Origin of the sequence: Chryseobacterium sp. IT-36CA2 (assembly GCF_949767875.1) — a bacterium.
In the GTDB taxonomy this organism is placed as follows: domain Bacteria; phylum Bacteroidota; class Bacteroidia; order Flavobacteriales; family Weeksellaceae; genus Chryseobacterium.
The window spans coordinates 115,343-230,685 of record NZ_CATKPG010000023.1 but is presented as its reverse complement, the minus strand read 5'-3'; the positions used below and the strand labels follow the sequence as shown (position 1 = coordinate 230,685).

Here is a 115,343-nt window from a genome sequence, read left to right as displayed (position 1 = left end):
AATTGGTAGAATCTGTCAACTATGCCCACTTCATCTTTGAATTTAAAATTAAGTGATTTATTATTTTTCAATTTCTTGATACTCTTGTTCATCAAATTCTTTAATAGAAGTAATCTCATTCTTCAAACTGAGATGTATTTTTTTCATGGTTAAATAAGTTTATTATAAAGATATATTTTTTGAAACACTGAAGTATAATTCTATTAAATTTTTTTGACTTTTTACAATTAAAAGATGATGATGGAATTTATCACCATTTTCACTGAGTTAGAAATTCAAATATTGACAAAAACCATAAGTAATGAAATTATCAAAGGTCTACAAAATTATTTCAATTATCATAATTTTTGTATTACCATTCTTACTTTACAGTAGAAGCTAAGAACTTAAGAAAGCCAAAAAAGAAAACAAAGAGACAGAAGAGATCCTTCAGTAATGTTCTGATCGCTATTATAAAGAAATTAGAAAATAGGGAATCTTGACAATAGGCAAGCTTTTGAATATTTATATTATAACTTTTAGGAGTGTTCTTGCAAATATATTTTTATCTCCTCCTCTGAAATATTATCAAACTCTTTACTAAAATCAGTCATGGTGAAACCCATTCCTTCAATTATACTTATTAATGTGATAGCTTTAGGAGATGTATGTCCATTTAAAGTATCATTGACTGTAGCTTTACGTAATAAAGCATTTGAAGCAACTCCGTGATAACTATAAACAATTTTATTACCCTTAATTTCTTTTTGGAGTTTTTTACCATTCTCTAAAAGCTTTTTTAAGGATAAAATTATTTTAATCTTGTAAATAGTTTCTTCAGTATTCACAAGTGCAATTAACAATTTCAAAAAAAAAATATCGTTACGCTATGCCGTACCGATATTATTTGTATATTTGAAATTATTGTTGACAGATAAATTATTGTTTGTTAACTTTGCGATACTTCAAAGAATTTTAGAAGCTATTGCTTAGAATCTCGCTATTGAAAACTGGTACTTTAAAGCAACGAGAGGATAAGTAAGCGGCTCACGACCTAGGCGTGGGCTCTCTTATCTGTTGCACGGTATACCAGTACCTCAATAGTGGATAATGTAGAGTACCCACGCCGTCTTTTTTCAATGCTGTTCGCTTTATCTTTACATAAAAAACCTAAGCCCGCTTCCTAAACATAGTATCAGACTACACGATACAATAGGAATGTACAACCTATTGCGGCTTTAAAAAGCTTACACGGGAACACAGATTTCATTCATATTAAATTCTTTCCGGTGCCCTGCGGTCACTGCTTACAAAACCTCACCAGTCCATTTTCATACCAAAGGGCATCAGGAAAGTCTTTATCTAAAAAATGAATCAAGAAACTACTCAACTTAAAATCAGAAGAAAGAAAAAAGCCCCTTCCCATAGCGTTTGGAGACCTAGGGAAAGAGCGTAGTTCAGTAATTAATCTTTAAAAATTAAAAACCTTTACAAATCTATGAAAAATTCCTATTACCATATAGGAGGCATTTTCTTTGGGCTCATGTTTACCGCTGTAAGCGTTACTGTAAAAGCCCAGACACGCACCATTTCCGGTACAGTAACCTCATCAGGTAAACCACTCTCAGGAGTTATAATCTCCCAAGAAGGCAGTGATCAGGTAACCATGACCGGCAACAACGGAACCTATACATTACAGGTTTCAGCAGAAAATCCCATCCTATTGTTCAGACACCCTGATTATGCAGAAGAAAAATTCACCGTTACAAATCAGACCGTCGTTAATATCAGCTTAGAACAAAAAGTAAAGGGAATCGAAGAAGTTATTCTCAACGCTGGCTACTACAAGGTTAAAGATAAAGAAAGAACCGGTAGTATTGCCAAAGTTTCAGCAAAAGATATAGAAAACCAGCCTGTCACCAACGTACTGTCAGCAGCACAGGGAAGAATGGCAGGAGTCAGTATCACCCAGAATTCAGGAACTCCCGGCGGGGGATTTGATATTCAGATCAGAGGCAGAAATAGTCTTCGGACCCGAAGCAATTCTGTCATTGATGGCAATCAGCCGCTTTATATTATTGATGGTGTTCCGGTGGGTACGGGAATCAGTTCCTCTTATGCCGGAAGTATCCTTCCCAATGCAGATATCAATCCACTGAACAGCATCAATCCTAATGATATTGAAAGTTTCGAGATCCTTAAAGATGCAGATGCTACCGCCATCTATGGTTCAAGAGGTGCTAATGGAGTAGTGCTGGTGACCACCAAAAAAGGAAAAAAAGGAAATTTAAAACTGACCCTGAACTCTTCCTATGGTCTGAGCCATGCCATTTCAAACCTCAAAATGATGAATACTGCTCAGTATCTTGACATGAGAAAACAGGCATTTGCCAACAGCAATATCTCTGTCTATCCTGCTAACGCCTACGACATCAACGGAACATGGGACCCCAACCGTTATACCGATTGGAGAAAGGAACTGATTGGTCATTATGCGGCTTTGTCAAATACCCAGCTTTCACTCAGTGGGGGAAGTGAAAATACCAATTTCCTGCTCAGTCTCGGTCATAATGAACAAACCACGGTGTTTGGCAGGGATTTCAGGTACAGAACCAATACCGTTTCAGGAAACATCAGCCACAGGTCTGCTGATCGAAAATTCAGTTTTAACTCATCCAATATTTTTACCGCAACAGACAATAACCTGATTACCTCTGATGTGACAAGACAGTCGTATATTCTGGCTCCCAATGCGCCCGCTCTTTATGATGCGGAAGGTAACCTTAACTGGGAAAACAATACGTTTACGAATCCCGCAGCGGCTTTTGAGAATTCCTATTCCAATAACAATCTGCAATTCCTTAACAATATCAGTATGGAGTATGAAGCTTTTGACAACTTTAAGCTCAAACTCAATGGTGGTTTGACCTATCAGACTTTTGAAGAATGGTCACTTCGTCCGAGTACGGCGTATAGCCCTTCTGCTGGAGCAACACCTCTCAATTCCATGTCTTCAAAATCCAACCAGAACAGACTGTCTATGGTGATAGAACCCCAGATAAGCTGGATGTACAGAGCAGGTAAACATAAATTTGATATCCTGGTGGGAGGTACTTATCAAAGAGATGTTTCAGACCGAGGTGAAATTCAGGGGTCTGGTTTTGAGAGTAATGCCTTTATCTATAATATAAGTGCTGCAATCAATAAGGTCGTCCTTGACCAGATCAGTACTGAATACCGATACGGTGCTTTTTTCGGCAGAATCAACTATCAGTATGATAAAAAATACATTCTCAACATCACTGGCAGAAGAGACGGCAGCAGCCGATTTGGACCCAATAATAAATATGCAATATTCGGTGCTGTTGGGGCCGCATGGTTGTTTTCGGAAGAAGATTTTATGAAGAACATTTCATGGCTCAGTTTTGGAAAGCTGAGAGGAAGTTATGGTTCATCGGGAAGTGATAATATCGGGGATTACCAATACCTCGATACCTTTGCTACGGCTAACCTCATCTATAACGGTAGTACAGGACTGGCTCCAACAAAACTCTACAATCCTGATTTCAGCTGGGAAAGAACGATCAAAACAGAAGCTGCTCTTGAACTAGGTTTGTTCAACAACAGGCTTAACCTAAGTGCTGCGTATTACCGAAACCGTTCCGGAAATCAATTGGTAGGCTATCAGCTTTCCTCAGTAACGGGATTCAGCAGTGTGCTGGCCAATCTGGATGCTGTTATTCAGAATACAGGATTTGAATTTGAGGCCAGCGGAGAAATTATCAATAAGAAAAATTTTTCATGGAAAAGTTCTTTCAATATCACCATTCCCCGAAACAAGCTGATTTCCTTTCCGGGACTTGAAGGTTCATCCTATGCCAATACTTATGTGATCGGACAGCCTGTGAACATTGTTAAACTCTACCAGCTTCAGGGGGTAAACCCCAATACCTTGGTCTATGATTTTACCGATTTCAATAGCGATGGAAAGATCGCATCACCGGATGACAGGCAGGTAATCAGAAACCTTGGACAGCAGTTTTACGGAGGACTAAGCAATGAATTACGTTACCGAAACTGGAACTTTTCTTTTTTGTTGCAGTTTGTAAAGCAACAGAGCCGAAACTATAACTCAGCAATGTCTTCTCCGGGCATCATGGCGAATCTCCCGGTAGAGGCATTGAATGTATGGTCGCCTTCGAATCCCAACGGACTTTATATGCCATACCGCTCCACGTCTAATTCTTCCCATAGCCTTTTTCAAAATAGTGATGCCAGTGTTTCTGATGCTTCATTTATAAGGCTTAAAAATGTGCAGCTTACCTATAATCTCTCTTTGGACTCAGGTCTTTTCAGGGAAGTAAAGCTTTATTTTCAAGGGCAGAACCTCTTGACGTGGACGAAGTTCTTTGGAATTGATCCCGAGATGACCTCTTTTGGCTTTCTGCCTCCTTTGAAAACGTATTCATTGGGCATTCAGCTTACGCTGTAATGCTTAATTGCAACCAAAGACCGTCACATTATTTAACCCAATACAAAAACAATGAAATCAATATTCAATAGTATAATAATGGCAGTACTCATTTATCTGATGAGTAGTGCCATATCGTGTGAAAAAATGCTGGAAGTGGAATTGCCTGACAATCAAATGTTGTCAGAAACCGTCTTCAGTGATACTCAGACTGCCAACGCCGTATTATCTGGACTGTATGCAGGATTGTGGGAATCATCACCTGTTACGGGTGATCAAAGCGGAAGGCTTTTGGGTCTCTATACTGATGACCTGACCTATTATGCAGTCAGTGCAACCAATGGACTGCCTGAATTATCCAATAATACACAGATTGATTCCAATCAGTTTGTAAGTTCATTCTGGAATGCTGCGTATCAGAAAATATATGTCAGCAATTCTATACTTGAAGGGCTTAAAGAAGCGCATAATATTCCGGAAGCTGATAAAGCAAGGATAAAAGGGGAGACCCTGGTTATCCGCTCTTTGCTCTTTTTCTATGTTCAGCAGGTTTATGGAGATATTCCTTTTCCTGTGACCACCAACTATATGATCAATCAGAGCATTTCAAAAACACCTTCTTCAGAAGTACTGATGAGAATTGAATCTGATGTGAAGGAAGCTATTGAACTGCTTTCTGATACGTACCGAAATAATGAACGCATCTATATCAATAAAAAAGCAGCGCAGCTTCTTTTGGGTAAAGTTCAGATGCAGCAGCTGAAATGGGCAGAGGCCGAAGCCACCTTAAAAACAGTTGTTCAGAGTCCGCTGTACCAGTTTCAAAATGATATCACGAAAGTTTTTCTTAAAAATGGCAGCCATATTATCTGGCAGCTTAAACCTAAGAACAATGGGGATGCGGTAAGGGAAGCAACGATTTATTATTTTGTTAATGCTGCTCCAACCTCTATGGCACTTTCCGCATCATTAATCAGCGCATTTCAGAATGGAGATCTTAGAAAGCAAAATTGGATGGGAATGGTTACAGTAGGAGGGAACACCTGGTATAGAGCGGAAAAATACAAAGTAAGGTCTGCCAACTCGACAGAAAATTCCATCGTCTTCAGACTGGAAGAAGCCTATTTGCTTTTGGCAGAGGCTCTGACACAGCAAAATAAAATGTCAGAGGCCCTACCGTTTATTAACCCGATCAAACAAAGGGCAGGACAGCCATTGCTTGGTAGCTCTGTTACACAACAGCAGCTTCTCGAAGAAATCCTAAATGAAAACAGAAAAGAGTTTTTTACAGAAATGGGACATCGGTTTCTTGATTTGAAAAGAGCTGGGAAGCTTAATGAATTGCAGCAGACTAAACCCAACTGGCAAGATAAACATAAAGTATGGCCACTTCCACAACAGGAACTGCTGCTCAATGCCAATCTGAATCCTCAAAATTTAGGGTATTAATGAGAGTTTATTGTTTAATTATTCTACTGTTTTCTCTGCATTGCTTTAATGCACAGAGGTCGATTAAGGAATTGGACCAGTGGATATCGCGTTTCTCAACGATGATAGGTCAGATGAAGGTATCCGAAGATCAGCGATTCGTTTTGGTGACTAAAATGTACGCGAATAATTCTGATTCAGTTCTTGTGTTTGATCGCCAATCAGCAGTCATTCCATCCGATACCATTTTAAAAAAGAGCAACATCAGTTTTCTGAACAATTATACGGTCTTTGCTTCAGGAGTAGGCAGGGCTGAATTAATTGAGCTGAAATCCAGAAAAAGAGAAATTTATGATAGTGTACAGCGATGCCATGTCAATGAAACCCTGAAGCAATATGTCATATTGGGTACTGATAAAAACCTGAAAATCTATAATGTCAAAGGAAAAGTGCTTCACCATGAGCCAGGAACATTGAACTATACTATTTCGGAGCAGGGAAAGGTTTATATTCTTGCTGAAAGGGGAGGATTTCATAAAATATTGAAATGGAATGGAAGCACTATGAAACTGCTTTATTCCACTGCAAATAACATTGTTGCGATGGATCTTTTAGAATCAGAGAGATTTATTGTTGTAAAGGAAAAAGAAAAAACAGATTCCAATGGAAAGATTAGGATAAGATTGTTGAGAGTATCAGACGGGCGGCTGTTTCATAACAACCGGATCAGTCTAGGAGATGCCCAAAACATGAAATTAACTGAAGCAGGTCATTCTGAAACTTTTTTGATTGATATTTCCGTCAGGAACCTCCCCGAGAAAATTGGAAAACTTGAAATATGGTATGGAGGAGACAAATATCTGCGCAATAAGGGCCAAGGGCTGATTGAGCATCAGTATATGGTATGGAATGTTAAAAATAATCAAGCTCATTCAATCCCTCCCAAATCAATGCAGGTTTATGTAGCGACAGACAATCCACGTTATTTTTGGACCTATAATGTCAGGGAGGACAATGATTACCGTGGATTCAGAAGCCTGAATGTATATCGATATGACCTTTTAGAAAACAAATCTGAACTTGTTTTTGAGAATGCCTCAGAAATGGTCATAGGAAAGGACAGTCGTTACACCATTGGATTTCTGATGTATAAGAATCAATGGATGGTATACGATCATCTGTTAGAGCAGACAAAAATGATCGATTATAATGGAATACTAAACTATCCTATCTTTATGCCGGATGGCAGCTTGCTCTTTACAGCAGGAGACCGACTGATCAATTATCATCTGGAAACAGGTATGGTAAAAACAGCATTTAAACAAGAGAACAGCAAAATCAGCTTTTATGAATACAGTGGGAAAATGATTCATCAGATGGAGTCTTTTAAGATAACACGACGAACTATTGAAATGTCTCAGCCGTTGATGCTGCATATCAGGAGAGAAGATCATAATGATTCCGGATATTACTCTTTTTATAAAGGTAAACTCAAAGAAATGCTGCCCTACACCAGCAACAGGATCAAAATGTTCTCATATAAGGGCAAGCATGATTTAATGTATTCGATCGAAGAAAACTACAACATGTCTCCACGGTTGTACAGCAAAAGCAAGTCATCAGGTCAAAATAAGGTACTTTATACAACCAACCTTCATGATAAAGAAGCGATAGACCTGCAGCAGGATGTTATTTCATACACCAACACTAAAGGTAAGGACCTGAAAGGAGTTCTATATTATCCCATTAAATTCGACAAGACAAAAAAATATCCTTTGGTGGTACAGATATACAGTATTCAGCATGATGAATTCAACAAATACCTGTATCCCGCCTGGGGACCCAGTGGATTCAATATTCGACTGCTTCTTGAGAACGGTTATATGGTTTTCCAGCCAGATATTATTTCTGACAACAGGGGGCCGGGAATTTCGGCGCTTGATTGTGTTCATTCCGGACTGGATGCGATTCAAGGAAATGTAAATATTGATTTCAGACGCATGGGTTTGACAGGACACTCATTTGGTGGTTATGAGACCAACTTTATTGCTACTCATTCAGAAAGGTTCACAGCCTATGTCTCGGGGGCAGGTCTTAGTGATATTATGAATACTTACTTTTCATTTAATGAACTGTTTAAAATAGCAGACTATTCAAGATTTGAAACCGGGCAGTTTTCAATGGGAGTTTCTTTTTCAGAGGATAAGGACCTGTATTATAAAAATAATCCCATCAATTTTATTGAGAAAGTCAACGCACCTGTATTGCTTTGGGCAGGTAAGAAAGACACGAATATTCCGCCAACGCAAACCATGAGCTTTTATATGGGATTATTAAGAAACAGAAAAAAGGTGGTGGCACTGATGTATGCAGATCAGGAACACACCTTCAAGAAAAGTTCCGAAGACATCAGGGATCTTAATACTAAAATCTTAGAATGGTGGGACTATCACCTGAAAAGCCGGAAAGATATAGAATGGATCGATAAAGAAATGAAAAGGGACGCAGAATAGCGTCCCTCATTTAGTTCATACTTTATACAATGCACTAAGGAATTTTATAAAGTGGTGTTCCACACATCGTGCCTGAACCGATTCTATGCAGTTCAACGCTGGTATCCAGTGCCCATTCACAGACATCACCGGAAACGATATTGCTGCATTCCTGATCAGCATCCTCACATTGGAACTGACCACCACCTAAGCTAACAATTCTGTAAGCCGGTTCTAAAGCTCGTGTACTCTTCTTTGCCACCATGGTGGCAAAAGCTGACCCTGTTCCCAGTGCTACTAGGATGACAGGAAAAAGAATTTTTTTCATAATAAAAAAATATTTGATTTGCTGCCTACTCTGAAACACGGTTTTCGGCTTCCCCGTTTTTAAAATGTTTTTTCAGGGGCTGGGTAAGTTTATATTGTACCAGCTGATTTCCAATAATTGCGTACAAATGCTCATCAGTGACTCTAAAATCTGACATGCTGTTATTTTTAATATTGTCGATGTACATGCTGCCAATATATTCCTGAGATGCGGTACTATAGATATCGATAACTTTGCTTGCCTTCCACCTGTCTAAAGATTCATGTCTCCCTCTTAATTGAGCAGGGTTAAATAACAGGCCTCTGTATATGATCGCATGTCCATTGACTTTTAATGCAGGTTTAGACATTTTAGATTTTCCATTGGATAGCGATGTTACTTTAATCTGTGCGATTTTAGTCGTATCAATAGTTCTCCATCTGTGAATAAGCTGCATTGAATGGTTCATGACAAGAAACTGGTTTCTGTAACTGTAGATATAGCTGACAGTCGGTCTTATAGGATCAGATGAAAGATAGCCGTCGGAATCAAAAAAACCATCCAACTGCTTTTCAAGTAAATCAGGATGCAGTGTCACCTGATTTTTGCCATTTTGATTGATTAAAATAGTTCCTAGCGTTAAATTCCTGGTTTGAGATGAGAGGGTGCGAATGGCAATTTTATTACTGTCAATAATTTCAAGCTGGCTAAAGAATGCATCGTTAAAACTGATTACTTTGTTTTTTGCATCACCTAATTTGCCTTTTAATATGATGGGTACATTTCCATCATAGATATAATAATGGTGATCTTTAACTTTAATCTCTATTTTTTTAAATGGATATTTGCTGAGTTCCAGATCAATCTTTTTATTTACAGCTTTTTTTAAAAGTGAATCAACTGCTAATAAATTTTGAGGGAGGCTTCGGTTAGCTAAGTAAAGCTCTTCATTTTTAGCACCAGCAAAATAAAATGAATGGTTCTCCAGATCCATACTTTTTACTTTTAAAATAGGATGCATCAGAAACCTTCTTGTAAAATTGTTTTCCTGTTTTATAATGTATTCTGACTTAAAAAACAAAACAATGACAAGAATACAACTCAAAATATTGGAAATCCCTAAGATCAATGCTGTTTTACGGTAAGTCTTATGATTTGCTCTTCCCATGATGAGAACAGATAGACCTCCTATAGCTACACAAAGAATATTAAAAATCAGATGTTCAGTCCATCCCATTTTTTCCAAGATCCCTCCACAGGAACAAGGAACAAAGTCACTGTAATTTAGAATGAGAAATATATAGATCGTAAATGCTGACATTAAGGCAGTTGATAAATATAATCCGATTAATCTCCTGCTTGGAGAAGTTAATAATAGTACAATAATTAATTCTACAATAATAACAGCATAAGAAATAATACCTGCATAAGCACTTACTAAAGGTGACTGAGCAATCTGTACTTGAAAGTTTTCAAAATCAAGCAATTTGCTCACACTTGCATACACAAACAACAGAATAAAAAAGCAGGAAACAGTTTTGATAAAGATATTTTGTACGTTTTTCATGGTATGTCATTATTGGGTTTAACAGACCTGAACCAGTCTCCATTTGATTTTCCATCCGCAATATTCAGGCATCGGTTCACCCTTAAAGAGGGTCACAGTTGTTTTGAAATTCCCCATACTTTCCCAGATGCCACTCTTTGGACATGGTAAGCCTGTAACAACTGTTATGGAGGTATGAGGAATCATATTTTTTTGTTTTTAATCCTGAGTAAGCCGCCAATTATCACCGTCTCTGACAGGAGGATCTTTTGTTCCAGGATCTTCAATGACTTCTATGGATTTAGCAGAATCCTGTTTCATTACTAAGTCATTTAGTGTGGGCTCTGATTTTTCAATATATTCACTATTTGAAATCATATCTTCATCTCGATGGGTGCAGTTTTGTAGACAAACTGCTACGATGATTATGCTAAAAAATGGGATAAACTTTTTCATTTTGATAATTTTAATTGGGTTATCCCGGCCGGATTATATTAGAATTCTGATGTCAAAATTATCCGGCTTATGAGCTAAAAAAAACTGTTATATGGCTCTATTTTAAAATTGTTACGTCTCAATTTTAAAATTACTACATGAGAATATCAGAGTTTAAATGGCTGTATTTGCATGTTTTACAGGATTTTTGTTTTTCTGTTATTTAATTCATTGAAATTTGATTTATTTAAAACATAAATGTTTATTTTTGAGATGGTGAGGTTCTAAATATCAGTCTATGAAAAAGTTTTATTGCTTTCTCATCTTATTTCCTGTTTTTTCACAATTTTTATTTTCACAAAAGAAAGAGGAAAAAACTTTCAGTGAAATTAGAAAGCCTTATGAAAAAATGGCAATAGATGACATTCATGCAATGCCTTATGTAAAACTGTACATTAAAAAAGCAAAAAAAGAAAATAATTTTTCAAAGCTGATTCAAGGGTATAGAGATGCAAGACAGTTTGACTATCAAAACAAGATGAAGTATGCTGACAGTGCGCTTACTGTCAGTTTGCAGCATGGAAGCCAAGATGACATCAGTAAAGAATATTTAAGCAAGGGAATCATCTATTATTTTTATCAAAAAAAATTTAAGCTGGCTTTAAATGAATACATTAAAGCCTATACGTATTCAAAAGGCTCAAAAGATGAGTACCATAGGTATAAAGTCCTTTATCATTTAGGAATTGTAAAAAGTCATTTGGGCTATTATGATGACGCCATGAAGCATTTTCTTGAATGTACTTCATTTTACAGGTCAAAGCTGAATAAAAGCCATCATGAAAATGAACAGTTTAACTATGAGAAGGCGTATCTCAACTGCTTACATCAATTGACTGTCCTCAACAGATATCTGCATCATTTTGCCAAGAGTGATAGTTTAAGCAATTTAGGTTATCGGCTAACTGCCGATAATAGTGATTTTGTACTTGAAAAAAGCTATTTCCTAAAATGCATCGGAATTTCCAGATTTCATCATAAAGATTATGTTGGTGCTCAGGATCACTTGCAAAAATCTTTACCCAATATTCTAAAGAGAAATGATTTCGCCTGGGCTTCTGTAGTATATTATTATCTGGGTAAAACGTATGAAGTACAGGATAATATAAATAGGGCTGTAGGATGTTATAACAAAATAGACTCTATTTTCAATAAACATGATTTTATACTTCCAGAGGTCTATAAGAGTTATCACTATCTTATCAATCATTATAAAGATAAGGACGTCGAAAAGCAACTGTACTATACCAATCAGCTTTTAAAGGCTGACAGTTTAATCAGTAAAGATTTTCCCTATTTATCTTTGAAACTTCATAAAGATTTTGACCGACGTACACTGATGGATGCAAAAGAAGAAATGGAGAGATCCAGTACTAAAAAAATAGTATTGGCTCAGATACTTATTGCTTCAGGAAGTGTAGTTCTTGGTTTTTTTGTTGTCCGGTATCGAAGAGATCAAAAGATAAAAAAACAATATCAGCTTCTTCAAAAGAGAATTGCTGAAGGAAGATATAATATGAATGATATTGTAAGAGAAGAAATGATAGAACTGCCTGTAAGAAAGACCTCTCTTACCCCGGAAATGGCTTTAGAAATAAAAGAAAAGCTTGAGAAGTTTGAGCAGGAGCAACATTTCAAAAAGAAAGGGATTACGCAGAAAAGTATTGCTTTAAAGCTGGGAACCAATTCCCACTATCTTTCGGTTTATATCAATGAACAAAAAGGGATGAATTTTAATAAATACATGGCTGAACTGAGAATTAATTATATCACTAATCTACTTAATACCAACAATAAATATTTAAATTATACTATCGAGGCGCTGGCTGATGAATGTGGTATAGCGGCACGCCAGAACTTTTCAAACCTGTTCTTTGATATCAATGGGATAAGACCTACTGATTATATAAAGAATCGGAAAAAGGAACTGGGTATTAGTTGATTAAGTCGTGCTTTAGGTAATTTTTGTAAATTCCTTAAAAAAGGACATGGTAACAAAAACAATTTTTAAAAGAGCTTCGAATTTATTGGAGGATCTGGACCTAAAGATTAACGAAGTCAATGCTGACGGAAATGATCTGATCAAAATTTCAGAAAAGGCATTACTTATTATTGATGAGTCGATAAGGAAATTAAAACTTTTGGTTTCCAACCATCATTTTGATTATATTGCTGAAGAAATATTCTTTTTTAAAAAACTGAAACCGCAGTTTATTGCAAAATTTATTTATTATTCAGCAGTACTGGATATTGAATCTCATAAGCCGGCTGCCGGAAATAAGACTTTAAAAAAATATTATGAAGCAGAACAGGAAAAATTGAAAGACTTTTATTTGGAGCATTCTGAATTTTACAGTTACTATAAACGGGAAGCAACCTATCTTGATCATAAAATATTTGTTCGCAATTCCTACGACCTAAAAATGAAGCTATCATCCGGATTTTATAACTATGATCCAAGCTTTACGACCTCACATGACCATATGATCGCCAGATTTATTTCCAATCAGCAGTTCGATCAGTATTTAAAGAAGCAAATCGAAAATTCGAATGATACCTTTACGGCAAAAGTATTTTCTCCTTTGAGCTGGTCGGGATCAAAGGTCGGTCTTATAGAGCTTATCTATGCACTTTACCAGATGCGTTGTTTTAACGGTGGTAATATAGAGTTAAGCGAAGTCATAAAATTTACAGAAAAGTCATTGGATTGCGATTTAGGCAACTTTCATAAAACCATCTTTGAAATTCGTAACCGAAAACAGGGACCAACCAAATTCCTTCAATTGGTGAGTGACAATTTGAATCAATATTTTATGAACGGTGATGCTGAGTAACATAAATACAAACAGAAACCTCAAATCGTATGGTATTTGAGGTTTCATTCTTTAATCCGAGTTCAATAAATGTTGCAAATCAGGATCATTTTTTATTCGATCCATTTCATCTGTGATGATATTGAGAATATCTGACTTAATTTCTCTATAATTATCTTGAATCTGCCTGGTCATACAATCATTCTCGTCTTCATCAATAAAGGATCGGATCTGCGGTATCTGCTGAAAGCTTTTCATTTCTTCAGAAAGCTTAACATTGTCTACAACAATCTCGGAATGAAAAATCTTCTGCTGAATCCTTTCATCAAAGTTATCAGATACAGCACCGACAAAAAATCCCTGGGTTAAGGTAGAGATCTTCGAAGCAGGTATCAAACTGTCCAATTGGGTAGAAATGGAGGTGGAAGTATCGTTCCTATTGATGGATATACTTTGTCTTTTTTGCAGTATTTTTCCAAAACGTTCGGATAAGGTTTTAGCTGTTTCCCCCACTACCTGTCCGCTGAAAATATTTCCGACCGTATTCTGAATCACTTTACTTTCCTTGTCTCCATAATCTCTTGTCAGCTGGGAAAAATCCTGAAACCCAAGACATACAGAAACTTTATTACTTCTGGCAGTAGCAATTAAATTATCCAGGCCTCTGAAATAAATAGTAGGCAACTCGTCAATTATGATAGAACTTTTTAACTGTCCTTTTTTATTGATCAGTTTAACAATTCTCGAATTGTATAGCCCAAGAGCAGAAGAATAGATATTTTGACGATCAGGATTATTTCCAACACACAGAATTTTAGGCTCATTGGGGTTATTGATATCCAAAGAAAAATCGTCTCCGGTCATTACCCAATATAATTGTGGTGAGATCATTCTTGACAAAGGAATCTTAGCCGATGCGATTTGCCCCTGCAACTGATCCTGTGCACCCCCTTGCCATGCATCCATAAAAGGAGATAGGTAATTCTCTAATTCAGAGTAAGAGGTTAATATCGTAAAGACCTCTTCATATTTTTTGTTCAACAGCTCTATAGCGTGTGGAAAAGTGCAGTATTTACCGTTTTCATAAATTTTAAGAAACCATATGATGGCAGCTAGCAGTATGATAGGACTCTCAACAAAGAAATCGCCCTGTTTCTGAATCCAACTTCTATTAAGGTTCAGCATAATAGTGTAAGCCGCTTCATATGCATCTGAGATATCTGTCATAAAATTAGGATTTAAGGGGTTACACCGATGGCTTTTTTTGGGGTCGTCAAAATTGATGATATAGAATTTCGGCTTTACGCTATAAGCATCAGAATGATTGAGAAGATGGTTGTACGCAATAGTAGACAAATCATCAAATTTAAAATCATAGATATACATGGAAAATCCTTTTTCAATATGTTGTTTGATATAGTTGTTGACAACAGCATAGGATTTTCCTGAACCTGGAGTTCCTAAGACAATGGTGGCACGAAAAGGATTGACTACATTAATCCATCCCTGATGCCACTTCCCTTGATAATAGAATTGTGTAGGAAGGTTAACAGAGTATTCATTATAGAGTAATTGGGTTTCCTGCTGAAAGCTTTCATTCTCATTGTTAAAAACATCCGTCATTAAGTTATGCTTCAGAAGGCGGCTTATCCAAACCCCTGCCTGCATCAGAAGAATGTATCCGGATCCAGTAGATAGAATATAAAGCATAGGAGTAAAGCTGTTGGCAGATTGTAAGAGGATTGCGTTTAAAAAGAATAAGACAAAACCAATAGAAAAACCAATACTAATTTTTTTCCAAGTGATCTTTTCATTTTTGACTCCCTTCGTTCCGAGGCAACTCAAAGCCAGTAAAACTATTGCGAACAGCTTAGAATAAATAGGTTGAGAAAAAAGGCCTGCGGTCTTATTAAAATTATAAAGAATCTTATTGATGAGTTCCAGTGTCCATTGTTGATGTGCAAAAAATCCATAACAAAACCAGTACAGATGCATTAGTATTAGAATAATGCTTACCGCTCGCATAAACGCCATGATTTTGGCAAGTCCTCTTAAATCGTCTTCACCCTGCATATTACCTTTTAGAAGCATAAATACAGGATTACGTATTCTCAAATATAAATGAGGCGTTGCAAGCATGCGTTGTCTGCCTTTGGCTCTTTGAGCATCGTTATTAGACCGTTTTTACAAAAGAAGATTATTTTTTATCTTCTTTTTCTTTGTCTCTTTTTCATTTGTGATTCAAAAATTTGTTCCTCTTGATCCTCATGAGGACCTGAAGACAATAACCCGCTAAAAAATCCGTCAAATACTTCGTAGCTGTTATTGATGAAGAAATGTTCTGAAGATTTTTCAAGCGATATATCATTGTTAGAACTATTATATGAATTGGTTTTAGGCTTTGTTTCTACCTCATTCCACAGTGTATTGAATGAGTTGGCTGATAGTTCTTTACTCAGCTGTGAGCCATTCCAAACAGATTTTGAGTTATGGTCTATAAATGTGATTCCGTAGATCCTTCCCTCATCATTCTTTCGTATGACCGTAGCGATTCCCTGTTCCAAAAGTTGAGACTTAAAAGAAGCTTCCGATTTACTCGTGCTGAGAGCTGTTTCAATAGTTCTTTTAAGAATGAATTTTGAAGGATTATTTTTCATTTTTACTTTAGATTTTTCAATAAGTACCTGAATATTTTCTACTCCTGCATACTTACCAAAAAGGGATGATTTAAAAGGACTGCTTACTTTTTTCCCATTTTTATCCGTTGCAAAATAGACCATTCCTTTTCTCATTTTACCATGAAGCTCTCCGCTAATTTCTTCAACGGAGATATTGAATTGAGAGAGTAAAGCGTTATATGCACCTATACTTTGAATGCTGTAGGTTTGAGGTATATGTCGTAGTATCGAGGATAATTGTGTTTTGATATACCCTTTAGTATAATCTACAGGTTTAAAAATAGAGTTTTGATTTAAATTTCTATTCTCACCAGCAATTTTTAAGTTGTATTGTTTTTCCAATTTCCTGCAGACTTCCATTGATCGGGAGTGATCATAGCGATCTGATATTTTCTTTCCATCGATCTGGACACAGGTGGTCACAATATGAATGTGAGTTCTATCAATATCCGTATGTTTAAAGACAACATAGGGTTGGTTGCCATAACCCATTTCCTGCATATATTGCTGAGCCATTTCCCGATAATCTTTGTCATTAACCTTATCTTCAGGATCAGGATTAAGTGAGAAATGTCTTACCGGTTTTTCAGTTTTGTTATTGGCAATCAAATAGGGTTCAAAGTACTGATGAAAAAATTTAACTGAATAAGGTCGATCCCACAAATCAGGAATCTTATTAGTAAATAAAACCGTTCCTTTTTCGTTGTCTACCTTCTGTTGATTGTAGGTAAGAGCACCCCATAGGTTTTCACCTTTTCCAATTTTAGCGATCATTATTCGGAAGTTTTTTGAATATGATTTTGCTCAAATTCTTTTGTGAGTTCGATAATCTTTTTACAAATTAAAGCTAGTTCTCTGGTATGATTTTCCAGTTTAAAGAGATAGAAAGAAGCTTTTTTCTCCGTGAAATTTCGATATAAAATTTTTACTATCTGATTATAATTGTTTCCAATCGACTGGAATTGGTAGAAGAATTTAGTGAGTTGACTATGATAATCCATTGTTGAAACATCCACTTTTACAATTTTTAATTCTTTCTGAAACAAAATTGTTGTAATAAATTTCGCTTTGCTGTTTATTCCGGAAGCCTCATATAAATTTAAAAACTTTATATTTTCTTCATCCTTAAGTCTAAATACATATCTGTTTTTACTTGGATTCATCTTGGGCTTACGCCCGCCTTTGCTTTTTTTATTTACATCCATTGCATTTAATTTAATATTAGTAAAATCACGACTTTGGAGTGGTTTTTAAAGCCCCAGCCAGGGCAAGTTGTTTTGAGGCACGAAAAAAGTTATGAGGCACTCAAAACATAACTTGCTCCTTTCGGGTGAAAGGAAATTCCAGTAAAGACCTCCTTAGTCTTCTGAAACAAAGTAAACCACAATCATTTGTAGGGACAATATTAGAAAGAAAGTCAAAGACAGTCACTTAAAGCCAAAAACGACCATTAAGAATATTTCGAAGAAGAAATCGTATTCATTTGTATCAGATTGAGGGCGGGATTTCCTGACTGCAGATCTGATAGAAATCCTGAATAGTGGAAATCCAGTATGCCAGCCTTCCGGAATTCCAGCCGTCAAGATAGTCTATGTGAAAGATAGTCTTCCGGAAAGCAATTTTTCAGTATTGCAGGATGAACGGCATTCAACCAGAACTGATTGAAATCAATAAAGCTTTCAGGAAATCTGGCCGGTAGTACTGAAAGGAGTACGGGAACCTGATATATGTATTGCCCAGGGGCTATCAATCAGCCTTTCTTCACAATTATGTATAACCAAAATTAAGCAAAATGAAAACAAAAAAACAACCTACCATTATTGCATTTTCCACCCAAAAAGGAGGCGTGGGAAAAAGCACTTTTACATCACTTCTAGCAAGTATTCTTCATTACCGGATGGGGTATCAGGTCGCTGTATTTGACTGTGACTTTCCTCAGTACAGTTTACTCCAGATGAGAGAGCGGGATTTAAAAATGGTGATGCAGAATGAGATTTTAAAAAAGATCGCTCACAAACAATTTACGAGTATTAATAAAAAAGCGTATCCCATTTTCCAGAGTAAAGCCGATCAGGTTTTAGAGGATATAGATGCTTATGTTGAAGGATCTGAAACAATTCCTGATGTTATATTTTTAGATCTACCGGGAACTGTGAATACCGCCGGGATTTTAAAAACTTTGACGAAAGTCCATTATATTTTTTCACCCATTACTGCGGATCGTGTTGTGCTGGAAAGTACGTTAAGTTTCACCGATGTTCTAACTAATGTGTTGATGAAAGAAACTCAAACGGGAATCCGGGCAGTCCATCTTTTCTGGAATCAGGTGGATGGAAGAGAACGGACGTTGCTCTACAAAAACTACAGTAAAGTGATTTCAGATTTAGGGCTGCCACTTATGGAAACAAGCATTACAGACAGTAAAAGATTTAGAAAGGAAGGAGAGGCTATTACAAAGACTGTTTTCCGATCGACTTTACTGCCTGCAGATCCTAAATTGTTGGCTCAGTGCAGGCTGGATCAATTTGTAGAAGAATTTTTAGGAATTGTAAAACTATAAGAGTATGGAATATGAAAAAAATAACAATGATGATAGGGGGATCGATGAACAATATCTGATGTCCATTATGGCAGGAAGTCCTAAGAAGGAAGTTATTTCAAAAACTGATGATCCTCCAAAGGAGAAGGGTGAAGCAAAAAATAAGTTGAAGAATAAAAAAACATCAGATTTAAGTTATGTTGAGCAGTTTCTTACTCATCATACCATGACTAAGCGGGGTGATAAAAGTATCTATATCCGTCCTGAATATCACGAGCGCCTCTCACGCATTATTCAAATCATTGCCGATGACCAGATTTCTCTGTATGCTTATCTGGATAATATACTGGCGTATCATTTCGAAATGTTTGAAAAGGAAATTACTGATGATTTCAATAAAAAATACCGTCCCATTTTTTAATATCATTTTATGGAAAAAATAATCATTACAGGTTTATTAATCGCTATCATTCTAATTCTTCTCGACAGAAGATTCCCAGTCAATGTCCGTGCGAAAGATAGGGGTAATACTAAGAAAAGTTCTCCACCGATAATGGGAGATATTAAGCAAACAAAAAGAAAAGGTTGGCCAGTTGAAGCCACTGAAAGCCACCTTGAATTTACTTCATTAGCAGAAGATAATTTTGAATCAGAAACCAGAGACGGGAAAGCTGAGGATGTAACCGAGAATAAAAACCTTGATGATATTCTAATCAAGGATAATTGGGGGCAGGAGGAAGAGGATTGGAAGTATCAGGACTCTAATATCGAAAGCGGGTTTGCTACAGGGGTTACCTTTCAGGAATTGAGTACTGCGGGTCAGCTGTTACAGCGGAAAATGCTGGAACCTGATTTAGAACAGCAAGCAGTTGCTATAATTCAAAAAATTCATGGGACCGAGCTTTTTGATCTTTTGGAGAATTCGTTGGGGGAGGCTTCGAAGCGTATTTCAAATTTGTTAAGTCAGAGCATTTCGAATGATGTTCAAGGCATATCTTCCAGTTACAAAGATGGTGTTGAAGGTTTCGATATTGGGGAGTTTGTTTAGGCAAATTCCCCTTTTGTTATTAATAAATTTCAACTAAGATCTGTTATCAAACAATTCATGCAGTTTTTTCTGCAGAACCTTTTTGTCGGGAAGCTGCGTTTTGTATTCAGAAACCATTGTCGGAGAAAGACTTCTACTCAGCGCATATTCTACTACTTCGCTGTCTTTGTCTTTACAAAGCAGTACGCCGATGCTTGGATTTTCGTTCTGACGTTTAACATCCCTGTCCAGCGCTTCCAGATAAAAGTTAAGCTGACCCAGATGTTCGGGTTTGAATTTATCTGCTTTCAGTTCGAAAGCGACAAGGCATTGCAGCCCCCTGTGGAAGAATAAAAGATCGATATAAAAATCAGAATTGCCGACCTGTACTTTGTACTCTTCGCTGATAAAAAGAAAATCCCGTCCTAACTCCAGGATAAAATTTTTGATCTGCTCAATTAAACCTTTTTGGAGATCATTTTCATTGAATGTTTCAGGCAGATTTAAAAAGTCAAATACATAGCTGTCTTTAAATGTATTGACTATATCAGCGTTAGTTTCTCTCAACACTGTTGAGAGTTTTGAATTTCCAATCATCGTTCTTTCAAAAAGGCTGCTGGATATCTGTCTCTCTAACTCCCGGAAGCTATAATTTTCCTGTTTGGTCAACTTGATATAAAATTCCCTTTCCTCGATTGATTTACATCTGGAGAATATGGACAGATTATGAGACCAGCTGATTTCTCTCAACAGTGTTGAGATTTTTGGAAATTCCTTGTAAGTTTCATAAAACTGCTTCATTCTCCAAAGATTCTTATCCGAAAAACCTTTTAGTTCAGGTTCATGAGTCTGGATAAACTGAGAAAGTTCTTTAACCACAGATTGTCCCCATTCACTCAGCTCTACCTTTTTGCTGATATACTCACCAATATTCCAGTATAGATCGATGAGTTCCTCATTGACTTTTCTTATCGCATTGTTACGAGACTGTTTGATGAGCTCAATAATATCTGTGAACCTTTTATCCATGATTTCTCTTTTTTGAAATTCCTTACAAATTTACAATTATTTATACAGGAATTCTGACTGACGCACGGTTCTTTAACTGCCAAAAGATTCCATCCACTGCCATTCCTGTTATTGAGTACCTAGACTCGGACATCTTTGTCATCAAGCCCGTAAAGTGCGGGTTTCATAATCAAAAATCTATTCATTATGAAAAAACAAAGAAAAAAATTGCTGTACGCAATCTTAACATTCGTAACAATTAATTTGGTATTTGGTCAAGGTAATGGTTCAGCCGGAATCAATGAGGCTACACAGATGGTCACTTCTTATTTTGAGCCGGCTACCCAATTAATTTACGCCATAGGTGCAGTAGTAGGATTGATTGGAGGAGTCAAGGTTTACAACAAGTTCAGCAGCGGTGATCCTGACACCAGTAAAACCGCTGCCAGCTGGTTCGGAGCATGTATCTTCTTAATTGTTGCCGCAACCATTCTTCGTTCATTCTTCCTTTAAAATATTGACTATGAATACCTATCATATCAATAAAGGAATAGGAAGGACGGTAGAGTTCAAGGGACTTAAAGCACAATACCTCTTTATTTTCAGTGGAGGACTCTTAGGAATATTGATCTGTGTCATGATTATGTATATGGCAGGCGTCAATACCTATCTGTGTTTAATTCTTGGAGGAATCAGCAGTGGACTTCTTACCTGGCAGACTTTCGCACTGAATAGAAAATACGGTGAGCATGGTCTGATGAAAATGGGTGCTCAAAAAAAGCATCCAAAATATATCATCAGTCGAAAGAGTATCTATCGCTATGTGAAAACCAACCGTAAAAGAACAGGAGTATGAGAAATTCTTCCAAAGCAGCAACCTTGGAAAGCAAATTTCCATTGCTGGCTATTGAAAATGATTGTATCATTTCAAAAGACGCTGATGTGACCATCTGCTTTAAGGTCAGACTCCCCGAACTGTTTACCGTTGCTTCCGCTGAGTATGAAGCCATGCATTCCGTTTGGTTCAAAGCGATTAAAACACTCCCGGATTTCACCATTGTTCACAAACAGGACTGGTTTATCAAAGAAAACTACAATCCTGATTTGTCAAAAGACGACCAGAGTTTTCTTTCCAAATCATTTGAAAGACATTTCAATGAGAGACCCTTTTTAAATCATTACTGCTACCTCTTTATAACGAAAACCAGTAAGGAGAGAATGCGGATGCAGAGCAACTTTTCATCACTCTGTAAAGGAAAACTGATTCCAAAAGAGATCAAGGACAAAGAAGTCATTGGTCGTTTTCTTGAAGCGGTCGATCAGCTGGAGCGGATTATGAATGATAGTGGTTATATCCATCTGGAAAGGATGACAGAAGATGAGATAGCAGGAACTTCCGAGAGGTCAGGACTACTGGAACAGTATCTGACTCTGTCCCGTGAAACCCATCCGTCATTGCAGGACATCAAATTAGGCTCAGAAGAAATGCGGATTGGTAACAACCGGATTAGTATGCACACCTTATCGGATACGGAGGATTTACCAGGCACTGTCTCATCACATAGTCGGTATGAGAAGCTAAGCACCGACCGCAGTGATTGTCTTCTGTCATTTGCTTCTCCGGTAGGGCTTCTGCTTAATTGCAATCACATTTATAATCAATATCTGTTCATTGACAACAGTGACGAGAATCTGAGCAAGTTTGAAAAAACTTCAAGGAATATGCATTCTCTGGCAAGGTATAGCAGAGCGAACCAAATCAACAAGGAATGGATTGAGAAGTATTTGAATGAGGCTCATTCTTTTGGACTGCAATCCATCCGTGCTCATTTTAATGTGATGTCTTGGTCGGACAATCCTAATGAATTAAAGCAGTTAAAGAATGATACGGGAAGTGCTTTGGCTTTAATGGAATGTAAACCCCGTCATAATACGACAGATACAGCAACATTATATTGGGCAGGAATTCCGGGTAATGCAGGAGATTTTCCTAGTGAAGAGAGCTTTTACACATTTATTGAACCTGCTTTGTGTTTTTTCACAGAAGAGACCAACTATCAGGATTCACCATCACATTTTGGGATCAAGATGGCTGACCGCCTAACGGGAAAGCCTATTCATCTAGATATTTCGGATCTGCCGATGAAGCGGGGAATTATTACGAACAGAAATAAGTTTATTCTCGGACCTTCAGGAAGCGGTAAATCCTTCTTCACCAATCATATGGTACGACAGTATTATGAGCAGGGTGCTCATGTACTTCTTGTAGATACCGGAAATTCCTATCAGGGATTATGTGAACTCATTAAAGGAAAGACCAAAGGAGAGGACGGGGTTTATTTTACTTATACCGAGGACAATCCTATCGCTTTCAATCCATTCTATACTGATGACGGCGTTTTTGACATTGAAAAAAGGGAGAGTATAAAAACCTTGATTCTGACTCTTTGGAAAAGAGACGATGAACCACCAACCCGTTCAGAGGAAGTGGCACTCTCCAATGCAGTCAGCGGATATATCGAAAGAATTAAAACCGATGACCAGCATCCTTCTTTCAATGGGTTCTATGAGTATGTCAAAGATGACTATCAGAAAGTATTGGAGCAAAAGAAAGTCAGGGAAAAAGACTTTGATATTGCCAACTTTCTCAATGTGCTGGAACCTTACTATAGAGGAGGAGAGTATGACTATCTGCTCAATTCAGAGAAGCAACTGGACTTGTTATCCAAGCGTTTTATAGTCTTTGAAATCGATGCCATTAAGGATCATAAAATTCTGTTCCCTATTGTGACCATCATCATTATGGAAGTCTTTATCAATAAGATGCGAAGACTCAAAGGAATCAGAAAACTCATCCTCATCGAAGAAGCCTGGAAAGCCATTGCCAAGGAGGGGATGGCTGAGTATATCAAGTACCTGTTCAAGACCGTCAGGAAATTCTTCGGGGAAGCCATTGTAGTAACTCAGGAAGTAGATGATATCATTCAGTCTTCGATTGTGAAAGAAAGTATCATTAATAATTCGGATTGTAAGATTCTTCTTGACCAAAGAAAGTACATGAACAAGTTCGATGATATTCAGGCGATGCTGGGATTGACTGACAAAGAAAAGTCACAGGTACTTTCGATCAATATGAACAACGATCCGCGAAGATTGTATAAAGAAGTCTGGATTGGACTGGGCGGAACGCACTCAGCAGTCTATGCGACCGAAGTTTCTACCGAAGAATATCTGGCTTATACTACAGAAGAAACGGAAAAGATGGAAGTGATGAATCTTGCATCAGAGCTCGACGGCAATGTCGAACATGCCATCAAGCGGATTTCTCTCAAGAGAATCAAATCGAATACAAAAGACCATTAAATCATTTAAAATCTTAAAACAATGAAACAATTAATCATCAAAACAATGATGGCAGCGTTCTTCGCTACCGTAACCTATACAAAAGCACAATTTGTCGTAACAGACCCTGCAAACCTGGCTTCGGGAATTTTGAACTCAGCCAATGAAATTGTACAAACTTCTTCAACGGTATCTAACGTTGTTAAGAACTTCAATGAAGTTAAGAAAGTATATGAACAGGGTAAAGAGTATTATGACCAGCTGAAAGCCATCAATAATCTGGTCAAAGATGCCAGAAAGGTTCAGCAGACCGTCCTTTTAGTGGGTGATGTTTCTGAGATGTATGTCAACAATTTCGGTAAAATGCTGAATGACCCCAATTTTAATGCTCAGGAATTAGCTTCCATTGCCAATGGTTATTCTGCGCTTCTTACGGAGAGCACGGAGCTATTGAAAGAACTCAAAGAGATCATCACTTCTAACGGTCTTTCTCTGAATGATAAAGAAAGGATGGATGTTGTTGACCGGGTTTATAAAGAGGTCAAAGTGTATCATAATCTGGTACGATACTATACCAATAAAAATATTTCGGTCAGTTATCTCAGAGCAAAAAAACAGAACAATACCCAAAGGGTGCTGGATCTTTACGGAACCTCCAATCAAAAATACTGGTAAGATGGAACCGAATAACTTACACGAAGTACTTCGTTCCGTTTATGAGGAAATGATGCCGATGTGCGCCGATATGGCTGCTGTGGCAAAAGGAGTCGCAGGATTAGGTGCTTTATTCTATGTAGCACTAAAAGTCTGGCAGTCCTTGAGCCGTGCAGAATCGATTGATTTGTTTCCCATGCTGAGACCTTTTGCCATAGGCATCTGCATTATGTTTTTTACCACATTGGTTTTAGGAAGCCTTAATGGAGTGATGAGCCCGATTGTTCAGGGCAGCCACTCCATGTGGGAGAATCAGGTCTTGGATATGAACGAGCTGCAACAGAAAAAAGATCTTTTAGAACGGGAAGCGATGCTGAGGAATCCGGAGATGGCTTACCTTATTTCAAACGAAGAATTTGACAAGAAGCTGGAAGAGCTCGGATGGTCACCATCGGATCTGGTCACGATGTCCGGAATGTATATTGAAAGAGAAATGTTTGCCATCAAGAAAGATATCAGAGATGGTTTCCGTGAGTTTCTTGAAATATTGTTTCAATCGGCAGCCTTAGTTATTGATACCATCAGAACCTTCTTTCTGATTGTCCTTTCAATATTAGGACCTATCGCATTTGCCATTTCTGTATGGGATGGATTTCAGACCACTTTAAGTCAATGGCTGACAAGATATATAAGTGTTTACCTATGGCTTCCTGTTGCTGATATATTCAGTGCTATTCTTGCCAAAATACAGACTTTGATTTTAGAACGGGATATAGAGATGCTCGCAGATCCCACTTTCATTCCCGATACCTCCAATACAGTATACATCATCTATATGGTAATCGGCATCATCGGTTATTTTACTGTACCGACGGTAACAGGCTGGGTGATTCAGGCTGGAGGAGCTGGCAATTTCATGCGCAATGTAAACCAAACTGCCACGAAATCAGGTAACGTTGCAGGAGCGGCAGTAGGTTCAGCAACAGGAAATATTTCGGGAAGATTATTAAAATAAAAATACAGTTCTATGGAATTTAAAACGTTAAGAAATATTGAGAGCAGCTTCAAGCAGATCCGTTTATTTACATTCGTTTTTGCGGTGTTGTGTTTTGGAGTCGTAGGGGTAGTTGTCTTTAAATCCTATCAATTTGCCGAGAAGCAGCGTCAGAAGATCTACGTGCTGGACAATGGCAAATCATTAATGGTCGCGCTATCTCAGGATATGTCGATCAACAGACCTGTGGAAGCAAGAGAGCATGTGAGACGATTTCATGAATTGTTCTTCACCATAGCACCTGATAAGAATGCTATTGAAAGTAATGTAAAAAGGGCTTTCAATTTGGCTGATCAATCTGCATTCAATTACTATAAAGACCTTCAGGAAAAAGGCTACTATAACAGAATAATTTCCGGTAATATCCAGCAGAGAGTTGAGGTAGATAGTGTCGTTGCCAACTTTGACACTTACCCTTATGATGTTAAAACATATGCACGACAGTTTATAATCAGGTCCAGCAATCTTACCATCAGGAATTTAATTACCAACTGTTCATTGGTTAATTCTGTACGGTCTGAAAGCAATCCTCAGGGATTTATCATTGAAAAATTCAACGTCCTTGAAAATAGAGATGTCGAAACTGTTGAACGCTAATAAGACCGATATGAAAAAACTAAGAGATACACTCGAAAATTATGTTGTAAAGATTGATACACACTGGAAATCTCTTCCGGTAGAGCGACAAAAATTCCTGACCAAGGTTTTCTTTGGTGGTTATGTTTTGATAACCGTCATCGTCATTGTCAATATCTGTATTTCTACAGGTCAAAGAAGTAATACCATTTCTATCAATCATATTGACGGCATTTCTAAGAAACCTACCGAAAAAGGATTGGAGCATAATGAAATAGTAAACTCATCCACTAAAAAATAGAATATGAAAGATTCAGAGAAAATTAGAGTGACAGAAAATGATCTCTCCCAAAATTATAGCGGAGTGAATGATCATCCCAAGGCTCAATGGGAAAGATTAAAGAAACCTTTGATCTACTTTTTGATGGCTGCTGTATGTGCATCTTGCTTTTATCTCATCTTTAAGCCCAATACCGATCATGCCATTATTGAAGAGGCTGGCTTTAATGCAGTTATTCCACAGGCAAAAGACGGTCAATTACAGTCTGATAAGCAAAAGGCTTATGAGCAGCAGTTATTAGAGCAAAAGAATGAAGAAAAGAGAAATTCAATAACAACTTTATCAAATTACTGGAATGACCAGAACGGTGTAAACTATAATAGCAACCCACCTTCTTCAACATCCACTAAAAGTGTACTTCAGCAATCCGATCAGAATGCCCTGAACAGTTATCGAAATGCACAGCAGACCTTAAGCTCTTTCTATAATCGGGATGATAAGGAGGTCAATAACTTAAGGAAAGAAATTTCAAGGCTAAAGAATGAGTCAATGCAAAATCATGCTGTTCCTGCGGGTTTGGGAATCAACGACCAGTTAGAGCTCATGGAAAAATCGTATCAAATGGCTGCTAAGTATCTTCCAACGATGCCAAAGCAGGAAAAACCAGCAGGAAAAGAAGAAATCGAAAAGTCAACGGAAAAGAAGGTTAAACTGACTTCAGCAATACCGGTACGTTCCAATGTTGTTTCTTCATTATATAGACAGCAATCGGATAGTGCCTTTATTGCAGGTTTGAATCATAATAGATTTTGTGGCAGTCAAAATGATTCAGAAAACGCAGTTCAGACAAAAAACGCAATAAAAGGAGTGGTCTATGAAACTAAGACTTTGGTAAACGAAAGTATTTTATCTATAAGGCTTTTAGAAGAGATGCAAGTCGGACGAACTGTAATTCCGGCGGGGAGCCTAATGATTGCAGTAAGCAAATTTCAGGGGGGTAGGCTTCAGTTAAAAATATCTTCCATTCAATCTCAAGGTAATATCTATCCTGTAGAAATCAATGTTTATGACACTGACGGTCAGATGGGATTGTGTGTTCCTTATTCTGCGGAGCAGAATGCGGTAAGCGATATTGTAGCGAATATGAGCCAGACTTCAGGTACTAATATTATGATGACCCAATCTGCAGGACAACAGATTGCAGCTGATCTGAGCAGGGGAGTAGTACAGGGACTGTCTGGTTATTTTCAGAAGAGAGTCAGACAATTGAAAGTAACTGTAAAAGCTGGCCATCAAGTTTTACTCTTACCCAAAAATAACTAATCAAAAAAAATAAAAATGAATACACAAAAGAGTCATTATATACTCATTATGCTATTACTTCTATTAATAAGCAAGGCATTTGGACAGGATTCTGTGGCTACCTATTATTCCTTGGAAGAAGGAAAATTAGAGCCTTTCAGGATACAGGTTACCTACAATAAAACCAGTCATCTGATATTTCCTACATCAATACGATATGTTGACCTGGGAAGTGATCTCTTGGTTGCCAATAAGGCAGAGCCTATAGGAAACGTCCTTAGGATTAAGTCAGCCGTCAGAGATTTTGAAGAGGAAACTAATTTTTCGGTCATTACCGAAGATGGAAAATTTTACAGTTTTGATGCATCTTACAGTTCTTATCCCGATATATTAAGCTATGATTTAGTAAGACTTCAAAGGGGTATTGAAAGGCAATATGCTACTGATGTATTATTTGAAGATCTTAAAGGAAGCTCAACTTCTCTCACCTGGCTCATTATGGAAAATCTTTACAGGAAAGACAACAGAACTATTAAGCATATTGTTTCGAAAAGCTATGGAATTGAGTTTTCAGTCCGGGCACTGCACGTTAATGACAGCAAGTTTTATTTCACATTGCAGGTTAAGAATCAAAGTAATGTAGGGTATGTTATTGAATGGGTCAATTTTAAAATTGTCGATAAAAAGAACTTAAAGCGAACGGTCGTTCAGGATAAGATTTTAGAGAAGGTTCGCACCTATTTCCCGGAAACGACCGTAGCTAATCATTCAGACAGTAAAGGGATTTATATGCTTGATCAGTTTACGCTCTTAAAAGATCAGGTGTTGGAGATTGAAATTCTGGAAAAGAATGGGGGAAGGCATCTGAAAGTACAGCTTGAAAATGAAGATCTGGTTCATGCAAGAGTGATACATAGTTTAACCATTAAAACGGAGTAAGATGCACAAAATATTTTTAACAGTCATCTTCATGATGATAATGAGTAGCAAAATATTTGCTCAACAGATGATTCCTAAGCAAATTGGTATTGAATTTACCTATTCGGTATTTCCAAAATCTCCAGAAAAACAAAATTATATGTTAAGTACTGGGCTTGTTTCTTATTCGAAGAATGGTAATTACTTTTTTGGACTGGCAGAATATGGTAGAAAATATTATAAATACACAAGCGGCGATATCCCGATAGATAGTTTCCTGCTGAGTGGTGGGTACAGTTTTTATGTTTGGGGAGACTTCATGCGAAATGTCAATTTTAATCTGGGAATTGGAGGTATTGTTGGTTATGAGCAGATTAATAGAGGTGATGAATTGTTGTATGATGGATCAAAGCTTAACTCTACAGGTAATTTTATTTATGGGACGAACGGTAAGCTGTCTATTGAAAGCTATCTGACTGAGCATTTAGTTTTCCTGGTCAACGGGCAACTTCGTTTTTTGAAAAATAGTCAAATGGTTAATTTTTACTTTCTGCTGGGGGTTGGAATAAGATATAATTTCTAAAAATAATGAAAAATGAAAAATATAATTAATACAGTTAAAATACAATTCAAGTGTTTCTTGCTACTATTTGTGATTGGACTATTTTTACAATCATGTGAGAAAGATGATTTGGAAATTCAGCAGAATTATCCTTTTAAGGTGTCGGTTATGCCTGTTCCCAAGGATATCGCTAAAGATGAGTATGTGGAGATCCGTATCAAAATTATTCCTGAAGGTAATTTTGCTGACACCAAATATTATCTTCGATATTTTCAATTTGAGGGAGTAGGAAAGCTGCAGTACTATAACACTCAACCTTACTTTCCTAATGATATTTATCCTCTGTATGAGAAAGAGTTCAGATTGTATTATACTTCAACCTCTGAAGTTTCACAATCATTTACGGTATGGATCTCAGACAGTTTTGGAAATGAGGAGAAAATTGAATTTCAATTCAACAACAAAAAGCTAAACGGATAAATACTATTTCTTTAGCTTACAAATATATATTTCCACTTCAAATAAAACCATCTAATTTGAGAAGCATTGTTTAGTATTTGCGGAAAGATGGTTGTTCCCCTAAAGGACAATCATCTTTCCGCGACGCCACAAGAATCCAGACCGGTAATCGGCTCTGGATTCTTATTTTTCAGAAATTTAAGTTTCTTATAAAATACCTTCATCGGAGAAAGAGTAGGAGTCTATTGAAGTTATTATACAATGATCAAGCAGTTTAATATTTAATAATTGTCCAGCCTCCTTTATTTTTTGTGTGATGCCTATGTCTTCGCGAGAAGGTGTAAGGTTGCCGGAAGGATGGTTATGGGCTATAATAATTGATACGGCATTACATAATAAGGCCCCCTGCATGATAATTCTGATGTCAACAAGAGAAGAGGTAATTCCAGATTCTGATATTTTTTGTATTCCTAAGACCTTGTTAGCCTGATTCATATACATTGAGTAAAATGACTCCCTGTAGTCGATCTGATCCGCATCAAAATGTTCCCGGAAAATATCTGTAGCATCCTGAGAGTTCAGTACCTTTTTTTCAGTATTTCCTTTCCTTGTGTAGATCAATTTGATCTCATTTACGATATTATATTTCATTGTTATTGCTCTGAGTACGGCAGAGCCTTTTGTTTCCCGTACTTAAGTTAAAACAGCATTTATTTAAAACATCTTTGAACTGTTAGGTGTCTTTTTTAGATCAAAAGCCTTTTCAATCCCTTCTCCGTCCTATTTCTTAAAAGCCTTTTAGGCTTCGTTGAATATTTTTCAAAAGAAAACCGGAAAAAAGAAAGCAGATATGAAGTGTTGACAATGAAAAAAAACAAAAGGAAACGGAATAATTGGAGGGTACCTTTAGGGAGGAAACCGTTTATGCCGTAGTCTTTTGGTTGGATTAGCATGACGGCTGGCAACAATACCTTAGCTGCCTTTTTACCGGTTTATTATGGAAAATGTTTCGTGTAATAACAGTCAATAACCTGTTTTTGTATATGAAATGAATGTTTAAATTAACAATGTTGATTTTATTTGTATTTTAGTTGAATCTAAGAATGATGAATTTCTTTGCATCAATTTTCTCTTGTTGCACCTAAAAAATAAATTTAAACGTAATCACATCTTTTATAAATAAAAATTTTTTCCGCCCGATGGTTGATGTTAAGTGTTTCGTTTGATTTTACATGTTTCAAGCGTTAAACATTTATATTTAAAAGCCAAATACATCGCATAAGTGTCTGGGTTTAATTTCAAAACAGTTGTCCAATACTTTTATTAAAAATGTATTGGTATGGAGAAGAAAGTTGAAATTAGTAACATTACCATAGAGGAGATTATCAAGATTTTTAAAGAAGAGGAGGGAATTGAATTAAGCATTGAGGAGGCGAAAGATATTTTAAGCTTTCTGACGATGCTCTTAAAAATTACCATTAAGAGTTTTCTAGAACAATAATATTTTCTAAGATTTATATATGAAAAAAGCCGATTTATATATCCGTGTGTCAACTGATGAGCAGGCAGATAAGGGATACTCGCAAAGAGATCAGGAGGAACGATTAAAACGTTATTGTGAAAACAATAACATTAAAGTAGGTCAAATCATTTATGAAGATTACTCAGCCAAGACTTTTATCAGGCCAGAGTGGATTAAATTACTGGATACGCTAAAGAAAAAAAGCTCAAAAACGGATCTGCTGCTTTTTACAAAATGGGATCGCTTCAGCAGGAACGCTGGCGATGCGTATCAAATGATTAACATACTTAGGAAAATTAGCGTTGAACCACAGGCCATTGAGCAACCTTTAGATCTTTCAATTCCTGAAAATAAAATGATGCTGGCTATATATCTTGCTGCACCAGAAGTTGAAAACGACAGGCGCGCTCTGAATACTTATTATGGAATGCGCCGTGCTAAAAAAGAAGGCAGATTAATGGGAAGGGCACCTTATGGCTACGCTAACAGAATAACGGAGAACGGGAAAAAGTATGTAATTCCGAAGGAACCGGAAGCTTCCAATATGAAATGGGCATTTAATGAAATGTCCAAAGGCGTTTATTCAGCGAGCCAAATCATGGATATGATGAACAGAAAAGAAGGAAAGTCAGTTAGGATAAGTGCCTTTCTTGCAAGTTTACGCAATACCGCATATTGCGGGAAAATTTACGTGGAGCAATTCAATGAAGAGGAGGCTCATTTTGTTAAAAGTATTCATGAACCTTTGATCAGTGAAGAACTATTCGAAAAAGTTCAATGTATAATGGATGGAAATGTGAATCCAGCCAGACCTAATGTAAAAGTACTGTCTGACGATAATTTGCCATTAAGAGGTTTCCTTGTGTGTCCGGAATGTGGTCATTTGATTACAGGCAGTGCCTCTACGGGACGTTCTGGAAATAAATATTATTACTATCATTGCCAGTCACCGTGTTCATACCGTTACAAATCTGAGATTATTAATTCTAAATTTTTAGAAATATTGCAGTCATTGGAAATGCGCGCATCTATAAAAAATTATTTGAAAAAGGTGTTGAGGCAAAATTTTGAAAAATTAATCAATAATCCCCAAAGAGAAAGGAAAGCAATTCTATTAGAAATAGATCGTTTAAATAGCAGATTGAAACAGGCAAGAAATAAACTGATGGAGGAGGTAATTGATGATGAAGATTATCTTGAAATTAAAACCGACTGTAAAGGACAAATTGAAAAGCTCGAAGCTAAATTAACTAAAGGAAAAGATAATAAGAAAATAGATTTTCAAAAACTACTAGACCAAGCACTATCGAACCTGGTAGACCTTGCAAAACTCTATACTGACGGGGATATCGAGGTAAAACGTAAGATAATTGGTTCGATATTCCCTGAAAAATTGCAATTTTCAGAAAATCATTATCGAACCACCCGACCCAATGTTTTGCTCTCTTATATATACCAGATAAACAATGAGTTAGGCATGAAAAAAAACCGGAAAGAAAGTGAATTATTACCTCTTTCCGGTCTTGTACCCAGGACCGGGATCGAACCGGTACTCCTAAGAACTGGTGTTTGAGACCAGCGCGTCTACCAATTCCGCCACCTGGGCTTGATGTTGAGTCCAAACGTGATGTTTGTTTCAAATTGGTGTGCAAATATAGGAACTTTTTTCAATGTTCAAAAGCTTTTTGAAGAAAATATTTTAAAAATTAAGTTCCAAACCATCGTAGGCAAGGTGTATTCCGGCCGGAAGCTGCTTATCCTCAATATCATGCAAACCTAAATGATGACTGATATGTGTTAAAAATAATTGCTTCGGTTTTAGCTCTTCAAACAGCTTAATAACATCCGGAAGGATAAAATGAGCAGGATGGGGATCAAATTTCCTGATGCAGTTTAAGATCAGAACGTCCAAATCCTTCAGTTTTTCCTTTTCCGTTTCAGAAATAAATCCGGCATCTGTAATGTAAGCCAGCTTTTTAAATTTATATCCGAAGACTGTAATTTTATAGTGAATCACTTCTATCGGAGTGATTTCTGTATTCAGTACCTGAAAAGGCTTATTTTCAATTTCGTGAAGTTCAAAAGCAGGTGCACCGGGATATCTTATATCTGCAAAAGCGTAAGGAAATCTGTTTTTTATTTCATGAGCAACCCTCGAATAGCAGTACAGCGGAACATCTTTTCCGCTTTTAAAAATCAGTGGACGCATATCATCCAGCCCGATCACATGGTCATTGTGTTCATGGGTAATCAACGCAATGTCTACGTTATGTTCGTGGTTAGTAAGCATTTGCTGCCTGAAATCCGGACCACAGTCGATCAGTATTTTTTTATTTTCTTCCGTAGTTACCATCACGGAAGAGCGTAAGCGTTTGTCTTTGGGATTTTCGGAAGTACACACTTCACATGTACAGCCTATAACGGGTACACCTTGAGAAGTACCAGTTCCTAAAAATTTCAACTTCATTTTCTTTTGAGGTTGGTTTAATTTTGGTAAATTTACGAAAAATTTCATGTCCTAATGTATCAGAAACTAACTCCTAAACAAAAAGCATTAACAATTAATCTAGATCCTACTATTTATGGTACTTTCGCAGAAATTGGAGCAGGGCAGGAGACTGTTCGCCACTTTTTTAGAGCAGGGGGAGCTTCCGGTACGATTGCTAAGGCGATGTCTGCTTATGACAAAGATTTTAGTGATGCCATCTACGGAAAGGAAGTAAAAAACAGGTATGTTACCCAAAACAGGCTTCGCAAAATGCTTCGATATGAAGTAGCTTTGATTGAAGAGAGAATTTCAAGAGATAATAATCCGGATAGAAAATTCTTTTCTTATGCCAATACGGTAACTACCATCAATTTTGACAAGACTGTAAGAGGCCACGGTTGGGTAGGGATTCGTTTTCAGACTAAAGAAAATGAAGATTACAATGAAATCGTAATTCACGTAAAATTCAAAGAAAATGATGCCACTCTTCAGCAGGAAACCTTAGGGAATCTTGGAGTGAACCTTATTTTCGGAGCCTTCCATTATTTTGACAATCCAAGAACTTTAGTAGAATCTCTTTACGATGATATTGCAAAAGATAATCTGGAAATTGACATGATCGACTTTAGCGGACCTGCTTTTGCCTATGTTGATAACAGACTGATGTCTCTTCAATTGGTAAAGAATGGAATGACTGATGCGGTAATCTTCAATTCTGAAGGGAACAACATGCTTCCGGCAGATGTATTATACAAGAAGAATATTTTCGCGGTGAGAGGAAGTTTCAGGCCGGTAACGAAAGTAAACATTGATATGCTGAAAAACGGTATGGATATGTTCTTCAAAGATGCCACCTGTACCCACGAAGAAACAGAAGTTCTTATCGAAATCACCATTTCCAATCTGAGAGCAGACGGAGATATTGATGAAAGAGATTTCCTTGATAGGGTAGATATTCTCGGAAAACTGGGATACACCGTTATTATCTCAAATTTCTCAGAATATTACAGACTGATAGATTATTTTGCGTCTTACACAAGTGGAGATATCGGTGTAGCAATGGGAGTAAATAATATGTTGATGGTATTTGATGAGAAATATTATCAAAACCTTTCGGGAGGAATTCTGGAAGCATTCGGTAAGTTTTTCAGAAATGGAATGAGAGTATATCTGTATCCTTATAAAGATCCTGAAACACATCAATTACTGGATTCTTCAAACCTTAAAGTGGAAGAAAACCTGAAAGAATTATACAAATATTTCAAACACAACAACCGTATTGTAGATATTACCAATTATAATCCGGAGTTTCTGGAAATCTACTCAAGAGAAATTTTGAGAAAAATAGCATGTTGTGTAAAAGGCTGGGAAACTCAGGTACCGGAAGGCGTAGCAGAAATGATCAAAGAGCGTGGAATGTTCGGATATAAAGAAGAACTTTCCCTAAAACAATTCTCTTAAAAAATAAATACAATGTCAGAATTAAAGAAAAGACTTTCCTCAATTCTTGAAAGTCCTAAACATAATACAGAAGAAAAACTTGAAAAAGTTTGTCACTTATTGGATCAGGAAATTCCTTACTTCAACTGGACGGGTTTCTATTTCAAAAACGGAGACAAGGACGAGTTGATTTTAGGGCCTTATGTAGGAGCTCCAACAGATCATACCATTATTCCTTACGGTAAAGGAATCTGCGGACAGGTAGCGGTTTCTAATGAAACATTTGTAGTTCCTGATGTACACGAAGAAAGCAACTATTTAAGCTGTTCTATCGATACAAAAGCAGAAATTGTTGTTCCGATTTTTAAAGACGGAAAAAATATCGGTCAGATTGATATTGATTCTCATACCATCGATCCTTTCACGAAAGAAGACCGCGAATTGTTAGAATGGCTTTGTAATGAAGTTTCTAAGGTTTTGTAATTGAAACTTAATACAAGTAAAATATAGACTCCGGCTAATCTAGCCGGAGTTTTTTATGGATTATTAGTGGTAATAACAAACATAATTAAAGGCTCATCACCTGTATTTTCAACAGAATGATATCCTATAGAACTTATAGCAGTAATATCTCCTTTCTGAAGCATTTTCTTACGTATGAGTCCATCTGTTCCGGTTCTTTCACGATATTCTCCGGTTCCATGAAAGACTACATACAATTCTTGTTCATTTCTGACACTGTGGGTGTGAAATCCGGATTCATCACCTTTGTTCAATAAAACCATGTACGCAGCCAAACGATTATTCGTCAGTTCTTTCTGGTCAAACATCTGTATCATGTACACCGTTCCGTTTCCACCATACATATTTTCACGTTTTTCCAGTCGTGTAATCGTTCTTTCCTCTTTTTCAAAGGCCATTACATAAAGATTGATGTATTTTGAAACTTCCTGTATAACGCGATCGAATTCTTCTCCTTCAGATAATATAACTGTACCAGACATGTGAATTGAATATTTAAAGTTTAATGTTTAGGGTTTAAAGTCTTTGTTGAAAAATTAACTTTGCTGCATCGAATGAATTTCTGTAAGAAGTTCTTTAAAATAATGCTCACACTTCGCAATATGAGTTCCATACCACGAAAATGCTTCTCCATCCACAATCATAATCTTTTTATCAGGATAGAAAGCCTGCAATTCCTCAATATGTTTTTCTTTAAAAGGAAACGGTTCTGAAGAAAGCATAATGACATCAACATCGGCCAAATCTTCTGTGGTAATCTGAGGATAACGGGTTTTATTCTTAAAAATATTTTCAAAACCAATTTCAGTTAAAATCCTATGGATAAAAGTATCTGAACCAATGGTCATATAAGGATTATTCCAGATAAGATAAGCGGCTTTAACAGGAGCATCCAGCTTAGCCTGATTCAGAATATCATAAATTTTAAGATTGAATAGCTGAGCTCTGTCTTCCTTTCCAAAGAGTTTTCCGAGATTTTTAAGCAAATAATAATTATCCTCAATCGTGTCAATATTGGTGACCATTACTTTATAATCATCCATTAAAGCTTCTACCTGTTCTTTTACATTCTCTTCCTTATTGGCAAGAATAAGATCCGGTTGTAATGCTTTAATTTTTTCAATATTGATATTCTTAGTTCCTCCGATTACAGCCACATTTTTTATTTTATCCTGAGGATGAATACAGAATTTTGTTCTGCCTACAACTTCATTTTCGGTAAGTCCAAGGTCAAATAAAGCCTCAGTAATAGAAGGTACAAGTGAAACGATTTTCATATTGGCATGTTAGATGATGCCTAAAATTACAAAAGTTTTCCGGTTAAGAAAAGTCCGGCTACAGAAAAGTAAATGATAAGTCCCGTAACGTCCACAAGAGTGGCTACAAAAGGAGCAGATGAAGTAGCAGGATCTAGTTTTAATTTCTTTAAGATAAATGGAACCATTGATCCTGAAAGAGTTCCCCAGAGAACGATCAATACTAAAGAAACGGCTACACTTAGTCCTACATAAACCCAGTGGGTACCATAACTGAAAAAGCCTGCTTCATGCCAGACCATGATTCTTAAGAAGCCAATAATTCCCAAAATCCCTCCTAAAAACAACCCGGTGAATATTTCTTTTTTCATGACATACCACCAGTCTTTTAAACCGATTTCTTGAAGTGCCATTGCTCTAATAATAAGCGTTGCGGCCTGTGAACCTGAGTTTCCGCCACTGGAAATAATTAGTGGAACAAAAAGTGCCAATACCACTGCTTTTTGGATTTCGTCTTCGAAATATCCCATGGCTGAAGCGGTGAGCATTTCGGAAAAGAATAATATAATCAGCCACATTCCTCTCTTTTTTACCATTTCGATAAGAGAAGTCTGGGTATATGGTAAATCTAAGGCTTCAAGACCCCCAAATTTCTGAATGTCTTCGGTATTTTGCTGTTCAATCTGGTCAAGGATATCATCAATCGTTACAATCCCTACAAGAACTCCCGCTTCTGTAATAATAGGAAGCGCTGAACGGTCATATTTTTCAAAATAAGTAACGGCGTCTTCTTTGGTAGTCATCGTGGTGATCGCCACAAAATGATTATCCATAAGATCGGACACTAAAGTATCTTCTTCGGCTAACAGTAAACTTCCTACAGCTAAATCATCAATCAGACGGTTTCTTTCATCTACTACATACAGGTAGTTCATGGTTTCCACTCTTTTCCCTACCTTTTTGATCTGCTGAAGACATCTTTTTACCGTCCATTCCTTACGGATCTGAATATAATAAGGAGTCATCAGACGGGCAATAGAATCCGAGTTGTATCCAAGAAGCTTTAAAGCAATTCTTCTTTCCTGTGGATTAAGGTGGTTGATGGAATACTTGATAAGCTCATCCGGAAAATCCTCAAAAAGAGCAGTTCTGTCATCCGGAGTCATCGCATTCAGGATTTCGGAAACTTCATCGCTTCCGATACTTCTGATGGTATCCTCCTGAAAGTCAGGATCAAGGTGCGAAAAAACTTCTGCTTTGTACTCTTTCGGAACCTTCAGGAACGCGAGAAGCCTCTCATCAGCATGAAGTTCGCTGAGAGTTTCGGCAATATCGGCAGGGTTGAAGATAAGTTCGTCTCTAGAATTCAAAACGTGAAATTTTTTGGATATGCAAAAATAATTCAAATTTTTAAGACTGGCCAATAAAGTGGCAAAATTAAGGATTAATTAAAGTTTAGTGCTTCAGTATAAGTACAAAAAAACACCCGCCGAAGCGGATGTTCAAAAATTAAATTTTAAATTCCAATATTCTTTACATTGGTTCGCATTCTGAAGTAGGAATGTATGTACAGACAGCGTTTGTACAACATTGATATGGTCCACAATCTGAGTTGTCACCACACTTTTTTATTCCGCTTCCTTTAATATTTTTTTGCTCTAGTCTGTTGAGCTTTTTAAGATTTGAATTTCTCATGATCATCAATATATTAAGATTAAGGTTCTATCATACAATCGTGATCAATACATTCTCCGTTACAGCAATATCCAACAGAGCAAGGTCTTGTTATACTGCATCTGAACAGCCCGATACCACCATTAATTTGTTTGGCAGCTTCTCTGCTGAGTTTCTTTAAGTTTTTCATATAGTTTTGATTTAATGTTCTACTAAAATAGTAAATATTTCTATGGTATTTAATTTTAAATGAAAATATTCTACTGTAAATCAATATTTTATTTAATATTTTAAATAAAAAACACCTACTAATGCAGGTGTCTGTAATGATCATATATTATTCCAGAGGACATGGGTTGACAACACAAGTGTTGTGACAGCATGATCCACCCGGACATTCGTAATGTTCTGTACATCTTTTGAAAGGTCCGCTGCCTTTGATTTCCTTTTGTACTTGTCTGCTGAGTTTTTTTAGATTTTTCATGAGATTTGATTTTTATAGTTTGTTTTATTTTTATTCAATACAGATGAATGGAGAACAGGCTCCAAAACAGCACCATCCAACGGAACATGGTCTTGTTTCACTGCATCTTTCAATAGATCCGCCATTGATCTGCTTTGCTTTTTCTCTGCTGAGTTTCTTTAAATTTTTCATGTGATTCAGGTTTTAATATTGAACTAAAATAGTAAAAAATATTTAATAATTCCTTATTTGGTGAAAATATTTAATTGTAAATCAGTTATTTGTGGCTATTATTTACGTGAAAAGCACCTGTTTATAATGTAAACAGGTGCTTTTTATATTATGAAAATCTTTTAAAGAATGATGAATGATGAATGACGAATGACGAATTTGTCTGATATATAAATTCATCATGGATAATGAAAATCCTATATTCCAACCTTAAACCTTAAACCTTAAACCTTAAACCTTAAACCTTAAACTCACAGTTCTGCCTCCGTTGGTTTCAGTTTTCTTAGTTTTTTGATGATTCCTTTGATAGCTCCTTCAGTTCCTATCTTGACAGAGTTGGTTGTAGAGCCTAGCAGACGCATATTTTTTCGATAGGTGTCGTGATCTGTTTCGGTGACAAGGTTTCCGTCAGCACCAAAAAGTTTCATACTCACAACCACCTGATTGGAGAAGACATATTTTCCAAATCCTACTTTGAAATATCTCACTTTGGAAACAATAGCAAAATCAGCATCATTATTGTGACAGTAATCCACAATCGTTTGTTTATCTATACTGTCAAAGGGAACCTGAACTTCAGCCCGGAGCATTTTATTTCTTCTACCGCTGAAATTATCGGTAACAGCATCAAAGAAAGCATTGTTGGTAGGGTCTTTTATTTCGTCAATATCAGGCTCTACCTCGGGATTGAAGTAAAGAACTTTTTTTATTTTATCATCATCATTTTTCTGAGCTTTTACAGAAGTAATGCCAATAAATAAAAAAGTAGTAACGGCTGTGAAGAATATAATTTTTTTCATTTGTAATTCGAATGCAAAATTACTGCCTTTTCATTTGATTACATAGAATTTATTAAGAAATTTTTAACATTTTTTTCTATCAAATTTGATATATGAAATCAATAATGTTTGCAGAATCAAAAAATAGTCGTAATTTTGCACCCGTTACATAATAATCATTAAACAATATTGGAATGTACTTAACAACAGACAAAAAGCAGGAAATTTTCGCAAAACACGGAAAATCTGCACAAGACACAGGGAGTGCTGAAGGACAAATCGCTCTTTTCACTTTCAGAATCAACCACTTATCTCAACACCTAAAGGCTAACCGTCACGATTTCAACACAGAGAGATCTCTAGTGAAATTGGTAGGTAAGAGAAAAAGTTTATTAGATTACCTTAAAAACAAAGATATCGCAAGATATAGAGCAATTATTGCTGAACTAGGTTTAAGAAAATAATCTATAAAGATTTTCAAAATAAAAAGCAACTTCGAAAGAGGTTGCTTTTTTGTTTATAACTGATAGATAATCTATCAGGAATACAATATTTTCATTGCCATTCATTATTCTGCCTTCTTCCCAATCTTCCCCAAATGCGTATTCTGAAAACTGTCTGGATATTTCAATCCATACCCTAAAATCCTGTCAAAAGCAGAATGGGAAAATAAAATTGCCCCAGCCACTTGTAAATAGGGTAGAGAAAGGGCTGTTCCTGTCAAATAAACTATGATTGCCAGCCCCAAATGATGGAAGAGATTATAACAAAAAGCCCCCAATTTAGTATTAATTGTATATCCCAGCATGGAAATGTCCGGCGCAAAGAAAAGCCCGGCAAACCACCACCAGGAGTATCCGGTTTGTGCAAAAGCATATGCTCCTAACAATAAAAATGCTGCGTATTCAAGCTTTAACTGTATTTTCATAATAATTGTGTTACTATATAAGATAAGTTCTTTTTTCTAATGAAAAGTTACATTTTAAAATCTGAAAAAAAGAAAGCGGAGCACCTTTGAGATATTCCGCTTTATATATTTTAAATAAGTTTTATTTTAATGACCAGATTTGGCCTCAGTGCTTTCCACATGACCCAGATATTTGGTACAGTAAGCTCCAAAGATCAGAATAACCAGATAGCAGAATACAGGAATAATAAATGAATGCTGTACCCCAAACTGATCTGCAAGATATCCCTGGAAAATAGGAACAATAGCACCTCCCAAAATAGCCATTACCACTAAAGAAGATCCCTGACTGGTATATTTACCCAGTCCTGAAATAGCCAGTGTATAAATGTTAGAGAACATAATAGAATTGAAAATTCCGATTCCTAGGATGCTGTACATCGCCAACTCACCATGATTCACCATTGCAGAAATCAGTAATACAACATTGATTGCGGCAAAGATGGATAATGTTCTTGCTGGAGCTGCTTTACCAACGAAAAAGGCAATGAAATTAAGAACAATAAACACAAGGAAAAAGCTGATCTGAGAAAAAGTAAGATTCACAATGCTGAAAATTACAAGAAAAACAGCTCCTGCTGCTCCCAGCATATAAACAGCCTTTTTACTCTGGCTTAAAGACTGGTTTAAAGAGATGGCTCCAAGAAAACGGCCGATCATTGCTCCTCCCCAATATAAAGAAAGATAATTCTTACTGATGATCTCGTTAAAGCCCATAATCTGTGGCTGTTCCAGGAAACTGATGATAAAACTTCCCACTGCAACTTCTCCGCCCACATAGCAGAACATAGCAAATACCCCGAATTTCAGGTGACTGAATTCGAGTGCTCCCCAGCCTTTTACAACTTCTTCTCCACCCGTCTGGAATGAAGGGAGTTTAACTCTTGAAATTAACAAGGCTACCAATAAAAGAATACCGGCAAAAATCAGGTAAGGAATTCTCGTTGCTACCGCACTGAATGATCCGTCCGGTGATGAGAAAAATTCAAAAATAAGGTGGCCTCCAAGCACAGGAGCAATCGTTGTTCCGAATGCATTGAATGCCTGAGTCATATTCAGTCGGCTGGATGCAGATTCTTCACTTCCCAGCAATGAAACATAAGCGTTGGCGGTAATCTGTAGTACTGTAAAACCCAGTCCTAAAATAAATAACGCTCCTAAAAATAAAGGATAATACGAAAACGTTGCTGCCGGATAGAACAGGACACAACCTAAAGCTGCCAGAAAAATTCCGAACAGAATTCCTTTTTTATAGCCTAATTTATTGATAGGATCTCCTTTCGTGATAGAGATCATAAAATAAATCAGTGATCCGATAAAGTAAGCTCCAAAAAAACAGAACTGTACCAGCATGGATTCGAAAAAGGTAAGATTGAAAAGTTGTTTCAGATAGGGGATCAGGATGTCATTCATACAGGTGATGAATCCCCACATAAAAAACAGCAGGGTGATGGTAATCAACGGAACCGTATAATTCCTGCTTTGAGGTTGTACTTCTTTATTAATCATAAACATTTATTTATCTGTATAAGGATAATTCCTTAACTCTTTTTAACCTACAGCATTGTAATTGGTGAAGTAGGGCAAATATAGGGATCCGCCTATTGGTTTGCAATAATTTTAATCATTTTTAGAATGAAAAATAGACTTTTTTTCAGATTAAAGTATTATTTTCATTTTTTGAGACAATAATACAAAAACGATAGGATTTTACAAGACATTATCTCCAAAAAACACTTTTTTATTTTCACAAATGATGAATAAATAGCAATTGCTGATACACATTTTTGAATCTTTCATCAATTGATAGCCAATTTTTTGTATTTTGACAGTCTATTTATGCAATTGAAAAATTTAATATATCATTATTATATAGTACCTTTGCACACGAAATTTAAAGAGTTTAAATATTAATTCATACTCAATACGGAGTATTAAGAAGACAAATTTATGAGTATACCTCAAGCGTTTACAGAGCTGATTACTCTTGCTGATGGCAGAGAAATCACTATTGAAACAGGTAAATTGGCCAAGCAGGCTGATGGATCTGTGGTAGTAAAAATGGGCGGAACAATGCTTTTAGCAACTGTTGTAGCCAATAAAGAAGCAAATCCTGGTGTAGATTTTTTACCTTTAACAGTAGATTATAGAGAAAAATTCTACGCAGGCGGAAGAATTCCTGGAAACTTTTTCCGTAGAGAAGCAAGACCTTCTGATCAGGAAATTCTAACGATGCGTTTAGTAGACAGAGTTCTACGTCCGCTTTTCCCTGAAGATTTCCATGCGGAAGTTCAGGTAATGATTTCATTAATTTCTTATGACGGGAAAACGATTCCTGATGATTTAGCAGGTTTGGCAGCTTCTGCAGCTATTGCTATTACTGATATCCCTTTCAACGGACCAATGTCTGAAGTAAGAGTTGTAAGATTTGACGGAGTGCTTTCTATCAATCCAAGCTATGAAGAATTGAAAAATTCTGAATTAGACATCATGGTCGGAGCTACTAAAGACTCCATCGTAATGGTAGAAGGAGAAATGAAAGAAATTTCTGAGCAGGAAATGTTAGAAGCTATTAATTTTGGTCATGCTGAAATTAAAAAGCAAATTGAAGCTCAGGAAAGATTAGCAGAAAAAGTAGGTAAGGCTTTCCCTAAGAGAGAATATTCTCACGAAACTCATGACGAAGAAATTCGTGAAAAAGTTTGGAAAGAAACTTACGATAAAGTATACGAAGTAGCAAGAACTCCATCTGGTAAAGAGGAGAGAGGAGATAAATTCAAGGCAGTTCGTGAAGAGTTTTTAGCTCAATATGCAGATAATGAAGAAGAGCTGGAAAGAGTAACTCCTTTCGTAAAAGTATACTACCATGATGTAGAGAAAGAAGCAATGCGTCAGATGATCCTTGAAGACAATATCCGTCTTGATGGTCGTGATCCTCAAACGATCCGTCCAATCTGGTCAGAAATTGACTATCTTCCGGGAGCTCACGGTTCTGCAATATTTACAAGAGGTGAAACTCAATCTCTAACAGCAGTAACTTTAGGTTCTGTAAAGGATGCCAATATGGTAGACAGCGTAATCACGCAACACGACGAAAAATTCTTTTTACATTATAACTTCCCTCCATTCTCTACAGGTGAAGCAAGACCTCTAAGAGGAACTTCAAGAAGAGAAGTAGGACACGGGAACCTTGCTCAGAGAGCATTGCAGGCAGTTATTCCTGAAGAAAATCCATATACAATCAGAATTGTTTCTGATATTCTGGAATCAAACGGTTCATCTTCAATGGCGACAGTTTGTGCAGGAACATTAGCATTGATGGATGCAGGGGTGAAAATTACAAAACCTGTTTCTGGTATTGCTATGGGATTGATCACAGATGCAAAATCCGGTAAATTCACTGTACTTTCTGATATCTTAGGAGATGAAGATCACCTTGGTGATATGGACTTCAAAGTAACAGGTACTGCAGATGGTATTACAGCTTGTCAGATGGATATTAAAATCCAGGGACTTTCTATGGATATCATGGAAAAAGCTTTGATGCAGGCTAGAGACGGAAGATTACACATCTTAAATAAAATTACTGAAACTATTTCTGAGCCAAGATCTGACGTGAAACCTCACGCACCGAAAATGGTGGTAATGGAGATCTCTAAAGACTTCATCGGTGCTGTAATCGGGCCTGGTGGAAAAATCATTCAGCAGATGCAGAAAGATACAGATACGGTTATTGCTATTGAAGAAGTAGGTGAAATCGGACGTATCGAAATTGCAGGAACAGACAGAGAGAAGATCAATGCTGCTGTTGCAAAAATCAATGAAATTACTTTCGTACCAGTTATAGGTGAAGTTTACAAAGGTAAAGTAGTGAAAGTAATGGACTTCGGTGCATTCGTAGCGATTGCTAAAGGAACAGAAGGACTTCTTCATATTTCTGAAATTGAATGGGCTCGTTTAGACAAAGTTCCTTATGCAGAAGGTGATGAAGTAGAAGTGAAGTTTATGGGTTACGATGACCGTAAGAAAATGAAACTTTCCCGTAAAGTTCTTTTACCAAGACCTCCAAGACCAGAAGGACAGGGTAGACCAGAAGGTCAAAGAAGACCGGAAGGACAAGGAAGACCTGAGGGACAAAGAAGACCAGAAGGACAAAAACCACAAGGTGAAAGACCAGTGGAAAACGAAACTCCTTCTAACGAAGCTTAATAAGATTCATTCTTAAACATAAAAAATCCCTCAATTTGAGGGATTTTTGCTTTTTGTGTCATTGCGAACCGAAGGTGAAGCAATCTCATAAATTTTCTTTAAATTTCTAAAAATGAAATTGCTTCAATGCTCAGCATTTCGCAATGACTATAGTTACTAACTTCCAATTCTCTGTTTCAGATCCTCAGCACCTCCTGTTTTTCTGGGCTGCCCGTTTTTAGAAGAACCAAAATTATAGGTATAAGAGATTGTAGCCACGCGTGTATCTCTTTTTACTGCAAAGTTTTCTAAATAATCATTATAAACTGTCTGCCCTTTGATATTACTGGTAAAAAATACATCGGTGAATGATAGCTTCAGAACACTGTTGTTCTTAAACTTCTTTTGAGCTCCGATGTTAAGATACCAGTTCGGGCTGACATTCAGATAAGCATAGATTTCTTTGGCTTTGTAATTTCCGGTAAGTTCGGCTGTGAAGCCATTCCCCAGTTTAAAAGAATTGATACTGTTGATGCTGTATGTAAAATTCCCTTTATTATTAATCTGAGTTCCGGAAACATTTCCAGTGTAGGAGCCATAATAGAAATTGGCGCTGTTATTCATGTCCCACCATTTGGTTACTTTCACCGGAGCGATTAGGTTTAAGCCAAAATAAGAAGCAGAACTCAGGTTTTCAATCGTCTGTACCGTTACTACCTGTCCGTTTTCTATGACAGGCTTTAAGATGTCTGTAATATTGTCAGAAGTCTTGCTGTAGCTTAGTGTGGCAAAATATTTATTACTCAGACTGTAGGTCAGTTCATAATTCATGGTGATTTGTGGGTTCAGATCAGGATTTCCGGCTTTCAGAGTTGTAGGATCAAGATAGAATTTAAAAGGATTCAGCTGGTTGTAGCTTGGTCTTGTAATCCTTCTGCTGAAATTGATTTCAAGGTTGCTTTTTTCCGTAAGATCATAACTAAAAACAGCGCTTGGAAATAATTGGGTATAATTTCTTTTATTGATCTGATTGGTGGTGATCTGGGTTCCTTTTACATTCGTATTTTCAAGTCTTAAACCACCCGTAGCCTTGAATTTTTCCCATTTTTTGGAAACATTTCCGTAAACGGCATTGATGTTTTCTTCATAAATAAAATGATTGGTTTTATTAAGATCAGGAATAAGAGTGCCAGAAGTAGCATTGAAGAACTTCAGGTCATTATCCGTCTTTACAAAACTCGTTTTCACACCGCTTTCCAGTTTCCAGTCGTTGCTGAAATTTTTCGTAAGATCAGATTTTAAAGAATAAATATTCAGTTTTCCGTCCATATCTCCTTTAATAATGTCAAGATTGTCTGTACCACTGGCTATATCATGCGTTCTTGTATCAAAGCTCTGCAAAGAAGAATTGGCATAATTGATATAGTCAAAATCCGTAGAAATATCAGAGCCCAGAGAATCAATCGTATATTTATGATTAAGGTTGAATGAAAGATTAGTCCATTTGTCATTCGATCTGTTGACTGTTGTGAATGAGCTTTCCGGAAGATAGTTGCTGCCGAGCGTTACGTTGGAATTATCTCCGTTCACATTGAATTTGTTGGAAACCAGTCCTACAGAAAATCCGAGTACATTTTTATCGTTCAGGTAATAATCCATCCCTGCTTTGGCCACATGACTGTTGAACTTGAATCTCAGATAATTGTCCTGTACATAAGCTTTTTTGAAGTTGTTAGCTTCATAGAAATTCCTGTCCAGTACCAAACCATTGTAAGCTTCCCTATACGCAAAGCTGTAATTTCCGAAAATATTGATCTTTTTGTTTCTATGATTAATGCTGAAACTATTGTTGTTTTTCACATATTTACCTGTTCCCAGAGACGTAGAAATACTTCCATTAGTGCCTTTTCTCTGCTCTTTTTTTAGTTTAATATTAATAATGGCAGATCCTGCAGCATCATATTTGGAAGAAGGATTAGTGATGAATTCTATCTTCTCAATGGTAGAAGAGGGGATTCCTTTCAGGTAATTGGCAAGATCAGCTCCGGTCATGGGTGTGTTTTTACCATCGATCTGGATCAGAAGATTTCCTTTTCCGCGAAGGCTGATATTATCATTGTTATCAATATTAACTCCCGGAGCTTTTTCCAACACTTCAAAAGCAGAATTTCCAGTGCTGGCAATACTGTTTTCAACATTCATGATCATTTTTCCGTCCTGTCTTTCGATAAGAGGTTTGGTTTTCGTAATCGTAACTCCTTCAATGGATTTTACATTCAGGTCAATAGGATTAAGTGTCTTATTTTCCGTCAGTGAAATATTTTCCGAATGATAGACTTCAGTACCATTTTTATTGATTTTTATCTGATAAGTTCCTTCTTTTAAATCATTGAAATTAAACTTACCATTACTATCAGCAATTTCGGTTTTGATCAATTTCTGTTCAGCATTAAAGAGGTTGATCTCCATCTGCTCTGCTTTGCCGGATTGTATATTTCCTGACAAAGACAAACTCTGTGTAGCCTGTTGTGCGGCCAGCCTGCTGTTGAACAGGATTAGCATCCAGACGAACAAGAGTAAAAATATTCTGGTCATAGCATTTTACTTTTTAGGGTTGAGACAGTTTTCTGAAATTTTCAGTAAAGCGGTATACATTACTTCCAGTTCCTTTTCGCTGATTCCCTTTAAAGCTATTTTGCGGTTCTTTTCTACAATATTCTGAACCTCTTTGATCACTTTTACCCCGGAATCTGTCACTTCCAATTGGGTCTTTCTTCGGTCTTCAGGATGAACTTTTCTGATAATGTATTCGGATTTTACCATTAAATCAATTATTCTGGTCACAGAAGCATTGTCCTTAAAAACAAGATCACCAATTTCATTCTGGGTAATTCCCGGGTTTTCCAGAATCGCTTTGATGATGAGCCACTGATCAATGGTGATCGTGAAACCATGGGCTTTCAGCTGGCGCTGGGCGTAGTTTCTGTAGGCTCGGATAGCTTTGTCTATGTTGTAGAAGATAATTGAATTTAATTTTTCCATAATTTCAGATTAAAAATGATGTATCAATTATTGATATGTCAATCAATTAGTAAATCATCATTTTACTTTGTTACAAATCCTGAAAAATATTTTCAAGAAAATTAAAAACTGTTGTTTGAAGTTTTTGTTTTTTCTTTTGTAGGAGGTGTTTTAGGCCTTGAAGTAAAATTTATATTTTCTATGGTTTTAAATAATCTGTCGATTTGCTTTCGGGTTGAAGCAGTAGGTGCAACGTTATAAAACTCATTGATCAGATCCAGAGATGTAGGTTTCTTGGGATATTGATTGTTATTGAGGAAATTCTTCAATGCTGTATTTACTCTTTCCTCACCCATTAAATTACTCAACTCTATCATCGCAGCAGCCCCTTTGGAATAGGAAATATGAGGAACATCTCCCGTAGCTTTATAGATTGGTACATTTTCAGATAATCCTTTTTCATTGTCGTAGATCTGTTGATGCACTTTGACTCTTTCCATCATTTTTTCTTTGCCGTGCATTTTTTTGTAGAGCATCATTTCGGTGTACATTGCAAGTGTTTCGGTGAGCATCACGGAACCTTTTCTGTCATCAGGATTGATCTGGCTGTTTCCCCACCAGAGATGCGAAAGCTCATGCCCAGCCAGTTCATTGATGACATCCTGCTTTTTGTCTGCTTGTATATTGGCGTGGAAAATCATGTCTTCCGGCATAAAAATCGAGGAAGGGTAAGCTGTAGCAGCAAAACCTTTGGTAAAAGAAGAAATCTCCGCAAAATTGATAGTTTTAAAAGGATATGGTCCAAAATTCTGCTGACAGTAATCTAAGGTAAGTTTGGCATTTTCAAGAAGGTGATTCACATTTTCAAAGTGTTTTTGATGATAAAAAATATTGAAGGTAATCCCTTTATAATTCAAAGTTTTTAACTCATATTCTGCTGATGAAACGGCAAAACGGAAAGGGATCTGATTGGCTTTATACTCGAAATAATTACGACCAGATTCTGACCATTTTTTGATAAGATCTCCTGTTCCGATAGCGCTCTGTCCCTTTTCAGTGGAAATAATCATTCTAAGATTGATAAAATCTTTTTTTGAAACTTCAGGAGCTTCAGGTTTATTCAGTTCAGTGAGTTTTCCAAGTTTGAATTGGCTGCGTTGTTTTTCATCCTGTATTTCATCATCCTTTTGATAGCCAATCATAGGATAATATCTGCTGATTCTCATAAAAGAACCGTTGTCAATAACAGCATTGAAAGACTGATGACCGTTTACGGCAAACCATTGATAAGAAAGTTTAAAATCAAGAGAAACTGTTTTGCCCGGCAGAAGAGGTTGTTGTAATGAAACTTCGGTGATATTTTTATGAATCTTTGTCGTTTCAGTACCTGATATCATAACAGCAGATTCCAGTTTTAAATCCTCATTAAAATTGATCAGAATCTTATGGATAGGCTGATCTGTTTGATTTTTAAGCGTATATTTTCCAACAATCCGATAAGCATTTTCCGAAGGATAGAGTTTAATTTCTGTGGTAATATCAGAGATATCAGGCTGTGGAAGGTTTTCATATTTCCGGTAGTTTTTTTCATATGCTGCGGAACTTAGAATTGCCTGATCTTTATCTTTAGGAATATAACCTTTCATAAACGATACTCCTGTAAAGATTCCTGAAATAAGCAGAAGAATACTGAATCCGGTTGCAATAACAGACATTTTTTTAAACTTTATAATATTGTTGAAGATCCACAAAATACTGATGATTCCTGTTCCGAATAAGAGTCTTTGAGCAAAAGCCTTTTCATAGATTCCATAGCCGTTGAAATCACTGTAAGTTCCCTTAAAATCGGAAAATATTCTGAAAAGAGGATAGGAAATCAATTTCCCCGAAACTGGCCCCGACAATACAAAAATAGCAAGTATGGAAACTCCAAGTGCAATGAATTTGTTGGGAACCCTGTCATTTATCAAAAGAATCAACCCGGAAAACAGCATTAATGGGAAAGTATTGAACAGAAAAACACCAAGATACGCCTTCCAGTCTATATGAAAATACTGATAGGCTGCCTGAAAAATAATCCCCTGAAAAATTAAAATTCCCGTAAAGAAAAACAGCAGAAAACAGATCGAAATAAAATGTCCGGTTAATCGATTCTTTGATAGATAAGTACTGTTTTCAATCAGGGAAAATCCGGAAGTTTTGCTTCTCCAGTACACATCGTTTAAAAAATAAGCGGAAACGAGAAGTCCAAGCAGGTGAAAATTCTCTGAAATGGTGGTTGCCATAAGTCCTGAACTGGCGTACTTTTGTGGAAGACGGATTCCTTTTTCAATTTCGGCATACATTTCCATTCCTACACAAAACAATAGTAGAATAGAAACTGCCGGAACAGCAACACTTTTGAAGAGATGTGTAAGATCCGTTTTAGCAAAAGAGAGTACAGACCTGAAAGAACTCCACCCATTAAATATTGGTGTAGCGGTGGAATATTCTGCTTCATTCGTTTCAGATAATGTGAGCAAATTTCCTATTGTTTTGACTTTCTGCCCGGAGCTATTGGAGAACGAAAAAAATCTGAGGGAAAGGAGAAGAATTCCCACGGAGATGAAGAAAAATAAAAGTCTGTTGAACAAAAGATATCCTGTAAAAGGAACCATTTGAATATTTTTCTGTTGAGCCGTAAGATCACGAGCTTCCATAAAATAAGAAGATAATCCAAAAGGATCAATTAAAGCAGAAAATTGCTGTGTTTCCAACGACTGCGGAAGGCTTCCCGCCATAAAGGGTGAATTGGAAAACAGCAGGATAATCATATAAAAAACATAGAGAAGAAGTCCACCAACGACAACCAGCAATTTTCTCTTTACAATAGCAGCAATGAAAAACAGAAAACTACAGACAACCAGACTGTTGATAAAACCAAAAATGAGTAAAGGATAAATATAATGAAGGATATTAAAACCTTCCTGCATTTCACTTCCGGTGCGCATCATCTGACCTTCGAGAAATCCTGTCATTAAGAAAGAAAAACTTAAAAAGGTCTGTAGAAAATAAGTGCAGAATCTTCCTTTCAGATAAGTGAATTTTGAAAAAGGAAATGAAAAAAGGATGCTGTCAAATTTTGAATCCTGATCTTTAAAAAGCAGCTGCAGTGCATAAACAGTAGCGAAAAAAATCACGGCAAGGCTCAGCATTCCGGTCATAAAACCGATGGTATAAGGTGAGTTTAAATAAATTCCTTCTCCTACAGAAAGGTTGAACTGACTGCCGCAAAATATGCCTATTCCTATTAAAAGTAAGGCCACAAGATAGGTGAGCCAGTGCTTGGAAGAGCGTCTGGCTTCGAATAAAAATAAAGTATTCATGATTAAGGTTTTTGGGTGAGGGTGTGGAAATAAACGTGCTCCAGCAAAGGTGTTACAGAAGTGAAGTTTTTCGGAGATTCTTCAGAAAATACAGTGATATGAAGTTCTCTCTCCAAAAGCTGCCTGCTGATAATTTGATAATTGGAATGATAACTTTCCAGTTCGTTTTTGTGAATAGGTTTGGACCAGATTCTGTTGTCAAGCTCTGCAATGAGTTTTCCAGGATTTCCTTTTCTGAGGATTTGTCCGTGGTTCATCACCGCCATTTCCGAGCAAAGATTTCTTACATCCTCAACAAGATGGGTAGACAGAATGACGATCACATCCTGGCTAATATCATTGAGCAGTGTATTGAAACGGTTACGTTCTTCCGGATCTAATCCTGCCGTAGGCTCGTCTACAATGATGATTTTCGGATTTCCTAACAAGGCTTGTGCTACCCCGAAACGCTGTTTCATTCCTCCTGAAAAAGTATGGACTTCTTTTTTAGCAAAATCAGAAAGGTTGACTTTTTCCAACAGACCCAGGATTTGATTTTTACGTTGATTTTTATCATTAATCCCTTTCAGAATGGCAATGTGTTCTAACAGATCATAGGCAGAAACTTTTGGATATACACCGAAGTCCTGGGGAAGAAACCCTAGATTCTGTTTAATATAATCCGGATTTTTAACAATGTCCACTTCATTGAAAAGCAGTGTTCCGGAAGTTGGTTTCTGAAGTCCGACAATGGTTTTCATCAAAGAAGACTTTCCGGCTCCGTTCGGACCAAGCAGTCCAAACATTCCGTTGTTGATGTCCAGTGAAATGTTTTTAATAGCCTGGAAACCATTCTTGTACGTAAGGCTGAGATTGTTGATGGTTAATGTATTCATAATGTTGTGTTTGGGGAATAGAAGGACAGGCGGCCTTTCGGCAGCTGACTTAGAAGTTAGAAGTTAGAAGTTAGAAGTTAGAAGTTAGAAGTTACTGGCTGGAAGCTGGAAGCATGAGGCTGGAAGTTAAAAATTAGAAGTTAGAAGTGGAAGTTTCACACACCACCCATCAACGCTCTCACTCTCAAACTCTCCAACGCTCAAACCCCGCAACTCGTTTACTCTTTAAATTCAAGAATATCTCCCGGCTGGCATTCCAGGATTTTACAGATGGCTTCCAGCGTATCGAAGCGGACTCCTTTGGCTTTGCCGGTTTTCAGGATAGAGAGGTTTACAGGGGTGATACCCAGTTTTTCTGCCAATTCTTTACTCTGCATTTTTCGTTTGGCAAGCATCACATCTAAGTTGACTATAATTGGCATTTTAAATAAATAAGTCTTGTTCGTTTTGCAAATGTAGTCCTTGCTTAAAGATATTCGCAAGAAACAGACAGAAAATTCCAAGCATAAAGTGAATAAACACCAGTCCCCATATCATACTTTCTACTTCCACAAAGAAACTCGCGATAATAACCAATGGAAGTGGGATGAAAATATTGTACAGGTAAAATTTCTTAAGCTGAATGATATTTTCCTGAGTAAACAGTTTCTGTTGGAAAAATACTTTGAAAACCCTGGCAGATAACCAGAAAAAGATTCCATAAGTAATAAGAACCAACATAAAAGAAAATATCATATAAGGGTAATTGTTTTCTATATTCAGAAACGGCTGTTCTGTAAACGGATAATTGATGTGAAGGAACTTTCCTTCATTATAAGGTGTCACCGAAAATCCTGTGATCAGGCAGAATAAGGCATACATAAAAGTGATTAAATATCCGGCCGAAAGTAAGGCACAGATATAAAATAAAATCCTTGAAATAATTTTGGTCTGGTTCATGGTTTGAACTTTAATTGATATTGCAAATGTATAATTAATTATCGTAAAACAATAATTAATTTAAATAAAATTTTATTTTATGAAATAAGAATCCATTAATAAACTGAAAGAAATAGTGTGATAATCGCTGTTTTTAATTAATTTTAGTAATAAAAAAGTTAACCAATTTATCCCTTTTAATTAATACTCGAACTTAATGATTAACAAAGGTTTTCTTATTGATAGCCCTTCGACAGATTCAGGGTGACAATTCGAATACCAACCGAAATTTTTAAGCATTGTCAGGCTGATGTTGTCGAAGCTATTATTACTAAAAGGAATAGATCAAAAAAATTGAAATCATGGCTTACAGTACTGAACTTGCCGACCGGGTGCGTGAACGGCTTTCAATGGAAAATAATATAGAGATCGAGGAAAAGAAAATGTTCAGCGGGCTGTCTTTTCTGGTGAACGGAAAGATGTGCATTAACATCAGTCATGACAATCTCATGTGCCGCTACAATCCCGAACTGGAAGATGAGGTTTCCGAGAAAAAAGGTTTTCTCCCGATGATTATGAAAGGGAAACAGTTAAATGGATATTGCTACGTTGAACCTATTGGTTTCCAAAAAGCGGATGATTTTGAATATTGGATTAAAATTTGTCTTGAGTATAACCCGTTGGCGAAGGCGGCGAAGAAGTGAGTTGTTGGGTTTTAGGGTTTGAGAGTGGGAGAGTTTGAGAGTGAGAGGATTTGAGGGTAAGAGAGTGGGAGTGTTGGAGTTTAACAATCCCACATTCATACTTTAATCATTTATAATTCATCATTATCTCCGTACAGTTTTTTCCTTATTTCAATCAGGATTTTTGTTGTTTTGTCCAGATCCGGATACTCAGGAAGATTGGATGTAGAATAATGTTTTTCTATTGATTCTATAAGGCTTTCCGCCTTTTTCATGACATTTTCATAAGATTGATTGCCAGCTTTGATATCTAAGAGTTCCTCACGGTTTTCTACGCGGATCGTCAGTGAATTGGTCTTAAAAATCTGTTCGCAGGACTGCAGCAGTCGGATGGTATGCATCATATTCTTGCTGTCGTAATTCTGCCCGTGGGTTTGATTGACATTGTAACGGTCTTCATTACGCTCAGCCACCCACTTCCAGTATTCTCTGTAGTCTTTGCAGTACACCGAGTAGGCATCAAGGTTGCAGAAAAGATAAGCTACCGGTTTTTCATCTTTGGGAACAGAGGATAAGGAAACCTGATTAGCCTCTTCATTCTGAATAATTCCTTTATATCCCAATGTCCCCAATTCATCATAAAATAAGGCATATATTCCCTTGGTATGGTTAATGCTTATTAATCCGCAATTTTTCTGTGAGAGACCACCCCGTCCTGCGGACACCCCTCCAGAGGAGGGGAATTTATCCAGCCATTTTTTCAACGGTACAGAACCCTGTCCATCAAGGATAAAGCAGAAATCCAGGATCGATTTTCTTTCTTTATCAATCGGATTTAAAATCTTTTTGTTGAGACCTTTTGCCTTTTTAATCTGGGAAACAGCGTAGCCTGCAAAGGTATCTTTACAGAGTTTTGACAGGAAATCCTCCGTTTTCAGAAGATCCATCAACGGATGTTTGTATTGAATACAATCTTCCGGACTTGCCAGAATTTCCAGAATATTAGGATTGTTTTTCTGAAGTAATTCTACAAATCTCCCAATTTCATAGTACGTAAGATCATTCGTCTCATTGGAAATCTGCGGAATATAATTCAGGCCAAAGAAATTTTCCTTCGACAGATAATACACCCCACGGATATCCGTATCAGAATTCTCCGTTGCCAGCCCAAAAGCCCGGCTTCCGGAAATGGCTTCGAAAAGGAGGAGGTTTTTGTTTTTTAGGTCTTGGATGGTCATGATTTTTTAAGTTTTATTATATAGTCTTTTGTGTTAATTGCTGTCTTCAAATAAATTTCAAAAAATTAAATCTTTTCAAAAATTTCTTTTAAAAATGTTCTATAACTCTCACGCGTTGGCAATTCATTTTCAACAAACAGTTCATTTCTCAAAAAAGTAACAGTTTCTTTAGTTATAGGATTGAAACCTTCCTTTTTCATCTCCTTATTTATAATTCCTACTCCTCGCTTTTGCCACAATGGAAGATTATTGTAATTAATTCCATACTCAAAAAGCAACTCATTCTTATCGGATTGTGACATTTTTTCAATTCTTTCTGTGGTTTGTTTAGCATTCAATCCATTTTTTCTCAATGTCCAGTAACAATGAGCAGAAAGTGAATTTCTGTGGGAGTCTTCCTGTCTCCAACAAAAATAGTCCAGTAGCATTTTCTGATTAGGAATGGGAATAGCTCTACAGTCGAAAACACAGATTTCCTGAAATTTCAGACTGAAAAAAGCACTTGCTTCTCCTGCTAAAACAGAATTGATCTTTCTGATTTTCCTATTAAAAGTATTATCATCCTTATGAATCAGAAGAGAGATTTCATCACTTTGGGTATAACCATATATTACCTTAAAACCAATATTAAAAAGATATTTTGTGGTATCAATCATGACCTGACTGAACTTTTGATCAAATGGTTTTTCAAGCGAAAGTTTTTCTTTTGTGAGTTTAGTAAATCCTTTTCCATCTAACCTTACGATGATAAAATTTTCCGGTAAAATATACTGTTCCGAAAGATTTTCATTTCTTCGCATTAAAGTTTCAATTTCTTCAAATTTCATAATCGTTGATTTCAAATTTTTGTTCCACAATTTTCACCCTGAATATTTTGTCAAAACCTTCTTCAGGTAGAGGTTTTTCCAGCTCTTTATATTTAGCTTTTATTCCAATTTCATTAATAGAATCTTTTCTGTTTTTATTGCGTTCCATACAATCCTGAATTGTGCAGTCAAAATAATATCCGATAATTTCAAATTTATTTTGCTGTGCGAGTTCAATGTATTTTTTCCGGGCTTCTTTGGTTACATTTGTATTATCAATCGCCATTTTCGATTGGGTTTCGAAACAATACTGAAGTAACTTTCCTTCTTTGCTTCGCGTATTCAGCAGATCCATGCTGATTCTTATATGTGAATTGAAAAAAAGCTCCTTGTAAAAGGAACTTTTTCCACTTGCCGGAATCCCGATGAAGATAATCATTTCCATAATCTCAATTTTTAATACAGCTTTTCACAATCACCTCTAAAGCTTTCTTTGCATCGCATGCATACAATCCGGAACACCATGCAGGGTTCGCCTCAATTAGCGCCCAGCCTTTTCCTTTTATAATTCCAAAATCCAGTACAATACCAATAGGAAGAGTAGAAGAGTACTTTTGGATAAAAAATTCAAAGAATTGAAACATTTCCATTTTTTCTTTTTCTGAAAGTTCATTAGTATTGAAAGTATCGTTTCGCCAATAAGAAGAATAGGTTTTAATTTGATTATTTAAAACGAAACATCTCACTTCGAGTTCCCATTCTACAACTTCCGAAGTGAAAACCATGCTTTCCAAATCCAATGTTTCAAAGCCTTTGATATTGGTTATTTTATCGAAAACTCCGGCTTTAAAGCTTTTAAAATCTGAACATTTGATAAAAATGTTTTCTTCATGTACAAAATTTTTCAGCATTCCGTAAACAATTTTACGCTTTGTAAATTCTTCTGAAATTTTTGAAAGCCAGTTATCATCAGGTTTTGTTAATGTCAGATTACATTGTTCTGCAACAATTTCGGCATAAATATCTTCACCATATACCGCTATCACATCCGCACGGAATTCTTCCGGAACATTCCATTTTGCATTGAAGCGGTTTAGCTCGTAAGAAGAATTGAGTGATGCTTTCTTCAAATTATTACTATCTTCCGTATACATAGGAGACAGAGCGATTATATTTCTCATTTGATTTTATTTAATAAGGTTAATAATGGTTTTGCTGACTGTCTAAAGTTTCTTTGATGACTTCCCGTAAAGGTCTGAATTGTGTAAGAAATTTATATTTTATTCCTGCAGTTGTTTTATAAGATGATAAATTATACCCCACATTGCCTTTTTCTTCTTTATTGAGAACGAGATTGTCATAATTTCCCAGATCCATGGTGATAGTCAGTTCTTGTCCAGACTTTTTGAACTCTTCATAACAATTGTTGATAAAGTCAAAAGCAGGATTTGTTCTGTCAAAACAATCTTCTTTTACATGAAATTCATAAACTGCATCATCAAGCTGCTGTAACAATATAGTCAAATCTGCATCCTTTCCGTGAATTTCTTTGTATCGGGTAACAACTAATTCAATAAAAGCTTCGGTATAGAAAATGATAAAACTATCATCATCAACATTCCAAAAGATACTATAAAAATAATTGTGTTTAGGAAGATTATATCTTTTGAAAGTTTCAATTACCGACAGAGGGACTTCAATTCCCATTTCTTCCTTTAAAAATTGACATCTTTCAATAAATTCATGTATTTTTTCTTTCTCTTTGGGAATCAATTTTTCAATCTCCTTTTGCAGGGGTTGAATATACTTCTTTTTGAAGGAGTTAAATATTTTCATGTTATCTTTCTTTAAAGTTTCAGTATTTCCCTAAAAACCCTCTCCATCTCACCTTTATCCACCTTTCCTCCTGATAAACCTTTCGATTTTTCTTCATTTTCCGCGATTGTTTTCTCAAGAAAATCAAAAAGTTCCCAATCGTTCGGGTGATAATAGGATTCTCCTTTGGTCGCTTTTAAGGCAACGAGATCTTCTATTTTTCGTCTGGTTGTATCATCTGTTAACACAAGCAGATCACTGAACAAAACAGGCGGAACCGTTCCTTTTTCTATGATCCATTTTCCTGTTAACGTGGTTCGTAAGCAATAAAAATAGCTTTTTAACTTTACTTCATCACTTCTGCAGGCTTCCAGATATTTCTTGCTCATGCTCAGATAATGGTAAGAAACCGCTACCGGAGAAAAACAGTTATCTGCCAAAGGCTTGAACAGTTCTACAAACTTATCATCCGCTTTATAAACGAGAGGAGAATAGAACCAGCTCAGTAAAGCTGCATTCGACTTCAGCAAAAGATGAAAAGTCTTTCGCAGATCCCAGCCGGAACCGTCAAGGTCATCTTCTGTCATAAATTCTATCGTTTCATCCTTATCCCAAGGGGAAAGATACCAATCTTTGTCGTGACGGTATATAAACCGTATATCATAATCACTGTCAGGGGATGCAAAACCCCAGGCTCTGCTCCCTGATTCTACTGCAAGAAGGACTTTTAAACCCTTTGTTGCTTCAACTTCTTTTATTTTTTCAAGTATTTTTGGTGTCATTGTTTGTTATTTATGATACAAAGTAAAAGATGAGATACGTAATGTACTTGCGTAGCTATTTTAAGTTTCGAGATCCGGGTTTCGTGTTGGGGAGTTTGAGAATAAATGAATACTGCAGGCTCAATTTTCCAGGTCTTGACTTTTTGTTTCTTTTGTGTCAAGACAAAAGAAAATACTATTGAAATTCACTAATATTGCACTTTTCCATTTAACATAACTATAAACATCCATGTTATCATCAGAATTACAGCATAAAATTGATTTTAAAACAAAACCTTTAGGCGCATTAGGACATCTTGAACATATTGCCCACAAAATTGGAATGGTTCAGAAAACCACTTCACCTAAGTTATTGAATCCTCATATGGTGGTTTTTGCTGCTGATCATGGAATTGCCACAGCAGGCGTAAGTGCTTATCCGCAGGAAGTAACCTACCAAATGGTGATGAATTTCCTGGGTGGAGGAGCAGCCATTAATGTTTTTTGCAGACAGCATAATATTAAGATTAAAGTTGTAGATGCCGGAGTTAATTTTGATTTTCCGGAAGGGTTGAATCTGGTGAATAAAAAGGTTAGAAAATCCAGCCGTAATATTCTGGAAGAACCAGCGATGAATCCCGAAGAATATAAACAGGCCCTTAAAAACGGAAAGTCTGTAGTTGCTGATATTGCAGGAAAAGGCTGTAATATTATTGGTTTTGGTGAGATGGGAATCGGGAATACTTCTGCTTCTTCATTAATGATGAGCAAACTGTTTGATATTCCTATTATTAATTGTATTGGCCGCGGAACAGGTTTGAATGACCATCAGCTTCAGAATAAGGTCCATATTTTAACGGAAGCCATAGGAAAATATCCAGCTGAAATGAGTGAGGATGAAATAGCCCAAACCTTTGGTGGATTAGAAATAGTTCAAATGATTGGGGCAATAGAAGAAGCTTTTCATCATAACATGCTGATCATGGTAGATGGATTTATTGCCACCGTAGCGGTAGCCACCGTTTGGAAAAAGAATCCTGAAGTCCTGAACAACTGTATTTTCTGTCATGTAAGCAATGAAAATGCCCATCCTCAATTGCTGGGATTAATGAGAGAACAAGCTATTTTAAATCTTAATCTGCGCCTTGGAGAAGGAACAGGTTGTGCATTAGCCTATCCGATTATTCAAAGTGCTGTTAATTTCCTGAATGAAATGTCAAGCTTTGAAGATGCCCATATTTCCAATAAATCATCTTAAATTTTACAAATCATAAAAGGGGCAATAAAGCCCCTTGTATGTTTCAATGCAGTCTGCTAGTAAGTTTTAGCAATATCTTTCCCTGTAAACATCATTCGTACAGGTTTTCTTTGAATGGCATCCTCATTAAAGTTATAGATTTTAAAAATGAGATCAGTAGGAATATATCTGTATAAACCATCATCTACCAAGTATATTTTACCGTCATTGGTGTTTTGTACCAATTGATTGGCTGAAGTGAAATCAGGTCCTCTCTCTCCGGTGTAATCGTTGATATTGTTAACTTTTAAAAGTTTCCATTCTTTAGATTTTCCGGTTCTTGGGTCCGGTTTAAAATCAAATAATCCGTTCACAACAGACCATGAGTCAATACGTCTTAAAGTACTTTCAAAGACAAGATATACTGCTCCCGTACTGGTATCCTGGAAAAACTCTCCGTCACGGATTCTGAAAGCTTTAGGTTCTGATTCTTTCAGGTAGAAAGAAATTCCTTCATAAACAAATCCATCCTTTCCGTCTCCCAGTTCATTCTTATCTCTTGTGTAGAAGTGGGTCTTTTTATCAGAATTAAAATACCTGTAAATCGGAAAACTTCCCGGCTCGTCACCGTTATAACTGGTTCCCAGATCTCTTTTCTCCCAGTAACTTTGTCCCGCAAACTCATTAGGATTGGTGGTTAATACCAGGTCATTGCTTCCTGTGTGAAACCAGCTTGAAATGACAGGGCCGGGTCCATCTGCAGATCCTAATAATCTTTCCTGAAAATAGTAGCTTAATCCGGGATAGGATTTAGGAAGTTCAGATGCTAAAGGGGAATTACTGTACAGGTGTTTTTTGGTAAGATCACTGTAGAAACCGTAAATAGGTTTCGTTAAGTAAAAGGATTTGGACCAGATTCCTGCTGGAGGAGGAGTTGGCGTGTCCGGATTATCTCTGAAGCCTCCTTTTGCTAATTTGTTTGGAGCAGATCCGTTAAGAATTTGTGACTCATTTAAACTTTCCAGTTCATCACCCGGAGCTGAACAGCTAGCCAGGGATATAGCACATAATGCAATGAAATAAGATTTTTTCATTTGATTTTTTTCGTGGTTATTAAAGGTGCAAAAGTATAAATACTCCCGAATTTAAAGAATAAATCTAAGGTGATAAGATTCATGTTTCTTATTTTTTTAATCAATCTCTTTATCATTGTTAAAAGCTTTCCTAATTTTACGGGAATTGATTAATCCAGTTTTTATATTAAAAAAGAACAGATGAAAGTCCTCAAAAATGAATTGATTTATTTTGCAACAGCCCTGATGTTCTTTACAAGAATTCCGGTTCCTTTTACCATTCCGTATTCCAGTGAGATTATGAATAAATCTCAAAAATACTTTGCATGGGTTGGGTTGGTAATAGGATTGATCAATGCGGTAATTCTTTATCTTTCCACAATGCTTTTTAACCTTGAAATCGGGATTGTTTTAATGATGATTTCCAGTGTTTTGCTCACTGGAGCTTTTCATGAAGATGGTTTTACAGATATGTGCGACAGTTTCGGAGGTGGATATGGAAAAGAGAAAATCCTGACCATTATAAAAGACAGCAGAGTAGGAGCATATGGAACGATCGGTATTATTCTTCTTTTTGCTTTAAAATTTTATAGCATTCAGACTTTGGGAGTGGTTGCACCAATGAAGGTTTTAGGGATTGTTATTGTAGCCCATACAGCAAGCCGGTTTATTTCAGGAACGATGATTTATACCCACCAATATGTCACTGATATTGATGTCAGCAAATCGAAACCTTTAGCGAATAAACCATTGGATAGAACGGCTTTAGTAGTAGGATTTATCAGCGTTTTAATTGCTTTTACTTTGATTCCGGACTGGCGTTTGATTTTCGCTTTTGTACTGGCTTATCTTGGGAAAATATATATGGGCTGGTATTTTAAAAAACATATCGGGGGCTACACAGGTGACTGTCTGGGATCTGTGCAGCAGGTTTGTGAAGTTTTATTTTATTTAGGAACAATCATCGTATGGAAATTCATTTAATTCGCCACACGGCTGTAGAAAATCCTGAAAACCTGTGCTACGGTTTTGCCGAAATGCCCTTAAGGAAAGATTATATTGAAGATTTTCAAACGTTGGACATAGATAAGGATTATAATGAAATTATTTCAAGCCCTTCCAAACGATGCCGCCTCTTAGCAGATTATTTTACATTTGATTATCAAACAGATGAAAGACTTCGTGAAATGAATTTCGGAGACTGGGAAATGAAAAAATGGACTGATATTCCTGAGGAAGAAATCAATCCGTGGTACAAAGATTTTGTCTATGTAAAGGCTTCAGGAGGAGAAAATCTTCTCGAAATGCAAACCCGCGTTCTCAGTTTTTGGCAAGAATTGATTCAGAAAAAAGAGATAGAAAAAGTACTCATTGTTACCCATGCCGGAGTTATTCGTCTGATCCTGCAGGCGGTGCTTCAATTTCCGTTGGAGAATATGTTTGCAGTTCAGATTGATTACGGGAAAAAAGTGATTATTGATGTAAATGAAGGAAATTTTTATGTTAAAAAGATGAATTTATAATTGCTGTAAAAGTTCTTTATTCAATAGGAACGGACTTTAGTCCGTTTAATAAAGATTAAATTTTCAATAGGCTTTTAGCTGAAACTTATGCCGTTGATAATAAGATACATAAGGTAATTCTAAACTTTGCAGACTGAATTCCTACGAAATGACATAATTGTAATAATAGTTTATCCGTTCACTTTGTTATTTCGCAGGAATCCACTCCTTGTTATAGTGAAATTACAATCCTGACCAACCTCCCAACTGAAGACGTAAAAATTCCCCTCTCTCGGAGGGGTGGCGAAAATTCAAAGAATTTTTGACGGGGTGGTTCTCCAACGTTTCCTCACCAGATTCCACAAAAAAATGCCACCCGATACCATCAGATGACGCCATAGAATTTATTTGAAAATCTTGATAAAACTATCTTTTTCCAGACTTTCCAGCGAGAAATCAAAATCAGCTTCCGCTTTTTCTGTGGTGATTTCTGCACCAAGCTCTTTGATAAGCTCATTGAAAGACATCGCTTCATACCATTGCTGATATAATGCAGTTGTTGCCATCATGGAAACCTGACTGTTTCCTGAAACATGAGAATGTCCGGCTCCGAAATTCAATAGTACGAAACATTGTTTTTCGTTCTTTGTCACCAGCATTCCCAGAATCATTTGCTTTTGAACAGAATTACATCTGGCTTCAGCAAAAAGATTGTTTGGATTCATCATATAATCATAGGAAATATTATCTCCTTTTCCGACTACGATTTTATATCCACAAGTAGCATCTCCACTGAAAACGTTATTCATGACAAGCGTTGGCGCACAATGCCCTTTATTGGCGTAAAGATATTCAACAGCACCGTTGGGAGCAGAAGTCATATCTCCTGAATACATCAATTGTCCGTCACCATGATTATAAGCTGCATTCCAACCTATTTTTCCGGCGATATTTAACCCCGAAAGGTCAAGGTCACGGGCACCCCATTGATCTTCCCAATAAATACCCACAGCCAGTCTTTCTCCATAAAAACGGGTTCCGGTAGGAATATTACCAACAAACATTTTTTCGGAAGTTGGCAATGCAAATTCTATATTCTCTGGGAAATAGAATTTCTTTCCGGAGATATTTTCATATTTCAGTTTCAAGAAATCCAGAATAAAATCATAGTTGAACTGATTCACGTAAGTTTCCTTACCTTTTTTAGTCCATGATTTTCCGTTTCTCACTCTATATACAAAAGTATCCTGACCATACATTCTTGAGTAACACGCTGACAATGCTTTGAATAACGCAAACGGTGTCGCATTTTCCAGCCAGTGCCAATCACTGTTTTCCAGTAAAGTGTTTGTAGCATCATTTAAAGGGTTTGATACCAGTGGTTTATGATGCACTTTAGACAGTTTTGATATTTTATTGATGACTTTCGATGCTCTGTTTTTATAAGCAAGGAATAACGGCTTAAATCTGTTAAAAATTTCTGCCAGTTTTTCCAATCCAAAACTTTCAAACAGATAGGTTGGGTTGAAGTTACTTTGTTTAATCAACTCAATTAAATCATCGTTTTTAATTAAAAGCGTTGTGTTGGTTGTTTTATAAATAACATAACGGAAAAACTCAACAGGATTTTCAGGATAGATATCATAAAGATCAGCTATTTTTATAACCGCTTCTTTATTTCTGATGTTTTCTTTTCCCGTAAAATCATATTCAAGCTCCGTATGTAAAATATAAAGCAAATCATCAATGGTTTCTTCTTTTAAAGCAATACCTGATCTTAAAAGTGAAAGACATTTTTCCTGCATTTCTTCTACAGAATAAGCTTTGATGACTTTAAAAACCATCTTCATATCAGGAACATTCAATACTTCATCAGGAATATAGATTTCACTTTGAAAATCGCTTCCATACGTTGAAATATAATGGCTGATCTGTTCAAAAAATAAATCAATTCTGGAAGTATTCTTTATTTTCGCCCATGATTTATGAAAGGTTTTATTCAAATCATTTCCATTCAGTTTTTCCTTTGCATAATAAGAAATGATCTCTTTTTTTGCCCATAAAGCATCCGGTTCGATGATGAAACCATCATTAGAAATAAATGGCTTTTCATCCGATTTTCTGGCGAGTACGGCATTGAATAATTGAAGTGCTTTCATTGTTTTAGTTTAAAAAATAAGTGAGGAGTATGTTCATTAAAAGTGAAGGGTATAGGAACTCCTTTTACCTATAGTTTATAAAAAGCGGGGAGTAATTTATCCAAAAAATATAGGAACTCCCTTTGCCTTATAATGTGTAAAAAAGCGGAAAGTAATTCTAACATATAGGAACTTTCTGTGCCTTAATTTTTTAACTAATGAAAATGAATAGGTTAATATAAGCATTTTCATTGTTCTGAGGAGCAGACAGGACTCGAACCTGTGACCCACAATCTTGGCGATTAATAGGAACTTTATCTGCCTGCAGCGAAAAGTAATTTTGTTGCTCTAACCATCTGAGCTACTGCCCCTGCCTTTATAAAAAAGTTTTCATGAACCTTGCAGGCTTCTACACCTGCAAGGCTGGTTATTGTTTTTTTGACAATCTTAAAGGTTTTTATGCCTCCAGGATTTATATTAAATTAAAAATTATGCTTTTCTGAATTTCTTCTTTTTCTTCCATGGAGCATTTTTCTGCACGTCTCCGGCCATAATACATCCGTAAGGCATCACTTCATCCAGAACTTCGCATAGCCCATATTCTTCTATTTGTGCTCTTACGTTCTTTGCACTTTTATAAGCGCTCGGAAGTTCAGAAATATCAATTTCATTGGAATAAAAACGGATATCCAATCCTTCTGTTTCCTCATTGAAAATCTCTTCAGTTGTTTTATGTGCCAAAGATCTTTTATGCTGACTTCTGCTGAAATTTCTTCCAGCTCCATGCGGCGCAAAACCTAAGTTTCTTTCGTTTGTTGTTCCCTGAACGATCAATACAGGTTCTGACATATTCAACGGAATCAATCTAGGTCCCGTAATATCCGGCATGAATTTATCATCCAGTGGAGTAGCTCCTTTTGCATGGTAGAACAGATCTCCATCTTTAAAAACGAAGTTATGTTCGTTCCAATATCTGTTTTCTTTCTCCATTTCCAGCTTGTTCAGCACAGCATCGTGAAGAGAAGTATGGTTTTCTTTTGTCCATTGTCTTATCAATTGCAACGCTTCCCAGTAAGATTTACCTTCTTCAGTATCATAAGGAATCCAGGCATTTTCTCTCAGCGTTTCAGGAGAGATTTCCTGTCTGAAACGGTTGGCAACCTTCATTCCTTTATCATATAAAGCTGCTCCGGGAGCTCTTGATCCGTGATGAGTTACCATCATGGTATTTCCTGTATTTTTGGAAATTCCAACAAAAAGGAAGTGGTTTCCGTCTCCCTGAGTTCCCATATGAGAACGGGCAATGCTGATCAGTTTTTCATCATTTAAGAATTCGTTTTCTCTGAAAGCATCCATCAGTTCCTGAGACATCGGCATCTGTTCTCCTCTTGGTCTTCCGCCATATCCGAAATGAGTAATTGCATGTGCCGCATCTAAAACATCTTTAGGATTGGTTTTTCCAAAGTCCGTCAACATCACGGAACAACAGATATCAGCACTATGGAATCCTGGGTGAATGGCATTTTGGGCAACCACCACACCTCCTACAGGAATCTGACCTTCGGGACCTGTTGGACAGGCATCCGGCATTAAGGCTCCTCCAATCAGAGTAGGTGTTTTCATCAGAACTTTCATCGTTTTGATTACTTTTTCTACATTATCAGTCTCACTTTCGTGTTCTGCACGTATGTTGATCATAAAATCTTTAGCAGTGTCGTGGAGCGGAATAAGATCCGGCTGTTTGAACTGTACCAGATATTCTGTGATCTGATGCTCATCCAGATTATTCTCGTTGATATAGCTAATGGCATCTTTAAACCATTTTGCTGGTCTATATCCTAATTCGATTAAATGATTTCCATTAAATTCCATTTTGTTTCATTTTGATGATGCAAAGTAATACCCTTATTGCGCAATAGTTTTGCGTAGGTAAAGAAATTTTAATTATTTTTACAAAAAGTTTGTGAAAAAGACGAAAAAGTAGATTTACTGATTCGTGAAAATAGTATATAATTTTAAAAAACAAGGCTCATGGTATTATTAGAACAATTAAAACATTTCCCGGAAACCATCCAGTTTAATGATGTGATCACTTATATTGATGAACATTATGAATTTACTCCTACCGCTTTTCAAAACGGTGATGCAACCAATCAGGCAGGGCAGAATAATGGTTCGTGTAAGCTTTTTAGCTTTGCAAGCATCCATGATCTGACACAAGAAGAAACTCTTTGGCTTTTTGGTGAGTTCTACAGAGAAGATGTTTTGAAAAATCCGGAAGGAACTGATCACCAGAATATCCGAAACTTTATGAAATTCGGTTGGGAAGGGATTACTTTTGACGATAATGCTTTGAAAGAGAAGTAATTTCAGAAACAAAAGTAAACCTGCCAATTAAAAACACCAAATCATTAAACACTAAGGAATGTCATCTAATAAAAATGCGCTCATCCGGTATAAAACACTAGATAAGTGCCTTAAAAACAAATACAGAAAATATACGCTGGAGGATCTCATTGATGAATGTTCGGAAGCATTATTTGAATTTGAAGGAAAAGAATCTTTTGTAAGCAAACGAACGGTTCAGCTTGATCTTCAGAATATGCGGAGTGAAAAATTCGGATATGAAGCTCCTATTGAAGTCTACGAAAGAAAATACTACCGTTACAGTGACCCGGAATACAGTATTCATAATATCTCTGTGAATGATAGTGATTTGAAGGCAATGAATAATGCGGTTCAGATTTTAAAACAATTCAAAGACTTCTCCATGTTTAAGGAGATGAATGGTGTCATTCAGAAACTGGAAGACTCTATCCATGCAACCAGTCAGAAATCGATTATTCATTTGGATAAGAATGAGCAACTGAAAGGACTGGAACATATTGATATCCTGTATGAAAGTATCGCGAATAAAAAAGTATTGAAGATTCTTTACAAAAGCTTTACAGCAAGGGAATCCAATATCTTTACAGTGCACCCGCAGCTGTTGAAGGAATTCAACAACCGTTGGTTTCTGATCTGTCTTTACAAACAGAAAATGTACAATCTGGCATTGGACAGAATGGAAAGTATTGAAACAGATGAAAAACTTCAATATATTGATAAGGATCTGGATGGTGATGAATATTTCAAAGATATTGTAGGCGTTACGGTTTCAGAATCAATAGATCCAAGAAATGTAGTTTTTTGGGTAGATGCGGGCAATGCTCCCTATGTAAAAACCAAACCGCTGCATAAAAGTCAAGAGATTATTAAAGAAGATCATGAAGGCACACTCTTTAAAATTTGTGTTCAGATTAATTTTGAATTAGAAAGATTGCTGCTTGGGTTTGGTGACTCTTTGATTGTTCATAAACCTCGGAAATTAAGAGTGAAAATGGAAGAGAAATTTCAAACAGGAAGTAAAAATTATCAGAATCTGATTATACCTGATGAAAACTAATTTGTTTTTATATTTTATCTTGGCTTGGAAATTGTACTAATAATCCAATAATACCAAGTTAATTATGAAATCAAGAATATTTAAGGCATTAATTGCCATCTTAGCACCCATAGCGATAGAATATATTGTTAAAAAAATATCTGAGAAACTTGATAAAAAAGAAGATCAGACAGAAAAAGAACCTAAGCAGATTACGGCTTAAATGTAAACGTAGTTAAAATTTAAAATTATTTAAAAAGAGACTGTCATAAGGATGTACAGTCTCTTTTTTTATGACTTCTGCAATTTCCCTATACAAAATCATAGATCCCGTCTTTCCATCCCAATACTTTGGAAGAATCTGCTTTAAGCCAGTTTTTTAGAATCGTAGCATATACTTTTCTGAAATCTTCCTTGTAAATAAGGTCGCCTTCATTCAGATTTTGTAGATCGGGTAGTGCATTCAATAACCCTTTTTTCTTAAGGTTTCCACTGATAAAGAACATCTGGTTGGCTGTTCCATGATCTGTTCCGTTGCTGGCATTCTGTGCAACACGACGTCCAAACTCCGAAAATGTCATCAGCAGTATATTTTTGAAAAGTCCATTACTTTTCATATCGGCCACAAATGATTTTACCGCTTCATTAATATCGTCAAATAATTTTTTCTGTCTGTCATTCTGGTTGACATGTGTATCAAAACTTCCTACAGACAGATAATAAACCTGAGTATTGATGTCCGATTTTATCAAAGAAGCTACAGTTTTGAAATCTTTTCCTAACTGAGAATTTGGGTAAACCTGTTCCGTCTTTTTAGCTTTGCTTTTTTCAAAAATATAATCAGCATTATTAATGGTTGAACCTAACGTCTGATAAAGATAAGACACTGTTTCGTCATCGTGATGATGATCATAGAGAGATTTAAAATATTTTTCCTGGCTGGTTTGGTAGAGTCTTTTAGGGTCTTTAAAGGCAAAAGCTTTATTATTTTCACCTTTTAAAGCAAGACTTAGCATATCATCTACCTCTAATGCTTGGGTAGGATGATCACAGCGATAGCATTCTTCATCCAAAAAGCGCCCAAGCCAGCCTGTTTCCAGAAACTGATCACTTCTGCTTGCTGATTGCCAGATATCCATGCTTCGGAAATGAGATTTGTCCGGATTGGGATAGCCTACGTTATTCATCACCGAAAGTTCTCCATTATCAAAAAGTTCTTTAAAATAGGAGAGTGACGGATTGATGCCTGCCTCGTCCGTAAGGGGCATGGAGTCCTGGATGGCCAGTGTTTTCCTTTCCCTGAAATAGATATCATTTTTTGCCGGAATAATGGTATTCAAACCGTCATTTCCCCCTGTAAACTGAAGAACTACCAAAATATTTTGATTAGGATTCAGCGCTTCATCCAGAGTCATGGCTTTTAAGAAATTAGGCATCAGCATAGAAGCAGTAGCCAGTGAACTTATTTTGAGGAATTCTCGTCTTTTGATTAACATAATTTTGCTTTTTAGGGTAAAGGTGGTTGATAGGCAATAGATGATAGGTTGCTGGTTGCAGAACTTGTCTATATTTTTACTACTGTTTGTTTTTATAAAAATTTTATAGCAGCAAATAATAAATAAATGGAAGCTAGGTTATACTGTAACAGCTATTGCCTGCTAGCTGCAACCTACAATCTTCTCCCTACATCAACTGGTATTCCGGAGTAGACATCAGATTGATGACATTCATTTTTATGCTTTTGTCGGAAAAGTTCTTCACAGAGCTCATATCAAGACTTTGAGTATTCTGAAGAAGATAATCTTCACAGTTTTTATTGGCGAAAAGCTTTTCAATACGACCCCAGTCAATAGTGATATTTGGGTTTTTAAAGCTTTTGTTTAAAGCTGTTTCACGGGATTTCATGCCCATGTCTATGTCATCATCCTGTCGGGGACTGTATTCCAAAGGACGAAGGCCGGACCAGATCTGCGGAACCTGAAGTCTCAGCATCAGAGTTGAGCTGTCGATCCACGATTTTCCATTCGGCCATCCTGAAACATTGGGTGGATAAAGAAGCATTTGTCCTAATAACTTCTGATAAACGATGAGGTTTTCAGGATTCTGGATTTGCATTGGAAGGATTCGCATGATACCTGCCATCAGTTCTACAGGAGATTTTATCCGGTTGCCAATGTTTTTTTGATCATAAAACCATGAACTGGAAAATATCTCAGTCATCAGTTTCTTGATGTCATATCCTGAATTGTAGAAATTGGTACTGAGTTTATTGACGATATCCTGATCTGGTTTCTCATTGACGAAGAATTTATAAATCTTTGTAGTAATAAAGAGTGCCGTTGCTTTCTGATCAAGAATAATATTCAGAACATCGCTTCCATCAAAGTTGCCTGTTTTTCCTAAAAAGGTTTTGCTGCCTTCATCATGAAGATTTTTTCTTTCTTTAAAATTTCCTTCTTTGTCATAGCTCCATCCGGTAAAAGCTCTTGCTCCTTCTCTTACATCTTTTTCAGTGTAGTTGCCTCTTCCCATGGTAAATAATTCCATGACTTCACGGGCAAAATTCTCATTAGGATGATCCTTTTTATTCTGCTGATTGTTAAGGAAATTGAGCATGGCTGGTGATTGGCTTACCTCAAAAAGGAGATCTTTAAAATTTCCCAGTGCATTTTTCCTGATCGTATTTAAAAGCTGTTTGTTGAACCTTGGATTTTGTACTCTTGATGCAAAATGCCCATGCCAGAAAAATGCCATCTTTTCTCTCGTCTGCTCCTTACTGTTCACGATAGAGTTCAGGAAATTCAGATTCAGTTCGTTGTTTTGCTCCCTGTTGATCCGCTGCATTTCTTTCTTCTTTTCTGCAGGAGCTGTACTGTTCATATAATCAGCTGCCAAATCAGGATCTGGAGTATCATAAGTAATTTCGGTGAAGCTGTCTTCTTTCAATAATTCATTCATTAACGTTTTAATGTTCTTATTTTTCAAATCGTCAATTTGATTAACTCCAACACCAAATCCTGCGCGCCAAAGAAGATGCTTGTTTTTTAATAATGAATCAGCCATCATGGGAGAATTTATTTTTTTGATGTATTTCGAAGATAAAGGTTAAAATAATAAACGGGTTAAGGTTTGTTAATATTGTAGAGAAGGAGTAGGCTGGAAGAAGGAAGCTTGAGGCTGGAAGCTTTGTATTGTATAAATAAAATTGGTTTTATGGATGTATATTTCTTCCAGCATTCAAACTCCAACTTCCATTCCCTTCTTAATTCACTTTTCGGGATCATTTTTTGATAATTTTTGTTAAACAAACATTTAAATTTTGTTAAAATTAATTCATTGATATTCATTGTTTTATGATTTATTTGAGTGTTAAAATCAAATAGATAGCCTTGCTTGGCATGATTTTTACATCCTCTTTTTTAGTAAAATTTAAAAATTAGAGTTATGAAAATGTTTAAACAAGCAATAGTACTGGCTGGTATTTTAACAGCAGGTATAGCAAGTGCCCAAAGTTCTCAAATGAATAATATGATCAAAGTAGGCGCAAATGTTGGTTTAGCAGTTCCCTCAGATAATCTTTCTGCTGCAGTAGGAGTGGATGTAGCTTACCAGAACCTTATTACACCAGGATTTGGATTAGGTATCGCATCAGGATATACTCACTATTTTGGAAAAGAGAACAACGGATATAAAAATAATGATGTAGGAGTAGTGCCTGTGGCAGCTTTAATCAGAATTTATCCAAAACAAACAGGTTTCTATTTCGGAACTGATTTAGGATACGGATTCCTGGTTGGAGATAAAACAGTTGCTTCAAACACCAATGTGGAAAGAGCAAACGGAGGTTTCTACATCAAACCGGAGATCGGATACCACAACAGAGACTGGAACTTCTTTGTACAATACCAAAAGGTTTTTGTAGGAACGAAGGGAGATTTACCAGGTCAGGACTATAATGTGGGGAATATCGGTGTAGGATTCGGTTACAATATTCCATTAGGAAAGTAGTTAGATTTAATATATAAACAATTATTAACCAAAACCTTTTCACGAAAGTGGAAAGGTTTTTTCGTTCTGTGCAGGATTTACAAAAACAATTATTATATTTGGTAAAATTTGAGGTTATGATTCTGAATCCAAAATTTCCACTTTATTTACCAGGAGTAGAGAACAGTAATAATGATAATGTTTCTATCATTGGGGCAAGTCTCCGTGAAGATATAACAATCTTAGGCTATTTTGTTTCCGGGAACGGAGGTCTTGAGATACAAGTACAAAATACATATGCAACCAAAGAATATGCTTCTTTTTCAGATATTTTAAAGAAGTTTATTCAGGATAATCAGCTGCAAAATGTAAAACGTCTTGGAATGGCTGTGCCAGGTCCTGTACTAGACGGAAAAAGTAGCCCCGCAAGATTAGGCTGGAATTTAGATGTTGAAGAATATGCCCGTGATTTCGGGTTTGGAAAAGTAGACATGCTGAATGACCTTGAAGCTTCTGCTTACGGAATGGCTCTTCTTGAAGACAATGATCTGGAAGCTATTTATACAAGCGGACATCTTGAAAAAGGAAATGTAGCCGTTCTTGCTCCCGGAAATGGTTTGGGGGAAGCCGGATATTTCTTTGACGGAAAATACCTGAGACCTTTCGCTACAGAAGGAGGACACTCAGAATTTTCACCAAGAACTAACGTGGAAGTTGAGTTTTACCAGTTTTTAAATAATATCTATGGTATTGTAAGCTGGGAAAATGTACTTTCCAAGTCCGGATTATTCAATATCTACCGATTCTTAAGAGATGTGAAAAGACATCCGGAACCGGAATGGTTGGGCGAGCGCCTTGCACAGGGAAATTTCGTAGAAGAATTATATAAAGCTGCTGTAGAAGAAAATGTTTTGATCTGCAGAATCGCTTTAGATACTTTCTTAGAGTTTCTGGCAAGAGAAGCAAACAACCTTACATTAAAAGTAAAAGCTACAGGAGGATTGTTCATTGCCGGAGATATTCCACAGACTATAAGAGAATATATCGACAAAGCGAAATTCTATGAAAAATTCAAGATCAGTGATAAAATGGAAGGAATGCTGAAAAATATTCCGATCTACCTGGTCAAGCAAAATCACACCGCATTAAATGGTATAGCACTTTATACAGCTTACTATCAATTATAAAACAGAGCTCCGGAGAAATCCGGAGTTTTTTTTTGAGATGATATTATTCATAAAAATAATAGATTTTATTGATATACATCAATGAAATCTATCGAATAAGATGCTACCTTTGTCTCGTTAAATAAGTAAACAACTCTATTCAATGAAAAAAATATTTTTATTAGCAGTTTTAGCTGGTGGATTAGCTTTCGGACAGTCAAAAAAAGTAGTAGCGTCTGATGTACACTGGTGGGGATACAAAGTAGCAAAATCTGAGGCAAGCTCTCACGAGGGTACTGTAAAAGTAAAGTCTGGAGACATGGTGATGAAAGGAAACCAATTGGTAGGAGGAAGCTTTGTTTTGGATATGACTTCAATCAGCTCTACTGACCTTACAGGTGAATATCAACAAAAGCTGAACGGGCACCTTAAGAATGGTGACTTCTTTGAAGTGGAAAAATTCCCTACTGCAAGCTTCAAAATTACAGGAGTAAAGAAAAACAACGATAAAGTGTATAACTCTCTTGTAACAGGAAACCTTACTGTGAAAGGAAAAACAAACCCAGTTTCTTTCCCTGCTAAGATTTCTTACAGCAAAGGAGTAGTAAGTTTAGTTTCAAACAAATTCTCTTTCGACAGACAAAAATTTGATGTAGCTTACAAGTCTACTATGCAGGATGTTTTTGTGAAAGATGATATTGAAATGCTTGTAAAAGTAACTGCTCAATAAATTAATCAAAAAAAGATTATTAAAAGTGTAGAAGTTCTACACTTTTTTTTATTTTTGTTGAATTGTAAATAAAAAAGAATGAAAAGATTACTATTGTTTGCTATGGTGTGCGCAAGTATATCATTTGTTTCTGCCCAAAAGAAATTTGATAAGGTTGCAAAAGTGACTTCATCAGAGATCAGATGGTGGGGGTATAAGGTGGTGAAAACCGAAGCTTCTTCCCACTCAGGAACAGTAAAGCTGAAAAGCGGAAAATTCAATTTTGACCATACGGTTCTGGTAGACGGAGAGTTTGTAATAGATATGAGAAGTATGATGGCGGGAGATGTTTCTGATGAAGATCAGATCAAGCTTACCAATGATCTGAAAAGTACAAACTTCTTTGAAGTAAAAAAATTCCCTGTTGCAAAATTCCATTTGACTAAAATTATTCCTTTAGCAAACAGTGAATACAATTCTACAGTATACGGTGACCTTACTCTTAAGGGTGTGAGAAAAACAATTTCTTTCCCTGCGAATGTATATGTTACTCAGTTTACAACCTCTATTGAGTCTGCAAAGTTCTCTCTGAACAGAAGAGACTTTAAAGTATTCTATCAGTCTTCATTGAAAGATTATTTCATTAAGAACGAAATGGACATTCAATTCAAAGTTACCACAGAAATGCTGGATAACGAGAATAGAATTCCAAAGAAGAAAAAATAAGATATATAATCAATATAGAAATGAGCCGTTCATCAGAATGGCTCATTTTTTTTATGACTTTATTCAATAAAGATTTGGAGAAGCCATTCCTTGTTTCTCTGTATTTTTTATAAATTAGTGGTATGAAAATTTATATCGTAAGCGGTCTGGGAGCAGACTTTAAAGTCCTTGAAAGAATAGAGTTTCCCGAACACTATGAATTGATTTTTATAGATTGGCTCATCCCCGAAAAAAATGAGCCCTTTGATGTATATGTTAAAAGAATGGCAGAAAAAGTAGACGATTCTGAACCATTCTGTCTGTTGGGGTATTCTTTTGGAGGAATTATGGTGCAGGAGATTAACCAATTGAAACCTGCGGAGAAAGTAGTGATTCTGGGAAGTATAAAATCGGACAAGGAAAAGTCTAAATTTATTAAGACCGGTGAGGTTACCAAAATTCCAAGAATATTGCCGGTGGGTTTGTTTAACGATAAAGCAGCCAATGTGTATGCTGTTGTCCGAAAACTTTTTGATCCCAAAAATCCCAAACTTTTACAATATTTTAAAGTCAGAGATCCTTATTATCTGAAATGGTCTGTAGAAAAGGTTTCCGAATGGAAGTTTGAAGAAAATCCCAATGTAATTCAGATTTTGGGAGATAAAGACATTGTTTTTCCAATTCGTTATTCGAATCCTGACTATGTGGTGAAAGGAGGAACTCATCTTTTCCCGGCTACTAAATCCAAAGAAGTTTCCAAAATACTGAAGGAGGTGTTTTCTTAAAAAAAATAACAAATATTAATAATTGAATATTTTTTTAAGGGGTGTCTGTTTTAAAAATGTAGTTTTTATGAAATTTATGTTTAAATTTGATAGGGTTAAATATAAAATTTATGAAAGTAGGATTAAAATGGATCGTTTCATTTTCTGTCATCACACTGGTTGCAGTAGGAGGTTTATTCTGGAACCCGGCTGCAGATATTCCTGATACGGGAGAATTTCTAAGTGAAGATAAAATTGTAGGTGCTGATGTAGCCTGGATTTTGGCTGCAGCAGGACTTGTTCTGCTCATGACACCGGGACTTTCCTTCTTTTACGGAGGAATGGTCGGAAAGAAGAATGTCATTTCTACCATGCTGCAGAGCTTTATTGCTTTAGGGGTTATCTCTATGGCCTGGGTAGTAGTAGGTTTTTCTCTGTCTTTTGGTGAATCTTTGGGAATTACCATCGCTGGAAAACATTATGGAATCATTGGAAATCCTCTCAGTTATCCCTTTTTTAACGGAGTAGGGAATCTGCCACATAAAATGATGGCTCCAACTATTCCTTTTATCCTTTTTGCTTTGTTTCAAATGAAATTTGCCGTTATTACCCCTGCGATTATTACCGGATCTTTTGCAGAAAGGGTTCGTTTTATTTCTTATTTATTATTTATCGTTCTTTTCAGCATCTTTATTTATACTCCGCTTTGTCATATGGTATGGCATCCTGACGGCCTTTTAAACAAATATTTTGGCGTAAAAGACTTCGCAGGTGGCACCGTGGTACATATGAGTGCTGGTTTTGCAGCCCTTGCCGGAGCTATGGTGGTTGGCAATAGAAAAAATCCGCATCATGAGCCTTCTAATATTCCGTATGTACTTCTGGGAACAGGAATGCTGTGGTTCGGATGGTTTGGTTTTAATGCAGGATCTGCACTGAGTGCTTCTGCCTCTGCTGCTACTGCTTTTGGAACAACTACTATTGCCTCTGCTTCAGCAATGATGACCTGGATCTTTTTTGACAGAATCAATGGGAGAAGTGTTTCGGCTCTGGGTGCGTGTATCGGAGCTGTGGTAGGACTGGTAGCGATTACTCCCGGATGTGGTTTTGTAAGCATTCAGGAAAGTCTTTTTATAGGTTTTATTACAGCGATTGTTTCTAATGTGATGGTCAATTGGAAAGGTTTAAAGAAAATAGATGATACGCTGGATGTTTTTGCATGCCATGGGGTAGGAGGAATTATGGGAATGATTCTTACCGCCATTTTTGCACATGGTGAAAAAGCGAGTCTGCTTCATGGAGGAATTGATGTTTTTCTTCATCATATGGCCGCATTGGTTTTGGTTTCTGTTTTTACATTCTTCGGTTCGCTGCTTTTATATAAAATTACGGATTCTATTATTACGCTCAGAGTTTCTGAAGAGTCCGAAAATAAAGGTCTCGATCTTTCTCAGCACGAGGAAAGTTTCAGCTGATAAAAAGGGCAAAAGTGTGACCTGATGCCCTGTATGATATTTATGATTTATTGAATGGATTCGATCGCTTCGAAGATTTTATTTTTAGAATTTTCAAAGACTTCACCGCCAAATTCTTCATTATCTAAGGAATGAATGGTGACATCGTTTACGCCCATGATCCCGAAAATATGTTTCAGGTAGGTCGTTTGAAAATTAATATGTCCGTTTTTTTCATTTTCTCCGTATCCGGTATCACCACGGGTTGAGAGAATAAAGAGCTTTTTGTTTTCAAGAAGTCCTACATAATCACCATCCGGAACTCCGGATCTGAATTTCCAGGTTTCATTAATCCGCATTACCTGATCGATATAAGCTTTTAATCCGGAAGGAATAGACCAGTTGTACATGGGAGTTCCGATTACATATACATCATGTTCTTTGAGCTCTTTGACGAGTTCATTACTGAGCTGTAAAGGCCTTTGGTTTTCTTCGGTTTTGCCTGCCGGCTTTTTGAACGCTCCTGCAATCCAGGATTCATTAATATTGGGAATAATATCAGTTCCTGCTTCTCTGTAGGTGAAGGTGTCAAGAGGATATTTCATTGTCCAGTTTTCAACGAAAAGCTGGGTCAGTTTTCTGCTGTAAGATCTCTCATGTCTTACACTGGCATTAATAATCAGTATTTTCATTTGTTAAGAATTTATACCAGCAAAATTCCTGATTATTTATTCCTGAAAAATTGATCTAGTTCAAGAGGATTTATTTTTTTTCCTGATCCGGCTGATAAATTCAGCGGAAACGCCAAGATAAGAAGCAATCAAGTATTGGGGAACTCTGGAGGAAATATCGGGGTAAGCTTCCAGGAAATCGTAATACTTTTGTTCCGCTTTATACATATGATTGAACACAACTCTTTTTTCCAGCGTTCCAAGATAGCTTTCCAGAATAATTCTAAAGTATTTTTCTAAGGATGGAATTTCCTTCAGCATTTTTTGGAAAGACTGATGGCTGATCTGTAAGAGTTTTGTCTTTTCTACCGCCTGTATATTATAAATGGAAGGTTTTTGTTTTGAGAAACTGGCAATATCTGTTGCCCACCAATGATCAATGGCTAAAAAGAGAATTTCTTCATTTCCGTTTTCCTCATTGATGCAGAAAGCTTTTAAAACCCCCGAAATAATATAACTGTCATGACGGCAGATTTCCCCATTTCTCAATAGAAAATCACCTTTCTCCAATGTTTTTTCTGTCCAGAAGTTTTTGCAGGCAGCTATTTCTTCAGGATTTAGTTGCACATGTTGCAGAATGCTTTTAATTAATGTTTCCATTTAAAAAATGATTAAAAAGAACAATGTAATGATAGATCAGATTGAAATTCATACAACCATCTCATTTACAAAAATACTTATTTTATGGACTGTCAAAACCAAATAAATCTGGGCTTTTGCTATGCATATATTAGGATTTATCATGTATCTTTGTTTTTGAGGAAAATGACGAATCATTTATGGAATCAATATCGGTTTTTGAGATTATTAAAGTAGGAATAGGTCCGTCCAGTTCGCATACGATGGGGCCTTGGAATGCAGCTGCTGCATTTATCAGGATTATAAAAAGAGAAAGATCAATAGAAGAAGTTAAAGAAGTTTTTCTTGAATTCTTTGGTTCACTCGCAAAAACGGGGATTGGACACGGAACTGATATTGCAGGGATGCTTGGGTTGAATGGAGAAGATTTTAAAACCATCAATACTTCAAAAATTGATGAGAAAATAGAATACATCAAAAGTACTCAAACCATTAATCTGGGAGGAGAAAAAATTATTCCATTTGTTTACGGACATCACTTGATTTTAAATATGAAAAAGAGCCTTGATTTTCATCCGAACGGAATGATCTTCAGAGCTGTTTTCGAAGACGGAACAGAACTTGTGCAGGATTTTTATTCTGTAGGAGGAGGTTTTATCGCCAGCCAGGAAAAAAACTCTATTCAAAAGCAGTGTGTACGTACATTATATCCTTGTCATAAGGCTTCGGATATTGCAAAATATTGTGAGAAACTTGGATTTGATAAAATATCAGATCTGATTTTCATGAACGAAGAAAGCTGGAGAACTCAGGAAGAAACAAGACAGGAAGCGCTTTACATCTGGCAGCAGATCAAAGAATGTATCTATAAAGGAGTAAACAAAGAAGGAATTCTTCCGGGCGGACTGAATGTTACCCGAAGAGCAGCAGGAATCAACAGAAAGCTGCTGGGAGATAAGATTTATAAGAATAAAGATGAATGGTTCCAACAGGTTGTAGACGCTGAGGAGAACTTTACCAATATCAACAAATGGATTGCCTGTTTTGCACTGGCAGTGAATGAGGAGAATGCAAGTTTCGGAAGAATTATTACGGCTCCTACCAATGGAGCGAGTGGGGTAATTCCGGCAGTATTGATGTATTCTCAGGCATTTACACCATTTATCAGTGAAGATGATATTGTAAGATTCTTACTTGTAGCAGGAGAAATCGGAACATTATTCAAAAAAAATGCGACTATTTCTGCAGCGATGGGAGGATGTCAGGCGGAAATCGGAGTATCTTCTGCAATGGCAGCAGCCGGACTTACAGAAATCTTAGGAGGAAGTGTAGGACAGGTATTGATGGCAGCAGAAATTGCTATGGAACATCATCTTGGGTTAACCTGTGACCCTATCAAAGGACTGGTACAGATTCCATGTATTGAAAGAAATACAATGGGTGCTATGAAAGCGATTACGGCAGCCAATATTGCATTGGAAAGTGATCCTACCAAAGCAAAAGTAACACTGGATGAGGTGATTTTGACGATGTGGGAAACCGCTCAGTCTATGAGTGACCGTTTTAAAGAGACTTCGGAGGGCGGATTAGCGATTGCAGTCAACGTTCCGGAATGTTAACAGAAATCATTCTTATTTAAAAATACAAATCCTTAGACATTGCTGTCTAAGGATTTTTAATAAAATAAAATAAAAGTAAAAACCGTTGGGCTTTTAGTATCGTATAAGAGAATTTTATCTTAAAATTCCTCTGATTCTGTTGGCGTTGGAAATCAGCTCTTCAAGGTATTCATAATTTTCTTTTTCCAGCGCGGATTTGAATTTTCTGAGCTGGGTAATATGTTCGTTCAGAACGTCAAGTACATTTTCTTTGTTTTGTTTAAAGATGGGAACCCACATTTCAGGATGCGATTTGGCAAGACGAACCGTACTTGAAAAACCGGAACTGGCAAGCTGGAAAATCGTTTCTTCCTCGCGTTCTTTTTCCAGTACAGTATTGGCAAGGGCGTAAGACGTAATATGGGAGATATGAGAAATATAAGCAGTATGAACATCATGATCTTCTGCATTCATATAGATCATGTGCATGTCAAGTGAATTGACTACTTTTTCAACGGTAGCCAGCGCATCTTCAGCAGATTCTTCTTTGTTGCAAATTACGCCTGCTTTTCCGGAAAAACTCTCTATAATAGCGGATTTTGGACCATTGTTTTCTGTTCCCCACATCGGGTGAAAAGCTACAAACCTTGAACGCTTCGGATGGTTTTTTACCGCATTTACAATTCCTGCTTTTGTGGAACCGGCATCCATTACAGTTTGCTGATCAGACACAAGATCCAAAACAGATGGCAGCAGTTTTCTGGCAGCATCTACAGGAATGGCAAGAATAATCAGATCCGAATTTTTAATTCCATGCTCAAGATCTACTCCGGCATCAATTATTTTAAGGTCTAATGCTTCACTGATATGCTGTGTATTGTTATCGATTCCGTAGATGAAGCTGGCCAGGTTTTTCTCTCTTAATTTCAAAGCCATCGAACCTCCGATCAATCCTACTCCAATAATACTTATTTTCATCTTTTTTAATTTTTTAAAATAAAAAAACCTCGTCCCTAGGACGAGGTTTTAAATTATATTCATAAGAATCCCTATCCCAGAGCTGAGGTAAAAATTCTATAATAATATGTTCCGTTGTTAAAAATCACAGAGCAAAGGTATAAATATTTTTTAAATGAAACGAAATTTCTTTTCTAAATTATTTATAGATGGGGTGAATTGGTGTGGAGTTTTTCTTCAGAACTAATGGTTTTCATTTATGAGGATAATTTCAGCAGCAAACTCTCTAAAAGAGTCTTGTGCATCGGGCATAAGATTACTTAGAACATTTTCATTTTTTCCTTCAATACTTATTTTTTCAATTTCTTTATTTTTATTATATGAAAAAAAATAAGTTTCATAGTAGGTATCGGATAACTGTTCATCAGTATACATCTCAACTTTGAACTTAACTTTTATTGAAGTAGCATCATTTTGTATAATATTTTCAGCAGTATAAGTCATTGCGCAACCCGAACCACAGCTAATAACAAAAGATCTATTGTTTTCAATTTTAGTCTTTTGAGGATTTGAAATGTTTTGAATCTGTTGAACTTCTGATGTATTTTTTTTCGTATTATTATTCTTTTTACAGTTAACAATAGCAAATGATGATAATATTAGGATTAAATAGTACTTCATTGTTTAATTCAAAGGTTTTAAAATTATTCAGAACATTTAATAAGGCTTGCAGGAACATTATGTTCTTTATTGAAAGGATTTTCAGTTTGTATATTTTTCTTAGTTTTTTTACTATAAAAACCAAACCAGGTTAAGTTTATTTTAGATTCATCAATTATTTGAAGATAGCCTACGGCCTTTTTGTTGTCTAAATTTTCCCAGTTTTGCATTTCATCAGGAAGAGGGATGATCGGAGGAAAATCGGTAAAATAAAATTCGTATTTATTATTGCCCACTTTTTTTAATTGAGCATTCATAGAAAATCTGGCAGGTATTGTAAACTGTATATTGTTAATGTCTATTTTAATACTAATGAATTTATCAGATTTACAGTCTGTTGCCCAAATAGAAGATTTGGGAATCGTTATAGAATCTGATTCTTTTACTACTATTGATGACTTATTTTCATTATGAGAAATTAAAGAGTCAGTTTTGTTTAATTCTGCCTTATTTATTGCGGTTATGCTTTTTTGCTCTTTTTTCTGCTCATATGAGTATGATAGAAATATGAGCGATAGTAAAATTAAACAGTTTTTCATCATTTGGTTTTAGTTATTCTTTTTCTAATTCCTGCCAATCTTTGTTTATAAATCTCTTACTTTTTATAAAATATTTTTTATTCTCATTTTTTAAGTAAAAATCATCGATATCATCTTGATCACATTTTCCTTTTGCATGTAAAATATTACCCTCCTTAATTAAATGGTATTCTCCTTCACACCAATAATCTTCTACATTCTCTGCTCCAATACTTAGAACTGCTTTTTGGTTCGATTCTACCGTTATTGAATAAAGAATATTTGTTTCATTATTATCATATTGACTAATAGCTTTGGTTGAAATTTTATAAGAACCTTTCCAATCATTATTGCTGGTTGTAACTTCTGTATTTTTAATACTTTGACTGTCATCTGTATTGCTATCAATCTTTTTTGTGAAAATAATAGGTTTATTTTTTTTGCTGCCAATTAAATTAATTACTATAGATTCATAATCAATATACATTCCTAAATCTTTTTCTATATCCAATGAGGCAATAGAATTCTTATTTATATTTTTGAGTTTGTTATAATTATTAAAGTCCGTAATACAGCAAGTTTTAAGTTCTTCGTTAGAAATATTAGAGTAATAATTTATATAATATTCATAAGCCTTTTCTTTTATTTTTGAATTATTTTTAGCAATGAAATTTTGTAATTCTTTATTATTCTTTAGTTTTGAAAATAATGGAATTGTAGAATTTTTATCTATAGTAAAAGGAATATTGAAGTTTAAGGGGATAAATTTATTAGCTTTCTCAGTTCCATTAAAAAAGAGAGATATTTTATAAATTAGATCAATTTTTTTTATTGAGGAATTACTTTTTTCAATAACAATCTTTTTACCATCAAAGTTATCTGACTCTAAAAAATTTTTATATACAAAAATAGAATCTTTAATATTCTTGATTTCGAAATCTTCACGTGGAGAATTGTTTATAGTATTCAATTTTCCAATGAAAATATTCTCGCCTTCAGACAATGTAATTTTTAGAAATTCATTTAAATTTTTTTGAATAGGAATATTTACTAAGTTATCTGGTTTTTTTTGACATGAAGTTACAGCCGAAAATGCTAAAATTGCTATGACTAATATATCTTTCATTATTTTAAAATTTTTACGTTTAGTGATTTTACAGTTTCCAAATTTATATTTGTTAAACCAAAATGTCCATGATCATAATGTCCTCCTACAGAGGGATTGACGCCATATTTTTTATATTGTATTAATCCTGATGCATAATTTTTTCTAAAACCATATTTGTGACCTAATTGGTATATAGTTTCATTTTTTTTCTCATCGAAATTACTTGATGTATTTAAGCCTTGGAAGCTAATACCATTTTTATTTAAATATCTAAAATCAAGATCTAGTCCTTTCCTATTTCCCATATGTCCATGTCCAGCATGATGATGTCCTCCACTTTGCCATGGATCACTTCCATTTTCTGAAGACATATCCCCTAAATGTATTTCCCAGCCTTTTTCACTTACTTCATAAATAATACCGAATAATGCAGCAGCCGTACTTGGCAATAAATAGTGATCTCCTTTACCCACTGTTTCTTTTCCAGAGACACCTCCTTTATCTTCAGTTCCATATCTATTAAATCCCTTACCCAAACTTGGAATTTTAACCATTCCATAAATATTCTTATTTAATGTTGCTATTTTTTTAAAATCGGTACTTTCTGATTTCGTTTGGATATAATAATTAATTACATCTTCACATTTAATATATTTAATTGAACCATCCAAATAAATATAATACCCTTCAGTAGTTAGTTTATCTTCAGTAGATGAGATATTATTGGAACATGAAAATGTTTTTACAGTAAATTGCTTTCCCTTTTTTATACTATCATGATATCTTTCCAAAATTTCAGATCTTTGAATTTTTCCATCGGACTTAGTATTTCCTTTACTTCCCGTATCAACACTTTCGTTAGCTTTATAATTTTTAGTACTAGTTTTTTCTGAATTCGTAGAAGGATTGTCATATTTTTGATAAAGTACATAATTATCAGATTTTCCTACCCCTGTTGGTGCAAAAACTGATAAATAAATATCTTCAGGAGATTTAATACTATTTTTTTGAGGCTCAAAATATTTTTTTACTTTATCAAGTTGTTTTATTTCTCCCATTTGAGCATATTCCAATTTTAGTTTATTTAGCTCATCAAAGCGTTCTTCAACAGATAATTTTGGATTACTTTTATATTCTTTAAGATTATTTTGTAAAGCATCTTGGGTGAATTGAATTAAGCCAATTGCTCTTGATGACTTTCTGCTCCCTTCTTTCCAAAAGTCTTTTATTGTCATATCTTCTGGCTCTTTTGTAGATCTCCATCCCTCTAATTGTTGGGCTTTAAAACTTCCCCTTGTTTCAACATTCATAACAGCCATTAATCCATTGGCCATTTCCATTTTCCTATTTTCTCCCCACAATTCAGCACATATTTGCACCACTTTTTTCCTAAACTCACAACTTACTTTTCCTCCCCAGACTAAATCTTTATACTGTTCCTGACATATACAACTTCCTGGTTTATCTGGTTTTTGTGTCTTCTGCACCCCCGCCGCACTCTTCACCTTCTCCACCTGCATCAGCCCCTCCGAATTTACCCCAAATTTTTGAGATTCTGCGGAAAGATCTTTTGAGATAATTTCTATAAAATAATTTTGTTTATCAGAATCCGGATCACCGATAGGGGAGTCTACTCCTTTTGCAAAAATATCTTTGGTAATGATAAACCCTGCGCTATCATATATATCATCTATAATTTTAATATTTGAGCTTCTAAATATTTCATCACTGGAAACAGCATCATACTCCCAGATAACATATTGAATATGTTTCCCCACCATATTTTTGGAGTGAATTCTTATTCTTACTTTATCTCCTACAGCTACTTTGGAAAGCTCTTTTCCTGTATCATCAATAAAAACAGCTTCTATAATATTTCCTTTGGGATCTGGCTGTTTGGGAGCTCCTCCTTGTCCGGCCGGGAATTTTGGTGTGTCTTTCTGCGGCTTAGGTTTAGGTTTGGGTTGTGGTTGATTTTGAGGCTGTCCTTTATAATCGGGATTAGCTACATCTACATTCACCTGGCTGGCTCCCTGAATTTTCCCGGAATAAGTGGCCGTAACATAATACTCATGATTGGCTCCTTCATTCCTGTCACCTTTCATCATAAACTGATTGGCCATCTGACGAAGAATTTTTTCATCAGACATCAGGGGAATTGGTACTTCTGCAATCCCTTTTTCATTGACCCGAGCTTTATAACTTCTTGTGTGACGGTTATTTTTATTGATGTTAGCATCGTGGCCTTTTCCAGGCGCATCATCTTCCCAAAGATGGAATTCGATCTCTTTATTAAACATAGCGATGCAGTGAGCCTGAGCGATAAGCGTATCACGATAACTGGCTTTGTTGACGTCTTTTGCACCTCTGTTGAAGAGAATTACTTTATCTATTTTTGAAACTTTATCACTGGCAGGAATCAATATAAGACTGGCCACCAATTCTTTGGTAGCAGGAAGTCCGGGTAAAATCCCTTTTTTAGTTTCATAGACTTTCATTTGAAATTCTATTCCCAGACCTATTTCTCCAAATCTGTAAGTGACCTTTTCACCAGTTTTAGGTCTTCCGGTGATGTCTTTCCAGCTTCCGTTTTTTTGTTTCTTGTAAAGATACCATTCATATTCACCTTTCAGCCCGAATGATAGGAGGGAAGGCTTTACTTCGTAGGAGTAGGTGGTTCCTACCATAGGATTCTGATTCCCAATAATATTTCCTGTCATGGCTTAGCTGTAATAAAGTTCGTCTGTACCTTTTGTATCTTCCTTGAATTCACCAAAATCCACAACAGGATTGTAAACCTGCTGTTCCTGGGTATTGGCTTTCTCAACCTGACTTTTGCCTACTTCGCTTTGCTGTCCGTGCTTGAGAATGGTTATTTTTCCTCCTGTACTGCACATCAGTTCTGAGATTTCAGTAAGACAGCTTTTTTCCATGACTTTTACTTTTTCATACGTTTTTTGCCATTTTCCGGCAGGAGCGTAAGCACAGGGAAGATAGCCTCCCGAGGTTGGTTTCAGTTTACACTGTCCGAATGGTTGTGCAGCAGGATTAAACTGAAGGTCATCTTCCGTTACAGCGAGATAATCAGCCTGCCCTTCTTCATCATTCCAATAATGCTTTTGGTGGCTGGTTACTTTAAATTTTGGAAATTTGAATCCCTGATTACACTGTACCGTTCCTTTCTGCACAATGAAATATTTTCCTTCATGAGGACTGGAACCACTGTCTTCTTTTTTATCTTTCTTTTCTTGTTTATTGGATGGCTGTTCAGTTTTTTCAGATGATTGTTCACTGTTTTGTGGAAGCTCTTCCGTTGAATTTTCTTCACCAGAAGCCATATCCTCTGAAGATTCTTCCTGAGGGGATGCCGTGGAATTTTGAAGTTCTGCTTCATCAGTCATAAGCTGTGGATCTTCCGGAATTAAAATGGTTTTTCCGGGAACGGGTTCCTGTATGACCTCTTCCGGCGGGCAGTGAAGATTATGATAGGTTTTTAAAATACCCTCATTTTTCAGCTTGAACTGCCGGGCTAACGAACTGAATGTATCGCCTTTCTGTGTGACATAATTTTTCATATTATCCTTGTGTTATATTGATGTGATGTTGGTGAATGAATTCTTCTTCATGACTCAGTAAAATCGAAGCTTTCGCCTGAAGAAGATTCTTGTTTTTGATATGAGTGGTGTATTCTAATGCGATATTTCCTGTTGCAGGTTCAGAAGCTGATTCCTGAAGTTGAATACCGCGCATGATCTCTTGCGAAGTGCATAATTCAATGATTTTGCCATTTAAAATGGTCGAAACAGAGTCTTCCTCTATATTTTCCTGTTCAATAGTAATTTCGCATTGTACAGGAAATGAGTTCTGTAAAAAATAAAACGATTCTTTCCATTTGGTTTTCTTTTGAAACCAGTCTGTTTTTGGAAATAGAGCCTGGAATAGAAGTGTACTGTGAAACTGCTTTAATAAAAACATTTCGTCATTGATGCTTCTTTCAAATGTATCCATATAGTTTTGAGCAACTTCTCCTACAAAGAAATCTTCCAGATCTTTACGTTGTTTGGAAAAAGTATCCGTAATTTTCTTATGGTCTGCAAATCCGGTTATCTTGCCTTGTTCATTAACAATAAACTCAAGAGGCATAATGCTTTGCATGCAGGCAATGGAAAGACTGCTTATCTTATCATCAGGAGTCTCTCCATTAGATTTGAAATCTTTCTGAACATAATTCAGGATATGCTGACCTGTATTTTTGTTTTTTCGAAGATTGATTTCAATGATGTAATTAATGTTAACCGGGGATTCGAACGGACTTTCAAAAGTTTCGTTAACCGTATATTTTGTGGTAAAAAAAGAAGCGGATAGTTGGTTGGGCAGGCTGTTTTTTCTTTCCTGCTCTTTTTGTTCTTTGGTTTTAAAATTTGTAGGAACAAAGATATTTTTAACATCATTAAGGTTTTCAAACCAAACCTTATTCATCTTTTGACAATGGGAATTATGAAACAGCTTCAGTTCCTCACTGGTCATACCCAGCCGGGAAGCGATAGAGGTCAGCGTGTCTCCATTTCGTACCTGATATTGTAAGAAATCAATTTCCATCCAATGTGAATTATCTGATAAAGCTATTAAAAAACTCTATTGGAAATGTTTTTTTTGGATTAAATTTTAAAAATTGTAGTAGAATTACGACATAGATTTGAATCGTAGTACAAAACCACCCCGTCAAAAATTCTTTGAATTTTCGCCACCCCTCCGGAGGATGGGAATTTTTACGTCTTCCGTTGATATTTTTGGTCTGGATTGGAATTTTTGTTGATGCTTTTGTTGTGAATAAATATTACTGGATTCCTACGGAATGACAAACTGTGTGGGTAAGACATCATTGCAATTGCGTCATTCCGTAGGAATCTTAGCTCTTATAATAGTTTTCCAAACTTGAGTTGTAACTTAAAACAAGCAAATAAGAAACTTTTGTGACTTTTGTGGTTTCATGATATACAATACAACCAAAAGTTATTATTAATTTTAAAGCTATAAAAAAGCAAATATGAAGAATAGATTCTTATGCGGAGTTTTCATAATATTGATCAGTTTGAGTTCTGTATATGCTCAGAAGTCCGGCAATCAAACGTCTGTTTTTTTCACCACTAAGGCACAAGATACTGTAAAGATTGGGGAAACATTTAAAGAGAAAGATACTACGGGCAGCAAAAGTTTAAAAAATAGGATAAAACCTATTCAGGCTAATTTTAAAAGAATCAATTCCATGACAAAATGGACTTCTGTCAAAAAGAAAGATATTGAAGGAGAATCAGCAGAAAGAGGAGAGGCTGCATTTTATTATACAGATAAAGGGCTGGAAAAAGTTATTGCCAGACATTATGGAGAAATGGGACAAATGCTGGTAGAATATTATCTTATGAACGGGCAGCTATCTTTTGTTTTCGAGAAAGAATACAGGTATAATCGTCCGCTTTTCTACGATACGAAAGCAATGAAAGATAATAATGATACGGAAGCCTTTGATTTCAAAAAGTCGGAGGTTATTACAACCAGGAATTACTTTGAAAATGGAAATATCATTATGATCAATAATACGACAGGACGCGGATTAAGTATCAGCGCTGATTATCTGTCTGACCAGGAGAAAAACTTAACAGAGAGTTTCAAAAAACTTCTGAAACTGGTAGAATAACGTCTGTTATTTCTGTTGATCAGCTTTGATAATATTCAGTCTTTCTTCAACCTCATTGATTCTTTTGAGCCAATAGTTGATACCTTCCTGATTAGTTACTGTTTCTTTAAAAGCATTGCGGTTAACGGTCCATAGATGGCCGCCGTGTTTTTGATAATCCAGTTCCCGTTCCTTTTTATTTTCAGGCTCTATCCGATATCTCCAGAATACCAGAGATTTCATATATTCTGAACGAACTTTTTCCAGATAATCAATAATAGCCTTTCTATCCTGCGGAATATATCCGGGACCAGAACATCCACACGAATGGAATGTGATTCCAACAGTATACAAATCTTTGATGTGATTCCACTGTTTGTCATCATTTTTTGCCGGAGATTTAAAGTCAAGTCCCATATTAGCCATCAGACTTCCACATTCCGGGCACTTGGCTTCCACAGAAACCTGAGCATCCCGGTCCACATCTTTCAGGTGGCGGCGTTTGAATGTTTTCTGGCAGTTGAAACAGGCATAATGACCTTTGTAAACCATCATGGAGTATCGGCACATATTAAATTCTTATTCTTTGGTTAAAAGTTATTTTTATTTGTTTTTTTCCTCTTCATTAAAGTTGATTCCCATAAAGCTACTGGCACTTCGCGGATCGTATACCGACCATATATTTCCCCAGGGAAACTTAAAGGTGCAGCTTGGGTAAGGTGTTTTCTTTTTTTGGTTTGGAGGTCTTTCCAGAATCTTGGTGAGAAATATGTTGTTCCGGTAGAAAACGTTCATTTCTTTTTCTTCTGTCCAGTCTTTCCAGTCTTTGGCATCAGTCTTTTCCCAGGTGCTCATATGGATGGTATTCAATCGATCTCTGAAAAAACACAAACTGAAAGATACCTGATAACCTGTTATTTCTATATTTTTAAAGTAATACCAAAAATACCCGGTTTTTACATCCCATGTATGATGATATTGTTTTTTATAAAAATCAGACTGCTTCAGCTGATCAAGACTCATTCCCTTATAAAGACTGGTAGTAAAGGTTTCCAGTTCTATAACTCCATTTTCACTGTTAATCAGCATGTCCCAAAAAATTGAAGCTATAAATATACCCGTTTTTTCTTTACAGACAACGAATAATATTTACAGCTTCTAGTAGAAATAGAAATATCGGTGTGTTATTTGGGACTATGGGTTTGAAATTATTAATGTAGAAGGGATATCAGAAAGCCAAAGACTTTTGGTATCTATCAGGTTTTTCCAACTCTTACTGCTGATCAGCATCAGATCCTGAGAGTTCAGAAATTCCTTCTCAATTTTTTTCTCATTATACAGCGTAATGTGATTAGGAGCCACCTGTTCAATGCTTCTGATCAGTTCCTTTACTTCAATATTGTTTCTGATCTGTCCTGCTGCATCCAGAATAATAACCTGCGAATTGTTGTTATTAATCAGTCTTTTCGCATATTCCAGAAGATAGAAATCACTTAGGTTAAAAATCGGAACAAAGATTTTGTCTGCTGTTTTAAATTCTTTATCAACAAGAATTCCTACAGGAATGGTTGATTTATCCAAAACCTGAAGCGTAAGGTCATCGAAAGGAGAGGTGTTGAAAATATTTCCTTTTCCTTTTACCGTGTTCAGAAGCTTTTCAGGATTAATGATCTTAGTTGTAAAACCTAGTAAACGTCCTAATAAACTTCCTTCATACATAGATTTTCCAAGCATGATCAGAAGAAGATCATAATTTCCTTTATTGGTAATATTAGTCAGGTCACTTTCAACATCGGTGGAAGCTTTGAAAAGAGTAGTCACTTCAAGTTGAAGCTCATGAGAGGTTTCAATGACATTTTTAAACTGTTCTTTTTCAAAATTTTCGATATCGAAGGCGTGAAGTTCATCTACAGGAGCAATATTCATCGCCGTTACGCTTTTGTTTCCATTCATTTTATGGGTAAAATTGTCTGCCAGTTTCAGTAGTTTACTTCCAGCTTTTGCGGTTTCGAAAGAGAGAAGAACCCTGTATTTCGTATCATTATCATCGTGGTCTTCCTCCTCAATCATTGATTTTTTTCCTTTAAAAAGATAATTGATAAAATCAAGGCATGGTCCCGTCATAAAGGTGGTAAATAAAGCCATAATTACAAGCATTGCGAAAAGCTCAGGACCTAATACTCCTAAATCATAACCGATATTAAGAACGATAAGTTCTGTAAGTCCACGGGTATTCATCAGGGCACCTATGGTGAGACTGTCTTTCCAGCTTATTCTTAAAAACCTTGCGGTAAGGGCACTTCCAACAAATTTCCCGGTAACAGCTGTTAAAATGATCAATCCGCCGATTTTCCAAAGGTGAGGATCATTCAATAGCCCGATCTGAGTTCTTAATCCTGTAAATACAAAGAAAAGAGGCAGCAATAAAACCAGTGCAACGTCTTCTACTTTTTCAATGAAAAGATTTCTGAACTTTACATTTTCCGGCATGATAGCTCCTGCCATAAATGCTCCGAAAAGTGCATGTATACCGATAACTTCAGTGGCATAAGAAGAGATGATCAGAATCAGGAAAAAGATGGCAACCAACGATTTGTTGATGAAGCCTTTTCCTTTTTGTGATTCAGCGATTCTGTTCAGAAATGGTCGTACCGCTTTGATCATAATGAATACATACAGAATAGCCATTAGGATAACGAATACTGATCCTGAGAAAGATCCTGCTTTTACCACAGCAATTACTGCTGCCAGAATACACCATGCAGTAATATCATCAGCGGCGGCACAGGTGATAACTACAGTTCCTATTTTTGTTTTGTGAAGGTTTCTTTCCTGAACGATTCTTGCCAGAACCGGAAATGCAGTAATACTCATCGCAATAGCTATGAATAAAGCAAATGAACTGAATTGAATTCCTTCCGGTGCAAATTCTTTATAAATGAAATAAGAAAGTCCGACTCCCAAAGCAAATGGAAAAATAATACTCGCGTGGCTGATCACTACAGCATCATGTGCTTTTTTTCTCAGAACGCTCAGGTCAAGTTCCATTCCTACAATATACATAAAGAGAATCAGACCTATCTGGCTTAAAAACTGCAGATTGGGAAGCGATTCTTTAGGAAAAATAAAGGCAGAAAGTTCCGGGAAATACAATCCGAAAAGTGATGGCCCCAAAACAATACCTGCAATCATTTCACCAATTACGGAAGGCTGTTTCAGTTTTATACAGATCCATCCGAAAAGTTTGGCTACCAGTATAATGGTTACGATTTGGGCAAGAAGAAGTGCTAAAGGATGATGAAGATTGGTTAGAAAAGAATCTGCGAAATTTTCCCACATCGTAGTTCCTGTAGCTTTGGCGGGAGTAATATTTTCCCCGATTTCCAGTGTTTTTCCCTGGATAAAAAACCAGTACATCAGGCAAGAAAAGAAAGCAATGGTACTGATGTAAAAAATAATATTTTTGTATTTCCCCAAATTCATGATTCCAATATTTTATGCAAATTTGATAAGAATATAGTTATGTTAAATATTCTTTTTTTTTAAATGTAATGAATGTTCTAAAAAATGTAATAAAATCTACCTGAAAGAATAGCCGAGCCCGATTCCTATTTTCCAGTTCCCATTCTGATCAGCTGTTTTGGTATTATAGTAAGCCGGGATCTGCAGGGCAATCTTTTTATAAACCATGGTAAGACCGGCGCCTAAAGTGGGCATAATAGAACTGTTTTTAGTTCCTGATGAATGATCTTCTTTAATTCTCAGTGAAGGAAGCATTCCCAATACGAATTTTATGTTTTGGCGGGTAAGGCTTACATTGGGTCCGGTGAAGTTGATAAAAGCACCATGATCTACATATCCGGCTACTGCTATTCCGTCAAAAAATGATACCTTAACTTTTGAAGGGATTTCCTGAGAAAAACACAAGCCGGATATGAGAAGTCCTGCAGCATAGAAACAGTTTTTCATTATAAAATCAATTAATTCTATGCAAAAATAAAAGGATTGTCCGTTGGAAAAGAGGAGTTGTAATAAAGGTCAGTAATTCTGTAACGAAACCTGAAAGATTTGAAAAAGACCTATTTTCCGAAGAGTTCCATCAGGGAACTTTTATAGGCATCTCCAATCTGAAGTTTCAGGAAAGTATGGTCTTCCGCAGGAATTGTTGTGATAATTTCGTTGGTTGAAAATACCTTAATGGAAGATAAAGCAATGATTTCTTTTTTGTTTACCTGTGCGAAATCTTTGGAGGGCAGCATTTCCAGAAGGTTTTTAAAGTTCAGGTTTTTGAGAACGATTGTAGTTCCGTCACTCAGGATGATATCTTTATCTCTGCTGTCAATCTCAGAGGTTTTAATATAAGAAATCTGTTCTGTGAAAATAACCGTTTTCCCAATATTGGTATTCCATTCGATAAAAGCTTTTTTAGGGGTGTTTTCCACCAGCTCTTTTGCTTTTTCGAAGGCTTGAATAAGTCTTTCTTTTTTAATAGGTTTTCTTACATAATCTACCACATTCAGGTCGAAAGCTTCGGCTGCATATTCTTTATAAGCCGTTGTAAAGATGATTTTTTTTGAACCTGAAATAATCTCGGCCACCTGAAGGCCCGTCATTCCAGGCATTTCAATATCCAGAATACACAGATTACAGTCGAGGCTGTCTATTTCGTTCAGAAAAATTTTAGGATCATTGAAGGCTTTTACCACCTCTACATTATCAATCTGTTCACATAGAAGTTTTAAATAACTGATAGCCAGTAATTCATCATCCAGAATAACGCATTTTATCATAGAATTCTCCTAAATTGATTTTTAATTCCGCTGTGAAAATTCCGTTTTTTGAACTTCTTTCCAGCTGATAATAAGTACTGTAGATCATTTTAAGCCTTTGATCAAAAGACTGGCTTCCAAAACCGCTTTTTTCCTTTTCAAGAATATTTTTTAATGAAGCTTTATTGCTTACTTTCATGGTGAACATACCGCTTTCAAGTTCCATATAAATGGATATGAAAGAATCCTGAGCGAGAAAATCCGTATGTTTAAAGGCATTTTCTATAAGATCCACAGAGATCAGCGGAGCAAATACCTTTTCTTCATACAGCGCATCAGATTTATTAATCCTTGATTTAATTCTGAAGTCAAAAAGTGGATTGATCTTAATTTTATTGATCTCAATAAGACTTAAAGCAAAGTTAAGCTCTTCTTTCGGGCTTACATACTTATTGTTGCTTTCATACAAAATATAATCCAGTACATTCGCCAGCTTATCAAGAGACATATAAGTTTGATAAGCATGAGACTGTACCGAATTAAGGATGTTTTTAAACAAATGCGGATTCAGCTTTGTCCCGATGTGTTCCAGACGAACCTCATTTAGACGCTGTTCAATAAGCTTGTTGGTCTCTGATAATTTGGTGTTTCTCTGTTTCAGCTTCTGATTCTGGCTGAAGAGATAAATGCTGGTGGTGAGAAACAGGAAAATGGCAAATACTCCGATGAATATCAGATAATCATGAATCATGTAGTAGTTGCCTTCCATGGTTTATTTTTGAAAACTATTTAAGTTTCTTAAGATCGTTTACCGTCACTGTTTCTTCACATTTTTCAAAAGTGATTTCGTAAGACGGATTTTTTTCAGGGTAGGTGATAACATAATCCGGGCAAGGTTTCTTTTGTGCATGGCTGCGGTCAAAATCTACTTTTCCGTTGGTAATGATGCTGTCTTTTATAAATTTCTCATCAATCTTATAGGTGGTCATCGCATTTTTGGCCTCTTCAGAATATTTGAATTCTTTGGAAAGACTTTCAGCAATTACACGGCTGTTGGGTAAATATCCGCTGCAGCTTGCCCCTTTTTTGTTTAAAATAAAAAAAACGAGTAAAAGCCCCGGAACGAAGCCTATTGCATAAAATTTCAGTTTCTTCATTAGAAAATTAAAAGATTGATATCGTGGTACGTAAGTCCGAAACGGTCGCAGATGATCTTTTTGGTATGTCTTCCTTTGTACATATATAAGCTCTGCTTCATTTCGTTTTTGCGGATCAGCATGTTTTCAAAACCGCCTTCTTCGTCATAATTTAAAATATAGGAAAGGAAGAAATTCGAGATTGCCTTTGTTGTCGTTCTTGGCATTCTTGAAGTAAGGTTAGGAAGTCCGCAGTGGATGACACCGTGTTTGATGACATAAGGATCTTCCATGGTAGTGAGTTCTGAAGTTTCAATCACTTTACCATTATCTATGGTGATATCAATGATCACACTGCCTTTTTTCATTTTCATGACCATATCTTCGGTAACGATAGGAGTCATATTCAATCTTGGCAGCGCTCCGATCACTACATCAGCACGTCGTAAGCTTTTGCTGAGTTCTTTAGGATCAATAATAGAAGTCGGTACACGGCTATCTACAATGGTATGAAGTCTTCTCAGTTTTGATAAAGAGTTGTCGAAAACTTTTACGCTGGCTCCCAGACCTATTGCTGCTTTCGTAGCAAATTCACCTACAATACCGGCACCCAGGACAACTACTTCAGCAGGTCTTACTCCTGTAATACCTCCAAGCATTAGCCCATTTGATAAGGCTAATAATTCCGAAGCGTATAAAATAGAAACGGTTCCTGCAATTTCCCCAATTAGTCTTACCAAAGCCAGCTGTTTGTATTCATCAACGATAAATTCAAAAGCGATGGCATTTATTTTTTTCTCTGCAAGTTTTAAGAAATATTCTTTGTCTCTAAGATTGATCTGAAGTGCTGAAACCAGATAAGTATTAGGTTTCATGTACTCAATTTCATCTTCTGTAGGAGGATTTACCTTCAGGATAAGATCCTGTCCGAAAGCTTCCTTAGGATCATTCGTGATTTTTGCTCCAGATTCTGAATATTGTAAATCTGTAAAAAATGAACCTTGTCCGGCACCTGATTCAATAATGATTTCATGGCCGTGCTCTACCAACACCTGTACGGCGTCAGGAGTGATGCAGGTTCTCCTTTCGTTGAGACAGGTTTCTTTGGGAATTCCAATACTGAATTGTTTCCCCTTTTTTATAACATCCAATTTTTCCTCTTTCGGCATTAATTCTTCTTCTGTGAAAGGAGTAAAAATATTTGTACTCATCCTTAAATTAAATTATGTCTTACAGATTGTTTTTTTACACTCAATTAATGAGCAAAGATACATAATATTTAATCGAATGAAATTTCTCTGTTTTCACCCGTATTCACAATACTCATTGTGTGGTAGTTAAGCCCGTAAAGCTCATCCTCATAAACTTCCGGCCACTCGATGATGCATAAGAAGGAATTGTCAAGGTATTCTTCAATTCCGATATCATAGACTTCTTCAATGTTTTTTAAGCGGTAAAGATCAAAATGATAGATTTTTCCTTTTTCTGTATTGTATTCATTCACAATAGAATAAGTAGGGGAGTTTACTTCATCTTTACTACCCATATTTTTAAGCAAAAATTGAGTAAATGTCGTTTTTCCTGCTCCCAGATTTCCTTTTAATAAAAGAATATTATGTTTTAGCTGGGGAATGATGCTGTCAACAACTTCCTGCCAGTCTTCGATTTTATGGATTGTATAATTCATTTATTTCTTTAAATTTTTAGAATATAAGTTGTAAAAATGTTCTGTCCTGTCTTTTGCTCTTTCAGGATTTCTGTAACGATTGTTTTTAACTGGATTTTCGTATAAAGCTAATATTTCTGCGATCTCCATTGGCTGTAAATCTTTAACTTCTTTATTAAATAATGATTTGGAAACATTTTCAATCCCTTTTCTATTTTCTAAAAAGTCAAAATTACGGAAATTAAAATTCAGGCAATCTTTCGGGCTGTAAGAATGTTCAATATATCTTGCTATAAGAAATTGATCAAAGGAAGATTTATTTTGATATTCTAATCTAGGAAAAATAGTATTTGTCATTTGATTACATGGACATTCTTTTTTTTGAGAATTTGGATGTATGATAATATTTCCTAAAAAAGACCAGGAGTTTTGTGAGAAAGATTTTGGATAGACTGTATTATAAAAACTGTTGAAATTTTCTGGAAGTTTATTACTAGATCTAATATACCATGTAATAACCCTTTTATCAGTTGTATTTAAAATATATCTACCACCTAATTCTACATATAAGACAAATAGAAAGGCAACAAAAATTATAAATAATAAGATTTTTTTTGAATACTTCATAAAGATAATTCGTTCTTCAAAAATAATGATTTATGAGTTTTTATGAGATGTTAGAAGCTAGAAATTAGAAATTAGTGGCTGGAAGTTATTAATTATGAATGATGAATGATGAATTATAAGTTATGAGTTTAATTCCTACACTTTCAAACTCTACTCCCTTAAATCTCGAATCTCGCCATCCCGAGCCCGAAATGTTCCCACTCTAACCCTAAAACCCTCTAACTCTCAAACTCTACCAACTCTGCATAAAAATACTTAATTTTACACCATGATTTCCAAGCAGACCATTGATAAGATATTCTCCACGATCCGCGTTGAAGAGATTGTGGGTGAATACGTGCAGTTGAAAAGAGCAGGGTCTAACTATAAAGGACTCAGTCCGTTTCATGAAGAGAAGTCTCCAAGTTTTGTAGTTTCACCAAGCAAGCAGATCTGGAAGGACTTTTCTACTGGAAAAGGTGGTACAGCCATCTCTTTCCTGATGGAAATTGAGAACTTTACTTATCCTGAGGCACTTCGCCACGCTGCGAAAAAGTATGGGATTGAAATTGAAGAGGATCAGCGTGAAATTTCTGAAGAAGCAAAAAATGCTCAGACGGAGAAAGATCTGCTATATAAGATTCATGAAGTAGCCAATACCTATTTTCAGGAGATACTTTGGGATGATCATGAGGGTAGAAGTATTGGGCTCTCTTATTTCAAAGAAAGAGAACTTAAGGATGATATTATTAAGAAATTCCAACTAGGATATTCTCCGGAAAAGAAAAACGCATTTACGGCTTATGCACTTGAAAAAGGATACACCAAAGAAATTCTGGAAAAATCTGGACTATCCATTTTTCCGGAAAATACTCCGGCAGGTGTTGACCGTTTCAGAGAAAGAGTTATTTTTCCTATTCACAGTTTTTCTGGGAGGGTTTTAGGATTTGGAGCAAGGATTCTTAAGAATAATGTCAAAACAGCGAAATATCTTAATTCACCGGAAACAGAGATCTATCATAAATCCAATGTTCTTTATGGATTAAATCAAAGTAAACAGGCTATTTCCAGAAAGAATGGCTGTCTTTTGGTGGAAGGATATATGGATGTGATTTCACTTCATATGTCTGGAATTGAAAATGTTGTTGCGAGTTCCGGAACGTCTCTGACTACAGAACAAATCAAACTGATCAAGAGGCTTACGGAAAATGTAACCATTCTTTTTGATGGTGATAATGCCGGTATCAAAGCCAGTTTCCGAAGTATTGATATGCTTTTGACGGAAGGAATGAACATCCGTGTTCTGCTTTTCCCAGATGGAGATGACCCGGATTCCTTTGCCAGAAAACATCCGCAGGAATATGTAGAAAAGTACATTGAGAATGAAGCGATGGATTTCATCGACTTTAAAGCGGAAATTCTGTTAAAAGATATCGGAAACGATCCTATTAAAAAGGCTGAGGCCATAAGGGATATCGTAAAATCGGTTTCCTTTGTACAGAATGCTCTGAAAAGAGAAGTTTATCTTAAAGAAGTTTCCAATAAATTCGGACTTTCTGAGCAGAGCCTTTTCAATGAACTGGATGTTCAGAAGCAGATTACGCAGAATCAGACGCATCATGTTCAGCAGCAACAGAAGGAAAAAGCAGCAGCTCCAAAGATGGAAGTTGTTCCTTTGGATAAGGAGAAAGAAGATCCTTTCCTGTATGATGTGTTGTTTATGGAGAGCAAACTTGTAGATCATATGCTGATGTTTGGGGATATTGTTCTGAAAAGAAAAAATGAACAGGGAGAAGAATATCAAATCACTGTTATTGAAGAAATTCTTCATCATTTTGAAGAAGAACAGTATATATTTTTAGTGAAAGAAAATGAGATCATTATCAGCCAGGTGAGGGAAGGTATTCAAAAGGATGAACTTAGAAGTGGAAACTTTTTTGTATCTTTTATGGATGAAGAGATTACTACAAAGGTTGTAGATGCTTTAATTCCTTTAGATGATCTTGAAAACTGGGCTTCCAGAAATATCTATCCCCCCAATTACGGGGATAAAGTGGCAGATCAGATCAAGGGAGATGTTTTATTGCATAAATACAGATATATAGATTATCTGATCAAAGAAACTGCTAAAGAACTTGATCAGTATAGCAGTACAGATGAAATGAAGTATTATGAGCTGATTAAAAAGATTACCCTATTAAAGCAGGCTTCTATACGATTGAGTAATATCATCGAATATTCACCTATCAAAGGAATTTATATAGATAGGAAAAGATAGTGGGAGTCAGATTTTTTGATATTCTATGACAAAAAGTCCTATAAAATTTTAGGAATAAATATTGTAATTTAAACTTCGAGAATATTATAAAAATAATACATAATAGAAATATGGACATTAAAAAAGAATTCAGAGATTTCTCTGTAAAGCATTTAGGAAACAACGGTTTGGTTACCGATCAGTATATGGGAATGTATGGCCCAACGAATCTTACTCCGTACATCATGGAAGAAAGAAGATTAAACGTTGCTCAAATGGACGTTTTCTCCCGTCTGATGATGGACAGAATTATCTTCCTTGGAACAGGTATTGATGATCAGGTAGCAAACATCGTTACGGCTCAGCTTTTATTCTTAGAAAGTGCAGATCCGTCAAAAGATATTCAGATCTATATCAACTCTCCTGGTGGTAGTGTATATGCAGGTTTAGGTATTTATGATACTATGCAGATCATTAAGCCGGATGTAGCAACTATCTGTACAGGTATGGCTGCTTCAATGGGGGCTGTATTATTGGTTGCCGGAGAAAAAGGAAAACGTTCTGCACTTAAGCACTCAAGAGTAATGATCCACCAGCCTTCAGGAGGTGCTCAAGGGGTTGCTTCTGATATGGAGATCAACTTAAGAGAGATGTTGAAACTGAAGCAGGAACTTTATGAAATCATCGGTCACCACTCAGGACAAACATATGAATGGGTAGAAAAATCTTCTGACAGAGATTACTGGATGACTTCTGAAGAAGCTAAAGGCTACGGAATGGTAGATGAGGTTTTACAAAGATCTACAGAGAAAAAATAATTTATTTTAAGAATATTTTAAAAAAAGAACACGTCACAAGATGTGTTCTTTTTTTATTTTTGAGGATTAAAAGAAACAAAAATATGAAAGAATTTATGTTTTATATCCGTAATGCAGGAGATGCGAAAATGGCTCTTTCTGCCGATGAACATCTGGCATTTATAAAAAAATGTGAGGCCTATATCGAACGGCTCAAAAATAAAAACCTGCTTATTGCAGCACAGCCGATCATCCGTGAAGGCTGTATACTTTCTAAAAATACTGAGGGTTGGATAAAGACACCCATAGATCCCCATAAGGAAGTTCAGGTGGGATATTATCATATTTGTGCTAATAATATTGATGAGGCGGTTGAAATAGCGAAAGAGAATCCAGAGTTTGAATATGTACCTTCTGCAACCATCGAAATCCGACCGATTAAAATGAAAGAAGAGGAAACCAATTTTACTTATCCATCCAATAATGGGTGATGATTATTTTGGTTTAAGGTCAATAGAATTACATCATTCCATCAATTTTTTATAAAATAAAATTTGCTTAGATTCCTTCGGAATGACACAATTACAATGATGGCTTTCCCATACAGTTTTTCATTCCGTAGGAATCCAGCCATATTTAGCTATAGAATATACACTTCTTACAGCTTCCTTTCCGGATTTTCCTTGGAACTCTGGTTTTATTGTTAAGAAACAATTATCATTACATTTAAGATCAGTTTACAATCAATTGATACATTCGCAGCCATAAAATAGCATATGAAAAAATTACTATGGTCTGTTGGAGTACTGGCAGTATTAGTTTCATGTAAAAGTGATGATGATACAACAGTAATAAACCAGGATATCAATTATTCCAAACTACCTCAGGAATTTCCGTTTACAAAATTAGCTACGATAAACGGAGTGGATGTTATCAACGGAGGTTTTGGGTCCGGAGCTGCTGCTCATCCTACAAGAAAAGGTGAGTTTTATGTTATTACAGACAGGGGACCTAATACTGACTTTCAGAATGGAAAAAAATTCCTTGCTCCTAACTTTACTCCAACCATTATGCATTTTAAAATCAATGCTGACGGGAATGTAGAGGTGATCAAATATATTAAACTTAAAAATCCATCCGGGCAGCCTATTACAGGTCTTCCAAACCCTGTAGGAATGGGAAGTACAGGAGAAATTGCTTATGATGCTTCCGGAAATGTCTTAGGGACTGATAACTATGGTCTAGACAGTGAAAGTATTGTTGCAGCTGCTGACGGTACATTCTGGGTTTCTGATGAATATGGTCCGCACATTGTGCATTACAGTGCAGACGGAGTAGAAATGGAGAGAATAAGTCCGATTGGCGTAAATACAGGACCAAGAAAATTACCTGCTGTTTTGGCAAAGAGAAGAGCCAACAGAGGAATGGAAGGACTTTGCATTACTCCTGATGGAAGGACGCTGGTAGGAACAATCCAGTCGATGATGCTTGTTCCAAGCAAAGCTTTGGCAACCAATACTACTTTAACGAGAATTGTGACATTTGATATTATTACAGGGCAAACCAAACAGTTTTTGTACAAACAGGATGGTGGCGCTTCTGACTCAGTTTGTGATATTACAGCATTAAGCAATAATGAATTTTTAGTGATTGAAAGAGATGGAAATTTCGGATCTCAGGGAGGAATCAAAAAGGTTTACAAAATCAACCTTAACAATGCTACAGATGTAAATGGTGCTGATATTGCAGCTGTAGATGGTATGAAAGTGAATGGAAAAGCTTTAGAACAGTGCTCATGGGATGAAATTACCAATGCAGGAATAAAAGCTGTTACCAAAACATTAGCCGTAGATCTTGTTGCAAAACTGGGTTATGAACACGATAAATTTGAGGGAATTGTTTATTTAGGAAATAATAAACTGGCCGTTTTCAATGATGATGACTTTGGAGTAGTGGATGATGGAAATGGAAACCCGAAAGCAAAGATTTTACCTAAAACAGGTAAAGTAGACAAAGGAACAATGTATGTAGTCGATATTCAATAATTAGATTTTTTTAACAACTTTAAACGATAAATCTTCGTTTGAAAATCATTCTAAAACCTTGAAATGAACTTCGTGTAAAGCGATTTCTTTCAAGGTTTTTTTGCTTTATAACTAGATTTTTCATCGATAAATTTCTAAATTTACAGATGAATTTTGGCTTAGCTGCTATTCATGTTAATAAATTGTTGTTTTATATGTACGTGAATATCAATTTATTTAATAATGTTTAAGTAGGTGTTTGGTTATTATAATCTGATGAAGCTTATGATTGATTTTATTTTAAATAAGTGTGTATTGCAGTGAGTGCATAAATGTGAATAATGATTTAATATATGGTGAGATTTTTTATTTTCTTTTTCCCTTTATTCCTTTTTTCCCAGCAAAAAATAACCCAGGAGAGCATTGATAAAAAGTTAAAAAATGCAGAAACACTTTTTGCTAAAGGTCAGACAGATGACTATATAAAGCTAAGTCTTTCAATACTGGAAGATTCTAAATCTATCAACTATTCAAATGGTAAAGTAATAGCATATTATAGCTTAGCGATAGCTTATAACTGGATGTATAAATACAGCCGAAGCAATTATTACTTAAAATTAATGGAGTCTGAACTTAAAAATGTAAATGAAGATGACGAAGAAATAGCGATGAATATATTATACAGTAATAATTATTACGGAATCAATATGTATGATGAGTCTTTAAAAAAGCTGAAAGAAAACCTACGTCTCGTTTATAAAGTTAAAATAGATTCCAACAGGTGCTATATAAAGAGCTTGGCTATGCTTGATATGGCTAAAAATTATTATAAAAAAGAAAATTACGATTCTGCTACTTATTATAACAAGAGAGCTATTGAAGAATTGAAAACCCAGAAAAAAATGAATTCAATTTTCGGGACGAATTTGAAAATAGGATTTTTAAATTTGGCTGAAGTGAAGTTCTCAGAGAATAAAGTGGATTCTACAGAATTTTATTTGAAGTCTGCCCAGGCTCTTCCTGTAAGATTAGGCAATCATGAATATCAGACATTTAAGATCTCAGGGCAAATTCATAAAGCTAAAAAAGAGTATGACCTGGCAATTGCAGATTATAAAAAATCTATAGACCTTGCCAGAAAATTACATGCTGTCAAAAGAGTATTAGAATTATATTCTCTGCTTTCTCAAACCTATGAAAAAGCAGGACAAATGGATGCCAGTGAAGAATACTTGTCTAAATATACCAGTCTTAATGATAGCTTAAACATAATAGAATCAAAGAATCTGGAAGATACTGTTGACCTTCTGGTAGAAGAAAAACAAAAATCTCTGAAGGATAAAAATAACTTCTTATTTTATGGGATACTGATAGGAATTATACTCGTAGCCAGCTCCATGTTATTGATCTTTATAAGGATACGTAATAAGGGTAAAGTATTGAATATAAAGGAGCAAGAATCAAAAGTATTAAATCAAAGATTGAATTTTGCCTTTGAAGAAGTCGTAGAATTAGCTAAAAATAATGACTCTGAATTTTATACCCGCTTTGAAGAAGTTTATCCCACATTCTTTCCCCGATTATTAGCAATAGAGCCAGATTTAAAGAGAAGCGAATTGAAGTTTTGTGCCTTATTATTCCTGAATTTTTCTACTAAAGATATTGCAGCTTATACTTTTATACAGCCTCAATCTGTACAAACCAGAAAAAACAGAATAAGAAAAAGATTGAATATTTGTTCTGATCAGGATATCTATACTTGGATGAAAAGTATTGCTGAGAAATAATTTTTCAAGGTATTTCATAATATACCAGAGGCGGCATCTTCGATGCCGTCATTTAAAATCGTAATGCGCCTATTCATCGTGCATTGCGATTTTTATTAATGAAAATTTTCCGACATATTTCCAACAACCAAAACTCAAACCCCTTTCAAAGAACTCTACTGCAAAGATACAAATACTATGCCCGAAAGGCAAAAATAACACTCTTTTTATGGTTGCAGAAAACCTTAAAAATTGCGGAATGTTATTATTTTGAAAAATCAACAGGTAACTAAATTAAGTACCAGATTAACTATATAGAATAATAGAAGTAACTACCTACACCCCGATAGCAAAATCAACTCGTTTTACCTCATTTCTGATTTGTCGATAGTGATAATTTTATATTCTTTGAGTGGTCTACCCTCGTTACATCAGATATTATTTTTAACTTTCTGAACAGTTCCGATGCTGACATTGCAGATTTTTGCCGTGTCTCTGATAGAGTTTCCTTTCTTTAGGTTCTTAATTACTTCTTTATACTTCAATAAAAAGTCTTCTATGCTCTCCGTAGAACCTTTCTCACGCCCTTTATAGACACCCTTAGCCTTTGCAAGTGCAATACCCTCACGCTGACGCTCCAAAATGGTTTCTCGTTCCATTTCGGCTATGTTTGCCATAACAGAGATAATAAGTTTGAACGCCTGATTCTCTTTTCCTTTGATTAAACTTTCTATTCCGAGATTATCTACTTTGAGAATAACGCCCTTTTCTTTGAAAAATTCCAAAGTCGTAAGAATATCATACAGGTTTCTTCCGAGCCTGTCAATAGAACTTACAGAAACGTAATTAATTTCACCCCCTTCAATAGCCTTTATCAGTTCTTTTCCCTGCGCTCTATCCTTAAAGGGAGTAGAACCGCTAACAATATCAGTAAATATCTTTTCGCCCTTCGCCTGTCTCTCTTCCTGTCTTGCCACGTTCTGAGATCCCGTTGAAACTCTAATATATCGTGCTTTCATATTGTAAATAGTTATAAAGCACCTCGCTATTAAGCAAGGTGCAAAAGATTGTTATTGTGATTAGTTTCGGAAGTAATATCCGTTAGAGCTCATATAATCATACATCAAATGTCTGGCGGTTGCTTCCCAATCAATGTAAATGTAAGAGGGCAAGTTTTCAGGAATTGAGCCGTGCTGCTCTAAAATTTCCTGCGCAAAATCTTCATCTGAACTGTACTCACCATAATAAGAATCTGAAAGGTTTTCTAATAGGTCGCTTACGTCCTTATGATAATAACTCATGCACTCTGCATAGGCTTCTATAACCTCAAAATCATAATCTGAGTTATTGATCTCTTCGGCTATTTCGTAAATTTTTGCTGAAAGATGGCATTCGCTGATTAGCTTTTGTTTGATAAAGAACTGACTACATTCATAGTCCTGAAACATAAATTCGGGTTCTTGCTCGTCTTGGTGTAGTTCCCGCATAGCTTCTAAAAGTTCGTCATAACTTGAATAGTTTGATAATTGAAGCCATTCTCCGTAAATGCTTCCAGAATTGTACTTGCCATAAGTACCGACATAGATTTGGAAGTCCTCCAAACAATTTTGTAACTTTGTCATTGTAGATAAGTTTTAATTACACGTTAAAATTTTACACATCCCCGCTCAATATTCTCAGTATTGACGGGGTTTTTTGTTGGTTTATAGTAGTCGAAAATTGTGCCAAATGTTATAAAAATAGGGTGATATTCAATGAAATAGCAATAATATTTTGAATCCGTAGAAAATCTCTTGAAACCTGTTCTAACTTTGGGTTACAGTCTAAAAATGTTCAAAAAAAGTGTTGAGGTTTTTAGACCGTCTGAAAACTTTTGCCCAAACTTTAACAGGTGGGGGTATGGCAAAAACTCGTCTTACACCCTCCCCCTAAGACTAATATGGGTACTCTTCCGATACATATAAAAGAAATTTTCAAAATCCGTAAGGATGTATCGGAATTTTTCATCATTTTTGCAGTTCATGAAATTTAAAACGGTTTAATTATTGATATAGAAAATTTTATCTAAAAAGCGAAAGCTATTTTAGAAGACATCAACGAGAAAATAAGTGTTAGACTTATTTGCTTTGCTAGTAAGAAATTTGGCGATTTTTAAGGCAAACCGAAGCAGATACAAGTAACACCCACCAATGGCGTGGGCGTTCTGCTTTGTGTTTGTCGGGTTACGCCAAATACCTTTACTACCAAAGCGTGAATTAGCTCACGCTTATTTTTTTGCTTAAAAATCAAGCATAAAAATTAATAGAAATGGGTATTTTATTTTCCACAGACACCGTAAGAAGCCTTAATAAATGGCAAAAATTATCAATTCCTCTTTTCTTCTTCTCATTCGCATTATTCAATGCGCAATATTCAGTAAAAACCTCTGAAAAAGACGGTTACATCGACCTTATTAAAGGACAACGCACGTATGAAAAATACTACGAACTTGATTATGATACAGGTAAGGTATTCAACGAACACGAATCGGATTGCGAAATCTACGTCAATTTCATAAGAAGGTACAGTAATGATACTGTCGGTGACGGTATGATAACTTATTACTATGGCAGTCGTTCAATAAAATTACCTTTCGACCAAGTTATATTCAAAAACAACACATTTCATTTCTTCTATAACGAAATCCTGTTTGCCTACTATTATGCAGACTACAAAACATTTATGCTTGTTGACAAGACCAAAAGAGTTTACAAGACATACAAAGATTTAGATTAAAACAATTCAAAATATATCATTATGAAAAAATTGATTTTTACACTTTCATTGGCGGTATTGCCATTATTTTCGTGTTCATCGTCCGATAATGACGAACAGACAACCAACCCTACAACTGTAAACAATAACAAAATCAACCCTCCTGCATGGATTATCGGGAAATGGACGAGTTATTTAGGCGGTACAGCCTATCAATCCTATACGTTTTCAAACGGAGATATTGTTATGTCTATGGGTGGCTATTCACAGAGCTACAAATACATTGCTGATAATGGAGGATATTCTCAAACATCAAGCGATACGGAATTTACTTTTACTCTTGCTAACGGAGGTGTTGCTCAAACTTTCAAATTCAAGAAAGTAACAGCAACAAAACTCAACTTTGATAACGGAAACAGTATTACAGAATTTATAAAAGAATAACAACATGAAAAAATTACTATTTACCCTTGCATTGGCGTTGCCAACACTTTATTTCGCACAGGACACACAGAAAGATAAAAAGTGTGATTTACCTGCAAATTATCAAGAACCAGCTCCCGACAAGAAAATCCAATCTTTTTTGAAAAAAGTTGATGCAACGATTGAAGACCTTAGAAAACACGTTGCAATAGATAATGATTGCGAGGAAAAAGATGTTGTTTTCTTGCGTATTTCGGAGCAGAAAGGAAACGGACTTTATGATTTGTGCGTAAAAGGTAAAAATCTCAAATATAAAAGGATGGGAAGCGTTTTTATGAAGGCAAATGAAAACCCTTTTGATACAGCAAAATGATGTTGCAATTTCAGAGAGTGTGTATTCCACCATTTGAATCATTTGAATTTAAACGATACAGTATTTGGGATGATGTATCGCTTATTTTGATACTGTCCGCATGTCTCATTTTGTATGTCGGAGTTTCTTATTTCCTAATACAAGGGTTGAAACTCACAATCAATTCACTAAAAAAGGATTTCAAGAAAGAAAAATAATAAATATTTCAAAACTGATTTATATCACGACATTCTTTGTCGTTAAGGTAAAATATATTTGTACCAGTTAAGATGAGAAAATGTGCTTCAATAAATCTTTTTAATGTGAAAAATTTGTCTCGAATAATTTAATTTTTAAATTTGCAAAAAAACAAAAATGATGAAACTCTTAAATTTAAGAGCAGATAATTTCGAGCTTGGTAATTATCTGCTAAAAAACATACAGGCTACAAATTTTAATAATAAAATTAACAATAAAAATTATATTAAAATTCTATTTGTATATAAAGTACAAATGGGATAAAGTTATTTTGAAAAAATGAAAAATTTAAATCTATTTAAAATAGCTATTTTTAGCCTATTAGCTTTTACAACTTCTTGTCGTGAAGAACTTACCGACACATTATCTGATAAAACTAATGTAATTGATCAAGCGACTGTAAAAAATGGAAGATTGTATTTCCCGAACAAAGAATCATTATCTGCTACTTACAAAAATTTAAAAAAAGAGAACCTTGAATCAGTTCAAAATTTTATTGACGAGAAAGGAATTGAATCTTTAGTTCCAGTCATTACTCAAAAAAATGAAAATAAAGTTATTTCTGAATTAAAATCTAGAAAGATAGAATATTTAGAAAAAAAATCATCTAGTGCCATGAAGACAGCTTCGGTTTCTGACGAAGACATTTATGATGATATAGATGATCTTGAAGAAATTGTAGGTGATGAAGTATACTCTGCTATGCTAAATGGAAAGGCTGAAATACAAGTTGCAGATAAAATATACAAATATACTGATGTTGGATTATTTGTTACAACAGAAGAAAATTATTCCAGGCTCGAAAATTATCTTGAAGTTAGAAAAATATCTTCTGATCTTCTAGTTCCAACTGAAACATCTACAAGAGATAGTTTCATCTCTGATAAAGCAAATGATGAATTGATCACTTTACCAAATACTGATAATAAAATTAGCTATTTTAGATCATCTGTACCTAGAAGAAGTGGAGGCACTGGTGGTTTTACTGGTGGCGGTAGCACAAGTGGTAATAATGGTGGTTTTAGACCTCCCACTGCTCCTCAAGAGCCTTCAATAGCTTCAATAGTTGAAAAACTGCCAATTGGTGAAGTTAAAAAGCCATGGTTAGGAAATATTTTTGGAAAAACATGGACAACATATGATAAGTATGAAAGCAGAAGAAGAGTTAAAGTTAAATTCTATTCACAGAATTTATATCTTGTTTATGCGATAGGTTGCAAGGTCAAACATCAATATAAAGGATGGACTGGATTATGGAGAAAAGAAAATGCAGATCAACTAGGTATAGGCGTTAATTCAGTTAAATGGACTTTTAATCATTCAATGAATATGAGTGCTCCTGCAGGAGTTCCTAAGCAAGCATACTGGTTTGGTAGCAATATGTACAGCACATCCGACGGTATTTCCTTTACTTTTTCAAAAAACCAAAACATTCCGTCGTTACCATTTGCTTCTAAATTAGATGGACTTATTCAGTTTACGGTCGATGTTACTGGTCTTACAGAAGAAAAATTGGATAAGTTGTTCTGGGAAACTGCATGGAAACAGGCAAATAATTTTATTGAAGGGCAAAACAAAAAGCTAAATAGAGTTCTTTTTGTTGTAGATTCATTTAGTGCATCATACGTACGCTATTACGATTTTAGCCAAATAGAAAACAACCAAGATGTTATTGAAAGAGTTTTCGATTTTGGAATTGCTTCTCCTCAGGTTACTTACACTTTTGGAGGAGGAACAGGGAATGGAGTTGCTGTAACAAGCTATAAGTGGAATTTTGCAAAACCTGATGCTGTAGCAGTTAGCATGTATGGAATAGCTAAGAAAAATGGAGCTTGGCACGGAGTAAAACTTAACGCTAATTAAAAAAGACTATGAAATATTTTTTTCTTGTATTTTTCCTTGCACTTACATCTTGTATTTCAGATGAGAATTTAAGATTACAATCGAACTCTAAATATCAAGGGAATTACGTCGGAAACTTTAATGGAGATTTATCTGGCGAAATAAAATTTTACGTATCTGATACAGGTAACATTGAAGGAACGATATATTATACTACTTCCAATATCTCTGAAAGTATATCAGGATACGTAATGATTAGTGGTAAATTTGATGCAAATACAAAAGCTGGATTAAGTTTTTCAGGATATTTAAATGATAAATCCATGAATGGTAAATGGACAAAAGGTAATCTCACTGGGAATTATGAATTTTATAAAAAATAGTATGATGAAAAAAATATTTCTAATTTTATTAGTATTTACTGTAACCCTAATGTATTCGCAAGAAAAATCATCAATAAAAAAATCATTCTTTGGAGTTCAAGCTGGACTTTTTGGTGCAAATGTCTATAATGAAGCCAATCTTTCTGAACAATTTATACTTAGAAGTGAGATTGATTTAACTGCGGGGATTTGGGGAGGAGATTTGTACTCTAAAACAGGTTTTGCATTAGTACCTGCTTTTTCCGTAACTCCGAAATGGTACTACAATATCAATCAAAGGAATAATGAAAACAAGAATACTAAGTATAATTCTGCAAACTATCTTTCTGCAAAATTTGGATTTGTCCCTGATTGGTTTGTTATTTCAAATGTTGACGGAATAGAAGTAAATCCTATGATTTCATTAATTCCCACATGGGGATTAAGAAGAAATTTTGCAAAAAATTTCAATTATGAACTTCAATTAGGATTAGGAGTGGGAAAAATTTTAAGATCTGACTATTCACTTCAGGTAGTTCCTAATTTAAGTTTTAGGATTGGGTATGATTTTTAAAATCTATAAAAAAGACAGGCTTTGATTAGCCTGTCTTTTTTATAGAAGTTAGTCCTTTAAAATCTTAAATACAACTAGGCTGTAAGACATAATACTGCTACATTATTCAATTCAAATAAATATATGCCATTCTATCTCCCCATTTGGACTCGTTTTCATCGGTTAGAGTAAGATTCATTAAATGTGGGATATGATTATTCCATACAGTATCATTTTCATTTTCTAGGAATTTTTCTAAAAATGTTTCTATATGTTCGGATTTGAAATCATACTCTGGATTAAAGTCTAACTCTAAGCAGTTTCCAAACGGATTATACACTTCACCCATTATTGAGCCGTCTTTTTTGTCATACAATACAATTGTATAGTCTGATTTTATGGTAAATCCAATCTCATTTTCAAAATCCTGTATTACTTTTTTATCTACAATATATTTCTTTCTCATATCTTCTATTTAATTAATCGTTTAGTTGCGGTTTCTTCTCCGGTGCAAGGTTCAAAATCCCAACTTTCTTTAGCTACTTTCGGTTTAAAACCTGTAAATTCTTCAACATACCTCACCATAAGCTCACCTAAAACCGCTTCAAAATCAATTGTTGTAGCAATTGAATCATGAATTGTAAAAAGTGGCATTTCAGGGTGCTCTTTTGCAATTTTTTTAGTCACATAATCAATGATGCAGTGCGATTCTATATTTTGAAGAAGTCTCGATAAATGTGCATTATCCTCACTTTTTAAAATTTCAAGTACAGCCATAAAGTTTGGTAGCTTCTCTTTTAATTTGAGATAATATTCGTCTGTTGAATCATTCTTACAGAAAAGGGCTCTTATAAAAACGGATTTTAGAAGTTCTCTTTCCGTACCAAAGGAAACGGGATGCTTACTTTTTAATTCCTTAATGAAAACAACATTTGTAAATCCGCCTGTAAAGCATTTTTCAGGTTTCAAAATCAATGCTAAATTCTCATATAATTTACCTTCAAGTACCCATTTTTGAAATTGAGAAAATTCTTCTGCAAACCCCTTACTGGAAAGGGTTTCTTTCAAAATCGGCAACATAAAGGTACATAGTCTAATTCCATATACCTTTCTACATAATCCAACTACATACCTACTCCTATTACTACTCAGATTAGATATGAGATAGACGAGAAAATACGGTTGTGAATTTTTCAAATCAAATGCAACCAATTTTTTGCTGTCATACGTTACAAAAGGCTTAAATATTTTCTTGAAATTCGTTAATACGGTATGCAATCTAAAATCACTTTCCTCATTTCGGGTTGCAGTAAAAACTTTATGATGAAGTTTTGAAATATGATTAATCCAATGCATTCGTTTACAGGCAACTTTTTCAGGTTCAATAATAGAAATTCTATAATCTCCACTTACATAAGTGTATTTCTCATTGATATAATCATCAATAAAATTCAACGCACCGTCAAAATCTATTTCTAATTTATCATTAAACCACTTCAAAAGATGTTGATTCTCCTTATAAATATCAGAATCCTGAATTGACCTTTCAACAATTATTTTATCAGATTCTAACACTTTCATTTCAACTTTTTCAAGTTCAGGCACTTTTTCAAAGGACATTAAAATAAAATCTGTGAAGCAATATTTATTTGAATGATGACCAACAGAATAATTTACAGCCAACTCAACAACCTCCATTTCAACAAGCCAATTTAAGTACCCGCTATAATCAGACACAATCCCTTTCAAAATATCGGTATAAAGAGCAACAGGAATATTTCTATCTGCTTTATTCTCAAAGGTATTTTGCCTTTTGATAATCGTTATAATGATATAGTAAAAAAATTCAATCTTGCATTTATATTTTAGTTTGGGAGGATAAACCTTTACCATTGTATCAATATAATTCCTTATAGATGAAGGTATTAAAGCAAGATTTTTAATCCTAACTCTGTCTTGTAAAGCTTTATTCGACTTTTTTGTTTTCTTTTTCTTTTTCATATAAATAGTTTTGCTCCCCAAGTCTATTGAAATGGGGAAAAGTTAATAATTGACTTCAAGCGAAAGCAACAACCGGCACAGGCGTTGCCAATGCTTAAAATCGTTCAATAAAATTCTTAGGTGTTTTGTTCAGTAGGGCAGAAAATCCTACTTTGCAGGTAGGTTAATTCGTTCTCACGAGACAGTCTACAATCTCATGCGGTTTAAAATACACTTGCGCTCCAAGCATATACTCTGGAATCAATCCCGCTTTTCTCATTCTCCAAAAAGTAGTTTCACCCACCCCTAAGAAATCAGCAGCTTCTTTGATTGATAAAAGTTCAGGCAACAATCTTTCTTCCAAAGAGTCTATTTTAACCGTTAAATCCACCGTTCTCTCGCCTACAATCCTTTCGATAACAGATAATAGTATTTCATCATTTGACACGTTAGAATCGCTTGAAAATGGCTCGGAATATTGTACACATAATTTATCCAAATGCTTAATTTCTTCATTGTATTGAGCTAAAAAGTAATCAATTACCTCTTTTTGGATTGGATTAAGGTTTTCAAGTGAAGATAAAATCTCACCAATACTAATAAAATGTAATTTTATTTCATAGGCAGTTTGTCGTTTTGTTTTTAAATCGTTAATAGTTAGTAAGTAATTTCTCAATTCTTCTCTAAAGCCATGCGCCAAATCTGAAAAAATGGGCGTAATAGCATTATAGAACATTCCGAAGTCAAAAATTGGTAGTACCTTATCATAATTGACAAAGTACACATGAAAAGGATTATTCCCGTCATATTCTTGTTCCAAAATTTCTACTTCTTCGTTGCAGTCAAAAAAGGTTATTTCTAAGCTCATTTTAGGGTGCAAAAATCCAAGATTTCCGCACCTGCACACAAACTTATCAATTGACAATAAATTGTGCTTTAAAAGCGGGTTTTCTAATAGTTTATTCATATTGTTTTTATATTAGTTAAAAAAATAATTGGCTAAGGCATGAGATTGTTGTTGGTCTACTTTTCCGATATATCTCAAAAACATAGCTTCACTTTTGTGTCCTGTTGCCACCATTAATAGTGGAGTTGGTATCTTACCGTAGTTATTACTCGCAAAACTCCTTCTTCCAATGTGGCTCGTTACAAGCTCGTGCTTCGGATAGTTAGCATAAACTTTCCTTCTCTTTTTTTCAATTCCTCCGTAACACATTTCGGTAATTCCAGCGTCTCTACAAACTGTTTTTACCAATTTATTGTAACTATCTTCGTCATATTTTGGTGGAAATTGAAAACCTCGTTTGTTAAGTATCTCCAAAATCTTTGGGTGAACAGGTAAATGTAGCACATGATCTGTTTTATCTTGAATAAAGTTCAAGAAATAACTTTCTTGCTCATTTTCAAGTTTTTCTTTATTGAGCATTTGTACATTAAACCTCATAAAATCTGAAATTCTTTGACCACTGTATGCTGAAATTAATAGCCAATCTCTGATATTATCTAATTCAGCATCTTCAAAATTGTGCTTTTCAATAACTTCTAGTTCCGCCGGAGTTAAAATTTGAAAAATTGTCTTTTCTTCTTTTGACTTGACTAGCTTAATTTGAGAATGAAGCCTAATCCCATTTCTTTCAGCATGGTAGGCAATAATACGTAGTAGTCTTAGGTTCGTCGAAGTATAGTTAACGGAATATCTCATCACTTCATAGCAGTACTTCTCAAAATCCACCTTGAATTTCAAATTAATTTCTCCGAATTTCAAAGTCTTCTTTTTACTATGCTTTAAAAATTCCACGATAATCCTTTTTAGACAGTTTACTTTAATAGTGTAACCTTTGGAGATTTCATGCTTCTTTTGCTCAATAAATACAGGACAGAATGAAACAAAATCATCAGGAATTGTATTTTCCTCTACAATGGCTGGGTTAATTACAGCTTTTAACCATTCTGTATTAAATTTAACTCCTTCCGCTTCCTTAAAGGCTTTATCAATCTTTTTAGCCAAGTCTTGAAGCCTTTCATTTACTTTCCTGTTCTCAACAAATAAAGCTCTTGCCTTAGCGTCTCTTTTCTCAACTAATTTACCTTTTTGCTCAACGAAAAATTTCTCCTTCATCATGCCATTATCACCATCCCAATGGGAAGCAATACAGGTTTCTTTAGTTGCAACTTTTAGGTCGAACGCTCGACCATTACTTACACGCACATAAATAGGCGTAATTACTTCGCCAGACTTGTGTCTGACAAAAAATTTTGTCTTTAGCATAAATTAAAATGATTTAAATGTTAGTATAACCTCATGCTTTTTGAGGGGTGCAAAGATACAAAAAATTTGAAAAATACGCAAATTATCATGCGTTAAAATTTGGTTAAATAAAATTAATTTCATAATATACGAGCAATTTCAAAAATTTATTATCGGATTTTGTTCCGACATCTTTCCGACATTTAAGAAATTCAGTGAAAAAAAAATGAAGTTTTGAGCTGTAATTATGAAGTATAACAAAACAGAAAACCCCTGAAAAGAGCCGTTATCACACGAAACTCATTTCAAGGGTTTTAATTTGATTTCCAGCGTACCAGTATCTTCGATGCCGCCTCTGGTATATTTATTTGTTTTGATCTTAGTTGAAACCCTCAATAATCTTAGAGAAATCCTCCAATTTCAAAGCAGCTCCTCCGATAAGACCTCCATCAATATCTGGCTGAGAGAAGATTTCCTTAGCATTATCCGGCTTCACAGAACCTCCGTAAAGGATAGAAATTTCATCCGCTACTTCCTGACCGTATTTAGCAGCAATGATGCTTC

General features: G+C 35.7%; 114 protein-coding genes and 2 tRNA genes (1 of these 116 cut by a window edge). 51 read left to right on the top strand and 65 right to left on the bottom strand.

The window, feature by feature from the left end:
- Positions 1-518 precede the first annotated feature (518 nt).
- Positions 519-827, bottom strand: coding sequence for a hypothetical protein (locus tag ACM6F9_RS17980; protein WP_414846979.1), 309 nt, complete (start codon positions 825-827; stop codon positions 519-521).
- A gap of 650 nt (positions 828-1,477) precedes the next feature.
- Between ACM6F9_RS17980 and ACM6F9_RS17975 the strand changes: the two genes are divergently transcribed.
- From ACM6F9_RS17975 to ACM6F9_RS17965, 3 genes are all read left to right on the top strand, one after another.
- Positions 1,478-4,471: a SusC/RagA family TonB-linked outer membrane protein gene (locus ACM6F9_RS17975; RefSeq protein WP_414846978.1), complete on the top strand. Its 2,994-nt coding sequence runs from the start codon at positions 1,478-1,480 to the stop codon at positions 4,469-4,471.
- A gap of 78 nt (positions 4,472-4,549) precedes the next feature.
- The gene (locus ACM6F9_RS17970; RefSeq protein WP_414846977.1) at positions 4,550-5,899 is read left to right on the top strand and encodes a RagB/SusD family nutrient uptake outer membrane protein; all 1,350 of its coding nucleotides are present in this window, start codon (positions 4,550-4,552) and stop codon (positions 5,897-5,899) included.
- 113 nt (positions 5,900-6,012) lie between these two features.
- The gene (locus tag ACM6F9_RS17965; RefSeq protein ID WP_414846976.1) at positions 6,013-8,391 is read left to right on the top strand and encodes an alpha/beta hydrolase family protein; all 2,379 of its coding nucleotides are present in this window, start codon (positions 6,013-6,015) and stop codon (positions 8,389-8,391) included.
- Between the two features lie 34 nt (positions 8,392-8,425).
- Here the strand turns inward: ACM6F9_RS17965 and ACM6F9_RS17960 are convergent, their stop codons facing one another.
- From ACM6F9_RS17960 to ACM6F9_RS17945, 4 genes are read right to left on the bottom strand one after another with little or no spacing between them, the layout of a single operon-like run.
- Positions 8,426-8,737, bottom strand: a complete 312-nt coding sequence (locus ACM6F9_RS17960; protein ID WP_002980950.1) for a hypothetical protein — start codon at positions 8,735-8,737, stop codon at positions 8,426-8,428.
- Complete coding sequence (locus ACM6F9_RS17955) at positions 8,724-10,244, bottom strand: DoxX family protein (protein WP_414846975.1); 1,521 nt, start codon at positions 10,242-10,244, stop codon at positions 8,724-8,726. Before ACM6F9_RS17955 ends, ACM6F9_RS17960 begins: the two co-directional genes overlap by 14 nt.
- Positions 10,245-10,262: 18 nt before the next feature.
- Positions 10,263-10,430 carry a hypothetical protein gene (locus ACM6F9_RS17950; protein WP_164466612.1) on the bottom strand — a complete coding sequence of 56 codons (168 nt, stop codon included), beginning with the start codon at positions 10,428-10,430 and terminating at the stop codon, positions 10,263-10,265.
- A 12-nt stretch (positions 10,431-10,442) separates the two neighbouring features.
- The gene (locus ACM6F9_RS17945; RefSeq protein WP_414846974.1) at positions 10,443-10,679 is read right to left on the bottom strand and encodes a hypothetical protein; all 237 of its coding nucleotides are present in this window, start codon (positions 10,677-10,679) and stop codon (positions 10,443-10,445) included.
- A gap of 277 nt (positions 10,680-10,956) precedes the next feature.
- Here ACM6F9_RS17945 and ACM6F9_RS17940 point away from each other — a divergent pair, with 277 nt between their 5' ends.
- Both ACM6F9_RS17940 and ACM6F9_RS17935 read left to right on the top strand, forming a co-directional pair.
- Positions 10,957-12,660, top strand: a complete 1,704-nt coding sequence (locus ACM6F9_RS17940) for a helix-turn-helix domain-containing protein (protein WP_414846973.1) — start codon at positions 10,957-10,959, stop codon at positions 12,658-12,660.
- A 46-nt stretch (positions 12,661-12,706) separates the two neighbouring features.
- Positions 12,707-13,552 carry an RteC domain-containing protein gene (locus ACM6F9_RS17935; RefSeq protein WP_414846972.1) on the top strand — a complete coding sequence of 282 codons (846 nt, stop codon included), beginning with the start codon at positions 12,707-12,709 and terminating at the stop codon, positions 13,550-13,552.
- Positions 13,553-13,603: 51 nt separating this feature from the next.
- Here the strand turns inward: ACM6F9_RS17935 and mobC are convergent, their stop codons facing one another.
- From mobC to mobA, 3 genes are all read right to left on the bottom strand, one after another.
- A complete protein-coding gene (gene mobC / locus ACM6F9_RS17930; RefSeq protein ID WP_414847166.1) occupies positions 13,604-15,604 on the bottom strand; it encodes a conjugal transfer protein MobC in 2,001 nt (666 codons plus the stop codon).
- A 131-nt stretch (positions 15,605-15,735) separates the two neighbouring features.
- A complete protein-coding gene (gene mobB / locus ACM6F9_RS17925; protein ID WP_414846971.1) occupies positions 15,736-16,983 on the bottom strand; it encodes a conjugal transfer protein MobB in 1,248 nt (415 codons plus the stop codon).
- Positions 16,983-17,414, bottom strand: a complete 432-nt coding sequence (gene mobA, locus ACM6F9_RS17920; protein ID WP_414846970.1) for a conjugal transfer protein MobA — start codon at positions 17,412-17,414, stop codon at positions 16,983-16,985. The genes mobB and mobA overlap by 1 nt, the downstream gene beginning before the upstream one ends.
- Before the next feature lie 587 nt (positions 17,415-18,001).
- On the opposite strand from mobA, the gene ACM6F9_RS17915 reads away from it, so the two are divergent.
- Genes ACM6F9_RS17915 through ACM6F9_RS17905 form a run of 3 tightly spaced genes read left to right on the top strand, consistent with a single transcriptional unit; the run spans position 18,002 to position 19,796 of the window.
- Entirely contained in the window at positions 18,002-18,769 is a 768-nt protein-coding gene (locus tag ACM6F9_RS17915) for a ParA family protein (protein ID WP_414846969.1), read from the top strand.
- A 4-nt stretch (positions 18,770-18,773) separates the two neighbouring features.
- Complete coding sequence (locus ACM6F9_RS17910; RefSeq protein ID WP_034692228.1) at positions 18,774-19,169, top strand: DUF3408 domain-containing protein; 396 nt, start codon at positions 18,774-18,776, stop codon at positions 19,167-19,169.
- Between the two features lie 9 nt (positions 19,170-19,178).
- Positions 19,179-19,796 (top strand): hypothetical protein, encoded by a 618-nt coding sequence (locus tag ACM6F9_RS17905; protein WP_414846968.1) that lies wholly within the window; start codon positions 19,179-19,181, stop codon positions 19,794-19,796.
- A gap of 33 nt (positions 19,797-19,829) precedes the next feature.
- On the opposite strand, the gene ACM6F9_RS17900 is transcribed toward ACM6F9_RS17905, so the two are convergent.
- Positions 19,830-20,804, bottom strand: coding sequence for a PDDEXK nuclease domain-containing protein (locus ACM6F9_RS17900; RefSeq protein ID WP_414846967.1), 975 nt, complete (start codon positions 20,802-20,804; stop codon positions 19,830-19,832).
- A gap of 186 nt (positions 20,805-20,990) precedes the next feature.
- On the opposite strand from ACM6F9_RS17900, the gene ACM6F9_RS17895 reads away from it, so the two are divergent.
- Genes ACM6F9_RS17895 through ACM6F9_RS17845 form a run of 11 tightly spaced genes read left to right on the top strand, consistent with a single transcriptional unit; the run spans position 20,991 to position 29,951 of the window.
- Complete coding sequence (locus tag ACM6F9_RS17895) at positions 20,991-21,296, top strand: DUF4134 domain-containing protein (protein ID WP_002980936.1); 306 nt, start codon at positions 20,991-20,993, stop codon at positions 21,294-21,296.
- Between the two features lie 10 nt (positions 21,297-21,306).
- Positions 21,307-21,639 carry a DUF4133 domain-containing protein gene (locus ACM6F9_RS17890; RefSeq protein ID WP_414846966.1) on the top strand — a complete coding sequence of 111 codons (333 nt, stop codon included), beginning with the start codon at positions 21,307-21,309 and terminating at the stop codon, positions 21,637-21,639.
- Complete coding sequence (locus ACM6F9_RS17885) at positions 21,636-24,146, top strand: TraG family conjugative transposon ATPase (protein WP_414846965.1); 2,511 nt, start codon at positions 21,636-21,638, stop codon at positions 24,144-24,146. Before ACM6F9_RS17890 ends, ACM6F9_RS17885 begins: the two co-directional genes overlap by 4 nt.
- Positions 24,147-24,191: 45 nt before the next feature.
- Entirely contained in the window at positions 24,192-24,800 is a 609-nt protein-coding gene (locus ACM6F9_RS17880; RefSeq protein WP_414847165.1) for a DUF4141 domain-containing protein, read from the top strand.
- Between the two features lies 1 nt (position 24,801).
- On the top strand, positions 24,802-25,794 hold the full coding sequence (traJ, locus tag ACM6F9_RS17875; protein ID WP_414846964.1) for a conjugative transposon protein TraJ: 993 nt from the start codon (positions 24,802-24,804) through the stop codon (positions 25,792-25,794).
- Positions 25,795-25,806: 12 nt separating this feature from the next.
- Complete coding sequence (gene traK / locus ACM6F9_RS17870; RefSeq protein ID WP_414846963.1) at positions 25,807-26,430, top strand: conjugative transposon protein TraK; 624 nt, start codon at positions 25,807-25,809, stop codon at positions 26,428-26,430.
- Between the two features lie 10 nt (positions 26,431-26,440).
- A complete protein-coding gene (locus tag ACM6F9_RS17865) occupies positions 26,441-26,710 on the top strand; it encodes a hypothetical protein (RefSeq protein WP_414846962.1) in 270 nt (89 codons plus the stop codon).
- 3 nt (positions 26,711-26,713) lie between these two features.
- The gene (gene traM, locus ACM6F9_RS17860; RefSeq protein ID WP_414846961.1) at positions 26,714-28,012 is read left to right on the top strand and encodes a conjugative transposon protein TraM; all 1,299 of its coding nucleotides are present in this window, start codon (positions 26,714-26,716) and stop codon (positions 28,010-28,012) included.
- Positions 28,013-28,027: 15 nt separating this feature from the next.
- Positions 28,028-28,930 carry a conjugative transposon protein TraN gene (gene traN, locus ACM6F9_RS17855; protein WP_414846960.1) on the top strand — a complete coding sequence of 301 codons (903 nt, stop codon included), beginning with the start codon at positions 28,028-28,030 and terminating at the stop codon, positions 28,928-28,930.
- 1 nt (position 28,931) lies between these two features.
- Complete coding sequence (locus ACM6F9_RS17850) at positions 28,932-29,492, top strand: conjugal transfer protein TraO (RefSeq protein WP_414846959.1); 561 nt, start codon at positions 28,932-28,934, stop codon at positions 29,490-29,492.
- A gap of 12 nt (positions 29,493-29,504) precedes the next feature.
- Positions 29,505-29,951 (top strand): DUF3872 domain-containing protein, encoded by a 447-nt coding sequence (locus ACM6F9_RS17845; protein ID WP_414846958.1) that lies wholly within the window; start codon positions 29,505-29,507, stop codon positions 29,949-29,951.
- Between the two features lie 186 nt (positions 29,952-30,137).
- Here the strand turns inward: ACM6F9_RS17845 and ACM6F9_RS17840 are convergent, their stop codons facing one another.
- Positions 30,138-30,581 carry a JAB domain-containing protein gene (locus ACM6F9_RS17840; RefSeq protein ID WP_414846957.1) on the bottom strand — a complete coding sequence of 148 codons (444 nt, stop codon included), beginning with the start codon at positions 30,579-30,581 and terminating at the stop codon, positions 30,138-30,140.
- Between the two features lie 688 nt (positions 30,582-31,269).
- Here ACM6F9_RS17840 and ACM6F9_RS17835 point away from each other — a divergent pair.
- Positions 31,270-31,431: a hypothetical protein gene (locus ACM6F9_RS17835; protein WP_002980924.1), complete on the top strand. Its 162-nt coding sequence runs from the start codon at positions 31,270-31,272 to the stop codon at positions 31,429-31,431.
- Positions 31,432-31,450: 19 nt separating this feature from the next.
- A complete protein-coding gene (locus ACM6F9_RS17830) occupies positions 31,451-33,025 on the top strand; it encodes a recombinase family protein (protein WP_414847164.1) in 1,575 nt (524 codons plus the stop codon).
- Here the strand turns inward: ACM6F9_RS17830 and ACM6F9_RS17825 are convergent.
- Positions 32,979-33,058: transfer RNA gene (locus ACM6F9_RS17825), tRNA-Leu, on the bottom strand. The two genes, ACM6F9_RS17830 and ACM6F9_RS17825, sit on opposite strands and share 47 nt — an antisense overlap.
- Before the next feature lie 93 nt (positions 33,059-33,151).
- The gene (locus tag ACM6F9_RS17820) at positions 33,152-33,919 is read right to left on the bottom strand and encodes an MBL fold metallo-hydrolase (protein ID WP_414846956.1); all 768 of its coding nucleotides are present in this window, start codon (positions 33,917-33,919) and stop codon (positions 33,152-33,154) included.
- Between the two features lie 54 nt (positions 33,920-33,973).
- Between ACM6F9_RS17820 and ACM6F9_RS17815 the strand changes: the two genes are divergently transcribed.
- Together ACM6F9_RS17815 and ACM6F9_RS17810 are read left to right on the top strand one after the other, a co-directional pair.
- Entirely contained in the window at positions 33,974-35,401 is a 1,428-nt protein-coding gene (locus ACM6F9_RS17815; RefSeq protein ID WP_105702911.1) for a nicotinate-nucleotide adenylyltransferase, read from the top strand.
- A gap of 12 nt (positions 35,402-35,413) precedes the next feature.
- Positions 35,414-35,863: a GAF domain-containing protein gene (locus ACM6F9_RS17810; protein WP_089693849.1), complete on the top strand. Its 450-nt coding sequence runs from the start codon at positions 35,414-35,416 to the stop codon at positions 35,861-35,863.
- A gap of 53 nt (positions 35,864-35,916) precedes the next feature.
- On the opposite strand, the gene ACM6F9_RS17805 is transcribed toward ACM6F9_RS17810, so the two are convergent.
- The 7 genes from ACM6F9_RS17805 to ACM6F9_RS17775 form a co-directional block, all read right to left on the bottom strand.
- On the bottom strand, positions 35,917-36,384 hold the full coding sequence (locus ACM6F9_RS17805; RefSeq protein WP_414846955.1) for a cupin domain-containing protein: 468 nt from the start codon (positions 36,382-36,384) through the stop codon (positions 35,917-35,919).
- A gap of 54 nt (positions 36,385-36,438) precedes the next feature.
- Positions 36,439-37,179, bottom strand: a complete 741-nt coding sequence (locus tag ACM6F9_RS17800; RefSeq protein ID WP_414846954.1) for an ABC transporter substrate-binding protein — start codon at positions 37,177-37,179, stop codon at positions 36,439-36,441.
- Between the two features lie 26 nt (positions 37,180-37,205).
- Positions 37,206-38,528, bottom strand: coding sequence for a magnesium transporter (mgtE, locus tag ACM6F9_RS17795; protein WP_414846953.1), 1,323 nt, complete (start codon positions 38,526-38,528; stop codon positions 37,206-37,208).
- 344 nt (positions 38,529-38,872) lie between these two features.
- Complete coding sequence (locus ACM6F9_RS17790; RefSeq protein ID WP_165790524.1) at positions 38,873-39,022, bottom strand: bacteriocin-like protein; 150 nt, start codon at positions 39,020-39,022, stop codon at positions 38,873-38,875.
- Positions 39,023-39,169: 147 nt separating this feature from the next.
- On the bottom strand, positions 39,170-39,316 hold the full coding sequence (locus tag ACM6F9_RS17785) for a bacteriocin-like protein (RefSeq protein WP_002980914.1): 147 nt from the start codon (positions 39,314-39,316) through the stop codon (positions 39,170-39,172).
- Between the two features lie 30 nt (positions 39,317-39,346).
- Complete coding sequence (locus ACM6F9_RS17780; protein ID WP_414846952.1) at positions 39,347-39,487, bottom strand: bacteriocin-like protein; 141 nt, start codon at positions 39,485-39,487, stop codon at positions 39,347-39,349.
- Between the two features lie 290 nt (positions 39,488-39,777).
- A complete protein-coding gene (locus tag ACM6F9_RS17775; RefSeq protein ID WP_414846951.1) occupies positions 39,778-40,326 on the bottom strand; it encodes a pyruvate decarboxylase in 549 nt (182 codons plus the stop codon).
- Positions 40,327-40,499: 173 nt separating this feature from the next.
- Here ACM6F9_RS17775 and rpsO point away from each other — a divergent pair, with 173 nt between their 5' ends.
- Positions 40,500-40,769 (top strand): 30S ribosomal protein S15, encoded by a 270-nt coding sequence (rpsO, locus tag ACM6F9_RS17770; protein WP_034692246.1) that lies wholly within the window; start codon positions 40,500-40,502, stop codon positions 40,767-40,769.
- A 104-nt stretch (positions 40,770-40,873) separates the two neighbouring features.
- On the opposite strand, the gene ACM6F9_RS17765 is transcribed toward rpsO, so the two are convergent.
- Positions 40,874-41,233: a DUF4260 domain-containing protein gene (locus tag ACM6F9_RS17765; RefSeq protein ID WP_414846950.1), complete on the bottom strand. Its 360-nt coding sequence runs from the start codon at positions 41,231-41,233 to the stop codon at positions 40,874-40,876.
- 126 nt (positions 41,234-41,359) lie between these two features.
- Positions 41,360-42,781: a sugar MFS transporter gene (locus tag ACM6F9_RS17760; protein ID WP_414846949.1), complete on the bottom strand. Its 1,422-nt coding sequence runs from the start codon at positions 42,779-42,781 to the stop codon at positions 41,360-41,362.
- 441 nt (positions 42,782-43,222) lie between these two features.
- Here ACM6F9_RS17760 and ACM6F9_RS17755 point away from each other — a divergent pair, with 441 nt between their 5' ends.
- A complete protein-coding gene (locus tag ACM6F9_RS17755) occupies positions 43,223-45,481 on the top strand; it encodes a polyribonucleotide nucleotidyltransferase (protein ID WP_414846948.1) in 2,259 nt (752 codons plus the stop codon).
- Between the two features lie 156 nt (positions 45,482-45,637).
- Here the strand turns inward: ACM6F9_RS17755 and ACM6F9_RS17750 are convergent, their stop codons facing one another.
- The 6 genes from ACM6F9_RS17750 to ACM6F9_RS17725 all read right to left on the bottom strand — a co-directional run bounded on the left by ACM6F9_RS17750 (position 45,638) and on the right by ACM6F9_RS17725 (position 53,660).
- The gene (locus ACM6F9_RS17750) at positions 45,638-48,055 is read right to left on the bottom strand and encodes a TonB-dependent receptor domain-containing protein (protein ID WP_414846947.1); all 2,418 of its coding nucleotides are present in this window, start codon (positions 48,053-48,055) and stop codon (positions 45,638-45,640) included.
- Positions 48,056-48,061: 6 nt separating this feature from the next.
- On the bottom strand, positions 48,062-48,502 hold the full coding sequence (locus ACM6F9_RS17745) for a MarR family winged helix-turn-helix transcriptional regulator (protein WP_414846946.1): 441 nt from the start codon (positions 48,500-48,502) through the stop codon (positions 48,062-48,064).
- Between the two features lie 101 nt (positions 48,503-48,603).
- Entirely contained in the window at positions 48,604-51,846 is a 3,243-nt protein-coding gene (locus ACM6F9_RS17740; RefSeq protein WP_414846945.1) for a M1 family aminopeptidase, read from the bottom strand.
- A 2-nt stretch (positions 51,847-51,848) separates the two neighbouring features.
- Positions 51,849-52,721 (bottom strand): ABC transporter ATP-binding protein, encoded by an 873-nt coding sequence (locus tag ACM6F9_RS17735; protein ID WP_414846944.1) that lies wholly within the window; start codon positions 52,719-52,721, stop codon positions 51,849-51,851.
- A gap of 218 nt (positions 52,722-52,939) precedes the next feature.
- Positions 52,940-53,143 carry a helix-turn-helix domain-containing protein gene (locus tag ACM6F9_RS17730; RefSeq protein ID WP_002980904.1) on the bottom strand — a complete coding sequence of 68 codons (204 nt, stop codon included), beginning with the start codon at positions 53,141-53,143 and terminating at the stop codon, positions 52,940-52,942.
- Between the two features lies 1 nt (position 53,144).
- The gene (locus ACM6F9_RS17725) at positions 53,145-53,660 is read right to left on the bottom strand and encodes a DUF2975 domain-containing protein (RefSeq protein WP_414846943.1); all 516 of its coding nucleotides are present in this window, start codon (positions 53,658-53,660) and stop codon (positions 53,145-53,147) included.
- A gap of 341 nt (positions 53,661-54,001) precedes the next feature.
- Here ACM6F9_RS17725 and ACM6F9_RS17720 point away from each other — a divergent pair, with 341 nt between their 5' ends.
- Complete coding sequence (locus ACM6F9_RS17720; protein ID WP_414846942.1) at positions 54,002-54,343, top strand: TfoX/Sxy family protein; 342 nt, start codon at positions 54,002-54,004, stop codon at positions 54,341-54,343.
- A 110-nt stretch (positions 54,344-54,453) separates the two neighbouring features.
- Here ACM6F9_RS17720 and ACM6F9_RS17715 read toward each other — a convergent pair whose 3' ends face one another.
- The 6 genes from ACM6F9_RS17715 to ACM6F9_RS17690 form a co-directional block, all read right to left on the bottom strand.
- Positions 54,454-55,560 carry a DNA polymerase beta superfamily protein gene (locus ACM6F9_RS17715; protein ID WP_414846941.1) on the bottom strand — a complete coding sequence of 369 codons (1,107 nt, stop codon included), beginning with the start codon at positions 55,558-55,560 and terminating at the stop codon, positions 54,454-54,456.
- A 65-nt stretch (positions 55,561-55,625) separates the two neighbouring features.
- Positions 55,626-56,387 (bottom strand): tRNA(His) guanylyltransferase Thg1 family protein, encoded by a 762-nt coding sequence (locus ACM6F9_RS17710; RefSeq protein WP_414846940.1) that lies wholly within the window; start codon positions 56,385-56,387, stop codon positions 55,626-55,628.
- Entirely contained in the window at positions 56,377-56,811 is a 435-nt protein-coding gene (locus ACM6F9_RS17705) for an AAA family ATPase (RefSeq protein WP_414846939.1), read from the bottom strand. The genes ACM6F9_RS17710 and ACM6F9_RS17705 overlap by 11 nt, the downstream gene beginning before the upstream one ends.
- 4 nt (positions 56,812-56,815) lie before the next feature.
- Positions 56,816-57,547: an ATP-grasp domain-containing protein gene (locus ACM6F9_RS17700; RefSeq protein WP_414846938.1), complete on the bottom strand. Its 732-nt coding sequence runs from the start codon at positions 57,545-57,547 to the stop codon at positions 56,816-56,818.
- A gap of 19 nt (positions 57,548-57,566) precedes the next feature.
- Positions 57,567-58,202 carry a hypothetical protein gene (locus tag ACM6F9_RS17695; protein WP_414846937.1) on the bottom strand — a complete coding sequence of 212 codons (636 nt, stop codon included), beginning with the start codon at positions 58,200-58,202 and terminating at the stop codon, positions 57,567-57,569.
- 11 nt (positions 58,203-58,213) lie between these two features.
- Complete coding sequence (locus tag ACM6F9_RS17690; protein WP_414846936.1) at positions 58,214-58,963, bottom strand: DNA polymerase beta superfamily protein; 750 nt, start codon at positions 58,961-58,963, stop codon at positions 58,214-58,216.
- 229 nt (positions 58,964-59,192) lie between these two features.
- On the opposite strand from ACM6F9_RS17690, the gene cobT reads away from it, so the two are divergent.
- Complete coding sequence (cobT, locus tag ACM6F9_RS17685) at positions 59,193-60,200, top strand: nicotinate-nucleotide--dimethylbenzimidazole phosphoribosyltransferase (protein ID WP_414846935.1); 1,008 nt, start codon at positions 59,193-59,195, stop codon at positions 60,198-60,200.
- A gap of 56 nt (positions 60,201-60,256) precedes the next feature.
- Here the strand turns inward: cobT and ACM6F9_RS17680 are convergent, their stop codons facing one another.
- A complete protein-coding gene (locus tag ACM6F9_RS17680) occupies positions 60,257-61,273 on the bottom strand; it encodes a hypothetical protein (protein WP_414846934.1) in 1,017 nt (338 codons plus the stop codon).
- Positions 61,274-61,453: 180 nt separating this feature from the next.
- Between ACM6F9_RS17680 and ACM6F9_RS17675 the strand changes: the two genes are divergently transcribed.
- Together ACM6F9_RS17675 and cobC are read left to right on the top strand one after the other, a co-directional pair.
- The gene (locus ACM6F9_RS17675) at positions 61,454-62,236 is read left to right on the top strand and encodes an adenosylcobinamide-GDP ribazoletransferase (protein WP_414846933.1); all 783 of its coding nucleotides are present in this window, start codon (positions 61,454-61,456) and stop codon (positions 62,234-62,236) included.
- Positions 62,221-62,775, top strand: a complete 555-nt coding sequence (gene cobC, locus ACM6F9_RS17670) for an alpha-ribazole phosphatase family protein (RefSeq protein WP_414846932.1) — start codon at positions 62,221-62,223, stop codon at positions 62,773-62,775. Before ACM6F9_RS17675 ends, cobC begins: the two co-directional genes overlap by 16 nt.
- A 383-nt stretch (positions 62,776-63,158) precedes the next feature.
- Here cobC and ACM6F9_RS17665 read toward each other — a convergent pair whose 3' ends face one another.
- From ACM6F9_RS17665 to ACM6F9_RS17655, 3 genes are all read right to left on the bottom strand, one after another.
- A complete protein-coding gene (locus ACM6F9_RS17665; protein WP_414846931.1) occupies positions 63,159-64,913 on the bottom strand; it encodes a hypothetical protein in 1,755 nt (584 codons plus the stop codon).
- A gap of 238 nt (positions 64,914-65,151) precedes the next feature.
- A tRNA-OTHER gene (locus tag ACM6F9_RS17660) sits at positions 65,152-65,263 on the bottom strand.
- Between the two features lie 118 nt (positions 65,264-65,381).
- Complete coding sequence (locus tag ACM6F9_RS17655; protein ID WP_414847163.1) at positions 65,382-66,182, bottom strand: RtcB family protein; 801 nt, start codon at positions 66,180-66,182, stop codon at positions 65,382-65,384.
- A 741-nt stretch (positions 66,183-66,923) separates the two neighbouring features.
- Between ACM6F9_RS17655 and ACM6F9_RS17650 the strand changes: the two genes are divergently transcribed.
- The 3 genes from ACM6F9_RS17650 (at position 66,924) to ACM6F9_RS17640 (ending at position 68,539) form a co-directional block, all read left to right on the top strand.
- Positions 66,924-67,259, top strand: a complete 336-nt coding sequence (locus ACM6F9_RS17650; protein WP_414846930.1) for a HopJ type III effector protein — start codon at positions 66,924-66,926, stop codon at positions 67,257-67,259.
- A 58-nt stretch (positions 67,260-67,317) separates the two neighbouring features.
- Complete coding sequence (locus ACM6F9_RS17645) at positions 67,318-68,337, top strand: helix-turn-helix transcriptional regulator (protein ID WP_414846929.1); 1,020 nt, start codon at positions 67,318-67,320, stop codon at positions 68,335-68,337.
- 64 nt (positions 68,338-68,401) lie between these two features.
- Entirely contained in the window at positions 68,402-68,539 is a 138-nt protein-coding gene (locus tag ACM6F9_RS17640) for a hypothetical protein (protein ID WP_165790522.1), read from the top strand.
- A gap of 88 nt (positions 68,540-68,627) precedes the next feature.
- On the opposite strand, the gene ACM6F9_RS17635 is transcribed toward ACM6F9_RS17640, so the two are convergent.
- Together ACM6F9_RS17635 and ACM6F9_RS17630 are read right to left on the bottom strand one after the other, a co-directional pair.
- Positions 68,628-69,812: a DUF1501 domain-containing protein gene (locus ACM6F9_RS17635; protein ID WP_414846928.1), complete on the bottom strand. Its 1,185-nt coding sequence runs from the start codon at positions 69,810-69,812 to the stop codon at positions 68,628-68,630.
- Positions 69,813-69,999: 187 nt separating this feature from the next.
- Positions 70,000-71,379, bottom strand: a complete 1,380-nt coding sequence (locus tag ACM6F9_RS17630) for a DUF1800 domain-containing protein (RefSeq protein ID WP_414846927.1) — start codon at positions 71,377-71,379, stop codon at positions 70,000-70,002.
- A 381-nt stretch (positions 71,380-71,760) separates the two neighbouring features.
- Between ACM6F9_RS17630 and ACM6F9_RS17625 the strand changes: the two genes are divergently transcribed.
- The 6 genes from ACM6F9_RS17625 to ACM6F9_RS17600 all read left to right on the top strand — a co-directional run bounded on the left by ACM6F9_RS17625 (position 71,761) and on the right by ACM6F9_RS17600 (position 77,122).
- The gene (locus ACM6F9_RS17625) at positions 71,761-72,324 is read left to right on the top strand and encodes a hypothetical protein (protein ID WP_414846926.1); all 564 of its coding nucleotides are present in this window, start codon (positions 71,761-71,763) and stop codon (positions 72,322-72,324) included.
- A 116-nt stretch (positions 72,325-72,440) separates the two neighbouring features.
- The gene (locus ACM6F9_RS17620; protein WP_414846925.1) at positions 72,441-73,490 is read left to right on the top strand and encodes a glucokinase; all 1,050 of its coding nucleotides are present in this window, start codon (positions 72,441-72,443) and stop codon (positions 73,488-73,490) included.
- 142 nt (positions 73,491-73,632) lie between these two features.
- The gene (locus ACM6F9_RS17615) at positions 73,633-74,199 is read left to right on the top strand and encodes a YceI family protein (protein WP_414846924.1); all 567 of its coding nucleotides are present in this window, start codon (positions 73,633-73,635) and stop codon (positions 74,197-74,199) included.
- A gap of 78 nt (positions 74,200-74,277) precedes the next feature.
- Positions 74,278-74,904 (top strand): YceI family protein, encoded by a 627-nt coding sequence (locus ACM6F9_RS17610; protein WP_414846923.1) that lies wholly within the window; start codon positions 74,278-74,280, stop codon positions 74,902-74,904.
- Between the two features lie 122 nt (positions 74,905-75,026).
- Entirely contained in the window at positions 75,027-75,668 is a 642-nt protein-coding gene (locus ACM6F9_RS17605) for an alpha/beta hydrolase (RefSeq protein ID WP_414846922.1), read from the top strand.
- A 110-nt stretch (positions 75,669-75,778) separates the two neighbouring features.
- Complete coding sequence (locus ACM6F9_RS17600) at positions 75,779-77,122, top strand: ammonium transporter (RefSeq protein ID WP_414846921.1); 1,344 nt, start codon at positions 75,779-75,781, stop codon at positions 77,120-77,122.
- A 47-nt stretch (positions 77,123-77,169) separates the two neighbouring features.
- Here the strand turns inward: ACM6F9_RS17600 and ACM6F9_RS17595 are convergent, their stop codons facing one another.
- On the bottom strand, positions 77,170-77,793 hold the full coding sequence (locus tag ACM6F9_RS17595; RefSeq protein ID WP_414846920.1) for an FMN-dependent NADH-azoreductase: 624 nt from the start codon (positions 77,791-77,793) through the stop codon (positions 77,170-77,172).
- Between the two features lie 60 nt (positions 77,794-77,853).
- Positions 77,854-78,432: a Crp/Fnr family transcriptional regulator gene (locus tag ACM6F9_RS17590; RefSeq protein WP_414846919.1), complete on the bottom strand. Its 579-nt coding sequence runs from the start codon at positions 78,430-78,432 to the stop codon at positions 77,854-77,856.
- A gap of 179 nt (positions 78,433-78,611) precedes the next feature.
- On the opposite strand from ACM6F9_RS17590, the gene ACM6F9_RS17585 reads away from it, so the two are divergent.
- Positions 78,612-80,030, top strand: coding sequence for an L-serine ammonia-lyase (locus ACM6F9_RS17585; RefSeq protein ID WP_414846918.1), 1,419 nt, complete (start codon positions 78,612-78,614; stop codon positions 80,028-80,030).
- Between the two features lie 114 nt (positions 80,031-80,144).
- Here ACM6F9_RS17585 and ACM6F9_RS17580 read toward each other — a convergent pair whose 3' ends face one another.
- From ACM6F9_RS17580 to ACM6F9_RS17550, 7 genes are all read right to left on the bottom strand, one after another.
- Positions 80,145-80,987 (bottom strand): prephenate dehydrogenase, encoded by an 843-nt coding sequence (locus ACM6F9_RS17580; protein ID WP_414846917.1) that lies wholly within the window; start codon positions 80,985-80,987, stop codon positions 80,145-80,147.
- Between the two features lie 222 nt (positions 80,988-81,209).
- Positions 81,210-81,647, bottom strand: a complete 438-nt coding sequence (locus ACM6F9_RS17575) for a hypothetical protein (protein ID WP_414846916.1) — start codon at positions 81,645-81,647, stop codon at positions 81,210-81,212.
- Positions 81,648-81,670: 23 nt separating this feature from the next.
- A complete protein-coding gene (locus tag ACM6F9_RS17570; protein WP_414846915.1) occupies positions 81,671-82,225 on the bottom strand; it encodes a hypothetical protein in 555 nt (184 codons plus the stop codon).
- Between the two features lie 13 nt (positions 82,226-82,238).
- On the bottom strand, positions 82,239-83,330 hold the full coding sequence (locus ACM6F9_RS17565) for a hypothetical protein (protein ID WP_414846914.1): 1,092 nt from the start codon (positions 83,328-83,330) through the stop codon (positions 82,239-82,241).
- Positions 83,330-86,032, bottom strand: coding sequence for a hypothetical protein (locus ACM6F9_RS17560; RefSeq protein ID WP_414846913.1), 2,703 nt, complete (start codon positions 86,030-86,032; stop codon positions 83,330-83,332). The genes ACM6F9_RS17565 and ACM6F9_RS17560 overlap by 1 nt, the downstream gene beginning before the upstream one ends.
- Positions 86,033-86,035: 3 nt before the next feature.
- Complete coding sequence (locus ACM6F9_RS17555) at positions 86,036-86,887, bottom strand: DUF4280 and LysM peptidoglycan-binding domain-containing protein (protein WP_414846912.1); 852 nt, start codon at positions 86,885-86,887, stop codon at positions 86,036-86,038.
- 1 nt (position 86,888) lies between these two features.
- Positions 86,889-87,911: a LysM peptidoglycan-binding domain-containing protein gene (locus tag ACM6F9_RS17550; protein ID WP_414846911.1), complete on the bottom strand. Its 1,023-nt coding sequence runs from the start codon at positions 87,909-87,911 to the stop codon at positions 86,889-86,891.
- 448 nt (positions 87,912-88,359) lie between these two features.
- Here ACM6F9_RS17550 and ACM6F9_RS17545 point away from each other — a divergent pair, with 448 nt between their 5' ends.
- Complete coding sequence (locus ACM6F9_RS17545; protein WP_414846910.1) at positions 88,360-89,007, top strand: hypothetical protein; 648 nt, start codon at positions 88,360-88,362, stop codon at positions 89,005-89,007.
- A gap of 6 nt (positions 89,008-89,013) precedes the next feature.
- On the opposite strand, the gene ACM6F9_RS17540 is transcribed toward ACM6F9_RS17545, so the two are convergent.
- The 10 genes from ACM6F9_RS17540 to ACM6F9_RS17495 all read right to left on the bottom strand — a co-directional run bounded on the left by ACM6F9_RS17540 (position 89,014) and on the right by ACM6F9_RS17495 (position 97,184).
- A complete protein-coding gene (locus tag ACM6F9_RS17540) occupies positions 89,014-89,541 on the bottom strand; it encodes a hypothetical protein (RefSeq protein ID WP_414846909.1) in 528 nt (175 codons plus the stop codon).
- A gap of 48 nt (positions 89,542-89,589) precedes the next feature.
- Positions 89,590-90,075: a hypothetical protein gene (locus ACM6F9_RS17535; RefSeq protein ID WP_414846908.1), complete on the bottom strand. Its 486-nt coding sequence runs from the start codon at positions 90,073-90,075 to the stop codon at positions 89,590-89,592.
- A 105-nt stretch (positions 90,076-90,180) separates the two neighbouring features.
- Positions 90,181-92,469, bottom strand: coding sequence for a cation:proton antiporter (locus tag ACM6F9_RS17530; RefSeq protein WP_414846907.1), 2,289 nt, complete (start codon positions 92,467-92,469; stop codon positions 90,181-90,183).
- Between the two features lie 96 nt (positions 92,470-92,565).
- On the bottom strand, positions 92,566-92,955 hold the full coding sequence (locus ACM6F9_RS17525; RefSeq protein ID WP_414846906.1) for a hypothetical protein: 390 nt from the start codon (positions 92,953-92,955) through the stop codon (positions 92,566-92,568).
- 110 nt (positions 92,956-93,065) lie between these two features.
- A complete protein-coding gene (locus tag ACM6F9_RS17520) occupies positions 93,066-93,776 on the bottom strand; it encodes a LytR/AlgR family response regulator transcription factor (protein ID WP_414846905.1) in 711 nt (236 codons plus the stop codon).
- A complete protein-coding gene (locus ACM6F9_RS17515) occupies positions 93,751-94,524 on the bottom strand; it encodes a histidine kinase (protein ID WP_414846904.1) in 774 nt (257 codons plus the stop codon). Before ACM6F9_RS17515 ends, ACM6F9_RS17520 begins: the two co-directional genes overlap by 26 nt.
- Before the next feature lie 16 nt (positions 94,525-94,540).
- On the bottom strand, positions 94,541-94,912 hold the full coding sequence (locus ACM6F9_RS17510; RefSeq protein WP_414846903.1) for a hypothetical protein: 372 nt from the start codon (positions 94,910-94,912) through the stop codon (positions 94,541-94,543).
- Positions 94,912-96,102: an alanine dehydrogenase gene (locus tag ACM6F9_RS17505; RefSeq protein ID WP_414846902.1), complete on the bottom strand. Its 1,191-nt coding sequence runs from the start codon at positions 96,100-96,102 to the stop codon at positions 94,912-94,914. Before ACM6F9_RS17505 ends, ACM6F9_RS17510 begins: the two co-directional genes overlap by 1 nt.
- Before the next feature lie 68 nt (positions 96,103-96,170).
- Positions 96,171-96,578 (bottom strand): tRNA (adenosine(37)-N6)-threonylcarbamoyltransferase complex ATPase subunit type 1 TsaE, encoded by a 408-nt coding sequence (gene tsaE, locus ACM6F9_RS17500; protein WP_414846901.1) that lies wholly within the window; start codon positions 96,576-96,578, stop codon positions 96,171-96,173.
- The gene (locus tag ACM6F9_RS17495) at positions 96,579-97,184 is read right to left on the bottom strand and encodes a transglycosylase domain-containing protein (RefSeq protein ID WP_414846900.1); all 606 of its coding nucleotides are present in this window, start codon (positions 97,182-97,184) and stop codon (positions 96,579-96,581) included.
- 268 nt (positions 97,185-97,452) lie between these two features.
- Between ACM6F9_RS17495 and dnaG the strand changes: the two genes are divergently transcribed.
- The 5 genes from dnaG (at position 97,453) to ACM6F9_RS17470 (ending at position 104,028) form a co-directional block, all read left to right on the top strand.
- Complete coding sequence (gene dnaG, locus ACM6F9_RS17490) at positions 97,453-99,441, top strand: DNA primase (RefSeq protein WP_414846899.1); 1,989 nt, start codon at positions 97,453-97,455, stop codon at positions 99,439-99,441.
- A 110-nt stretch (positions 99,442-99,551) separates the two neighbouring features.
- Complete coding sequence (gene clpP, locus ACM6F9_RS17485; RefSeq protein ID WP_027373257.1) at positions 99,552-100,238, top strand: ATP-dependent Clp endopeptidase proteolytic subunit ClpP; 687 nt, start codon at positions 99,552-99,554, stop codon at positions 100,236-100,238.
- An 83-nt stretch (positions 100,239-100,321) separates the two neighbouring features.
- Positions 100,322-100,708 carry a YciI family protein gene (locus ACM6F9_RS17480; RefSeq protein ID WP_414846898.1) on the top strand — a complete coding sequence of 129 codons (387 nt, stop codon included), beginning with the start codon at positions 100,322-100,324 and terminating at the stop codon, positions 100,706-100,708.
- 285 nt (positions 100,709-100,993) lie between these two features.
- Entirely contained in the window at positions 100,994-102,262 is a 1,269-nt protein-coding gene (locus ACM6F9_RS17475) for an esterase-like activity of phytase family protein (protein WP_414846897.1), read from the top strand.
- Between the two features lie 332 nt (positions 102,263-102,594).
- The gene (locus ACM6F9_RS17470; protein ID WP_414846896.1) at positions 102,595-104,028 is read left to right on the top strand and encodes a hypothetical protein; all 1,434 of its coding nucleotides are present in this window, start codon (positions 102,595-102,597) and stop codon (positions 104,026-104,028) included.
- A 410-nt stretch (positions 104,029-104,438) separates the two neighbouring features.
- Here ACM6F9_RS17470 and ACM6F9_RS17465 read toward each other — a convergent pair whose 3' ends face one another.
- Both ACM6F9_RS17465 and ACM6F9_RS17460 read right to left on the bottom strand, forming a co-directional pair.
- On the bottom strand, positions 104,439-105,026 hold the full coding sequence (locus tag ACM6F9_RS17465) for a recombinase family protein (RefSeq protein WP_414846895.1): 588 nt from the start codon (positions 105,024-105,026) through the stop codon (positions 104,439-104,441).
- Between the two features lie 60 nt (positions 105,027-105,086).
- Complete coding sequence (locus ACM6F9_RS17460; RefSeq protein ID WP_414846894.1) at positions 105,087-105,608, bottom strand: antirestriction protein ArdA; 522 nt, start codon at positions 105,606-105,608, stop codon at positions 105,087-105,089.
- Positions 105,609-106,314: 706 nt separating this feature from the next.
- On the opposite strand from ACM6F9_RS17460, the gene ACM6F9_RS17455 reads away from it, so the two are divergent.
- From ACM6F9_RS17455 to ACM6F9_RS17430, 6 genes are all read left to right on the top strand, one after another.
- Complete coding sequence (locus ACM6F9_RS17455; RefSeq protein ID WP_414846893.1) at positions 106,315-106,782, top strand: hypothetical protein; 468 nt, start codon at positions 106,315-106,317, stop codon at positions 106,780-106,782.
- Between the two features lie 21 nt (positions 106,783-106,803).
- Entirely contained in the window at positions 106,804-107,205 is a 402-nt protein-coding gene (locus ACM6F9_RS17450; protein WP_414846892.1) for a hypothetical protein, read from the top strand.
- A 4-nt stretch (positions 107,206-107,209) separates the two neighbouring features.
- Positions 107,210-107,557, top strand: coding sequence for a hypothetical protein (locus ACM6F9_RS17445; protein WP_414846891.1), 348 nt, complete (start codon positions 107,210-107,212; stop codon positions 107,555-107,557).
- A gap of 516 nt (positions 107,558-108,073) precedes the next feature.
- Positions 108,074-109,657, top strand: a complete 1,584-nt coding sequence (locus tag ACM6F9_RS17440; RefSeq protein WP_414846890.1) for a hypothetical protein — start codon at positions 108,074-108,076, stop codon at positions 109,655-109,657.
- An 8-nt stretch (positions 109,658-109,665) separates the two neighbouring features.
- Positions 109,666-110,019, top strand: a complete 354-nt coding sequence (locus ACM6F9_RS17435; RefSeq protein WP_343643326.1) for a polymer-forming cytoskeletal protein — start codon at positions 109,666-109,668, stop codon at positions 110,017-110,019.
- 4 nt (positions 110,020-110,023) lie between these two features.
- The gene (locus ACM6F9_RS17430) at positions 110,024-110,572 is read left to right on the top strand and encodes a hypothetical protein (RefSeq protein WP_414846889.1); all 549 of its coding nucleotides are present in this window, start codon (positions 110,024-110,026) and stop codon (positions 110,570-110,572) included.
- 106 nt (positions 110,573-110,678) lie between these two features.
- Here ACM6F9_RS17430 and ACM6F9_RS17425 read toward each other — a convergent pair whose 3' ends face one another.
- From ACM6F9_RS17425 to tpiA, 5 genes are all read right to left on the bottom strand, one after another.
- Positions 110,679-111,017, bottom strand: coding sequence for a hypothetical protein (locus tag ACM6F9_RS17425; RefSeq protein WP_414846888.1), 339 nt, complete (start codon positions 111,015-111,017; stop codon positions 110,679-110,681).
- Between the two features lie 5 nt (positions 111,018-111,022).
- Positions 111,023-112,552, bottom strand: a complete 1,530-nt coding sequence (locus ACM6F9_RS17420) for a hypothetical protein (RefSeq protein ID WP_414846887.1) — start codon at positions 112,550-112,552, stop codon at positions 111,023-111,025.
- Positions 112,553-112,715: 163 nt separating this feature from the next.
- Positions 112,716-113,498, bottom strand: coding sequence for a helix-turn-helix domain-containing protein (locus ACM6F9_RS17415; RefSeq protein WP_414846886.1), 783 nt, complete (start codon positions 113,496-113,498; stop codon positions 112,716-112,718).
- Positions 113,499-113,510: 12 nt separating this feature from the next.
- Complete coding sequence (locus ACM6F9_RS17410; RefSeq protein ID WP_414846885.1) at positions 113,511-114,800, bottom strand: phage integrase SAM-like domain-containing protein; 1,290 nt, start codon at positions 114,798-114,800, stop codon at positions 113,511-113,513.
- A gap of 358 nt (positions 114,801-115,158) precedes the next feature.
- A protein-coding gene (gene tpiA, locus ACM6F9_RS17405; protein WP_414846884.1) for a triose-phosphate isomerase crosses the window boundary here: on the bottom strand, positions 115,159-115,343 show its end. Its footprint extends 574 nt past the window's final position; 185 of the gene's 759 nt are visible here — the last part of the coding sequence; its start codon lies beyond the right edge, outside the window — the gene reads right to left on this strand; it ends in the stop codon at positions 115,159-115,161.

Coding starts and splice junctions, on each gene's coding strand:
- ACM6F9_RS17975 (WP_414846978.1), top strand. CDS start 1,478: ATGAAAAATTCCTATTACCATATAGGAGGCATTTTCTTTGGGCTCATG.
- ACM6F9_RS17970 (WP_414846977.1), top strand. CDS start 4,550: ATGGCAGTACTCATTTATCTGATGAGTAGTGCCATATCGTGTGAAAAA.
- ACM6F9_RS17965 (WP_414846976.1), top strand. CDS start 6,013: ATGAAGGTATCCGAAGATCAGCGATTCGTTTTGGTGACTAAAATGTAC.
- ACM6F9_RS17955 (WP_414846975.1), bottom strand. CDS start 10,244: ATGAAAAACGTACAAAATATCTTTATCAAAACTGTTTCCTGCTTTTTT.
- ACM6F9_RS17950 (WP_164466612.1), bottom strand. CDS start 10,430: ATGATTCCTCATACCTCCATAACAGTTGTTACAGGCTTACCATGTCCA.
- ACM6F9_RS17945 (WP_414846974.1), bottom strand. CDS start 10,679: ATGAAAAAGTTTATCCCATTTTTTAGCATAATCATCGTAGCAGTTTGT.
- ACM6F9_RS17940 (WP_414846973.1), top strand. CDS start 10,957: ATGAAAAAGTTTTATTGCTTTCTCATCTTATTTCCTGTTTTTTCACAA.
- ACM6F9_RS17935 (WP_414846972.1), top strand. CDS start 12,707: ATGGTAACAAAAACAATTTTTAAAAGAGCTTCGAATTTATTGGAGGAT.
- mobC (WP_414847166.1), bottom strand. CDS start 15,604: ATGCAGGGTGAAGACGATTTAAGAGGACTTGCCAAAATCATGGCGTTT.
- mobB (WP_414846971.1), bottom strand. CDS start 16,983: ATGATCGCTAAAATTGGAAAAGGTGAAAACCTATGGGGTGCTCTTACC.
- mobA (WP_414846970.1), bottom strand. CDS start 17,414: ATGGATGTAAATAAAAAAAGCAAAGGCGGGCGTAAGCCCAAGATGAAT.
- ACM6F9_RS17915 (WP_414846969.1), top strand. CDS start 18,002: ATGAAAACAAAAAAACAACCTACCATTATTGCATTTTCCACCCAAAAA.
- ACM6F9_RS17910 (WP_034692228.1), top strand. CDS start 18,774: ATGGAATATGAAAAAAATAACAATGATGATAGGGGGATCGATGAACAA.
- ACM6F9_RS17905 (WP_414846968.1), top strand. CDS start 19,179: ATGGAAAAAATAATCATTACAGGTTTATTAATCGCTATCATTCTAATT.
- ACM6F9_RS17900 (WP_414846967.1), bottom strand. CDS start 20,804: ATGGATAAAAGGTTCACAGATATTATTGAGCTCATCAAACAGTCTCGT.
- ACM6F9_RS17895 (WP_002980936.1), top strand. CDS start 20,991: ATGAAAAAACAAAGAAAAAAATTGCTGTACGCAATCTTAACATTCGTA.
- ACM6F9_RS17890 (WP_414846966.1), top strand. CDS start 21,307: ATGAATACCTATCATATCAATAAAGGAATAGGAAGGACGGTAGAGTTC.
- ACM6F9_RS17885 (WP_414846965.1), top strand. CDS start 21,636: ATGAGAAATTCTTCCAAAGCAGCAACCTTGGAAAGCAAATTTCCATTG.
- ACM6F9_RS17880 (WP_414847165.1), top strand. CDS start 24,192: ATGATGGCAGCGTTCTTCGCTACCGTAACCTATACAAAAGCACAATTT.
- traJ (WP_414846964.1), top strand. CDS start 24,802: ATGGAACCGAATAACTTACACGAAGTACTTCGTTCCGTTTATGAGGAA.
- traK (WP_414846963.1), top strand. CDS start 25,807: ATGGAATTTAAAACGTTAAGAAATATTGAGAGCAGCTTCAAGCAGATC.
- ACM6F9_RS17865 (WP_414846962.1), top strand. CDS start 26,441: ATGAAAAAACTAAGAGATACACTCGAAAATTATGTTGTAAAGATTGAT.
- traM (WP_414846961.1), top strand. CDS start 26,714: ATGAAAGATTCAGAGAAAATTAGAGTGACAGAAAATGATCTCTCCCAA.
- traN (WP_414846960.1), top strand. CDS start 28,028: ATGAATACACAAAAGAGTCATTATATACTCATTATGCTATTACTTCTA.
- ACM6F9_RS17850 (WP_414846959.1), top strand. CDS start 28,932: ATGCACAAAATATTTTTAACAGTCATCTTCATGATGATAATGAGTAGC.
- ACM6F9_RS17845 (WP_414846958.1), top strand. CDS start 29,505: ATGAAAAATATAATTAATACAGTTAAAATACAATTCAAGTGTTTCTTG.
- ACM6F9_RS17840 (WP_414846957.1), bottom strand. CDS start 30,581: ATGAAATATAATATCGTAAATGAGATCAAATTGATCTACACAAGGAAA.
- ACM6F9_RS17835 (WP_002980924.1), top strand. CDS start 31,270: ATGGAGAAGAAAGTTGAAATTAGTAACATTACCATAGAGGAGATTATC.
- ACM6F9_RS17830 (WP_414847164.1), top strand. CDS start 31,451: ATGAAAAAAGCCGATTTATATATCCGTGTGTCAACTGATGAGCAGGCA.
- ACM6F9_RS17820 (WP_414846956.1), bottom strand. CDS start 33,919: ATGAAGTTGAAATTTTTAGGAACTGGTACTTCTCAAGGTGTACCCGTT.
- ACM6F9_RS17815 (WP_105702911.1), top strand. CDS start 33,974: ATGTATCAGAAACTAACTCCTAAACAAAAAGCATTAACAATTAATCTA.
- ACM6F9_RS17810 (WP_089693849.1), top strand. CDS start 35,414: ATGTCAGAATTAAAGAAAAGACTTTCCTCAATTCTTGAAAGTCCTAAA.
- ACM6F9_RS17805 (WP_414846955.1), bottom strand. CDS start 36,384: ATGTCTGGTACAGTTATATTATCTGAAGGAGAAGAATTCGATCGCGTT.
- ACM6F9_RS17800 (WP_414846954.1), bottom strand. CDS start 37,179: ATGAAAATCGTTTCACTTGTACCTTCTATTACTGAGGCTTTATTTGAC.
- ACM6F9_RS17790 (WP_165790524.1), bottom strand. CDS start 39,022: ATGAAAAACTTAAAGAAACTCAGCAGAGAAGCTGCCAAACAAATTAAT.
- ACM6F9_RS17785 (WP_002980914.1), bottom strand. CDS start 39,316: ATGAAAAATCTAAAAAAACTCAGCAGACAAGTACAAAAGGAAATCAAA.
- ACM6F9_RS17780 (WP_414846952.1), bottom strand. CDS start 39,487: ATGAAAAATTTAAAGAAACTCAGCAGAGAAAAAGCAAAGCAGATCAAT.
- ACM6F9_RS17775 (WP_414846951.1), bottom strand. CDS start 40,326: ATGAAAAAAATTATATTCTTCACAGCCGTTACTACTTTTTTATTTATT.
- rpsO (WP_034692246.1), top strand. CDS start 40,500: ATGTACTTAACAACAGACAAAAAGCAGGAAATTTTCGCAAAACACGGA.
- ACM6F9_RS17765 (WP_414846950.1), bottom strand. CDS start 41,233: ATGAAAATACAGTTAAAGCTTGAATACGCAGCATTTTTATTGTTAGGA.
- ACM6F9_RS17760 (WP_414846949.1), bottom strand. CDS start 42,781: ATGATTAATAAAGAAGTACAACCTCAAAGCAGGAATTATACGGTTCCG.
- ACM6F9_RS17755 (WP_414846948.1), top strand. CDS start 43,223: ATGAGTATACCTCAAGCGTTTACAGAGCTGATTACTCTTGCTGATGGC.
- ACM6F9_RS17750 (WP_414846947.1), bottom strand. CDS start 48,055: ATGACCAGAATATTTTTACTCTTGTTCGTCTGGATGCTAATCCTGTTC.
- ACM6F9_RS17745 (WP_414846946.1), bottom strand. CDS start 48,502: ATGGAAAAATTAAATTCAATTATCTTCTACAACATAGACAAAGCTATC.
- ACM6F9_RS17740 (WP_414846945.1), bottom strand. CDS start 51,846: ATGAATACTTTATTTTTATTCGAAGCCAGACGCTCTTCCAAGCACTGG.
- ACM6F9_RS17735 (WP_414846944.1), bottom strand. CDS start 52,721: ATGAATACATTAACCATCAACAATCTCAGCCTTACGTACAAGAATGGT.
- ACM6F9_RS17730 (WP_002980904.1), bottom strand. CDS start 53,143: ATGCCAATTATAGTCAACTTAGATGTGATGCTTGCCAAACGAAAAATG.
- ACM6F9_RS17725 (WP_414846943.1), bottom strand. CDS start 53,660: ATGAACCAGACCAAAATTATTTCAAGGATTTTATTTTATATCTGTGCC.
- ACM6F9_RS17720 (WP_414846942.1), top strand. CDS start 54,002: ATGGCTTACAGTACTGAACTTGCCGACCGGGTGCGTGAACGGCTTTCA.
- ACM6F9_RS17715 (WP_414846941.1), bottom strand. CDS start 55,560: ATGACCATCCAAGACCTAAAAAACAAAAACCTCCTCCTTTTCGAAGCC.
- ACM6F9_RS17710 (WP_414846940.1), bottom strand. CDS start 56,387: ATGAAATTTGAAGAAATTGAAACTTTAATGCGAAGAAATGAAAATCTT.
- ACM6F9_RS17705 (WP_414846939.1), bottom strand. CDS start 56,811: ATGGAAATGATTATCTTCATCGGGATTCCGGCAAGTGGAAAAAGTTCC.
- ACM6F9_RS17700 (WP_414846938.1), bottom strand. CDS start 57,547: ATGAGAAATATAATCGCTCTGTCTCCTATGTATACGGAAGATAGTAAT.
- ACM6F9_RS17695 (WP_414846937.1), bottom strand. CDS start 58,202: ATGAAAATATTTAACTCCTTCAAAAAGAAGTATATTCAACCCCTGCAA.
- ACM6F9_RS17690 (WP_414846936.1), bottom strand. CDS start 58,963: ATGACACCAAAAATACTTGAAAAAATAAAAGAAGTTGAAGCAACAAAG.
- cobT (WP_414846935.1), top strand. CDS start 59,193: ATGTTATCATCAGAATTACAGCATAAAATTGATTTTAAAACAAAACCT.
- ACM6F9_RS17680 (WP_414846934.1), bottom strand. CDS start 61,273: ATGAAAAAATCTTATTTCATTGCATTATGTGCTATATCCCTGGCTAGC.
- ACM6F9_RS17675 (WP_414846933.1), top strand. CDS start 61,454: ATGAAAGTCCTCAAAAATGAATTGATTTATTTTGCAACAGCCCTGATG.
- cobC (WP_414846932.1), top strand. CDS start 62,221: ATGGAAATTCATTTAATTCGCCACACGGCTGTAGAAAATCCTGAAAAC.
- ACM6F9_RS17665 (WP_414846931.1), bottom strand. CDS start 64,913: ATGAAAGCACTTCAATTATTCAATGCCGTACTCGCCAGAAAATCGGAT.
- ACM6F9_RS17655 (WP_414847163.1), bottom strand. CDS start 66,182: ATGGGAACTCAGGGAGACGGAAACCACTTCCTTTTTGTTGGAATTTCC.
- ACM6F9_RS17650 (WP_414846930.1), top strand. CDS start 66,924: ATGGTATTATTAGAACAATTAAAACATTTCCCGGAAACCATCCAGTTT.
- ACM6F9_RS17645 (WP_414846929.1), top strand. CDS start 67,318: ATGTCATCTAATAAAAATGCGCTCATCCGGTATAAAACACTAGATAAG.
- ACM6F9_RS17640 (WP_165790522.1), top strand. CDS start 68,402: ATGAAATCAAGAATATTTAAGGCATTAATTGCCATCTTAGCACCCATA.
- ACM6F9_RS17635 (WP_414846928.1), bottom strand. CDS start 69,812: ATGTTAATCAAAAGACGAGAATTCCTCAAAATAAGTTCACTGGCTACT.
- ACM6F9_RS17630 (WP_414846927.1), bottom strand. CDS start 71,379: ATGGCTGATTCATTATTAAAAAACAAGCATCTTCTTTGGCGCGCAGGA.
- ACM6F9_RS17625 (WP_414846926.1), top strand. CDS start 71,761: ATGAAAATGTTTAAACAAGCAATAGTACTGGCTGGTATTTTAACAGCA.
- ACM6F9_RS17620 (WP_414846925.1), top strand. CDS start 72,441: ATGATTCTGAATCCAAAATTTCCACTTTATTTACCAGGAGTAGAGAAC.
- ACM6F9_RS17615 (WP_414846924.1), top strand. CDS start 73,633: ATGAAAAAAATATTTTTATTAGCAGTTTTAGCTGGTGGATTAGCTTTC.
- ACM6F9_RS17610 (WP_414846923.1), top strand. CDS start 74,278: ATGAAAAGATTACTATTGTTTGCTATGGTGTGCGCAAGTATATCATTT.
- ACM6F9_RS17605 (WP_414846922.1), top strand. CDS start 75,027: ATGAAAATTTATATCGTAAGCGGTCTGGGAGCAGACTTTAAAGTCCTT.
- ACM6F9_RS17600 (WP_414846921.1), top strand. CDS start 75,779: ATGAAAGTAGGATTAAAATGGATCGTTTCATTTTCTGTCATCACACTG.
- ACM6F9_RS17595 (WP_414846920.1), bottom strand. CDS start 77,793: ATGAAAATACTGATTATTAATGCCAGTGTAAGACATGAGAGATCTTAC.
- ACM6F9_RS17590 (WP_414846919.1), bottom strand. CDS start 78,432: ATGGAAACATTAATTAAAAGCATTCTGCAACATGTGCAACTAAATCCT.
- ACM6F9_RS17585 (WP_414846918.1), top strand. CDS start 78,612: ATGGAATCAATATCGGTTTTTGAGATTATTAAAGTAGGAATAGGTCCG.
- ACM6F9_RS17580 (WP_414846917.1), bottom strand. CDS start 80,987: ATGAAAATAAGTATTATTGGAGTAGGATTGATCGGAGGTTCGATGGCT.
- ACM6F9_RS17575 (WP_414846916.1), bottom strand. CDS start 81,647: ATGAAGTACTATTTAATCCTAATATTATCATCATTTGCTATTGTTAAC.
- ACM6F9_RS17570 (WP_414846915.1), bottom strand. CDS start 82,225: ATGAAAAACTGTTTAATTTTACTATCGCTCATATTTCTATCATACTCA.
- ACM6F9_RS17565 (WP_414846914.1), bottom strand. CDS start 83,330: ATGAAAGATATATTAGTCATAGCAATTTTAGCATTTTCGGCTGTAACT.
- ACM6F9_RS17560 (WP_414846913.1), bottom strand. CDS start 86,032: ATGACAGGAAATATTATTGGGAATCAGAATCCTATGGTAGGAACCACC.
- ACM6F9_RS17555 (WP_414846912.1), bottom strand. CDS start 86,887: ATGAAAAATTATGTCACACAGAAAGGCGATACATTCAGTTCGTTAGCC.
- ACM6F9_RS17550 (WP_414846911.1), bottom strand. CDS start 87,911: ATGGAAATTGATTTCTTACAATATCAGGTACGAAATGGAGACACGCTG.
- ACM6F9_RS17545 (WP_414846910.1), top strand. CDS start 88,360: ATGAAGAATAGATTCTTATGCGGAGTTTTCATAATATTGATCAGTTTG.
- ACM6F9_RS17540 (WP_414846909.1), bottom strand. CDS start 89,541: ATGATGGTTTACAAAGGTCATTATGCCTGTTTCAACTGCCAGAAAACA.
- ACM6F9_RS17535 (WP_414846908.1), bottom strand. CDS start 90,075: ATGCTGATTAACAGTGAAAATGGAGTTATAGAACTGGAAACCTTTACT.
- ACM6F9_RS17530 (WP_414846907.1), bottom strand. CDS start 92,469: ATGAATTTGGGGAAATACAAAAATATTATTTTTTACATCAGTACCATT.
- ACM6F9_RS17525 (WP_414846906.1), bottom strand. CDS start 92,955: ATGAAAAACTGTTTCTATGCTGCAGGACTTCTCATATCCGGCTTGTGT.
- ACM6F9_RS17520 (WP_414846905.1), bottom strand. CDS start 93,776: ATGATAAAATGCGTTATTCTGGATGATGAATTACTGGCTATCAGTTAT.
- ACM6F9_RS17515 (WP_414846904.1), bottom strand. CDS start 94,524: ATGGAAGGCAACTACTACATGATTCATGATTATCTGATATTCATCGGA.
- ACM6F9_RS17510 (WP_414846903.1), bottom strand. CDS start 94,912: ATGAAGAAACTGAAATTTTATGCAATAGGCTTCGTTCCGGGGCTTTTA.
- ACM6F9_RS17505 (WP_414846902.1), bottom strand. CDS start 96,102: ATGAGTACAAATATTTTTACTCCTTTCACAGAAGAAGAATTAATGCCG.
- tsaE (WP_414846901.1), bottom strand. CDS start 96,578: ATGAATTATACAATCCATAAAATCGAAGACTGGCAGGAAGTTGTTGAC.
- ACM6F9_RS17495 (WP_414846900.1), bottom strand. CDS start 97,184: ATGAAGTATTCAAAAAAAATCTTATTATTTATAATTTTTGTTGCCTTT.
- dnaG (WP_414846899.1), top strand. CDS start 97,453: ATGATTTCCAAGCAGACCATTGATAAGATATTCTCCACGATCCGCGTT.
- clpP (WP_027373257.1), top strand. CDS start 99,552: ATGGACATTAAAAAAGAATTCAGAGATTTCTCTGTAAAGCATTTAGGA.
- ACM6F9_RS17480 (WP_414846898.1), top strand. CDS start 100,322: ATGAAAGAATTTATGTTTTATATCCGTAATGCAGGAGATGCGAAAATG.
- ACM6F9_RS17475 (WP_414846897.1), top strand. CDS start 100,994: ATGAAAAAATTACTATGGTCTGTTGGAGTACTGGCAGTATTAGTTTCA.
- ACM6F9_RS17470 (WP_414846896.1), top strand. CDS start 102,595: ATGGTGAGATTTTTTATTTTCTTTTTCCCTTTATTCCTTTTTTCCCAG.
- ACM6F9_RS17465 (WP_414846895.1), bottom strand. CDS start 105,026: ATGAAAGCACGATATATTAGAGTTTCAACGGGATCTCAGAACGTGGCA.
- ACM6F9_RS17455 (WP_414846893.1), top strand. CDS start 106,315: ATGGGTATTTTATTTTCCACAGACACCGTAAGAAGCCTTAATAAATGG.
- ACM6F9_RS17450 (WP_414846892.1), top strand. CDS start 106,804: ATGAAAAAATTGATTTTTACACTTTCATTGGCGGTATTGCCATTATTT.
- ACM6F9_RS17445 (WP_414846891.1), top strand. CDS start 107,210: ATGAAAAAATTACTATTTACCCTTGCATTGGCGTTGCCAACACTTTAT.
- ACM6F9_RS17440 (WP_414846890.1), top strand. CDS start 108,074: ATGAAAAATTTAAATCTATTTAAAATAGCTATTTTTAGCCTATTAGCT.
- ACM6F9_RS17435 (WP_343643326.1), top strand. CDS start 109,666: ATGAAATATTTTTTTCTTGTATTTTTCCTTGCACTTACATCTTGTATT.
- ACM6F9_RS17430 (WP_414846889.1), top strand. CDS start 110,024: ATGAAAAAAATATTTCTAATTTTATTAGTATTTACTGTAACCCTAATG.
- ACM6F9_RS17425 (WP_414846888.1), bottom strand. CDS start 111,017: ATGAGAAAGAAATATATTGTAGATAAAAAAGTAATACAGGATTTTGAA.
- ACM6F9_RS17420 (WP_414846887.1), bottom strand. CDS start 112,552: ATGAAAAAGAAAAAGAAAACAAAAAAGTCGAATAAAGCTTTACAAGAC.
- ACM6F9_RS17415 (WP_414846886.1), bottom strand. CDS start 113,498: ATGAATAAACTATTAGAAAACCCGCTTTTAAAGCACAATTTATTGTCA.
- ACM6F9_RS17410 (WP_414846885.1), bottom strand. CDS start 114,800: ATGCTAAAGACAAAATTTTTTGTCAGACACAAGTCTGGCGAAGTAATT.